The 100,056-nt window shown below is 72.0% G+C and carries 89 protein-coding genes, 1 tRNA gene and 2 pseudogenes (1 of these 92 only partly in view); 29 read left to right on the top strand and 63 right to left on the bottom strand.

What is annotated here, in order from left to right; genetic code table 11:
- On the top strand, nucleotides 1-421 hold the 3' portion of the coding sequence (locus SM418_RS02945; protein ID WP_371938441.1) for a MarR family winged helix-turn-helix transcriptional regulator. Its footprint begins 71 nt before the window's first position; only the last 421 of its 492 coding nucleotides appear in the window; its start codon lies beyond the left edge, outside the window; the stop codon is at nucleotides 419-421.
- A gap of 16 nt (nucleotides 422-437) precedes the next feature.
- On the opposite strand, the gene SM418_RS02950 is transcribed toward SM418_RS02945, so the two are convergent.
- From SM418_RS02950 to metG, 9 genes are all read right to left on the bottom strand, one after another.
- Nucleotides 438-1,553: an amidase gene (locus tag SM418_RS02950; RefSeq protein WP_371938440.1), complete on the bottom strand. Its 1,116-nt coding sequence runs from the start codon at nucleotides 1,551-1,553 to the stop codon at nucleotides 438-440.
- 49 nt (nucleotides 1,554-1,602) lie between these two features.
- Complete coding sequence (locus SM418_RS02955; RefSeq protein WP_371938439.1) at nucleotides 1,603-3,384, bottom strand: ABC-F family ATP-binding cassette domain-containing protein; 1,782 nt, start codon at nucleotides 3,382-3,384, stop codon at nucleotides 1,603-1,605.
- A gap of 151 nt (nucleotides 3,385-3,535) precedes the next feature.
- On the bottom strand, nucleotides 3,536-3,712 hold the full coding sequence (locus SM418_RS02960) for a hypothetical protein (RefSeq protein WP_371938438.1): 177 nt from the start codon (nucleotides 3,710-3,712) through the stop codon (nucleotides 3,536-3,538).
- A gap of 130 nt (nucleotides 3,713-3,842) precedes the next feature.
- On the bottom strand, nucleotides 3,843-4,763 hold the full coding sequence (locus SM418_RS02965; protein WP_371939000.1) for a 4-(cytidine 5'-diphospho)-2-C-methyl-D-erythritol kinase: 921 nt from the start codon (nucleotides 4,761-4,763) through the stop codon (nucleotides 3,843-3,845).
- 19 nt (nucleotides 4,764-4,782) lie between these two features.
- On the bottom strand, nucleotides 4,783-5,856 hold the full coding sequence (locus SM418_RS02970; RefSeq protein WP_371938437.1) for a glycoside hydrolase family 26 protein: 1,074 nt from the start codon (nucleotides 5,854-5,856) through the stop codon (nucleotides 4,783-4,785).
- Nucleotides 5,857-5,987: 131 nt separating this feature from the next.
- Nucleotides 5,988-6,869, bottom strand: a complete 882-nt coding sequence (rsmA, locus tag SM418_RS02975) for a 16S rRNA (adenine(1518)-N(6)/adenine(1519)-N(6))-dimethyltransferase RsmA (RefSeq protein ID WP_371938436.1) — start codon at nucleotides 6,867-6,869, stop codon at nucleotides 5,988-5,990.
- A gap of 29 nt (nucleotides 6,870-6,898) precedes the next feature.
- Nucleotides 6,899-7,696 (bottom strand): resuscitation-promoting factor, encoded by a 798-nt coding sequence (locus SM418_RS02980; protein ID WP_371938435.1) that lies wholly within the window; start codon nucleotides 7,694-7,696, stop codon nucleotides 6,899-6,901.
- A gap of 201 nt (nucleotides 7,697-7,897) precedes the next feature.
- Nucleotides 7,898-8,722, bottom strand: a complete 825-nt coding sequence (locus SM418_RS02985; protein WP_371938434.1) for a TatD family hydrolase — start codon at nucleotides 8,720-8,722, stop codon at nucleotides 7,898-7,900.
- A complete protein-coding gene (gene metG, locus SM418_RS02990; protein WP_371938433.1) occupies nucleotides 8,719-10,512 on the bottom strand; it encodes a methionine--tRNA ligase in 1,794 nt (597 codons plus the stop codon). Before metG ends, SM418_RS02985 begins: the two co-directional genes overlap by 4 nt.
- Nucleotides 10,513-10,608: 96 nt before the next feature.
- Here metG and SM418_RS02995 point away from each other — a divergent pair, with 96 nt between their 5' ends.
- Nucleotides 10,609-12,225 (top strand): ArnT family glycosyltransferase, encoded by a 1,617-nt coding sequence (locus SM418_RS02995; protein WP_371938432.1) that lies wholly within the window; start codon nucleotides 10,609-10,611, stop codon nucleotides 12,223-12,225.
- Here SM418_RS02995 and SM418_RS03000 read toward each other — a convergent pair.
- Both SM418_RS03000 and SM418_RS03005 read right to left on the bottom strand, forming a co-directional pair.
- Nucleotides 12,222-14,102 (bottom strand): hypothetical protein, encoded by a 1,881-nt coding sequence (locus SM418_RS03000; protein ID WP_371938431.1) that lies wholly within the window; start codon nucleotides 14,100-14,102, stop codon nucleotides 12,222-12,224. The two genes, SM418_RS02995 and SM418_RS03000, sit on opposite strands and share 4 nt — an antisense overlap.
- 70 nt (nucleotides 14,103-14,172) lie before the next feature.
- Nucleotides 14,173-15,519: a glycosyltransferase family 2 protein gene (locus tag SM418_RS03005; RefSeq protein ID WP_371938430.1), complete on the bottom strand. Its 1,347-nt coding sequence runs from the start codon at nucleotides 15,517-15,519 to the stop codon at nucleotides 14,173-14,175.
- 709 nt (nucleotides 15,520-16,228) lie between these two features.
- Here SM418_RS03005 and SM418_RS03010 point away from each other — a divergent pair.
- Nucleotides 16,229-17,728, top strand: a complete 1,500-nt coding sequence (locus tag SM418_RS03010) for a hypothetical protein (protein ID WP_371938429.1) — start codon at nucleotides 16,229-16,231, stop codon at nucleotides 17,726-17,728.
- A gap of 18 nt (nucleotides 17,729-17,746) precedes the next feature.
- On the opposite strand, the gene SM418_RS03015 is transcribed toward SM418_RS03010, so the two are convergent.
- A complete protein-coding gene (locus SM418_RS03015; RefSeq protein WP_371938428.1) occupies nucleotides 17,747-18,049 on the bottom strand; it encodes a hypothetical protein in 303 nt (100 codons plus the stop codon).
- A 140-nt stretch (nucleotides 18,050-18,189) separates the two neighbouring features.
- A complete protein-coding gene (rsmI, locus tag SM418_RS03020) occupies nucleotides 18,190-19,035 on the bottom strand; it encodes a 16S rRNA (cytidine(1402)-2'-O)-methyltransferase (protein WP_371938999.1) in 846 nt (281 codons plus the stop codon).
- 131 nt (nucleotides 19,036-19,166) lie between these two features.
- Between rsmI and SM418_RS03025 the strand changes: the two genes are divergently transcribed.
- Nucleotides 19,167-20,879: a dolichyl-phosphate-mannose--protein mannosyltransferase gene (locus SM418_RS03025; RefSeq protein ID WP_371938427.1), complete on the top strand. Its 1,713-nt coding sequence runs from the start codon at nucleotides 19,167-19,169 to the stop codon at nucleotides 20,877-20,879.
- Between the two features lie 60 nt (nucleotides 20,880-20,939).
- Here the strand turns inward: SM418_RS03025 and SM418_RS03030 are convergent, their stop codons facing one another.
- Nucleotides 20,940-22,139, bottom strand: a complete 1,200-nt coding sequence (locus SM418_RS03030) for an MFS transporter (protein ID WP_371938426.1) — start codon at nucleotides 22,137-22,139, stop codon at nucleotides 20,940-20,942.
- 125 nt (nucleotides 22,140-22,264) lie between these two features.
- On the opposite strand from SM418_RS03030, the gene SM418_RS03035 reads away from it, so the two are divergent.
- From SM418_RS03035 to bla, 3 genes are all read left to right on the top strand, one after another.
- The gene (locus tag SM418_RS03035; RefSeq protein WP_371938425.1) at nucleotides 22,265-23,287 is read left to right on the top strand and encodes a LacI family DNA-binding transcriptional regulator; all 1,023 of its coding nucleotides are present in this window, start codon (nucleotides 22,265-22,267) and stop codon (nucleotides 23,285-23,287) included.
- A 7-nt stretch (nucleotides 23,288-23,294) separates the two neighbouring features.
- Complete coding sequence (locus SM418_RS03040; protein WP_371938424.1) at nucleotides 23,295-24,329, top strand: magnesium transporter CorA family protein; 1,035 nt, start codon at nucleotides 23,295-23,297, stop codon at nucleotides 24,327-24,329.
- Nucleotides 24,330-24,436: 107 nt separating this feature from the next.
- Entirely contained in the window at nucleotides 24,437-25,375 is a 939-nt protein-coding gene (gene bla, locus SM418_RS03045) for a class A beta-lactamase (protein ID WP_371938423.1), read from the top strand.
- A 22-nt stretch (nucleotides 25,376-25,397) separates the two neighbouring features.
- Here the strand turns inward: bla and SM418_RS03050 are convergent, their stop codons facing one another.
- Nucleotides 25,398-27,050, bottom strand: coding sequence for an Rv0361 family membrane protein (locus SM418_RS03050; protein WP_371938422.1), 1,653 nt, complete (start codon nucleotides 27,048-27,050; stop codon nucleotides 25,398-25,400).
- A 113-nt stretch (nucleotides 27,051-27,163) separates the two neighbouring features.
- Between SM418_RS03050 and SM418_RS03055 the strand changes: the two genes are divergently transcribed.
- From SM418_RS03055 to SM418_RS03065, 3 genes are all read left to right on the top strand, one after another.
- Nucleotides 27,164-28,126 (top strand): LysR family transcriptional regulator, encoded by a 963-nt coding sequence (locus tag SM418_RS03055; protein ID WP_371938421.1) that lies wholly within the window; start codon nucleotides 27,164-27,166, stop codon nucleotides 28,124-28,126.
- Between the two features lie 50 nt (nucleotides 28,127-28,176).
- A complete protein-coding gene (locus SM418_RS03060) occupies nucleotides 28,177-29,115 on the top strand; it encodes a serine hydrolase (protein ID WP_371938420.1) in 939 nt (312 codons plus the stop codon).
- A gap of 111 nt (nucleotides 29,116-29,226) precedes the next feature.
- Nucleotides 29,227-31,944, top strand: a complete 2,718-nt coding sequence (locus SM418_RS03065) for an AAA family ATPase (RefSeq protein WP_371938419.1) — start codon at nucleotides 29,227-29,229, stop codon at nucleotides 31,942-31,944.
- Nucleotides 31,945-31,985: 41 nt separating this feature from the next.
- On the opposite strand, the gene SM418_RS03070 is transcribed toward SM418_RS03065, so the two are convergent.
- Nucleotides 31,986-33,278: an amidase gene (locus SM418_RS03070; protein ID WP_371938418.1), complete on the bottom strand. Its 1,293-nt coding sequence runs from the start codon at nucleotides 33,276-33,278 to the stop codon at nucleotides 31,986-31,988.
- Between the two features lie 475 nt (nucleotides 33,279-33,753).
- Between SM418_RS03070 and SM418_RS03075 the strand changes: the two genes are divergently transcribed.
- The 3 genes from SM418_RS03075 (at nucleotide 33,754) to SM418_RS03085 (ending at nucleotide 38,807) form a co-directional block, all read left to right on the top strand.
- The gene (locus SM418_RS03075) at nucleotides 33,754-36,111 is read left to right on the top strand and encodes a phosphoketolase family protein (protein WP_371938417.1); all 2,358 of its coding nucleotides are present in this window, start codon (nucleotides 33,754-33,756) and stop codon (nucleotides 36,109-36,111) included.
- 15 nt (nucleotides 36,112-36,126) lie between these two features.
- The gene (locus tag SM418_RS03080; RefSeq protein ID WP_371938416.1) at nucleotides 36,127-37,185 is read left to right on the top strand and encodes an acetate/propionate family kinase; all 1,059 of its coding nucleotides are present in this window, start codon (nucleotides 36,127-36,129) and stop codon (nucleotides 37,183-37,185) included.
- Between the two features lie 119 nt (nucleotides 37,186-37,304).
- The gene (locus tag SM418_RS03085) at nucleotides 37,305-38,807 is read left to right on the top strand and encodes a N,N-dimethylformamidase beta subunit family domain-containing protein (protein WP_371938415.1); all 1,503 of its coding nucleotides are present in this window, start codon (nucleotides 37,305-37,307) and stop codon (nucleotides 38,805-38,807) included.
- 50 nt (nucleotides 38,808-38,857) lie between these two features.
- On the opposite strand, the gene SM418_RS03090 is transcribed toward SM418_RS03085, so the two are convergent.
- On the bottom strand, nucleotides 38,858-39,688 hold the full coding sequence (locus tag SM418_RS03090) for a transporter substrate-binding domain-containing protein (protein ID WP_371938414.1): 831 nt from the start codon (nucleotides 39,686-39,688) through the stop codon (nucleotides 38,858-38,860).
- A 185-nt stretch (nucleotides 39,689-39,873) separates the two neighbouring features.
- On the opposite strand from SM418_RS03090, the gene SM418_RS03095 reads away from it, so the two are divergent.
- Complete coding sequence (locus SM418_RS03095; RefSeq protein ID WP_371938413.1) at nucleotides 39,874-40,317, top strand: MarR family winged helix-turn-helix transcriptional regulator; 444 nt, start codon at nucleotides 39,874-39,876, stop codon at nucleotides 40,315-40,317.
- A 177-nt stretch (nucleotides 40,318-40,494) separates the two neighbouring features.
- On the opposite strand, the gene SM418_RS03100 is transcribed toward SM418_RS03095, so the two are convergent.
- The gene (locus tag SM418_RS03100) at nucleotides 40,495-41,916 is read right to left on the bottom strand and encodes an MFS transporter (RefSeq protein ID WP_371938412.1); all 1,422 of its coding nucleotides are present in this window, start codon (nucleotides 41,914-41,916) and stop codon (nucleotides 40,495-40,497) included.
- A gap of 65 nt (nucleotides 41,917-41,981) precedes the next feature.
- Between SM418_RS03100 and SM418_RS03105 the strand changes: the two genes are divergently transcribed.
- Nucleotides 41,982-42,467: a winged helix-turn-helix transcriptional regulator gene (locus SM418_RS03105; protein ID WP_371938411.1), complete on the top strand. Its 486-nt coding sequence runs from the start codon at nucleotides 41,982-41,984 to the stop codon at nucleotides 42,465-42,467.
- A gap of 5 nt (nucleotides 42,468-42,472) precedes the next feature.
- Here the strand turns inward: SM418_RS03105 and SM418_RS03110 are convergent, their stop codons facing one another.
- The 14 genes from SM418_RS03110 to SM418_RS03175 form a co-directional block, all read right to left on the bottom strand.
- The gene (locus SM418_RS03110; protein WP_371938410.1) at nucleotides 42,473-43,102 is read right to left on the bottom strand and encodes a GTP-binding protein; all 630 of its coding nucleotides are present in this window, start codon (nucleotides 43,100-43,102) and stop codon (nucleotides 42,473-42,475) included.
- Nucleotides 43,083-43,517 (bottom strand): DUF742 domain-containing protein, encoded by a 435-nt coding sequence (locus SM418_RS03115; RefSeq protein ID WP_371938409.1) that lies wholly within the window; start codon nucleotides 43,515-43,517, stop codon nucleotides 43,083-43,085. Before SM418_RS03115 ends, SM418_RS03110 begins: the two co-directional genes overlap by 20 nt.
- A 6-nt stretch (nucleotides 43,518-43,523) precedes the next feature.
- Nucleotides 43,524-43,943 (bottom strand): roadblock/LC7 domain-containing protein, encoded by a 420-nt coding sequence (locus SM418_RS03120; RefSeq protein ID WP_371938408.1) that lies wholly within the window; start codon nucleotides 43,941-43,943, stop codon nucleotides 43,524-43,526.
- On the bottom strand, nucleotides 43,940-46,705 hold the full coding sequence (locus SM418_RS03125; RefSeq protein WP_371938407.1) for a sensor histidine kinase: 2,766 nt from the start codon (nucleotides 46,703-46,705) through the stop codon (nucleotides 43,940-43,942). The genes SM418_RS03120 and SM418_RS03125 overlap by 4 nt, the downstream gene beginning before the upstream one ends.
- A gap of 4 nt (nucleotides 46,706-46,709) precedes the next feature.
- Nucleotides 46,710-47,183 (bottom strand): hypothetical protein, encoded by a 474-nt coding sequence (locus SM418_RS03130; RefSeq protein WP_371938406.1) that lies wholly within the window; start codon nucleotides 47,181-47,183, stop codon nucleotides 46,710-46,712.
- Nucleotides 47,184-47,224: 41 nt separating this feature from the next.
- The gene (locus SM418_RS03135; protein WP_371938405.1) at nucleotides 47,225-47,791 is read right to left on the bottom strand and encodes an ATP-binding protein; all 567 of its coding nucleotides are present in this window, start codon (nucleotides 47,789-47,791) and stop codon (nucleotides 47,225-47,227) included.
- Between the two features lie 129 nt (nucleotides 47,792-47,920).
- Nucleotides 47,921-48,502: a PadR family transcriptional regulator gene (locus tag SM418_RS03140; RefSeq protein WP_371938404.1), complete on the bottom strand. Its 582-nt coding sequence runs from the start codon at nucleotides 48,500-48,502 to the stop codon at nucleotides 47,921-47,923.
- A 129-nt stretch (nucleotides 48,503-48,631) separates the two neighbouring features.
- On the bottom strand, nucleotides 48,632-50,515 hold the full coding sequence (locus tag SM418_RS03145; RefSeq protein WP_371938403.1) for a fatty acyl-AMP ligase: 1,884 nt from the start codon (nucleotides 50,513-50,515) through the stop codon (nucleotides 48,632-48,634).
- A gap of 21 nt (nucleotides 50,516-50,536) precedes the next feature.
- A complete protein-coding gene (locus SM418_RS03150) occupies nucleotides 50,537-52,264 on the bottom strand; it encodes an acyl-CoA dehydrogenase family protein (RefSeq protein ID WP_371938402.1) in 1,728 nt (575 codons plus the stop codon).
- Between the two features lie 201 nt (nucleotides 52,265-52,465).
- The gene (locus tag SM418_RS03155) at nucleotides 52,466-52,951 is read right to left on the bottom strand and encodes a nuclear transport factor 2-like protein (protein WP_371938401.1); all 486 of its coding nucleotides are present in this window, start codon (nucleotides 52,949-52,951) and stop codon (nucleotides 52,466-52,468) included.
- A gap of 68 nt (nucleotides 52,952-53,019) precedes the next feature.
- Nucleotides 53,020-53,727, bottom strand: coding sequence for an SGNH/GDSL hydrolase family protein (locus SM418_RS03160; RefSeq protein WP_371938400.1), 708 nt, complete (start codon nucleotides 53,725-53,727; stop codon nucleotides 53,020-53,022).
- Between the two features lie 97 nt (nucleotides 53,728-53,824).
- The gene (locus SM418_RS03165) at nucleotides 53,825-54,418 is read right to left on the bottom strand and encodes an SGNH/GDSL hydrolase family protein (protein ID WP_371938998.1); all 594 of its coding nucleotides are present in this window, start codon (nucleotides 54,416-54,418) and stop codon (nucleotides 53,825-53,827) included.
- A 29-nt stretch (nucleotides 54,419-54,447) separates the two neighbouring features.
- Nucleotides 54,448-54,705, bottom strand: a complete 258-nt coding sequence (locus SM418_RS03170; protein WP_371938399.1) for an acyl carrier protein — start codon at nucleotides 54,703-54,705, stop codon at nucleotides 54,448-54,450.
- Nucleotides 54,706-55,231: 526 nt separating this feature from the next.
- On the bottom strand, nucleotides 55,232-56,230 hold the full coding sequence (locus SM418_RS03175) for a sulfotransferase family protein (RefSeq protein ID WP_371938398.1): 999 nt from the start codon (nucleotides 56,228-56,230) through the stop codon (nucleotides 55,232-55,234).
- A 608-nt stretch (nucleotides 56,231-56,838) separates the two neighbouring features.
- Between SM418_RS03175 and SM418_RS03180 the strand changes: the two genes are divergently transcribed.
- Nucleotides 56,839-57,474 (top strand): SMI1/KNR4 family protein, encoded by a 636-nt coding sequence (locus SM418_RS03180; RefSeq protein WP_371938397.1) that lies wholly within the window; start codon nucleotides 56,839-56,841, stop codon nucleotides 57,472-57,474.
- Between the two features lie 112 nt (nucleotides 57,475-57,586).
- On the opposite strand, the gene SM418_RS03185 is transcribed toward SM418_RS03180, so the two are convergent.
- From SM418_RS03185 to SM418_RS03265, 17 genes are all read right to left on the bottom strand, one after another.
- Nucleotides 57,587-58,090, bottom strand: a complete 504-nt coding sequence (locus SM418_RS03185; protein ID WP_371938396.1) for a DUF1269 domain-containing protein — start codon at nucleotides 58,088-58,090, stop codon at nucleotides 57,587-57,589.
- 130 nt (nucleotides 58,091-58,220) lie between these two features.
- The gene (gene hypE / locus SM418_RS03190; protein ID WP_371938395.1) at nucleotides 58,221-59,288 is read right to left on the bottom strand and encodes a hydrogenase expression/formation protein HypE; all 1,068 of its coding nucleotides are present in this window, start codon (nucleotides 59,286-59,288) and stop codon (nucleotides 58,221-58,223) included.
- Entirely contained in the window at nucleotides 59,285-60,409 is a 1,125-nt protein-coding gene (gene hypD, locus SM418_RS03195) for a hydrogenase formation protein HypD (protein ID WP_371938394.1), read from the bottom strand. Before hypD ends, hypE begins: the two co-directional genes overlap by 4 nt.
- Nucleotides 60,409-60,678 (bottom strand): HypC/HybG/HupF family hydrogenase formation chaperone, encoded by a 270-nt coding sequence (locus tag SM418_RS03200; protein ID WP_371938393.1) that lies wholly within the window; start codon nucleotides 60,676-60,678, stop codon nucleotides 60,409-60,411. Before SM418_RS03200 ends, hypD begins: the two co-directional genes overlap by 1 nt.
- Complete coding sequence (locus tag SM418_RS03205) at nucleotides 60,678-61,346, bottom strand: D-sedoheptulose-7-phosphate isomerase (protein WP_371938997.1); 669 nt, start codon at nucleotides 61,344-61,346, stop codon at nucleotides 60,678-60,680. Before SM418_RS03205 ends, SM418_RS03200 begins: the two co-directional genes overlap by 1 nt.
- Nucleotides 61,347-61,351: 5 nt before the next feature.
- Entirely contained in the window at nucleotides 61,352-61,555 is a 204-nt protein-coding gene (locus SM418_RS03210) for a HypC/HybG/HupF family hydrogenase formation chaperone (RefSeq protein WP_371938392.1), read from the bottom strand.
- Nucleotides 61,552-62,148, bottom strand: a complete 597-nt coding sequence (locus SM418_RS03215; protein WP_371938391.1) for a D-sedoheptulose-7-phosphate isomerase — start codon at nucleotides 62,146-62,148, stop codon at nucleotides 61,552-61,554. The genes SM418_RS03210 and SM418_RS03215 overlap by 4 nt, the downstream gene beginning before the upstream one ends.
- Nucleotides 62,145-62,666, bottom strand: coding sequence for a DUF892 family protein (locus tag SM418_RS03220; protein WP_371938390.1), 522 nt, complete (start codon nucleotides 62,664-62,666; stop codon nucleotides 62,145-62,147). Before SM418_RS03220 ends, SM418_RS03215 begins: the two co-directional genes overlap by 4 nt.
- 32 nt (nucleotides 62,667-62,698) lie before the next feature.
- Nucleotides 62,699-62,836: a hypothetical protein gene (locus tag SM418_RS03225; protein WP_371938389.1), complete on the bottom strand. Its 138-nt coding sequence runs from the start codon at nucleotides 62,834-62,836 to the stop codon at nucleotides 62,699-62,701.
- A gap of 72 nt (nucleotides 62,837-62,908) precedes the next feature.
- A complete protein-coding gene (locus SM418_RS03230) occupies nucleotides 62,909-63,658 on the bottom strand; it encodes a hydrogenase maturation protease (protein ID WP_371938388.1) in 750 nt (249 codons plus the stop codon).
- On the bottom strand, nucleotides 63,655-64,626 hold the full coding sequence (locus tag SM418_RS03235; RefSeq protein WP_371938387.1) for a hypothetical protein: 972 nt from the start codon (nucleotides 64,624-64,626) through the stop codon (nucleotides 63,655-63,657). The genes SM418_RS03230 and SM418_RS03235 overlap by 4 nt, the downstream gene beginning before the upstream one ends.
- Nucleotides 64,614-65,342, bottom strand: a complete 729-nt coding sequence (locus SM418_RS03240; RefSeq protein ID WP_371938386.1) for a DUF6084 family protein — start codon at nucleotides 65,340-65,342, stop codon at nucleotides 64,614-64,616. The genes SM418_RS03235 and SM418_RS03240 overlap by 13 nt, the downstream gene beginning before the upstream one ends.
- Before the next feature lie 149 nt (nucleotides 65,343-65,491).
- A complete protein-coding gene (locus SM418_RS03245; RefSeq protein WP_371938385.1) occupies nucleotides 65,492-65,695 on the bottom strand; it encodes a hypothetical protein in 204 nt (67 codons plus the stop codon).
- Nucleotides 65,692-66,309, bottom strand: a complete 618-nt coding sequence (locus SM418_RS03250; protein WP_371938384.1) for a DUF5947 family protein — start codon at nucleotides 66,307-66,309, stop codon at nucleotides 65,692-65,694. Before SM418_RS03250 ends, SM418_RS03245 begins: the two co-directional genes overlap by 4 nt.
- On the bottom strand, nucleotides 66,306-66,791 hold the full coding sequence (locus tag SM418_RS03255; protein WP_371938383.1) for a NifU-related iron-sulfur-binding protein: 486 nt from the start codon (nucleotides 66,789-66,791) through the stop codon (nucleotides 66,306-66,308). The genes SM418_RS03250 and SM418_RS03255 overlap by 4 nt, the downstream gene beginning before the upstream one ends.
- Nucleotides 66,791-68,575, bottom strand: a complete 1,785-nt coding sequence (locus tag SM418_RS03260; RefSeq protein WP_371938382.1) for a nickel-dependent hydrogenase large subunit — start codon at nucleotides 68,573-68,575, stop codon at nucleotides 66,791-66,793. Before SM418_RS03260 ends, SM418_RS03255 begins: the two co-directional genes overlap by 1 nt.
- Before the next feature lie 61 nt (nucleotides 68,576-68,636).
- Nucleotides 68,637-69,686 (bottom strand): NADH-quinone oxidoreductase subunit B family protein, encoded by a 1,050-nt coding sequence (locus SM418_RS03265; protein WP_371938381.1) that lies wholly within the window; start codon nucleotides 69,684-69,686, stop codon nucleotides 68,637-68,639.
- Between the two features lie 194 nt (nucleotides 69,687-69,880).
- Between SM418_RS03265 and SM418_RS03270 the strand changes: the two genes are divergently transcribed.
- Together SM418_RS03270 and hypB are read left to right on the top strand one after the other, a co-directional pair.
- Nucleotides 69,881-70,219: a hydrogenase maturation nickel metallochaperone HypA/HybF gene (locus tag SM418_RS03270; protein ID WP_371938380.1), complete on the top strand. Its 339-nt coding sequence runs from the start codon at nucleotides 69,881-69,883 to the stop codon at nucleotides 70,217-70,219.
- Entirely contained in the window at nucleotides 70,212-70,955 is a 744-nt protein-coding gene (gene hypB, locus SM418_RS03275; RefSeq protein ID WP_371938379.1) for a hydrogenase nickel incorporation protein HypB, read from the top strand. Before SM418_RS03270 ends, hypB begins: the two co-directional genes overlap by 8 nt.
- Before the next feature lie 111 nt (nucleotides 70,956-71,066).
- Here hypB and SM418_RS03280 read toward each other — a convergent pair whose 3' ends face one another.
- The 3 genes from SM418_RS03280 to SM418_RS03290 all read right to left on the bottom strand — a co-directional run bounded on the left by SM418_RS03280 (nucleotide 71,067) and on the right by SM418_RS03290 (nucleotide 75,054).
- On the bottom strand, nucleotides 71,067-73,211 hold the full coding sequence (locus SM418_RS03280; RefSeq protein WP_371938378.1) for an acyl-CoA dehydrogenase family protein: 2,145 nt from the start codon (nucleotides 73,209-73,211) through the stop codon (nucleotides 71,067-71,069).
- A gap of 77 nt (nucleotides 73,212-73,288) precedes the next feature.
- On the bottom strand, nucleotides 73,289-73,894 hold the full coding sequence (locus SM418_RS03285) for a maleylpyruvate isomerase family mycothiol-dependent enzyme (RefSeq protein ID WP_371938377.1): 606 nt from the start codon (nucleotides 73,892-73,894) through the stop codon (nucleotides 73,289-73,291).
- A gap of 86 nt (nucleotides 73,895-73,980) precedes the next feature.
- Nucleotides 73,981-75,054, bottom strand: coding sequence for an oxygenase MpaB family protein (locus tag SM418_RS03290; RefSeq protein ID WP_371938376.1), 1,074 nt, complete (start codon nucleotides 75,052-75,054; stop codon nucleotides 73,981-73,983).
- 102 nt (nucleotides 75,055-75,156) lie between these two features.
- Here SM418_RS03290 and SM418_RS03295 point away from each other — a divergent pair, with 102 nt between their 5' ends.
- The gene (locus tag SM418_RS03295) at nucleotides 75,157-75,798 is read left to right on the top strand and encodes a TetR/AcrR family transcriptional regulator (RefSeq protein ID WP_371938375.1); all 642 of its coding nucleotides are present in this window, start codon (nucleotides 75,157-75,159) and stop codon (nucleotides 75,796-75,798) included.
- Between the two features lie 7 nt (nucleotides 75,799-75,805).
- Here SM418_RS03295 and SM418_RS03300 read toward each other — a convergent pair whose 3' ends face one another.
- Genes SM418_RS03300 through SM418_RS03320 form a run of 5 tightly spaced genes read right to left on the bottom strand, consistent with a single transcriptional unit; the run spans nucleotide 75,806 to nucleotide 82,329 of the window.
- Complete coding sequence (locus SM418_RS03300; protein ID WP_371938374.1) at nucleotides 75,806-76,432, bottom strand: isochorismatase family protein; 627 nt, start codon at nucleotides 76,430-76,432, stop codon at nucleotides 75,806-75,808.
- On the bottom strand, nucleotides 76,429-78,324 hold the full coding sequence (locus SM418_RS03305; RefSeq protein ID WP_371938373.1) for a hydantoinase B/oxoprolinase family protein: 1,896 nt from the start codon (nucleotides 78,322-78,324) through the stop codon (nucleotides 76,429-76,431). Before SM418_RS03305 ends, SM418_RS03300 begins: the two co-directional genes overlap by 4 nt.
- On the bottom strand, nucleotides 78,324-80,384 hold the full coding sequence (locus SM418_RS03310) for a hydantoinase/oxoprolinase family protein (protein ID WP_371938372.1): 2,061 nt from the start codon (nucleotides 80,382-80,384) through the stop codon (nucleotides 78,324-78,326). Before SM418_RS03310 ends, SM418_RS03305 begins: the two co-directional genes overlap by 1 nt.
- 43 nt (nucleotides 80,385-80,427) lie before the next feature.
- Complete coding sequence (locus SM418_RS03315; protein ID WP_371938371.1) at nucleotides 80,428-81,651, bottom strand: CaiB/BaiF CoA transferase family protein; 1,224 nt, start codon at nucleotides 81,649-81,651, stop codon at nucleotides 80,428-80,430.
- On the bottom strand, nucleotides 81,652-82,329 hold the full coding sequence (locus SM418_RS03320) for a GntR family transcriptional regulator (RefSeq protein WP_371938370.1): 678 nt from the start codon (nucleotides 82,327-82,329) through the stop codon (nucleotides 81,652-81,654). It abuts the gene before it with no gap.
- Between the two features lie 114 nt (nucleotides 82,330-82,443).
- Between SM418_RS03320 and SM418_RS03325 the strand changes: the two genes are divergently transcribed.
- Nucleotides 82,444-83,337 carry a hydroxymethylglutaryl-CoA lyase gene (locus SM418_RS03325; protein ID WP_371938369.1) on the top strand — a complete coding sequence of 298 codons (894 nt, stop codon included), beginning with the start codon at nucleotides 82,444-82,446 and terminating at the stop codon, nucleotides 83,335-83,337.
- Between the two features lie 13 nt (nucleotides 83,338-83,350).
- On the opposite strand, the gene SM418_RS03330 is transcribed toward SM418_RS03325, so the two are convergent.
- Together SM418_RS03330 and SM418_RS03335 are read right to left on the bottom strand one after the other, a co-directional pair.
- Nucleotides 83,351-83,776 carry a VOC family protein gene (locus tag SM418_RS03330; protein ID WP_371938368.1) on the bottom strand — a complete coding sequence of 142 codons (426 nt, stop codon included), beginning with the start codon at nucleotides 83,774-83,776 and terminating at the stop codon, nucleotides 83,351-83,353.
- 8 nt (nucleotides 83,777-83,784) lie between these two features.
- A complete protein-coding gene (locus SM418_RS03335; protein ID WP_371938367.1) occupies nucleotides 83,785-84,264 on the bottom strand; it encodes a CoA-binding protein in 480 nt (159 codons plus the stop codon).
- Nucleotides 84,265-84,461: 197 nt separating this feature from the next.
- Here SM418_RS03335 and SM418_RS03340 point away from each other — a divergent pair, with 197 nt between their 5' ends.
- On the top strand, nucleotides 84,462-85,580 hold the full coding sequence (locus SM418_RS03340; RefSeq protein ID WP_371938366.1) for a class I tRNA ligase family protein: 1,119 nt from the start codon (nucleotides 84,462-84,464) through the stop codon (nucleotides 85,578-85,580).
- A 19-nt stretch (nucleotides 85,581-85,599) separates the two neighbouring features.
- Here the strand turns inward: SM418_RS03340 and SM418_RS03345 are convergent, their stop codons facing one another.
- Nucleotides 85,600-86,433, bottom strand: coding sequence for a DeoR/GlpR family DNA-binding transcription regulator (locus tag SM418_RS03345; protein ID WP_371938365.1), 834 nt, complete (start codon nucleotides 86,431-86,433; stop codon nucleotides 85,600-85,602).
- A 94-nt stretch (nucleotides 86,434-86,527) separates the two neighbouring features.
- On the opposite strand from SM418_RS03345, the gene nagA reads away from it, so the two are divergent.
- The 4 genes from nagA to SM418_RS03365 all read left to right on the top strand — a co-directional run bounded on the left by nagA (nucleotide 86,528) and on the right by SM418_RS03365 (nucleotide 89,215).
- A complete protein-coding gene (gene nagA / locus SM418_RS03350) occupies nucleotides 86,528-87,685 on the top strand; it encodes an N-acetylglucosamine-6-phosphate deacetylase (RefSeq protein ID WP_371938364.1) in 1,158 nt (385 codons plus the stop codon).
- A 36-nt stretch (nucleotides 87,686-87,721) separates the two neighbouring features.
- Nucleotides 87,722-88,351, top strand: a complete 630-nt coding sequence (locus SM418_RS03355; protein WP_371938363.1) for a GNAT family N-acetyltransferase — start codon at nucleotides 87,722-87,724, stop codon at nucleotides 88,349-88,351.
- A gap of 215 nt (nucleotides 88,352-88,566) precedes the next feature.
- Nucleotides 88,567-89,091, top strand: a complete 525-nt coding sequence (locus SM418_RS03360; RefSeq protein WP_371938362.1) for a SepX/GlpR family protein — start codon at nucleotides 88,567-88,569, stop codon at nucleotides 89,089-89,091.
- 47 nt (nucleotides 89,092-89,138) lie between these two features.
- A tRNA-Ala gene (locus tag SM418_RS03365) sits at nucleotides 89,139-89,215 on the top strand.
- Between the two features lie 2,104 nt (nucleotides 89,216-91,319).
- Here SM418_RS03365 and SM418_RS03370 read toward each other — a convergent pair.
- On the bottom strand, nucleotides 91,320-92,093 hold the full coding sequence (locus SM418_RS03370; protein WP_371938361.1) for a transposase family protein: 774 nt from the start codon (nucleotides 92,091-92,093) through the stop codon (nucleotides 91,320-91,322).
- A gap of 205 nt (nucleotides 92,094-92,298) precedes the next feature.
- Between SM418_RS03370 and SM418_RS03375 the strand changes: the two genes are divergently transcribed.
- The 4 genes and pseudogenes from SM418_RS03375 to dxs all read left to right on the top strand — a co-directional run bounded on the left by SM418_RS03375 (nucleotide 92,299) and on the right by dxs (nucleotide 97,616).
- Nucleotides 92,299-92,631, top strand: a complete 333-nt coding sequence (locus SM418_RS03375) for a hypothetical protein (RefSeq protein ID WP_371938360.1) — start codon at nucleotides 92,299-92,301, stop codon at nucleotides 92,629-92,631.
- Between the two features lie 91 nt (nucleotides 92,632-92,722).
- Nucleotides 92,723-93,246, top strand: a pseudogene (locus tag SM418_RS03380) (transposase).
- A gap of 578 nt (nucleotides 93,247-93,824) precedes the next feature.
- Complete coding sequence (locus SM418_RS03385; protein WP_207946063.1) at nucleotides 93,825-95,081, top strand: chloride channel protein; 1,257 nt, start codon at nucleotides 93,825-93,827, stop codon at nucleotides 95,079-95,081.
- A 609-nt stretch (nucleotides 95,082-95,690) separates the two neighbouring features.
- Nucleotides 95,691-97,616, top strand: a pseudogene (gene dxs, locus SM418_RS03390) (1-deoxy-D-xylulose-5-phosphate synthase).
- 99 nt (nucleotides 97,617-97,715) lie between these two features.
- Here the strand turns inward: dxs and SM418_RS03395 are convergent.
- Together SM418_RS03395 and SM418_RS03400 are read right to left on the bottom strand one after the other, a co-directional pair.
- Complete coding sequence (locus tag SM418_RS03395) at nucleotides 97,716-99,239, bottom strand: ISKra4 family transposase (protein ID WP_371938359.1); 1,524 nt, start codon at nucleotides 99,237-99,239, stop codon at nucleotides 97,716-97,718.
- Between the two features lie 90 nt (nucleotides 99,240-99,329).
- The gene (locus SM418_RS03400; protein ID WP_371938358.1) at nucleotides 99,330-99,896 is read right to left on the bottom strand and encodes a hypothetical protein; all 567 of its coding nucleotides are present in this window, start codon (nucleotides 99,894-99,896) and stop codon (nucleotides 99,330-99,332) included.
- Between the last annotated feature and the right edge of the window lie 160 nt (nucleotides 99,897-100,056).

A 100,056-nucleotide genomic window follows, 5' to 3' on the forward strand; every position in this document is an offset into this window, starting at 1 on the left:
GCAGGTCCTCAGCCGCGTGTCCCGGCTGGCCCGGCACCTGGACCGCGCCCGCCGCGCCGTGTTCGTCGCGCACGACCTGGAGTCGTGGGAGTTCGACGTCCTCACCGCGCTGCGCCGCGCGGGGTCGCCCTACCAGCTGAGCCCCGGGCGGCTGCTTCGCGCGACGCTGGTGACGTCCGGCACCATGACGAACCGCATCGACCGCCTCGCGGCGGCGGGTCTGGTCGAGCGGCACCCCGACCCGCAGGACAAGCGCGGCGTGCAGGTCCGCCTCACCGAGGCGGGCCTGACGCGCGTGGACGCGGCGTTCGCCGATCTCCTCGAACGGGAGCAGGCGATCCTGGAGGGCCTCAGCCCCGATCAGCGTGACGTGCTGGCCGACCTCCTCCGCACCCTCCTGATCCCGTTCGACCGGGACTAGCGCGCGGTCGGACCGGTCAGGACAAGGCGGCCTCCAGCGCGGCGGCCAGCCCGCAGAGCCGTTCCTCGCTTCCGGCCTCGCCGATGAGCTGGACGGACGCGGGCAGGTGCGAGCCCGGCAGCGGGACGGGCAGCGCGAACGCGGGCAGCCCGGCGACGTTGGCCTGGCCGGTCAGCGTGGTGAGCACGAGATCGGATTCGTCCGCCGCGCCGGGTTCGGGGGCGACGCAGGTCAGGACGGGCAGCGCGATCGCCGCGTGCCGGGCGAGGATCGCGTCCAGTTCGGCGCGGAGTTCCTTCCGGGCGCCGAGGGCCCAGTCGATCATTCCGGCCTCCGACACGTCCTTCATCTGCTGGATGCGCCGGTGGATGCGCCCGCTCAGCTTGGACGGGGCGTCGAGCAGGTGCCCGTTCTGCCGCCACCCCTCGGCGCTGACGATGACGCCGTTGACGCCGGCCCCCTGCCCGTAAAGGGGGGACGTGACGTCGGTGATGGGGCCGAGGAGGCGCAGCGCGTCATCGATGGCGGCGTCGATCGCGGGGTCCACGCCGTCCACGCGGAGGCGCGCGACCGGCAGGGCGGGGTCGTACGGGGCGGGTGTGAACCCGGGTTCGATGAGGCCCATGCCGAGGACGACGGCGGCGACGTCGCGTCCCATGGGGCCGACGACGTCCAGGGTGGGCGACAGCGGGTGCACGCCCTCGAGGGGGACGCGCCCGTTGGTGGTCTTCAGCCCGGCGATGCCGCAGCAGGCGGCCGGGATGCGGATCGATCCGGACGTGTCGGTGCCGAACGCGACGTCGGCCTCGCCGGTGGCGACGGCGACGGCGGAGCCGCTGGACGAGCCGCCCGGCACCCGTGACGGGTCGAGCGGATTCACCGGCGTGCCGGACCACGGGTTGACGCCGTCGGCGGCCATGCACAGTTCGTTCAGGTTGGCCTTGCCGGCGACGCGGGCGCCCTGCGCGCGGGCGGCGGCGACGACGGGCGCGTCCGCGGCGGCGGGTTCGGCGCGCTCGGCGACGGCCTCGCAGCCCGCCGTCGTGGGCAGGCCGGCCACGTCGATGGCGTCCTTGACGGCCAGCCGCGGACCGTCACCGGGCATGTCCGTCTTGATGATCCATGTCGTCATCTGACGGATCATCCCGGCCCGGTACCGCTTTCTCCAGCCGGCCGTCCTGCTAGCCGAGATCCTCGGCCAGCATCAGCCATTCCTCCTCGACGCCCGCGGCCTCGGCCTGGATCTCCCGCAGCCGGGCGTCCAGCTCCTGGAGCTTGGCGTAGTCGGTGGCGTGCGCGGCGAGCTGCTCGTGGAGTTCGGCCTCCTGCCCGGCGAGCTTGTCCAGGCGGCGTTCGAGGCGGTCGAGTTCCTTGCGGGCCTTCCAGTCCTGCCCGCCCTTGGGCTTCGCCGCCGGCGCGGGCCTCTCGGCGGCGGGCGCCGCCCCGGGCTTCGGCGCCGCGACCGGCTTGGGGGCGGCCCCGGCGGCGCGGCGTTCGAGGTACTCGTCGACGCCGCCGGGCAGCATCGACACGCGGCCGTCGCCGAGGAGCGCCACGACGTGGTCGGTGACGCGCTCCAGGAAGTACCGGTCGTGGCTGACGACGACGAGCGTCCCCGGCCATCCGTCGAGCAGGTCCTCGACTTCGGTGAGCGTCTCGATGTCGAGGTCGTTGGTGGGCTCGTCCAAGAGGAGGACGTTGGGCTCGCCCATCAGCAACCGGAGCAGCTGCAGGCGGCGGCGCTCACCGCCGGACAGGTCGCCGACGGGCGTCCACTGCCGGTCACTGGGGAAGCCGAGCCGCTCCAGGAGCTGGCCCGCCGTCCACTCGCGCTTGCCGACGGTGATGCGGCGCCTGACCTCCTCGACCGACTCCAGCACGCGCCGGGACGGGTCGAGTTCCTCCAGGTTCTGCGACAGGTGCGCGAGCTGGACGGTCTTGCCCTGCACCACCTCGCCCGACTCCGGCCGGACGGCCCCGTCCAGCAGACGGAGCAGGGTGCTCTTGCCACTGCCGTTGACGCCGACGAGCCCGACCCGGTCGCCGGGCCCGAGCTGCCAGGTCATGCGCCGGAACAGCTCCCGGTCGCCGAGCCGGACGGTCACGTCCTCGATGTCGTAGACGGTCTTGCCGAGCCGCGCGGTCGCGAACCGGGTCAGCTCGACGGAGTCGCGCAGCGGCGGCTCGTCGGCGATGAGGGCCTGCGCGGCGTCGACCCGGAACTTGGGCTTGGACGTGCGGGCCTGCGGGCCGCGGCGCAGCCACGCCAGTTCCTTGCGGAGGAGGTTCTGCCGCTTGGCCTCGGTGGCGGCGGCGATCCGGGACCGCTCGGCCTTCGCCAGGACGTACGCGGAGTAGCCGCCCTCGTAGCGTTCGACGCGGCCGTCGACGACCTCCCACGTCCGGTCGGTGACCTCGTCGAGGAACCAGCGGTCGTGGGTGACGACGAGCAGCGCGACCTTGCGGCCGCGCAGGTGCCGGGCGAGCCAGTCGATCGCCTCGATGTCGAGGTGGTTGGTCGGCTCGTCCAGCATCAGCAGGTCGGACTCGGGGACGAGGAGCCGGGCCAGCGCGACGCGGCGGCGCTCGCCGCCGGACATGCCGGCGAGCGGCGCGTCCAGGTCGAGGTCGGCGAGCAGCCCGGCGAGGATGTCGCGGACGCGGACGTCGCCCGCCCACTCGTGCTCGGCGCGCTCGCCCAGCACCACCGACCGGACGGTGGCGCCGTCCGGGAACGCGTCCCGCTGGGTCAGGTAGCCGAGCCGCACGCCGCGCGCGTGCGTGACGCGCCCGCCGTCGGGCTCGGTCTCCCGGGCGAGGACGGACACGAGGGTGCTCTTGCCGCCGCCGTTGCGGCCGACGACGCCGATGCGGTCGCCCTCGTCCAGGCCGAGGGACACAGAGTCGAGCAGCGGCTCCGGCCCGTAGGCCTTGGCGACGTTCTCAAGGTTGATCAGATTCACGACACCGCCAAGCCTATTGCCCTGGGCGCGCCTCCCGTACGGCCCGCCCGCGCGTGGGGGAGCCCCGCACGTTCAGCCGACCGCGACGATCAGCACGCTCATACCTCGGAACTCGCCCGCGCCGTCACCGGCCTTGCGGGACTGCCGTGGGTCAGTGAACGGCCGGGGGCGTGGAGCGGTCCCCCGCGTGGCCCCGCACGGCGGCGCCCCGCGGGGACGCGCCAGGCGCGTTATGGCGTATGTCACGATCGCGGCGCACGGCGAGTACGGCGAGCGCCGCCATCATGGCGAGCGCGACCAGCCCGAGCAGCACCGGCAGGATCGTCATCGCCGCACCTCGCCGGAGGGATCGGTGCGGCGGGGAATCGCAGTCACGCAGAGTAGGACGTCCGTCGCGGGCAGGAGGTTCGCTTGTGTGCCGAGCGCACCTACCGCACGCCGCGCGACGCGCTCACACGTCAGACCACGGTCGCGCCGGGAACGGGCCCGGACGCCCGGACGACCTGCTCGGCGACGCCCGTCCCGTCCAGCGCGGCCGCGAGGTCGGCGGCGTCCTCGGCGGTCTCGGCGAGGAACGCGCAGGTGGGCCCGGAGCCGGAGACCAGCGCGCCGATCGCGCCGAGGTCCCGGCCGGCGTCGATCGTGCGGCGCAGCGCCGGGCGCAGCGACAGCGCGGCGGGCTGCAGGTCGTTCGACAGCGCGTCGCCGAGGCCCTTGGCGTCGCCGGTGGCGAGCGCGGTCATCAGCTGCTCGGAGACGCTCGGCCACGGCGCCGCCCGCCCCGCCTCCAGCCGGAGCCGGTCGCACTCGCCGTAGACGGCGGGCGTGGACAGGCCGCCGTCGGCGGTGGCGAACACCCAGTGGAACGTCCCGCGGGTGAGGGCGGGGGTGAGCCGCTCGCCGCGTCCGACGCCGACGGCGGTGCCGCCGAGGACGGCGAAGGGCACGTCGCTGCCGAGGTCCGCGCCGATCTCCATCAGGTCGTCCCTGGACAGGACGGGCCGGTCCCGGTCGTCCCACAGCCTGGCGCAGGCGACCAGCGCGGCGGCGGCGTCGGCGCTGCCGCCCGCCATGCCGCCCGCGACCGGGATCGCTTTGCGGATCCGCAGCGCGACCCGGGGTTCGACGCCGAGCCGCTCCGCGACGAGCCTCGCGGCCTTCGCCGCGAGGTTGTCGTCATCGGTGGGGACGCCTCCGATCGCCACCCGCGAATACGGCGCGGCCTGGACGTGCACCTCCAGCTCCCGCGCGGGCTCGGCCGTCACCATGTCGAACAGCGACACGGCGTGGAACACGTTGACGAGGTCGTGGTAGCCGTCATCGCGGATCGGCCCCACGCCGAGTTGGAGGTTCACCTTGGCGGGGACGCGTACCGTCACTGCGCTCACGTCCGAAACCCTACGGGACCTGTCCCCCACTGGTGACGGGGAGGTTGCGGGGGTTGAAGTACGGGGTGGTCGCCAGCTCGCGCAGCGCCGACATCGCGTGCTTGTCACCGGTCACCGAGTAGGCGCGGCGCCTGTCCCGGGCGTTTTCTGCCTGCTCGTCGGAGTTGAAGTACACAACGGCCCTGACCTGCGGGTCCTGCAGGGTCTTGGCGGCCTCGCGCAGCCATTCGTCGCGGCGCGCGCCGTAGGACTTCGGCACCCCGAACTCGGCGATCATGATGGGCTTGTTGTGCTTGCGGGCCCATTGCAGGAACAGCTTCACGGACTCGGACAGGTCGCGGTAGTCGTAGTCGGCGCCGGGCGGGGCGTCGGCGCAGATCCAGTCGACCTGGTCGTCGCCCGGGTAGAACGAGCCGGCGTCGGCGCCGCCGAAGCCGCGGGCGGTGGGGCACCACACCCACGCGACGTTGTGGACGTTCTCCCGCTTGAAGATCTCCCGCATGTGCTTCCACGCGGCGATGAAGTCCGCCTGGGAGTGGACGCGCTTCCCGGCGGACGTCCTGTCCATGTCGCGCGACCAGCGCAGGAACACCGGCTTGCCGAGGGCCTTCACGGCGCGGGCGCGGCGCGCGATGAGCTCGTCGTGCTCGCCCTGGACGATCTCCCGGGTGTCGCCGCCGGCCCAGGTCAGCAGGAGGTACCGGTTGCTGTCCGCGACGGACTTCTCCAGCGCGCCGGGGAAGTCGCCCTTCCAGCCCCGGTAGCTCTGCACGATGTCGAGCTGGCGGCCGAGCCGCCGCTCGAATTCGGCGATCGGCGCCATGCCGGGCTTGCCGGCGTCCTTCCCGGACGGTGAAACCGACGGCGACCCGGACGGGGAGGCGGATGCGGAGCCGGAGGGAGAGGGCCCCCCGGTCCCCTCCGGCGGCACCCAGGCGCCGAAGTAGGCGCCCTGCCGCGGCGGGACCGGCGCCACCCCGGCGCGCGCCGTCGTGGTGACCTTCGGCACGGCGCCCGCGCCGTCCCCGCAGCCGGCCGCCACGATCGCGACCAGCCCCGCGGTCGCGAGCAGCGCGGTCCCCACGAGGGGAAGCCTCGACCCCCCGAGGAGCACTCTGGTCCGCGCCGTCCGCGAACGCGCCTTCACATCGACCTCCGGCTCGTACTGGTGTTGTGCCGCCCCCGTGCGGGACCGCCCCCGGGGGAATCGCCCGCCTAGGGGGCCTGGGATCGATCTCCCCGGCGTGAAGGACCATACTCGGCAATGCGGGCGAAGGCGGCCACGTCCAGAGCTTCTCCTCTGGCGCGCGGGTCGACGCCCGCCGCGCGCAGCGCCTCCTCGGCCGCCGCGGCGGAGCCCGCCCAGCCCGCGAGGGCCGCGCGCAGCGTCTTGCGGCGCTGCGCGAACGCGGCGTCGACCACGGCGAACACCTCCGCGCGGGACGCCGTGCCCGGCGGCGGGTCGCGGCGGGTGAACGCGACGAGCCCGGAGTCGACGTTCGGCGCGGGCCAGAACACCGCGCGCCCGACCGCCCCGGCGCGGCGCGCGTCCCCGTACCAGGCGAGCTTCACCGACGGGACGCCGTAGATCTTCCCGCCGGGGGGCGCGACCATCCGGTCGGCGACCTCCGCCTGCACCATGACCAGCGCGGTCCGCAGCGAAGGCAGGGCCGCCAGCAGGTGCAGGACGACGGGGACGGCGACGTTGTAGGGGAGGTTCGCGACGAGCGCGGTCGGGTCCGGCCCCGGCACGCCTGTGATCTTCATCGCGTCGGCGTGCACGACCTCCAGTCGGCCCGCGAGATCCGGTTCGCGCGCCGCGACCGTGGCGGGCAGCTCCGCGGCGAGCGCCGCGTCGACCTCCACCGCGACGACGCGCCGCACCTCCGGCAGCAGCGCCAGCGTGAGCGACCCAAGCCCGGGCCCCACCTCGATGACGACGTCGTCGGCGGACAGCCCGGCGGCCCGGACGATCCGCCGGACGGTGTTGGCGTCGATGACGAAGTTCTGCCCGAGCGTCTTCGTCGGCCTGATGCCGAGCCGCGCCGCCAGCGCGCGCACGTCCGCCGGCCCGAGCAGCCCCCGTGTCTCCCCCATCCGGTGATTGTTTCAGCTCGGGAGGGGGCTCAGGAGAACAGGTACTTGCCGCAGTTCGGCCACTGGCCCTGCCAGCGCCCGTTGACCTTGTTGTAGAGGAGCTGGGCGCGGTAGGTCTGCTCCCCGGCGCTGGCGTCGGACGGCTTGCCCGTGCCGCCGACCGACGTCCAGGTGGCCATGGAGAACTGGTAGAGGCCGTAGTACCCGGCCGGGTTCACCGACTTCGGGTTGCCGCCGGACTCGCACTTGGCGAGCCCGGCCCAGTTCAGCCGCGCCGCCGACCCGGTGCCCGCCGACTTCGGGCCGACCGCGAGGATCCGCGCGACCGGCCTGCTCTTGACCTTCTGCGCGAGGACCTTCGGGACCTTCTTGCCCTTGCGCCGGACGTACGCCCATTTCACGATCGTGACGCCCGCCTTGCCCTCGCGCAGCACCTTCTCGCTCCACGGCGGCACCGACGAGCTGCTCTTGCGGATCGTCTTGGCCGGCGTCCTGACGACCTTGAGCTTCGGCGCGGACAGCAGCCGCATGATCTTGACGATCTCGCCGGGCGGCTGGTCGGCGGCCGGCTTGACCAGGTCGTGCGGGCCGAGCGCGATCTTCGCCTGCTCCAGGACCTGCTGGACGGTCGTGCCCGTCGTCATCGTCTCGGTCGGCTTGCCGTCGACCACGACGACCACCTTGCGCGGCGCGGGGGCGCTGGTCTTCGGCGCGTCCGCGGCGGGCGCGTCGCTCTTCGGGGACGGCGATTCGCCGCCGCACGCCGCGACCGACATCGCCGTTGCCAGCACGACGGGAACGGCGAAGGCCGCGGGGGGTCGGCGCACGTGGTCCTCCAGGGGGTCCGGGCTCGGGGGCGCCCGCTCAACGGCCAGAGAGTAGAGGCACCCGGACGTTCTCCGCCACCTCATCGCCCACAGAGGTCCCGTCCGAGCGGCACATCCCACATCCGGCGTGCCGTCACAGGCTCCCCGTGACGCGCGCCTCACCCGGGGCCGAACCAGCAGGGCCGAACCAGCAGGGCCGGATCACCATGGGCCGAAGACGCGCTCCCCGTTCGCGGCGATCGCCGTGCACAGCTCCGCCAGGTCCACGCCCTTGATCTCGGCCATCGCGCGGACGGTGTGCGGGATCAGGTAGGACGCGTTCGGCTTGCCCCGGTGCGGGATCGGCGTGAGGAACGGCGCGTCGGTCTCCACGAGCAGCAGGTCCAGCGGCGCGGCCCGCAGCGCCTCGCGCAGCGGCTCCGCGTTCTTGAACGTGACGTTCCCGGCGAAGCTCATCAGGTAGCCGTGCTCGGCGCAGATCTCGGCCATCCGGGCGTCGCCGGAGTAGCAGTGGAAGACCACCTTCTCCGGCGCGCCCTCCTCGTACAGGATGGCGAGCACGTCGTCGTGGGCGTCGCGGTCGTGGATGACCAGGGCCTTGCCGAGCCGCTTGGAGATCTCGACGTGGGCGCGGAAGGAGCGGTGCTGGTCCTCCTTGGGCGCCCAGTCGCGGTAGTAGTCCAGGCCGGTCTCGCCGATCGCGCGGACCTTCGGGTGCGCGGCCAGCCGCGCCACGTCCTCCAGGACGGCGTCGGAGATCCCCGTCGTCTCGTTCGGGTGGATCGCCACCGCCGCGTACACGTCGTCGAACTCCCCGGCGGTCTCCACCGCGAACCGGGAGGACGGCAGGTCGCAGCCGATCGTGACGATCCGCGCGATGCCCGCAGCCTTCGCCGACTTCAGCTGCTCGTCGACCGGCGTCTCGACGATGTCGAGGTGGCAGTGGCTGTCGAGGACGTCCACGGGCAGGCGCTCGGGCAACGGCGGGAAGGACCGCGAGGCCTGCCCGTCCCCGTCTCGGGTCACGTGTTCTCCAGCCTGGCGAGTTCCTCGTCCACCACGGACGGGTCGAGCTTCTTGAACAGCGGGACCGGCTTGCTCAGCGGGACGCCCGGCTTGATCGGCGTGGACTCCCAGCGCGCCTCGGTCGCGTAGTCGCCGGTGAGGACGCGGTAGTCGGGCCCGCCCTCCTCCGACACGGTCGTGAGCTCGGGCATGCCGCTCCACACGCCCTCCCCGCCGAGCATCTCGTAGACCTTCTGCGAGGAGTTAGGCAGGAACGGCGTCAGCAGCGTCTTCGCGTCGTCCACGACCTGGAGCGCGGTGTGCAGGATCGACTTGACGCGGTCGGGGTCGTCCTTCAGCTTCCAGGGCGCCTGGTCGGACAGGTACTTGTTGGCGTCGCGGACGACGTCCAGCGCCTCGGTGATCGAGTTCTTGAACCGGGAGCGGCCGAGTTCGGCGCCCACGGCGGAGAACGCGCCCCGGCTGCGCTCCATCAGCGCACGGTCGGCGTCGGTGAGGTCGCCGGCCTCCGGGATCGCCCCGTAGTTCTTCGCCGCCATGTTCACCGAGCGGTTGACGAGGTTGCCCCACGCGGCGACCAGCTCGTCGTTGTTGCGGCGGACGAACTCCGACCAGGTGAAGTCGGTGTCCTGGTTCTCGGGGCCCGCGACCGCGACGTAGTAGCGCAGCGCGTCGACGTCGTAGCGCTCCAGGAAGTCCTTCACGTAGATGACGACGTTGCGGGACGAGGAGAACTTCCTGCCCTCCATCGTCAGGAACTCCGACGACACCACCTCGGTCGGGGCGTTCAGCGCGCCCATCGACCCCGGCGTGCCGCCCTTGTCGCCCTGGCCGCTGTAGCCGAACAGCATCGCCGGCCAGATCTCGGCGTGGAAGACGATGTTGTCCTTGCCCATGAAGTAGTACGACAGGGCGTCCGGGTCCTGCCACCAGGCGCGCCACGCCTCCGGGTCGCCGGACCGCCGCGCCCACTCCACCGACGCGGAGAAGTAGCCGACGACCGCGTCGAACCACACGTACAGCTTCTTCGCCGGGTTGTCGCGCCAGCCGTCCAGCGGGATCGGCACGCCCCAGTCGAGGTCGCGGCTGATCGCCCGCGGCTGCATGTCGTCCAGCAGGTTCAGCGCGAACTTCAGCACGTTCGGCCGCCACTGGCCCTGCTTGCCGCGCAGGTAGCGGCCGAGGACCTCGGTGAACGCGGGCAGGTCGAGCATGAAGTGCTCGGTCTCCACGAACTTCGGCTTCTCGCCGTTGATCCGCGACACCGGGTTGATCAGGTCGATCGGGTCGAGCTGGTTGCCGCAGTTGTCGCACTGGTCGCCGCGCGCGCCGTCGTACCCGCAGATGGGGCAGGTGCCCTCGATGTAGCGGTCCGGGAGGGTGCGGCCGGTGGACGGCGAGATCGCGCCCATCGTCTTGGTCGGGAAGATGTAGCCGTTGTCGTACAGGCCCTTGAAGACCTCCTGGACGACCGCGTAGTGGTTCAGCGTCGTCGTCCGGGTGAACAGGTCGTAGGTCATGCCGAGGCCGTGCAGGTCCTCGGCGATCACGCCGCTGTAGCGGTCGGCCAGCTCGCGGGCGGTCACGCCCTCCTTGTCGGCCTGCACCTGGATGGGCGTGCCGTGCTCGTCGGTGCCGCTGACCATCAGGACCTTGTTGCCCGCCATCCGCTGGTAGCGGCTGAACATGTCGGCGGGCAGCGCGAAACCGGAGACGTGCCCGATGTGACGGGGCCCGTTGGCGTACGGCCAGGCGGGCGCGGTCAAGATATGACGGCTTGACGAGGACATGGATTCAAGGGTAGTCGCGTCACGGAGGCCACGGCACGCGAGTAACCTGGTCCGGGTTCCGGGGCAGGATGATCAGTGAGGCGGGGGAGCCCAGGCATGGCCCAGACCACGTCCGAAGAGGCCGTCGAGCGGACTCCGAGCGACGCCGGGCCGGCCCGCCCGCCCCGCCGCCGCGCCGCGCGGGCGCTCGGCCGGGTGCGGCGGACGCGGCGCGTGGTGTGGCTGTCCCTGCTGGTCGCGGCGTCCACCGTGCTCGCCCAGTGGGTGATCATGACGCCGCCGCTGTACTTCGACCCGTACTACGTGTGGCTCGCCGCCCGCGACTGGCCGGACGTCCCGCTCGCCCAGTGGCCGTTCGACGAGGTCCCCCACCAGGTCACCCGGATCGGGCTCGTGCTGCCGGCGCGGCTCGTCCAGGAGGTCCTCGGGCCCGGCCAGGCCGCCTACTTCGCCGTCGCGGCCCTCGGCGGGATCGCCTTCTTCGTCGGGACGTACCTGGTCGTCCGGTCGCTGTTCGGGGACGTGGCGGGCGTCGCGTCCGCGGCGGTCCTGCTGATCCACCCGTTCTTCACGATGACCAACCCGTTCGGTCACGAGATCACCTGGTCGACCGGGGTGATGCTGCCGGACATGCCGGGCGCCGGGCTGCTGGCGATCGGGATGGCGGGCCTCGTCGTCGCGAGCCGCAGGACCGGGCGGGCGCAGACCCGCATGCTGCTCGCCGCCGGGGTGTTCCTCGGCGCGTCGTTCCTCGTCCGGGAGTTCCTGGCGTTCCTGTTCCTCGCCATCCCCGCCTACCTGGCGCTGCTGCGGATCCCGTGGCGGCGCAACGTCACGGTCGGCGCGCCGATGCTCGCGATCCTGCTCCTCAACTTCGCGCACAACCAGCTCGTGTGGGGCAGCCCGCTCGCCGGGCTGCTGTCGGCGGCCGAGCACGGCGGCCAGTCCCGCGACTACGTGACCCGCTCGCTCGCCGCACGCTCGTTCCTGCGCGCGATGCACGACTGGAACCCGCTCGGCCTCGTCTTCACCGCCGCGCTCGCCCTCACGATCGTCGGCTGGGCCGTCACCCGCGACCGGCGGCTCGCGCTGGTGCTGGTGTGGTTCTTCACCCTCGCCGTCCCGCTGACGCTGTTCTCCGGCGTCCTCGACCCGGACAGCATCTCGCTGCGCGCCTGGCTCCAGCGGTACTGGTTCGCGGTGCTGCCCGCGCTGCTCGCCGGCGGGTTCGGCTCCCTGACCCTGATGTTCCGGATGCTGCCGTCCGGGTGGGTCTCCCGGTTGCGGCTGAAGGCCGTCGTCGTGCCCGTCCTCGCGGTCGCGCTCGGCGGGACGTACACGGCCGCCGCCGTCCGCGCCGTACCTGACCTGCCGCGCGACAAGGCGTGGAACGAGCTGCGCGGCTACCTCGGCGGCCACCGCGACATCACGCTGATCTGCGCCGACCGGCGGCTCGCGCAGACCCTCTCGTTCTACACGCGCGACGCGTGGGGCGACCCGGTCTGGCGCGGCGAGATCCGCGACTTCCCGCACTACATGCCGCAGATCCCGCGCGACGCGACGGAGGGCCCGATGCTCTACACGCGCTGGCGCGGGATGGAGTCGCAGATCGGCGGCGGCTGGCGCCCGGACCCGGCCCAGGGCTGGACGCTCAGGTGGCGCTCCTCGGACGGGATCCTGCAGCTGTGGAACCCGCCGCCCGCCGCGGACTAGCGCGTCCAGGCGACCCAGTCGCCCCTGACGGTGCGGCGGCTGTCGGCGACGTGCCAGCCCGGCGGGGCGCCCTTAGGCCAGGACGCCGTGGCGGGGACGTCCTTCGGCCACGCCAGGACGACCACGTCGACGTTCTGCGGCGGAGCGACGTCCCGGGCGTTGAAGACGATGCCGTCGCTCCACCACGCCCAGTAGAACTGCGAGAGCCGGATCGTCCACGGCACGTTCCAGTCGATGGCGATGGAGTGCTGCGCGCGCACGTCGACGCGGTCCCGCAGATCGGTGTGCGCGGTCTCGGCCCGCACCAGCGGCTGCGCGATCCGGTCGATCGCGGTGACGCACATGGCGATCGCGACGGCGGCGAGCAGGCCCGCGAGGAGCAGCGGGCCGTACCGGCGCAGCCGCACGACCGCCACGGACAGCCCCAGCAGGACGAGGCCGATCGCGGTGGCCCGCCAGAGACGGAACGACGTCCAGTCCCACGTCAGCAGCGACGTCTCCGGGAAGTCGTAGGACGTGTAGGTGTACTGGCCGAGCAGGTCGCCCGCGTACCACTGGACGACGCAGGCCGCGGCGACCGTCACCGCGGCCGCCGACGACACCGCCCACAGCAGCGCCCGGCGCGGGGCGCGCAGCACGACCGCGACCCCGGCGGCGAACAGCACCGGGGTGACGCAGGCGAGGTAGCGGCCGTAGACGTAGTTGCCGATGCGGTACTCGACCGGCAGCGCCGCCGAGGTCGCGAGCGCGATGCCCGCCACGATCGCGAGGACGGCGAGGGCCAGCGCCCGCGTCCTGCCGGGCGAGCCGGGCAGGACGGCCGGCGGCCGGATCGCGGCGAACGCCACCGCGAGCAGGCCCACCGCGGCGATCCCCCCGGTCGCGACGGCCGTGTACCAGACCTGGCCGGTGCCGAGCGACACCATCCAGCCCCACCCGTCGTGCGTGGTGAGCCGCTGGACGACGTTGGCGCCGAGGTGGTTGTCGCCGTAGGGGTACATGTGCGGCAGCAGAGAGCGGTTCAGCAGCGTCCCGGCCCCGGTCGCGGCGGCGAGGACGGCCCCGGCGGCGGACGCGTCGCGCCATGACCGCCACCGCAGGAGCGGCGCGGCCACGATCAGCGCCGCGTGCGCGCCCAGCAGGATCGCGCCGCGCGTGTGGCAGGTGGCGGCGTAGGCGACGAGCAGCGACGCGCCCGTCCCGCACAGCAGCGGGCGGACGCGGGCGCGGCGCCCGGGCCGCTTCGCGGGCTCGGTGAGCCAGGTGTGGGCGAGCAGCAGCCAGCCGGTGAAGATGACCGGCAGGATCGCGTCCGTCAGCACGAACGCGGAGTAGAACAGCACGCACGGCAGCAGCGCGGTCACGTGGGCGAACACATGCGACCAGAGCCGCCGCACCTGGAGGCGGCGCAGCAGCAGGTGGGCCAGCGGCAGCATCGCCGCGCTGATCAGCGCGTTGACGACCAGCGCGATCCGGTAGACGCCGACCGGGCCGCCGCCGAGCCAGATCGCGGGGGTCAGCAGCAGCGGGTAGCCGCCCCGGTAGACCGTCCCGTACGACATGTCCGCGTCGGGCCCGCCGGTGAGGACGCGGGCGGCGAACAGGTACCCGGACTCGTCCGGCGTCGCCACCGGGATCGTCTGCCCCGAGCCCAGCCACAGCCGGACGGCGACCTGCACCGCCCAGCCGAGCACGAACAGCCAGGCCCAGCGGCGGCGGCTCGTCGGGGACGGGACGGCGCGGGATTCCGCCGGGGCGACCGGAGACCGCGCGACGGACCGGGACGCGGTCTCGGCGCCCGCCGGGGGACGGGCGCTCATCGGCGCGCGGCGCGCCGGGCGCCCGCTGTCGGTGAACGAGGAAGCATCGCCGGTCAAGCCTGTCACAGTGCGGGCGGGACGCCGGGGCCCGGCCCGGAAACGCTCAGCAACTTCTCAGCGGGGGCCGTCAGCGCTCGGCCGCACCGCTCTCGTCGCCGTCCGCCTCCCGCGCCGCCGAACCCTCCGGCTTGCCCGCGGGGACCGGCTCGTCGGCCTGCCCGGCCGCCCCGGCCTGCTCCGGCTCCGCCTTCACGGCCGCGCGCCTGGCCTTGTACGCGGCGGCGTCGACGACGCCCGCGGCCTCCTCGGCCGGGTCGGTGAGCGGCGGGTGCTGGCGGCGGCGGATGCCGAGGATGCTGACGAACAGCGAGGCGAAGATGGCCTGGAAGCTCATCACGAGCGCGGTGGCGGCGGGCACGACGATGCGCAGCGAGTGCCGCGGGTCGAGCTCGCCGAAGCTGTTGACCCGCCAGTGCAGCAGCGAGGCGAACATGCCGCCGAGACCGGCGACTGCGAGCACCCCGCCGATGAGCAGGCCGCGCTCCAGGCTCCACCAGTCGATGAGCCTCTGTACCCGGCGGTCGTGCGGCAGGAATCCCTCCTGCATCGCGTAGACCTTCGTGAGCAGCGCGAACAGCACCGCCTGGAAGCCGATCACCAGCGCGGCGGACGCGCCGACCAGCGTGTCGACGTCGAAGGCGATCTCCCCGACCATCACCGGGCCGGTGGACAGCGCGATCCCGGCGAGCAGGCCGAGGGTCATGAAGACCAGGCCGGGGATGAGGAACAGCCAGCGGGGGCTGTAGAGCATGAGGAAGCGGAGATGGCGCCAGCCGTCCCGCCAGGTGTTGAGGTGCGGGGCGCGGGACCGGCCGTCCGGCGAGAGCGTCGTCGGCACCTCGCGGATGTCGTAGCCCTGCAGGGTCGCCTTGACGACCATCTCGCTGGCGAACTCCATCCCGCCGGTCTGCAGGCCGAGCCGCATGATGGCGTCCTTGTCGAAGGCGCGGAGCCCGCAGTGGAAGTCGCCGATCTTGCTGCGGAAGAACAGCCGGCCGACGAAGCTGAGGACCGGGTTGCCGAGGTAGCGGTGCAGCGGCGGCATGGCGCCGTCGGCGATGCCGCCCTTGAACCGGTTGCCCATGACGAGGTCGGCGCCGTCGCGCAGCTCGTCCAGGAACGGGCCGAGGGTGGTGAAGTCGTAGGAGTCGTCGGCGTCGCCCATCGCGACGTAGCGGCCGCGCGAGGCCCGGATGCCGCCCATGAGGGCGTTGCCGTACCCCTTGTCGATCACCGGCACGACGCGCGCGCCGGCGTCGCGGGCGAGCTGCTGGCTGCCGTCCGTGCTCCCGTTGTCGGCGATGACCACCTCGCCGTCGATACCGTTGTCCTCGAAAAAGCCGATCGTCTTGCGGACGCAGGTCTCGACCGTTTCGGCCTCGTTCAGGCATGGCATCACTACGGAGAGTTCCACGTGATCTCCTTCGTTACCCCTGGTGACCGTCTGCGGCGGTTTCCACTAATCTCAGTTGTTCCGCGGGGCGGTACATCGTCGTTCATGATGCCCGCCGAGGGCGGGCAATGATGGCCGCTCTCGTCAAGAGCACCCGTATCGTGTTGCGCACTTGCAACCGAAAGACCCTCTCCGCCACGGTCGCGGGCGGCAGGCTATGTCATCAAGCATACGGGCACGGCGGCCCGGAAAGGGTGGGTCGGCTGTGACGCGCGGCGGGAAGAGCAGTGCCACCGGACCGGGGGCCGGACACCGAAGGGGAGGTGCGGCAGTGGCGGGGGAAACGCCGCAGGGCACCGCGCTGGACGGGGGAGGCGGCACCGCGCCGGGCGACGCGCCGGGCGCCTGCGGGGCCGCCGGCGGCGGTGCGTCCGCCGAGGTCAGCGCGGTCGGCGGGAATGCCGGGCAGAACGCGGCGCGGAGCCCTTCCGGGGGCGACACGCCGGACCCGGTGAGCACCGCGGGAAATCCTGACGCAAAAGTTAAGGACGGCTCCCAATCCTCTGCCGGGTCCGTCCTGAAGAAGGTGCGCACGCTCGCCGGGAAAAAGAGCGGCGACACGCCAACGCACGAGAAAACCGCCGGAATTTCTGAAGATGCGGGCGGTTCGGGAGCTAAGGGACGCGCACGCGGACTGTGGACGCTGGCGCGCCGGCATCCGCTGTTCAGTGTGATCATTGCCACAGCGGCACTGCTCCGGCTGACGGCGATGCTCGGCTACCAGCCGGTGATGTTCTTCAACGACAGCTTCGACTACCTGCACGTCGCGACCCACCCCTATCCGCATCCGCTGCGCCCCGACGGCTACGCGTTCCTGCTGTACGTCCTCAAGCCGCTGCACAGCTTCGCGCTCGTCGCCACGGTCCAGCACCTGATGGGCCTGGCCATGGGCGTGATGATCTACGCGCTGCTGCGGCGCAGGTTCGGGCTGCCCGGCTGGGGCGCGGCGCTCGCCGCCGCGCCGGTCCTGCTGGACGCCTACCAGATCCAGCTCGAGCACCTCGTCCTGTCCGACACCCTGTTCACCTTCCTCGTGATGAGCGCGGTCACGCTGCTGCTGTGGCGCGACCGCCCGACCTGGCAGGTCGCCGCGGCGGTCGGGCTGATCGTCGGCCTGGCGTGGCTGACCCGCTCGGTCGGCATGCCGGTGCTGCTCGGCGTGCTGGCCTACCTGCTCGTCCGGCGCGCCGGCTGGCGGCCCATCGCGATCACGCTGGCCGCGTGCATGCTGCCGGTGCTGGCGTACATGGGCTGGTACAAGCTCGACAGCGGCAAGTTCACGATCACCGAGAGCAACGGGATCTTCCTGTACGCGCGGGTCTACAAGTTCGCCGACTGCCACCAGATGAAGGACCTGCCGGTCTACGAGTACCCGCTGTGCACCGAGCCGGCGAACCGGCTGCCCAACTCCCAGGACGGCATCTGGAACGCCCAGTCGCCTTTCAACCGCTACACCGGCACCCGGTTCAGCCCGGAGAACAACGCGCTCGGCAACGACTTCGCCAAGCGGGCTATCGTCGCGCAGCCCGGCGACTACCTCCGGGTCGTCGCGCACGACTTCTTCCGGGTCTTCCGGTGGGAGCGGACGGTCTTCCCCGACCCCGCCACCTACTCGCAGTACGAGTTCGAGACCAAGAGCAAGAAGCTGCCGGACTGGCACATGCCCGGCGGCGGGATCGCCTCCCAGGACGCCAAGGCGTACGAGCGCGGCAACGCCCAGACGCAGGTCGTCGAGCCGTTCGCCGGGGTCGTCCGCGGCTACCAGGACGTCTTCTACCTGCGCGGGACGCTGCTCGGCGGGATCCTCCTGCTCGGCCTGGCCGGGCTGGTCCCGCTGTGGCGCCGGTTCGGCGGCGAGGCGCTGCTGCCGTGGACGCTCGGCACCGGGCTGCTGCTCGCGCCGGCGGCGACCGCCGAGTTCGACTACCGGTACGTGCTGCCCGCCGTCCCGCTGGCGGCGCTCGCCGCCGGGATGGCGTTCACGCCCGAGGTGCGCGCGGCGGTCGCCGGGTGGGGCCGCAGGCTCCGGGGCGGGCGCGGCGCGCAGCAGGCGCCGGCGGCCGCACCCGAGATCGAGACCAAGGCGCCCGAGATCGAGGCCACGCCCCAGGAGGTCGCGGCCGAGCCCTCGGAGGTCGTGGCTAAGGCCCCGGAGGTCGCGGCGAAGTAGTCTCCTGGAACGCCGGGGCTACCAGGCGTGCATGCGGCGGAGGTGGAAGACCATCGCCACGTCGCTGCCGCTGCGGGCCTTCGGGATCTCGGTCTTCTTGCCCCGCATCGCCGAGAGCGCCTTGACGTTCTGGCTGCCGCAGGTCGGGCAGCTGCGGTCCATCCACGGCGTCGTGCAGGGCTGGCCGCGCCGCTCGTAGATGACCGCCTCGTTGCCGTGCCCGTCGCTGGAGTGGCGGACCTCGTACTCCTCGTTCCAGGTCGTCGCGCAGCTCAGGCACTCGAAAACCCATACTTCGTGGCTCGACCATGCTTCCTGCACGGCACTCACCCCCTCGCGCGCGTCCGGTGCACCGCATCCAGTTCCATGGTGGCTCCGCCGAGCCCATCGTGCGCCCGTCTGCCGCCACCGATCCCTGTTATGCCCAGAAAGAACCGGATGGACCGGTCCCATGCCGGTCACTATTTCCTGGCTTTGACGACCGCGTCGTAAACCATGCGCTTCGGGGCGCCGTTCTCCTTCGCGACCTCCGCGATGGCCTGCTTGCGGGGCGTCCCGGCCTCCTCCCGGACGGCGACGGCCGCGGCCAGATCGGCCGGATCGCTCAGCCCGGCCGGCTCGGGCGCGCCCCCGACCACCAGCGTGATCTCGCCGAGCACCCCGTCCGCCGCCCACGCGGCCAGCTCGCCGAGCGTCCCCCGCCTGACCTCCTCATAGGTCTTGGTCAGCTCGCGGCAGACGGCGGCCGGACGGTCGGCGCCGAACGCGTCCGCCAGCGCAGCGAGGGTGGCGGGCAGCCGGCGGGGCGACTCGAAGAACACCATCGTGCGGGGCTCGCCCGCCAGGGCGCCGAACCGCCGGGCCCGCTCCCCCGGCTTGCGCGGCGGGAAGCCCTCGAAGCAGAACCGGTCGGTGGGCAGCCCCGACACCACCAGCGCGGTCGTCACCGCGGACGGCCCCGGCAGCACCGTGACCGGCACCCCCTCGGCGACGGCCGCGCGGACGAGCCGGTAGCCGGGGTCGGACACCCCGGGCATGCCCGCGTCGGTGATCACCAGCACGTCCCGTCCGGCGAGCAGCTCCTCGACCAGCCCCGCGGCGCGCGCCCGCTCGTTCAGGTCGTTGTACGACACGACGCGCGCGGCCGGCTCCACCCCGAGGTCGGCGGCGAGCCGGCGCAGCCGCCGGGTGTCCTCGGCCGCGATCACCGGCGCGTCGGCGAGCGCCTTCCGCAGCCGCGCCGACGCGTCCTCCGGCCGCCCGATGGGCGCCGCCGCCAGCAGCAAGGTCCCCGTCACCCGCCCTATTGGACCAGACCCGAGCCCCCAAAGCACGGGCAGGCCCGCGGAGCGAGCGCCGGTGAGCGCGGCGGGCATACCCGGCGAACCGGCTTCCAGGGGGCGTCCCCCTCACCCGGCGCCGCCCTTACGATGACTGGATGGCGACGACGGATCTGGTCCCCGCCCCGGCCATCGCGTCGCGGCGCCTGCCTCCCCCGCTGCGGGAGTGGCTCGCGCCCGCGATCCCCGGCGGCGCGCTGCTGTCCTGGCTGGGCCCGCTGCTGGTCACCGCGCTCGCCGGGTACCTGCGGTTCGACCGGCTGGGGTCGCCGAAGTCGGTGGTCTTCGACGAGACGTACTACGCCAAGGACGCGCTCGCCCTGCTGAGGTTCGGCTGGGAGCACAACACCGTCGACAACGCCGACAAACTGCTGATCGCCGACCCGGACGCGCACATCTGGGGCAGCGGGCCCGCGTTCGTCGCGCATCCGCCGTTCGGCAAGTGGATGATCGCGATCGGCGAGTGGATGTTCGGCGCGACGCCGTTCGGCTGGCGGTTCGTACCCGCGCTGGTCGGGACGCTGTCGGTGCTGATCCTTTGCCGGGTCGCCCGCCGGATGACGGGGTCGACGCTGCTCGGCTGCGCCGCCGGGCTGCTGCTCGCGCTGGACGGGCTGGCGTTCGTGACCAGCCGCGCCGCGCTGCTGGACGTCTTCGTGATGTTCTGGGTCCTCGCCGGGTTCGCGTGCCTGGTGAACGACCGGTTCCGGTCCCGCCGCGTCCTCGCCGGGCGGATCGAGCGCGGCCAGACCTCGGTGTACGGGCCGTTCCTCGCGCACGGGTGGCGGTGGGGCGCCGGGATCTGCCTCGGCCTGGCCTGCGCCACCAAGTGGACGGGCGTCTTCTACGTCGCCGCGTTCGGGCTGATGGTCGTCCTGTGGGACTACGGCGCCCGCCGCGCGGCCGGGGTGCGCGCCCCGTTCGCCGGGACGATGCTGCTGGAGGCCGTCCCGGCGTTCGTGCAGCTCGTCGTGGTGGGTCTGGTGACCTACCTGGCGACCTGGTGGGGGTGGATCTTCAAGCCGGGCGGCTGGGGCCGCGGCACGGCCTCGGACCATCTGCTGTGGCGTCCGTTCGAGGCCATGCCGAAGCTGTGGGACTACCACTCGCAGATGCTCGGCTTCCATACCGGCCTGGACGCGAAGCACCCGTACCAGTCGTGGCCCTGGGACTGGCCGATCCTGCGCCGTCCGGTCGCGTTCTTCTACACCGAGCCGAAGGGCGGCTGCGGCGCGTCCCGCTGCTCCCGGGAGATCCTCGGGATCGGCACGCCCGCGCTGTGGTGGGGCGCGCTCATCGCGCTGGTCGTCGTCGTCTTCCTCTGGCTGATCCTGCGGGACTGGCGGGCCGGGGCGATCCTGGTGGGCTTCCTCGCGGGCTGGCTGACCTGGTTCCCGTCGGCGTTCGCGGACCGGACGATGTTCCTGTTCTACGCGACGCCGCTGATCCCGTTCATGGTGCTGGCGGTCGTGCTGGTGCTCGGGTACCTGATAGGTCCGGCGCCCGCCGGGTGGGCGGGCGCCCATGCGAAGGGTCCCGGAGAGGGCCATGCCACCGCGCCCGACCTGTATCCCGAGCCTTATGGCGGGCCGTACGGGGACGCTGGGCCTTATGAGGACGGCGGGGCGCACCCGGTACCGTCCGCGACCGTTCAGGGGGCGGGGATGCGGCGGCTGGTCGGGGCCGCCGCCGCGGGCGCGTTCCTCCTGGTGGTGCTGGCGAACTTCGCCTACTTCTACCCGATCCTGTCGGCGCAGACGCTTCCCTACGACGACTGGCACGACCGGATCTGGTTCCAGTCCTGGGTGTGACGCGGGGCCGCCGCGCCGCTCGTCACATCCCGTGCCATATCCCGCGCGCCCTATCCCTCGTCATAGGGTCGCCTCGGCGGTGGCGGCCCGCGCGGCAGGGCGGAGCGTCCGCCCGCCGAGCAGGCAGAGGGTGAGGGCGAGGACGCCGCCGACGCCCGCGCCCGCGAACGCGCCCGGGACGCCCGCCGCGTCCTGCCCGACACCGGAGACGAACGAGCCGAGCGACCCGCCCGCGCCGATCGCGGCGACCACCCAGGCGAACGCCTCGGTGACGGTCCCGGCCGGGGCGAGCCGGTCGACGAGCGCGAAACTGCACGCCAGCACCGGGGCGAGGGAGACGCCGGACACGAACGCCAGCACCGACATGGCGGGAAGGGACGGCGCGAGGACGAGCGGGAGGTATCCGGCGGCGAGCGCGGCCAGCAGCCAGCGCAGCCGGCGGTGCGGCTCGCCCGCCCACGGCCGGGCGCCGTACCCGATCCCGCCGGCGAGGGCGCCCGCCGCCATGCACGCCAGCAGCAGCCCGGACGCGAGGTCGCTGCCCCGATCCTCGGCGTAGGCGACGACGGCGACGGCGTAGACGCCGAGCGCGATCCCGGCGCAGGCGAGCGACAGCAGCAGCACCCGCAGGCCCGGGGAGCGCAGCGGCCCGGCCCAGTCGGCGGCGCGCGGCTCGCCGCGCCAGCGGCGCGACGGCCCGGACAGCGCGACGACCAGCGTCCCGGCGACGCCGAGCGCCCCGGTGAGCAGGAGCGCGGCCTCGGTGTTCAGCACCGCCGCGGCGACGACGAGCAGCGGCCCGACGGTGAAGAGGATCTCCTGGGCGGCGGCGTCGAGCGCGTAGGCGGCGTCGACCTGCTCCTGGCCGTCCAGGACGTCCGGCCAGAGCGCGCGCAGCCCGGCCTCCAGCGGCGGGGTCGCGAACCCCGCCACGATGACGGCGGCCACGGCGACGGGCAGCGGGTCGGCTCCCACGACGGCGAGGAGGACGAAGCCCGCGGCGGCGGCGCAGGAGGCGGGCAGCAGGACGGACGGCTGGCCGTAGCGGTCCATGGCGCGGCCGAGGACGGGCTGGCCGGCGGCGGTCGCGAGGCCGAGGATCGCGGCGAGCGTCCCGGCGAGGGGATAGCCGCCGTCGTCCGCGCGGACGTGCAGGACGACGGCGAGCATGCCCATCCCGTTGGGCAGCCGGCCGAGCAGGGTGCCGCCGAGCAGCCGTCCCGCGTACGGCCTCCGCAGGAAGACGACGTAGCCGCGCATCCGATGGCCCCCGAAGATCCCGTCATACGTATTACCCGTCGCGTCATACGTACCACTTCCGGCGGCTTCCGCTCTAGTCTGTTTTCGTCACAATGTCCGCCGAGGTGCGCCGAGGGAGGTGCCGGGTGCCCGCGATCAGCCGCCCCACCAGCAAGGACGTGGCCCAGGAGGCCGGGGTCTCGCAGTCCACGGTCTCCCTCGTCCTGGGCGGCAAGTGGAGCGGGCGCGTCTCCCCCGCCACCGCGCGCGGCGTGCGGGACGCCGCCGAGCGGCTCGGCTACCGGCCCAACCAGGCGGCCCGCAACCTGCGGCTCGGCACCACCCGGACCGTCCTGCTGATGGTCCCGACCCTGTCCGCGCCGTTCTTCGGCCCCGTCTACACGGGCGCGGCGCGGGTCGCGGCCCGGCACGGCTTCGGCGTCGTGGTCTCGACCTGGCCGGACGACGCGCAGGGGCCCGCCGACAGCCCGTTCGGGTCGGCCGAGGCGATCGACGGGGTCCTCGCGTCCTCGATGGCCGTGGACGCGCTCGGCCGTTTCCCCGGGACGCCCGCCGTGATGCTCGACAGCGGCCCGGACGTCCGGCCCGGTGCCCCCGTCCCCACGGTCGACTTCGGCGTGGCCGACGGGATGCGGGCGATCGCCGGGCACCTCGCCGGCCTCGGGCACCGCCGGTTCGGGCACGTGGCCGCCGCCGTCGACCAGTGGACGTTCCACGCCCGCGCCGAAGCCCTGGCCCGCACCGTCGCGGCCCTGCCCGGCGGCGTCCTCACCCGGGACACCTGCGCCATCGACGTCACGTCCGCGAAGGACGCCGCGTTACGGCTGCTGTCGGCCCCCGACCCGCCGACCGCCCTCGTCTGCGACGACGACCTGATCGCCGCGGGCGCCTACAAGGCGGCGCGGGCGCTCGGCCTCGACGTCCCCGCCGACCTGTCGGTCACCGGGTTCGACGACGTCCTGCTGGCGACCGCCCTGGAGCCGGAGCTGACCACCGTCCGGCTGCCCGCCGAGGAACTGGGCGCCCGCGGCATGACCGCCCTGCTGGACCTGCTCGCGGGGCGCCGTCCCGCCGCCCGGGTGCTGCCCGGCGAGCTGATCGCCCGCGCCTCGACGGCACCGCCGCGGGCCGCCACGAAGGGGGTATGAGAGGTCCATGGGAGCCCATCCGTCCGAGACAGACACCGATGGGGATCCGGCGAACCGGCTCGGCATCGCGCCGCCGCGCACGCGCGCGTGGCGCGACGGCGAGATCGAGGCGGAGGGGTTCCCCGTCGCGGAGGTGAGCGACTACCTGGCGCGCCCGGACGTCGTCGTGTGGCTCGACCTGTGCGGGCCGCGCCACGAGGATCTGCGTGTCGTCAGCGACGAGCTCGGCCTCGACCACGTCGCCGTGGAGGACGCGGTGTCCCGGCACGAGCGGGCGAAACTCGACCGCTACCACGGCTACGCGTTCCTCAACGTCTACGTTCCGCACGTGTCCGGCGGCGACCTGGCCCTGCACGAGGTGTCGGCGTTCATCGCCGAGCGCGCCCTGGTCACCGTCCGCCAGGACCACGGTTTCGACATCGACGCGCTCATCAGGCGGTGGGACGAGAGCCCGGACGGCGGCCTCCGCGAGCCGACCGCCGCCTTCCTCCTCTACGGGCTGCTGGACTACGTCGTCGACCTGCAACTGGAGGCCGTGCAGGCGCTCGACGACGAGGCGGACACGGTCGAGGACCTGGTCTTCGCCGACGAGTTCCCGGTCAAGGAGATCCAGCGGCGCAGCTACCGGCTGCGCAAGAACCTGACCAGGCTGCGGCGCGTCGCGCTGCCGATGCGGGAGGTGCTGAACACGCTGCTCCGGCGCGACCTGCCGATCGTCCCGCCGCCGCTGATGCCCTACTACCAGGACGTCTACGACCACACGCTCCGCGTCGGCGAGCAGACGGACGCGCTGCGCGACCTCGTCGCCGACCTGCTGGACACGCGGCTGGCGCTGCAGAGCAACCGGATGAACGAGGTGATGAAGAAGGTCACGAGCTGGGCGGCGATCATCGCGGTGCCGACCGCCGTCACCGGGTTCTACGGCCAGAACGTCCCGTATCCCGGGTTCTCCGAGCACGCCGGCTTCATCGCCAGCACGGTCATCATCGTCGTCTGCAGCACCCTCCTCTACGTGATCTTCAAGATCCGCGATTGGCTCTGAGCGGCGCGCCGGGCAGGTTACGGCGCATGACTACAAGGGGCGCATATCGGTCGGCGACCGATATCGATAGTGGACATCGCCTTCGCGGCTCTGGTCTGCTCACCGGCATGACGAAACACGCTCCCGCTCTCCGGACGCTCGCCGCCGCCGTCCTGGCCCTCTCCGCAGCCGGCTGCGGCGCGGACGCCGCCCCGGCCGCGAGGGACGCGGTGCCGCAGGGCGACGCGCCCCGGCTCACCCCGCCGCAGGCCGAGGTCACGAAGCAGCTGACCCGCCTCGAACGGACCCGGCAAGCGCGCATCGGCGCCTACGCGATCGACACCGGAACCGGCCGCACCGTCTCCCATCGGGCGGACGAGAGGTTCGCGTTCGCGTCCACCTTCAAGGCGATGGCGTGCGGCGCGGTGCTGCGGAAGGCGCGTCAGGACGCCCCCGGCCTGCTCGACCAGGTCGTCCGCTACACGAAGGACGACCTGGTCGACTACTCCCCCGTCACCGAGAAGCGCGTCGACACCGGGATGACGGTCGCGGACCTGTGCCACGCGGCCGTCACCCAGAGCGACAACACCGCCGGCAACCTCGTGCTGAAGCAGATCGGCGGGCCCGCCGGCCTCACCGCCTTCTTCCGCTCGCTCGGCGACGCGGTCAGCCGCAGCGACCGCTGGGAGACCGCCCTCAACGACTGGAAGCCGGGCGAGGAGCGCGACACGACCGCGCCCCGCCGCTGGGCGGAGGACCTACGCGAGCTGACCGTGGGCGACGCCCTCGCCCCCGCCGACCGCCGGCGCCTCATCGGCTGGATGAAGGCGACGGTGACCGGGGACGCGCGCATCCGCGCCGGGCTGCCGAAGAGCTGGACGGTCGGCGACAAGACCGGCACCGGCGGCACCTACGGCACCGCCAACGACATCGCGATCGCCTACCCCGCTTCCGGCGGCGCCCCGCTGATCATCGTGGTCACCGCGAACAAGCAGGCGCCGGACGCCGAGGCCGACGACAAGGCCGTCGCCCGAACCGCCGGCATCCTCGCCCACGCGCTGTCGTAGGGCGCTGCCCTCGGCAGGGCGATCAGTACAGCGCCTTGAGGAACTTCGCGGCGACGGGGGCGGCGGCCTCGGCGCCGGTGCCGCCGCCTTCGACGATCACGGCGAACGCGACGTCCTTGCGGTAGCCGATGAACCACGCGTGCGTCGGCGGGTCCTCCCCCGAGCCGTACTCGGCGGTTCCGGTCTTGCCCGCCGTGCCGGCCGGGAAGCCGACGCCGGACGCGGTGCCCTCGCTGACCACGGCCGGCATCAGGGCGTGCAGGGCCTTCTCGACGGCGGGCTCCAGCCTCTTCGGCGCCTCCGGCCGGCGGCCCCCGGCGTCGGCGGCCTGGCTCGCGAGGGCGGCGGGGACCAGCAGGGGCGACCGCCAGGTCCCGTCGGCCGCGGCGGCTGCGACGCTCGCCATGTTGAGCGGGCTGGTCAGCACCCTGCCCTGACCGAAGGACGCGGACGCGAACGCGGTGTCGTCCCTGTTGTCCGGGAACGCGGCCCGGACGGCGGGGAGCCCGGCGATGATCGGCACGTTGAAGCCGAACTGGCCCGCGACCTGCGCGAGGCGCTTCTCGCCCAGCCTGTCGACGGCGAGGCGCGCGAACGTGGTGTTGCAGGAGTGCGCGAACGCCTCGCGGAACGGGACCGTCCCGAAGTCCTCGTGCTGGTAGTTGTGGAACGACCGGCCGCCGACCGCGGTCGTGGCGGGGCAGCCGACCTTCGTGGACGGGGACACGCCGCCCGCGACGAGGGCGGCGGCGGTGACGACCTTGAACGTGGAGCCGGGCGGGTACTGGCCCATCAGCGCCCGGTTGTAGCCGCCGGGCTTGTTGGCCACGGCGAGGATCTCGCCGGTGGCCGGGCGCAGCGCCACCATCGACGCCGGCTTGCGCACACCCGCGAGCGCCTTGCCGGCGGCGGCCTGCGCCTTCGGGTCGATGGTCGTCTTGACCGGCCGGCCCTCGGTGCCGCCGAACCGCTGCAGCGTCTTCACCGGCTCGTCGCGTTCGTCCACGATCTGGACGGCGAGCGCGGGCGTGCCGGCGAGCCGGCGCTCGTACTGCCTCTGCAGGCCGTCCGCGCCGATCGGGTCGCCCTTGCGGTAGGGGGCGCCGAGCTTCTTCGCGGCCTCCTCGGACGCGGCGCCGACCGGCCCGGCGAGCTGCCGCGCGGACCCCGACGGCGAGGCGCCGAGGTCGCTGCCGTCGGCCGCGAGGACGGCGGCGCGGCCGGACCAGGCGCGGGACGCGCGCAGCCGCTGCCCCTCCTGCAGCGTCGGGTACACGACGCGCGGCGACCAGCGGACGAGCCATTCGCCGTCCCGCCTGACGAGGGGCAGCGACCCCTCGTACGTCCACTTCCGGTCGCCGGCGAGGGTCAGCTCGGCGCTGTAGGAGCCGCCCGCCTCGTCTCCGTCGGGCCTGCCGACCGAGGCGACGGTGTAGCGCTGCGCGGTGACGCCCAGTTCGTCCCGCGTCCGGGTGAGCCGCTGCTCGAAGTCGGCGGGCGCGCCGGCGGTCAGCGCCCTCATCGCGGCCAGGTCACCGCCGCTCCATGCCGCGAGGTAGCGCTCGGCGGCGTCCTCCGGGTCCGCCCCGTCGCGCAGGAACCACACCGCCCCCGCCCCCACGATCACGACCGCCACCGCGATCGCGGCGACGGCCAGCACTCGGGATCGGCGCATCGTCGATCTCCCTTCCCCCTGATATGGAGGCACAAGGACACCAGCCGCCGTCCGAAAAGTCCAAGATTGAGATCAATGTCGCAAAGATAGGCGGATGGATATCATTGCTGGTCGTGAACCTCGTCGGGCATCTGCGGTGCTTCGTCGTGGTGGCCGAAGAGCTGCATTTCGGCCATGCGGCGGCGCGGCTCGGCATGGCGCAGCCGCCGCTCAGCCAGCGGATCCAGCGGCTGGAGCGGGAACTCGGCGTGCGGCTGTTCGACCGGTCCAGCCGCAAGGTGGAACTGACCGCCTCCGGGCGGCTGCTGCTGGAGGACGCCCGTGACATCCTCGCCCGCGTGGACCGCATCTACTCCGTCGCCGAACGCGCCAGGCTCGGCGAGGTCGGCACCGTGCGCGCGGGCCTGCCGAGCGACCTCGGCGGCCGGGTCCTCGCCGCGCTGATCGCCGCGTTCCGGGACCGCCGCCCCGACCTGCGGCTCGACCTGCGCGAGACGGGGACGGCCGAGCAGGTCCGCGCGCTCGCCGACGGGGCGCTGGACGCCGGCGTCGTCCGGCACCCGTGCGACTCCCGCGACCTGGAGCTCGGCCCCATGCTCGGGCAGCCGCTCGGCGTACTGCTGCCGGCCGGCGCGGGCCTCGCCGCGTCGCCCGAGATCCATCTCGCCGACCTCGGCGGCCGCGACCTCGTCGTGTTCCCGCGCGAGGAGGCGCCCGGCGCCTACGACGACCTCCTCGCGGGCTGCCGCCGGCACGGGTACGCGCCCGCCGCCGTCCACGAGGCGCGGCACCCGCAGTTCGCGCTCGGCCTCGTCCTCGCGGGGACGGCCGTCTCGCTCGTCCCGCGCGCCGACGACCCTCCCGGGGCGACCTGGCGCCCGCTGGTGGGCGAGCCGCTGGCCTGGCGGACGTCGTGCGCGTGGCGGCGGACCCGCGACCCCGAGCACGCCCGCGCGATCGCCGACTTCGCCGCCGTCGCGACCGCCGTGCTGCGCCGCGAGGCCGGGATGGCGCCGCTCGACGCCGCCCCCGCCCGCCGCGTCGTCCCGCGCCCGTCGTCGGGATTCCTGGCATGAGCGGCGCGAACCGGGGGGTATGGGGGGTCGACCCCCCGGAGGGAACCCGCATGAGCGAGACGAAACGGGAGGTGTGGGGGGGCGCCCCCCCGAAGGAAACCCGCAAGAGCGACGTCGCGGAGCGGATCGAGGAGGAGTTCCGGTCGGCCGGTGTGACCGGCCACCTGCACGTCGTCGACGTCGACACCGGACGGGAGGTCGCCGTCCGCGCCGGCGAGCCGGTGGTCCTCGCGTCGGTGTTCAAGGTGCCGCTGCTCGTCGCGTTCCACCGGCGGGCGGCCGAGGGGCTGCTCGATCCCGCCGAGCAGGTGACGCTGTCCCCCCTCGATCGCACCGCCGGGCCGACGGGGGTGTCGGCGATGCTGGACGAGGTGCGGATGTCGCTGCGCGACCTCGCCTGCCTGATGATCACCGTGAGCGACAACGCCGCCGCCGACGCCGTGCTCGACCGGGTCGGCCGGGACGCGGTCAACGCGGCGGCCGCCGCGCTCGGGCTGCCCGACACGGTCGTCGAGGTCAGCGGCCGCGAGCTGCACGAGTCCCTGCTCGCCGACGCCGGGGCCGCCACCTTCGCGGACGTGTGGGCGAGGCTGGACGAGCCCGGCGTCCTCGGCCGGCTGCGGGCCCTCGACCCGGCCCGCACCAGCCGCAGCACCCCCCGCGACATGACCCGGCTGCTGTCGATGATCTGGCGGGACGAGGCCGCGCCCCCGGACCACTGCGCGGCCATGCGGCGGCTGCTCGGGCTCCAGGTGTGGCCGCACCGGCTGTCGTCCGGCTTCCCCTACGACGACGTCGTGGTCAGCGGCAAGACGGGCACGCTGCCGACCGTTCGCAACGAGGTCGGGGCGGTCGAGTACCCCGACGGCGCCCGCTACGCCGTGGCGGTCTTCACCCGCTCTCCCCTCCCCATGGCCGTGCTGCCGCAGGCCGACGCCGTCATCGGCACCGCGGCGCGGCTGGCCGTCGAGTCCCTCCGCCGCCGCTGAAGGTGCGGAACGTGGCGCATCCGATACCGCCGATCCGCGTGACCGCTGGGCCAGCACTCCCCCGCAATACATAGGCTGTACCCCGGTTTTGACTGTCTTGGGGAGTGTTCTTTGCGGCTGCCAGAGCATCTGGAGCTACTGCTCACCGACGAGCCGGTGCTCGACGTCTACTCGCACGGTCCCTGGCGCGTCCCGGACGGGCTGTTCGAGGAGATCTCGGCGCGGATCGACGGGCTGGCGGCCGACCCGCGGGCCGTGGACCTGACCACCGACGAGCACAAGCTGCTGACGCTGCCGGCGTCGCTCGTCACCGCGGAGATCTTCGGCATGCTGGCGTTCCTGCCGGGCGGCGGCGCGATCAAGGCGGGGTCGTGGTCGCAGCTCCCCGAGCGGCTGCTCCACCGGCACCTGGTCAACCCGGGGCCGCTCAGCACCCGGATGACCCGCTGGGACGCGCCGGGCGGCCGGTGGCGGCCGCCGGTGGACTGGCTGATCGAGGCGCCGGACCGGGGGCTCGCGATCGAGCTGGCGCGGGACTGCCTGTCGGTCCTGGAGGGCATCGAGCCGCTGGAGGAGCGGCGCAAGGCGCTGCTGCGCCTCTACGACGACCCGCCCGAGTGCGAGAGCGGCCTGCCGAAGGCGGAGCTGCGCGAGCACTGGCATGCGCGGGCCGGCGACGACATCGTCACGGCGGTCCCGGAGCTGCTCGGCCCGGTCGGCTATCTGGAGTGGGTGTGCGCGGGGCTGCTCGCGTCCTACGAGCACCTGACGGACGTGGCTCCGCGTGACGAGAGCGTCGAGGCCCACCTGAGCCAGCTGCTCCTCCAGGGCAGCATGGACCAGGTCCCGGCGGAGCTGGCGGCCGCGCTGGGCGAGGACCGCTACGCCGAGCTGCAGCAGCGGTTCGCCGCGGAGGGCCGCGGTTTCAAGGCCGGCGTGTGGCAGGAGCGGACGCGGGCCTGGCTGGCCCGCGCCCTGGTCGCGGGGGCGGCGGACGCGTGCCGGGGATGGCTCGACATGGCGATGCGGTTCGTCGCGACCGTGCAGGGGCTGCCGGGCGACCCGTGGTTCCCGAAGGCGGAGTGGATCCCCGTCGGCCAGTTCCAGACGGACCTGCGCCGCCTGTACGCGCCGCGCCGCCGCGTGGTGAACCCGCTGACCGAGACGCTGCGGAGCGTCCCCGCGGCGGAGGCGGCGGGGAAGGCGGGCCAGGCCGCCGCCCGGCCGGAGCTGGCGACCACGCTGGTCGAGCAACCGGAGGTGACCGCGGCGCTGGACGAGCTGACGCGCGGCGGCGAACCCGTCCGGCTGCTGCTGGCGGGGCCGGACGGCACCGGCAAGCGGGACGCCGCGCAGGAGCTCGGGCGGGCGCTCGCGCTCGGCCGCGACCCGCACTGGGTCACCGAGAACCTGTTCTCCGGGCAGCGGCTGCCGGACGCCGTCGCCCGGCTGCACGCCGACGCCCGCGACTGCGCCGGCGACCGGCTGCTCGTCATCGACGGCCTGGACGGGATCGTCGCCGACCCCGGCAACGGGGAGGCCCTCGCCGCGGAGCTGCACCGGCTCCTCGCCGTCCACCCCGACCTGAATCTCGTGGCGCTGTGCGACACGGGCGGGGAGGAGCGGATCCGGGAGATCAATCCCGTCCTGCCGCAGCTGTTCCGGATCGCGCGGACGCTGCCGTTCACCGAGGAGGGGCACGCGGAGCTGTTCCGCCGCGCGCTGACCGCCCGCGGCGCCCGCGGCACCCGCCAGGCGGTCGCGGCGGCGGGCGCGCTGCTGGCCGCGACGCCGCCCATGCAGACGCTCCGCAACGCGCGGCTCGCGCCGCATCTCGCCGACCAGGTCGTCGCGGCGGTGCGGGAGCGGCTCGCGCCGGGCGCCGAACTCCTCGTCCGCAAGCAGGACGTCCCCGACACGCTGGACACCTCGCGGGCCGCCGGCAACCCGCTGACGGAACTGCACGACCTCACCGGCCTCGACACGGTCAAGCACGAGATCGCGCTGCTGGTCGCCGGAACCCACGCGGCGCGGCTGCGCAGCGAGTCCGGGCTGACGATCACCCCGCCGACCCGGCACATGGTGTTCACCGGCAACCCCGGGACCGGCAAGACGATGGTGGCGCGGCTGCTCGGCCGCATCTACAAGCGGCTCGGCGTCCTGTCGTCGGGGCATCTCGTGGAGGCGTCCCGCGCCCATCTCGTCGGCGAGTACATCGGGCAGACCGCGCCCCGCACGCGGCGGCTGGTCGAGCGGGCGCTCGGCGGCGTCCTGTTCATCGACGAGGCGTACACGCTGACGCAGTCGCCGCTGAAGGGCGACTACGGGCACGAGGCGATCGCCGAGCTGGTCAAGCTGATGGAGGACCACCGCGACGACCTCGTGGTGGTCGTGGCCGGGTACCAGGAGGAGATGGCGGAGTTCCTCGTCGCCAACCCCGGCCTGGACTCGCGGTTCCCCAAGCAGATCCACTTCCCCGACTACACCGACGACGAGCTGATCACCGTGTTCGGGCAGCTCGCCGCCGCGGACGGGTTCGAGCTGGCGCCCGGCACCGACGACCTGCTGGCGACGATGCTGCGCCGCGCGCCCCGCGGCCCGTCCTTCGGCAACGGCCGGCTGATGCGCAACATGCTGGACGTCGCCGTCGCCAACCAGGCGGACCGGGTCGCGTCCGCCGCCGTCCAGGCCCGCAAGGAGCGCCTGCGGAAGGAGCACGGCGACGAGCGCGCCGCGACGCCCACGCGGCAGGAACTGATCACCCTCACCGCCGACGACCTCCCGCCGCTGCTGGAACACCCGGAGGAGTTCTTCGGCCTCTACCTGTAGAGGGCCCTCCCTCTGGGCAGCTCCGTCTGGACCGCCTGTCTTCAGGCCGGGCGGGCCAAGCGCTCGGCGGCGTCGAACAGGACGCTCTCCGCGCCGCGCCGGGTGACGAGCTGGGCGCCGACCGGGAGGCCGTGGACCGTTCCGGCGGGGACGCTCAGCGCGGGCAGGCCCAGCACGTTCCACGGCGAGGTAAGGCTGACCAGCAGCGCCGTCAGCGGCCCGAACTCGACCTCCGTCGCGCCGAGCTTCGGCGCGGTGATCGGCATGGTCGGCATCACCAGGTAGTCGTGGCGGTCCAGCAACTCGGCGACCTCCCGCGCGAAACGGTCCCGCTCGCGCAGCGCCCGGACGAGGCGCCAGCCCGGCATGAGGCCCGACTCCCGCAGCCGCCCGAGCGTCGCCGGCTGGTACAGGTCGGGCGCCTCGGCCATCCGCTCGGCGTGCACGTCGTAGGCCTCGCTGAACTCGATCGCGATGAACACCTCGCGGAGCCCGGCGAAGTCGAGCGGCTCGGCGGGCGCGTCCGGGAACAGGGCCCGGACGGCCGCCACCACCTCGGGGTCGCCGGCGGGCGGCTCGATCCATGCGGCGCGGCCGTCCGGCACGGCGCGCTCCGCGGGCGGCGGGACGGCCTCCGCCGGGCCGGTCAGCGCCCGGAAGGCGGTCCAGCAGTCGGCCGCGGTCGCGGCGAGGACGCCCACGTGGTCCAGCGAGCGCGACAGCGGGAACACGCCGCCGGCGGGGACGGCGCCGTACGCGGGCTTGAACCCGGCGACCCCGCAGAACGCGGACGGGATGCGCACCGACCCGCCGGTGTCCGTGCCGAGGGCGAGCGGGACCGTCCCGGCGGCGACCGCGGCGGCGCTGCCGCTGCTGGAGCCGCCCGACATCCGCTCCCGGTCGCGCGGGTTGCGGACCGGGCCGCTCGCCGACACGTCGCCGGTGGCGCCGAACGCGAACTCCTGCGTGCCCGTCTTGCCGACGATCACGGCGCCGGCGTTCCGCAGCATCGTCACGCACTCGGCGTCGCCCGCGGCGACGTTGCCGTCGAAGTGCGCCGATCCCATCCCGGTGGGCAGGCCGGCGACGTCGATGATGTCCTTCACCGCGACGGGGACACCGTGCAGCGGGCCCCGGTCGATGCCGGACGCCCGCTCCTCGTCCGCCCGCCTGGCGGCGGCCGTGGCGCCCTCCGGGTCGAGGGTCACGAAGGCGTTCAGGTCCGGGTCGACCGATTCCAGGGCGCGCGCGACCAGCCCCTGAGCCGTCTCCTCCCCCGAACGCAGAGCGCGCCCGAGGTCCGCCAGCGTCCGTCCGGCGAAGAACCCGCCCATACCGCCTCCTCATTGATCAGCCGTATCGCTCTACCTAGCACACCGGGGCCCGCGCGGAACGGATCGGCATCCCTTTCGCGGCGTTCCGTCCGCGACTCGTCGCTCTGCGCCGACCACTCGTCGCAGGCGCCCTACCGCCGACCGACCGGACGCCCGGACCGGCGAACCTACGCGCGAGTACGCGGCAGGCTTCAACGCGCCCAGTGGAGACGCTCCCACCGGTTCGCTGGGGGGCGAGGCGGAGCCCGTACCGGACACCGCCTCTGTAACCGGTCGACGTCCACTCTGTGATCGCGGTGCCTCCGGCGCCGGGCGCCCGCGGCGTCCGGCCCCGGAGGCGCCGGGGACCTTCGGCCCTGGCCGCGGCATCGCCCGCGTGATGGGCTCTCCTCGGCGGTTGATCGCTACGGTTGATCGCGACGATCCTGGGGACGTGATCTCCCCGATGCGGGACCGACACCGGAAGGAACGCGCCATGGCCGACTCCGTGCTGTCCGATGACGAGGTACGGGCGATCGACGCGTACTGGAGAGCCGCCAACTACCTGTCCGTGGGGCAGATCTACCTGCTCGCGAACCCGCTGCTGCGCGAACCGCTCGCGCCCCGGCACATCAAGCCGCGGCTGCTCGGGCACTGGGGCACCTCGCCCGGCCTGAACTTCTGCTACGCGCACCTCAACCGGACGATCAGGGCGCGCGACCTCGACATGATCTACGTCATGGGGCCGGGGCACGGCGGTCCGGCGGCCGTCGCGAACGCGTGGCTGGAGGGCACCTACAGCGAGGTGTACCCGGCCGTGTCGCAAGACGCGGAGGGCATGCGCCGGCTGTTCCGCCAGTTCTCCTTCCCCGGCGGCATCCCGTCCCATGTGGCGCCGGAGACGCCCGGGTCCATCCACGAGGGCGGCGAGCTCGGGTACTCGCTGGCGCACGCGTTCGGGGCGGCGTTCGACAACCCGGACCTGGTCGTCGCGTGCATCGTCGGGGACGGCGAGGCGGAGACCGGGCCGCTCGCGGCGAGCTGGCACTCCAACAAGTTCCTGGACCCGGTGCGGGACGGCGCCGTCCTGCCGATCCTGCACCTCAACGGCTACAAGATCGCGAACCCGACGGTGCTGGCGCGGATACCGGAGGAGGAACTCGTCCAGCTGTTCGACGGGTACGGGTACATGCCCCTCCTCGTGAGCGGGGACGAGCCGGAGTCCATGCACCGCAAGATGGCCGCCGCGCTCGACCAGGCGCTCGACGAGATCGCCGCCGTCCAGCGCGCCGCCCGGTCCGGGCGGACGTCCGCGCGGCGCCGCTGGCCCATGATCGTGCTGCGGTCCCCGAAGGGCTGGACGGGCCCGAAGGAGGTCGACGGGCTGCCCGTCGAGAACACGTGGCGCTCCCACCAGGTTCCGCTCTCGGGCGTGCGCGACAACCCCGAGCATCTGGAGCAGCTCGCGGAATGGCTGCGCTCGTACCGTCCGGACGAGCTGTTCGGCGAGGACGGGCGTCCCGCCGAGGCGCTGCGCCTCCTCGCCCCCGAGGGCGACCGGCGGATGAGCGCCAACCCGCACGCGAACGGCGGCCTGCTGCTGAAGCCGCTCGCCCTCCCCGACTTCCGGGACTACGCCGTGAGCGTCGACAAGCCCGGCACGACGCTCACCGAACCCACCCGGACGCTCGGCACGTTCCTGCGCGACGTCGTGAAGGCCAACCCGTCCAACTTCCGGATCATGGGCGCGGACGAGACGGCGTCGAACCGGCTCGGCGACGTCTTCCAGGTGACCGACCGCGTGTTCGCGGGCGAACGGCTGCCGACCGACGAGCACCAGGCCCCGTCCGGCCAGGTCATGGAGGTGCTGAGCGAGCACCTGTGCCAGGGCTGGCTGGAGGGCTACCTCCTCACCGGACGGCACGGGCTCTTCAACAGCTACGAGGCGTTCATCCACATCGTGGACGCCATGTTCAACCAGCACGCGAAGTGGCTGAACGTGACCCGGCGGCTGCCGTGGCGGCGGCCCATCGCGTCGCTGAACTACCTGCTGTCGTCGCACGTGTGGCGGCAGGACCACAACGGCTTCACCCACCAGGACCCCGGCTTCCTCGACGTCGTCCTGAACAAGAAGCCGGAGATCGTCCGGGTGTACCTGCCGCCGGACGCGAACACGCTGCTGTCGGTCGGCGACCACTGCCTGCGGTCCCGCGACTACGTCAACGTGATCGTCGCCGGGAAGCAGCCGGCGCTGAACTGGCTGCCCATGGACGCGGCCGTCGCGCACTGCACGCGCGGCATCGGCATCTGGGAATGGGCGTCCACCGACGGCGGCGAGGACCCCGACGTCGTGCTGGGCTGCGCGGGCGACATCCCGACCCTGGAGACGCTCGCCGCCGTCGACCTGCTCCGCCGCCTCTTCCCCGAGCTGCGCGTCCGGGTGGTGAACGTCGTCGACCTCATGCGGCTGCAACCGCCGAGCGAGCACCCGCACGGTCTCCCGGACCGCGAGTACGACGCCCTGTTCACCACCGACAAGCCCGTGATCTTCGCGTTCCACGGCTACCCGTACCTCATCCACCGGCTGACGTACCGGCGCGCCGGACACGCGAACCTGCACGTCCGCGGCTACAAGGAGGAGGGGACGACCACCACGCCGTTCGACATGGTCATGCTGAACGACCTGGACCGCTACCACCTGGTGATGGACGTCATCGACCGCGTCCCGTCCCTTGGCGGGCGCGTCGCCCACATCCGGCAGCGGATGTCCGACCAGCGGCTCGCCATGCGCGCCTACACGCGCGAGCACGGCGCGGACGCGCCGGAGATCAGCGACTGGACGTGGCCGTACTAGGGAGGGGCCCTGCCGATGCGCGTCCTCACGGTCAACCCGGGGTCGAGCAGCCTGAAGGTGAGCCTGCTCGACCCCGGCGACACGCTCCTCGCCGAAGAGTCCGGCACGCGCCACGAGATGGCGGGCGTGGTCGCGGGCATGCCGCGCCCGGACGCGATCGGCATCCGCTTCGTCCACGGCGGCACGGACTACACCTCTCCCGTCCGCATCGACGCCGCGGTCACCGAACGCCTGCACGAGCTCGCCGACCTGGCGCCGCTGCACCAGCCCGCGTCACTGCACGCCCTCTCCGAGATCACCCGGGCGCTGCCCGGCGTCCCGGCGGTGGCCTGCTTCGACACCGCCTTCCACGCGACGCTGCCCGCGGCAGCCTCGACCTACGCGCTCCCCGCGGAGTGGCGCGAACGGTACGGCCTGCGCCGCTACGGCTTCCACGGCCTGTCCTACTCCTACGCCACCCGCCGCGCGGGCGAGCTGCTCGGCGCGGTCCCGGCCCGCATGGTGATCTGCCATCTGGGCGCCGGCGCGTCCCTGTGCGCCGTCGCCGACGGCCGGTCGATCGACACCACGATGGGCTTCACACCCCTGGAGGGGCTGGTCATGGCGTCCCGGGCGGGCAGCATCGACCCGGGCATCCCGCTGTGGCTGATCCAGCACGGCCTCGCCGCCGAGGACGTCAGCCGCGCCCTGGAACGCGACTCCGGGCTGCGCGGCCTCGCCGGCACCGGCGACATGCGCCGCATCCGCGAGCTCGCCGGCCAGCGCGACGCGGCCGCCCTCGCCGCCCTGGACGTCTACCACCACCGGCTCCGCGCCTGCGCCGCCGCGATGACCGCGTCCCTCGGCGGACTCGACGCCCTCGTCTTCACGGGCGGCGTCGGCGAACACGACCCGTCCGTCCGCATGCGCCTGGCCGAGGACCTCGCCTACCTGGGCGCCTCCGTAGACCCGTCCCGCAACGACGCGGTGGACGGCGACGCCGACATCTCCTCCGCCGGCGCGTCCGTCCGCACCCTGGTCGTCGCCGCCCGCGAGGACCTGGAAATAGCCGCCGGCGTCCGAAGCCGCCTGTGACCCCGAGTTTTCTTCGATTTGATCTCCGTTGGCGGTTCCTGGAATGGCGCCCCGGGAATCACCAGCGGCGGCACTGGACCGTTCGGAGAATGCGGCAGTCCATTTCGGGGGATATTGTCGTGAGATTTCGCGTGCGCGGGGTGGCCGTCCTGCTCGTCGTTCCGCTGCTCGCGGTGGTCGCGGCATGCTCGTCGGGTTCCGCCGACCGGGACACGAAGCCCGCGGGGGCCGTGGCGCAGAAGAGCGAGCAGAAGCAGCCGGGCACGCCGGACTGGCGGGTCCGCCACAGGGGCGCCGAGCACGAGATCGAAGGGTACGCCGACCACGTGAGCGTGCGGCCGGGCGAGAGTTTCCGGTTGTTCGTGTCCACGACGACGTCCGGGTTCACCGCCGAGGCGTTCCGGACGGGCTGGTACGGCGGCGCACAGGCGCGCCGCGTGTGGCGGTCCGGGCACCAGCCCGGAGTCAAGCAGCCGCCCGCCGAGATCGCCAAGACGACGCGGACCGTGTCGGCGGTGTGGCGGCCGTCGATGACGGTGCCCACGTCGGGGTGGCCCGCGGGCAGTTATCTCATCAGGCTGTCCGCCGCTTCGGGCGCGCAGCGGTTCGTGCCGATCACCGTCCGGTCGCCGAGCGGCAAGGGACGCGTGGTCGTGCTGAACGCGACCACCACGTGGCAGGCGTACAACATGTGGGGCGGCTACGACCTCTACAAGGGGCCGTCCGGCGGGGAGGACGACCGGGCCAGCGCGGTCAGCTTCGACCGTCCCTACGACGGGAACGGCGCGGTCAAGTACCTGACCTACGAGCAGCCGGCGATCGCTCTGGCGGAGAAGCTGGGCGTACCGCTGGCGTACGCGACGGACAACGACCTGCACGCCGACCCCCATCTCCTGGACGGCGCTCGCGGGCTGCTCAGCCTGGGGCATGACGAGTACTGGTCGACCATCATGCGGGAGCGCGCCATGCAGGCGCGTGACCGGGGCGTCAACATCGCGTTCCTCGGCGCGAACGCGGTCAACCGGCACATCCGGTACGGCGGGACGCGGCTCGGGGCCGACCGGCTGGTGGTCTGCTACAAGGACGCCGGGTCCGATCCAATGTCCAGGACGAACCCGGCCGAGTCCACCCAGGACTGGCGGCTGCCGCCGATGCCGCGACCGGAGAGCGACATCATCGGCATCCAGTACCTGTGCTTTCCGGCGGAGGGCGCCTTCACCGTCCATCGGCCCGATTTCTGGCTGTTCCGCGGCACCGGGGTGCGCAAGGGGACGCGCTTCCCCGGCGTCATCGGCCCGGAGGCGGACGCGCTCAACCACGACGGGCCGACGCCGTCCACCCTGGAGATCGTCGCGCACTCCCCGATCACGTGCGGGGATCGCCCGGCGGTCGGGGACGCCTCGTACTACACCGTCCCGAGCGGCGCGGGAGTGTTCGCCACCGGCACCATGCGCTGGGTCTGCTCCATGCGCGGCCCCGCGTGCGGGCACGGCGTCACCGAGGCCGGACGCGAGTTCGTCACCCGGGTGAGTTCGACGCTCATCCAGGCCATGGCGGCCGGGCCGCTCGGGCACCTCCACCCGTCCCGCCCCAACCACAAGGAGTTCGCCGGCACGGAGTGAGCACCCGGCTCGCGGCACGCCGCCGCCCGCTGCCGCCGCGTGAACGCCGGTCAGACGCAGCCCTCGAACTGCGGCACCTCGATGATCGACAGGTCGAGGCCGGTGCCGGCGAACCACTTGCGCATCAGCTTCGCCGCGGTGCCGTCCTGGTACATGCGGGTGATGGCCCGGTTGAGCGCCTCGCAGCCCTCGGTGTCGCCCTGGCGGAGCCCGATGCCCGTGTTCTGCTCGCTGATCCGGGCGTTCACCAGCCGGAAGGCCCGGCCCTCGCGGCGGATGAGCCCGGCCAGGATCACGTCGTTGGTGGTGATGGCGTCCACCTCCCGGGCCTTGATCATGTTCATGCACTCGTCGTAGCTCCTGGCGGGGACCGTCCGGGCCGTCATCCCGCTGAGGGCGAGGAGCCGCTGGATCGGGTCCGCGCCCTCGACCGCGCAGAACCGGCGTCCCGTCAGGTCGCGGACGCCCTTGACCCCGCGCTCGTCCGACCGGATGAGGACGTCCTGGTAGGACATGTAGTACGGGCCCGCGAACGCGATCCGCGTCTTGCGCTCGGGCGTGACGGACAGCGTCGCGAGGACGAGGTCGGCGCGTCCGGACGTCAGCGCCGGCAGCCGCTCCGACGCCAGGACCTGGACGAACCGGATCTTCTTCCCGAGCCGCTCGCCGACGTACCGCGCCACGTCGATGTCGAACCCCTCGAACCGGCCGTCGGGACGCCGCAGTCCGAGCCCGGGCAGGTCCGGCCGAACGCCCACGACCAGCGTCGACTTGTCGAGCAGCGACTCGCCGCGCCCCTGCCCGCAGCCGGCGAGCAGCCCGGAGCCCGCGATCAGCAGGAGCGGCAGGATGATCGCCGCCTGCCTTCGCAGCACGCCCATCCCGGAACCTCCAGCGAGTCGTCCATTCGGGTTTTTGCCCTCAAAGCCGGAGCAGCCCGGTAATTCGGTAGACGAACTCTAATTCGTCCCATGGAGATCGTCACGGGTTCGGCGAAGCGCGTCCGCCGCCCTCCAGGTCCCCCGGCCAGTAGCATCGAGGCACCACAGGCCGGACTCTCACCTCCATGGACGGGGCACGCGTGCAGGAACTCAGCCAGGACGAGTTCACCGCGCTGCTCGCATTCCGCACCGGGCTGCGCCGCTACCTGCGCTGGAGCGAGGGAGCGGTGCGCGCGGCGGGGTTGACGCCGGCCCAGCACCAGCTGCTCCTCGCCGTCCGGGGCCACGGCACCGGGCGTCCGCCGACGATCGGCGAGCTCGCGGAGTACCTGCTGCTGCGCCACCACAGCACGGTCGAGCTGATCAACCGCGCCGAGCACGCGGGGCTCGTCGCCCGCGAGCGCGACCCCGAGGACAACCGGGTGATGCGGGTGCGGCTGACCTCCGCGGCCGACCGCGTCCTGTCCGGCCTGACCCGCGTGCACCTCGCGGAGCTGCGCAGCCTCGCGCCGATCCTGGACCGCCTGAGCGCCGAGCTGACGACCCTGGAGGACCAGCCGGAGGGCTGACCCGGTGATCCTCGGCCCTGACCCGGCGTCGAGCCGCGAGCGGGCGAAAAGTACAGCAGGCACCTCTGGCCATGAGGTGCCTGCTGTGGTGTCGGGCGTCTGGACGAACCGGGCCTCGCGGCCCGGGTCAAGGCTTCGTCCGATGCCCGGGTTCTCTTGTCCTTCGTCAAGGCGGGGTTAGGTGCCGGCGACCACTTCCTTCTCTGGCTCGGGGACGGTTGGCGAGGGCTGAAGGCGGCGCGGGGTCATGCCAAGGGCGGCGATCGCTGCGATCACCATGAACCCGGCGACCATCAGCCAGGCATCGACGTAGGCGGTCTGGACTTCGGGCCAGCCGTGCGGGGCGCCGAGGGCGGCGACGGCGAGGCTGACGCCGAGGACGGTGCCGATCTGCCGGCTCATGTTCACCACGGCGCTGCCGGTGGCGTAGCGGTGGGGCGGCAGTTCGACGGCGGCGGCGGACAGGATGGTGGGGAGGGCGAGGCCGACGCCCGTCCCGCCGATGAGCCAGCCCGGCAGCAGCTGCGAGGCGTAGGCCGGTGCCGGGCCGAGGCTCATCGCGATCATGACGACGCCGAACGCGCACAGCATGCACCCGGCGGCGGTGATCAGACCGACGGGGACGCGAGCGGCGACCATGCGGCCGGCGATGAGCGCCATGACGGGGACCATCAGGGGGCCGGGCGCGACGGCGAGCCCCGTCCTGATGGGCGAGTAGTGCCAGACCTGTTGCATCCACAGGACGCCGAGGAGCAGGTTGGCGGCGAACGCGACGGTGAACAGCAGGACCGCGGCGTTCGACCAGAAGAAGGTGCGGACGGCGAGGAGCGCGGGCTCGATGACCGGCGCGGGGTGCCGCAGCGAGCGCAGCCAGAACCAGCCGAGGCCGAGCAGCGCGGCGCCGACCACGACCGTGGTGCGCTCGCCCGGCCAGTCGTTGATCTTCACCAGGCCGAGCGCGAGCAGCGCGATGGCGCAGGTCAGCACGGCGGTGCCGGGCAGGTCGGGGACGCGGGCGGTGACGCCCTCGCGGGAACCCGGGACGAGCCGGAGCGCGAGCAGCACCGCGGCGATCCCGATGGGGACGTTGACCTCGAACACCCAGCGCCAGGAGACCTCGACGAGGACGCCGCCGATCGCCGGGCCGGCCGCGGCGGCGATCGCCGAGGCGGCGGACCAGATCCGCACCGCGCCGCCGCGCCGCGCCGCCGGCATCGCCGCCAGCAGCAGCCCGAGGCTGGTGGGGATGAGCGCGGCGGCGCCGGCGGCCTGCACGACCCGGAACCCGACGAGCCACCACAGCGACGGGGCCGCGGCGCACGCCTGGGAGGCGAGGGTGAAGACGGTGAGCCCGAGGACGAGGCCGGCCTTGCGGCCGTACCGGTCGGCCAGCCGGCCGAGCGGGACGAGCAGCGCGGCGAACACGATCGCGTAGGCGTTGAGGACCCAGGACAGGTCGGCCATCGGCGTCCCGGCGAAGTCGCGGCCGATGTCGTCGAAGGCGACGTTGACGATGAACAGGTCGAGGCCCGCCATGAAGGAGGCGACGGAGAGCACCGCGAGGACGGGACCGGTGCGTACCTGACTTTGTTTCACCATAGTCAGGGACGCTAGCGCCCGACCTGACTTTGGTCAAGCGAAGTCAGCAGGTTTATAGTGGGACGGTGACAATCGCACTTGAGGGGCACTTCGCCGACCGCGACGCCTGGTCGATGCAGAACTGCCCGGTCGCGAGAACCCTCGCCGCGCTCGGCCCGCCCTCGGCGGTGCTGGTGCTCAGCGAGGCGTTCTTCGGGACGAATCGTTTCGGCGACTTCGTGCGCAATCTCGGGATGACCGAATCCGCCGTCACCGCCCGCCTGCGCCACCTCGTCAAGGCCGGGCTGCTCACCCGGGAGCCCTACCAGGAGCCCGGCCAGCGCACGCGCTACGAGTACCACCTGACGAAGATGGGCCTGGACCTCGCGCCCACGCTCGTCAGCCTCATGGAATGGGGCGAGACCTACCTGCCCCACGAGGAGGGGCGCCAGGTCATGCTGACCCACGCCCGCTGCGGCGACCGCGTCACGGCGCAGGTCAGGTGCGCGGACGGCCACGACGTCGGGGTGGACGAGATCATCATGCGGCCCCCGGAGCCCGGGGACGAGTGAGCGCGCTAGCCGGCCCGGCGGGGGCTCGCCCCGCCGGCGAGCCGCAGCGCGTGCTCGACCAGCGACACGAGGACCTCCTTCGCCGACCCCGTCCGGCGCGCGTCGCACAGCAGCACGGGAACGTGCGGGTCGATGTCGAGGGCCGTCCGGATCTCCGGCGGGTCGTAGCGGTCCGCGTCGTCGAAGCAGTTGACCGCGACGACGAACGGCGTGCCCCTGCGCTCGAAGTAGTCGATCGAGGCGAAGCTCGCCATCAGCCGCCGCGTGTCGGCGAGGACCACCGCGCCGAGCGCGCCCCGCGACAGCTCGTTCCACATGAACCAGAAGCGCTCCTGGCCCGGCGTGCCGAACAGGTAGATCGCGACGCCCTCGCGCAGCGTGATGCGGCCGAAGTCCATCGCCACGGTCGTGGTGGTCTTGGCGGCGACGCCGTCGAGGTCGTCGACGCCGATGCTCACGTCGGTCAGCGCCTCCTCGGTGCGCAGCGGCCGGATCTCGCTGACCGCGCCGACCATGGTCGTCTTCCCGACGCCGAACCCGCCGGCGACGAGGATCTTCAGTGCGACGCGGGGACCGTCCTCCCGGTCGTCGGTGTCCTCGGCGGCAGGCGGGGGGTCAGAGTGCACGGAGTTCATCGAGCACCATCCTGAGCAGGTTCTGGTCGGTATGCGGCTGGATCATGGCGGGCTGCCCGGAGGGCGAGGCCGGCGTGGACCACCGCTGGACGTCCACGAGGCCCGAGTCGATCAGGTCGCCGACCAGCACCCGGATCACGCCGAGCGGCAGGTTGAGGTCCGAGGCCAGGTCGGCGAGGGCGTGCGGGCGGCGGCACAGCGCGAGCAGCCGGCGCTGCTGGCGCGACAGCCGGCCCGGCTCGGCCGGCCGCCGCCCGGTCGCGACGAGGATCGCCACGATGTCGAGCGGCTCGCCGGTCGCCCGGGTCCGGCCGCGCGTCACCGCGTAGGGGCGGACGATGGGCCCGGCGGCGGCGTCGAGCCACCGTTCCCTGCCGGGACCCCGGGGAGCTCCGGGCACGTCGCTGGGGTCCATGGCAGGTCACCGGTGTCCGGGTCCGGCGGCGCCCTGCCTGAGTCCGATGGAGAGCTGCCTGCCGACGCGCTTGACGAGCATCGTCATCTCGTAGGCGACGAGGCCCGCGTTCGCGCCGACCTCGCTGAGCAGCGCCAGGCAGCTGTTGGCCCCGGCGGGCACGACGAAGAACAGGCCCTTGTCCATCTCGATGAGGGTCTGCCGGATCTCGCCGGAATCCAGCTGCGGCCTGGCGCCGATCGCCAGGCTGTGGAAGCCGGCGGCGAGCGCCGCGAGGTACTCGGAGTCCTCGCGCCCGACGCCGCGCGACTTGCCCATCACGAGACCGTCCCTGGACAGCACGACGACCTTGCGGATCTGCGGAACCCGGTCGACGAGATCGTCGAGGAGAAAGTTCAGCTCGGCCCCGACTCCCTGCTGGGTCATGATCTTCCCTCCATGCCGTCGGCCGGTCCTTCGTCCTCGTCCCTGCCCCGCAGCCAGCCGGCCTGCAGGGAGGCGAACAGGTCCCGGGACGCCTCCGCCGAGCGCTCCTCCCAGGCGGCGATCGCGTCGTCCGACGGCGCCGCGGGCGGTTCGTCGAAGCCGTCCGGGTCGCGCAACTGGGGCGCGAGGTTGCCGCCCCGCACCCGGCGGGGCAGCGGGGCGCGCCCGCCGGGCCCGGCCTGCGCCTGCCCGAACGCCGGCCCGTCTCCGGCGGACTGCGCGTCCCCGAAGGGCTGTGCCTCTCCGAAAGATTGCGCCTGCCCGAAAGACAGGGCGTCCCCGAACGAGGCGGGCGCCCCGTACCGGCCCGCCCCGGCGTAGGGGTCATGGCCGTAGGCCGGGATGCGCGGGCCCGCCGCCTGGAACGGGCGCGTCGCGTCGAACGCCGGCGGGGGCCCGGGCTGGGCCCCGTACGACGGTGGGGTGCCGTACGACGTCGGGGTCTCGGTTCCGTCGTACGAGTTGAACCCCACCGTCGCGTCGAATTCCGGCTGGCCCTCCAGGGACGCCGGGGTGTCCGGCGCCGTCGCGTCGTAACCGGGCCCCGAGTCGTGGGAAGGCAAGGAGTCCCAGCCTGGCGGGGCCTCCTGAGCGGGCGGCGCGGCGTCGTAGACCGGCGCGTTCAGCATCGCCGTGGACGACGGCGCCGACGGCGTGGGCCACTGCCGCGCCGAGCCGTTCACCGGCGCCTGCCCGTTCTGCCGGACGGGCCCCGCGACCGGGACGTCCCCGTCGGACGAGACGGTCCCGTCCTCGTCCTCGGGCTGCTCGACGTCGACGATCAGTTCGCGCGGGATCAGCACGACGGCGCTGACGCCCCCGTACAGCGACGGCTGGAGGGCGACCCTGATGCCGTGCCGGCCCGCGAGCCGGGAGACGACGAACAGGCCGAGCCGGTCGGTGACGGCCAGGTCGAACTCGGGGGGCCGCGACAGCCGCAGGTTCAGCGCGTCCAGCTCGGACTGGTCGAGCCCGATGCCGCGGTCGATGACGTCGACGGCGAACCCGTTGGCGCCCATCTCGCCGCGGACCAGCACCTCGGTGGGCGCGGGCGAGAACACGGTGGCGTTCTCGATCAGCTCGGCGAGCAGGTGGATGATGTCGGCGACGGCCTCGCCGATCAGCGCCGCCTGCCCGGTCACGACGACGACCTCGACCCGCGTGTAGTCCTCGACCTCGGCGACCGCGGCTCGCAGCACGTCCTCGACGTGCACCGGCCGGCTCCAGCCCCGGCCCGGGGACGTCCCGGACAGGATGACCAGGCCCTCGGCGTGCCGGCGCATGCGGGTGGTGAGGTGGTCGAGCCGGAACAGGTCTTCGAGCGCCTTCGGGTCGGAGGCGCCGCGCTCCATCTCGTCCAGCATCCGGAGCTGGCGGTGCAGCAGCGACTGGCTGCGCCACGCGACGTTGAGGAACACGCGGCTGATGCCCTGCCGCAGGTACGACTCCCGGACGGCCGTGTCGATCGCGGTGCGCTGCACCTTGGTGAACGCGTCGCCGACCCGCGCGACCTCCCTGGTCTTGCCGATGACGAGCGGCGGCGCCTCGGCGTCCACATCGACCTCCTCACCGCGCCGCAGCCGGGTGACGACGCCGGGCAGCCGGTTCTCGGCGAGGTTCAGCGCGGCGCGCTGCAGCCCGCGCAGCTCGCGGGACAGGCTGCGTGCCGCCAGCAGCGACAGCACGATCGAGGCGACGACCGCGAGCAGGCCGAACCCGCCGGCGATGACGAGCCGCAGGACGATCCGCTCGCCGATCGGCTTGGCCATCTCGTTCAGCGCGAGGCTCGCCTCCTGGACCTTCTGCCCCCACGCCTGCGACAGCAGCTGGGTGGTGGCCTGCCAGTCGGCCGCCTCGGCCGGCAGCCGGTCGCCGCGCGCGTTCACGATCGCCGTCTCGGCGGCGCGGTACCGCCGGAACTGCTCGGACGCGGCGAGCTGCTGCAGCGGCCCGCGGATCTCGTCGTTCAGGTCGGCGAGCCCCGACTCGAACTCCTGCCGCCCCTCCGCCGCCCACTGGACGAACGCGGTGTGCTCGGCGGGGGTCAGCCGCCCCTTGCGCGCCATCGCGGCGGTGACGAGCGAGTCCTCCCGCAGCATGTAGGCGCGGGCGTTGCCGATGCCGATCAGCGCGCGGCCCTGGGTGAGGATCGCGACGTCGTTGACCGTCACCAGGCCGTCGAAGACCTTGATGACCTGGTCGAGCATCGTGCTGTAGGAGTTGATGACGTCCAGCGGCTCGACCTGGCCCGAGTCGACCCTGCCGCGCAGCTGCGGCAGCTTGTCCAGGGCCTTGATCGCCTCGCCGAGGCGCTTCTTCGTCTCCGGCTGCGCCGCCTCCCGCGCCTCGGGCGACAGCGCCGTCGCGCGGAACCCCTTCTCGACCGCGCTGACCCGCGCGCGCTGCACGCCGAGCTTCTGCCTGTCCTTGGCGCCGCCGGTGGCCAGCGCGACGACGCTGAGGGAACGTTCCGCCTGGAGCTGGTTCACCAGGTAGATGCCGGGAAGGCCCATCTTCTCGTACGTCGTCGAGAAGTCGTACTTGTCGAACGCGTCGCCGAGCGTGATGTTCGCGGCGAACGCCCACAGGGTGATGAGCGACACCAGCGGAACCAGCAGCAGCGCCGTGATCCGCAGGCGGATGGGGCGCCTTCGCCGGACCTTGCCGCCGGGGACGTCGTCGCGGGGTGTCTTCGAGGCCATCTGATCACAACCTCATGCCGGGCCGGGATGGCGGCCCGTTCGTCGGGGGGATGCGGGCGGAGTCGTCGTGCTCGGGTGCTCGTTGTGATGTCAGGGCGTTCGTCTCGGGGCGTGCCTCGTCCAGCGCGGCGCGGGCGACCAGTCCGCGCAGCCTGCCGGAGATCATGGCGACGGCCTGCGCGTGCCCGCGCACGGCCTTCTCCCGCGAGGTGTACTGCCCGATGTCGGCGTGCATCGCGAGGTCGGAGACGATCGTCTGCCACAGCAGCGGCCGTCCGTTCGCCGCGATTCCGAGGTCGACCACGGTGAACCAGGTCGAGACGACCACGACGACGGCGCCGACGCGGATGACGTCCTGCGCGAGCAGGCGTCCCCGCACGTCCAGCAGCAGCCGCTGGGCCTCCTCGGCCGTGGCGGGTCGCCCGTCCGACCGGTAGTAGCCGACGGACGGGTGGTCAGCGGGCGCGTATTCGGGCATGGCACTTCCATTCGCCTAACCGGGGTCTGCGAAGGGGGTGCTCAGTGCCCGGGATGCTCGTCCCGCGGCCAGGCCCTCACCTCGCACCAGACCGACTTCCCGGACGGGGTGTGCTCGGTGCCGTGCCGGTCGGCCATGACCGCCACCAGGAACCAGCCGCGTCCCGTCTGCTCCATGAGGTCGACCTGGCGCGGCCGGGGGACCCCGGTGCCCTGGTCGTGGACCTCGATGCGGAGCCGGGTGCCGGCGCGCAGCAACCGCACGCGCAGCGCGGAGCCGGTCGCGTGCCGGACGGCGTTGGTCACCAGTTCGGAGATCAGGACCTCGGCGTCGTCGCGGAGGTGCGCGATGCCCGACTTGGCGGTGACGGACCGGCTGAACCGGCGCGCCCGGGGGACCGACTCCCGTTCGGCGGGGAGCATCAGCTCGTCCAGCAGCATCGGGGGCGGTTCGTGGATCGTCGGCAGGCCGTGCGGTGGGGCCGAGGTGGCCAGGTCGTCGGGAAGCGCGCCGTTGGGAAGTGCGCCGTTGGGTCGTGGGTCGTCGGAGAGTGGGCTGCTGGGGATCGGGCTGCTAGGGAGTTCGATGGTGTGGTGTTCGCTTGACACGGAGAACGCCTCCTTGACTAAGGCGTGTCGCCCGGGTCCGGCCCCGCGGGGATGCGAGGCCGGGGCGGGCGTGGGGGGTCGGCGCGGGTGGCGCCGTGTTCGAGGGGGACGCGAGCCGCACGATGCCGGTCATGACGGCTCGCCCCCCTCGGCCTGGGTGCCCGCCCGGGTGCGCAGCAGCCGGGCGGTGCTGGTGAACCACTCGTAGTTCTCCTGCTCGAAGCGGCGGCCCCGCAGGCAGGTGAGGTACGGGCCGAGCGGCGACCCGGTGCGCAGGAACGCCTCCTCGTCCAGGTCGCCGCGCAGGTGCTTCAGGGTGCGTTCGAAGACCTCGATCTTGGCGGCGGCCGCGACCGCCCTGTCCTCGAGCTGCGCGATGACGGAGTCGGCGGAGATGTGGTCGACGGCCTGGACCATCACGAGCAGGTTCTCCCGGATGATCCCCGGTTTGGCCGGGGTGACGGCGAACCGCTCGAGCTCGTCGACGCCGGCCTCGGTGACCGTGTACACCCGCTTGTTGGGGCGGTCGTGCTGGATGATCTGCCGTCCGCGGATCAGGCCCTCCGTCTCCAACCTCGACAGCTCCGAGTAGAGCTGCTGCGGTACGGCATGCCAGAAGTTGGAGACCGACAAATCGAAGATCTTGGCAAGCTGGTAGCCGCTGTACTCGCCGTCGAGCAGCGCCGCCAGCACCGCGTGACGTAGCGCCATCGGCCTTCTCTCCCCGCCTTGACTCAGGGTTGCAGCCGACGTTAGCAGACAAAGACATGATTAGTCATGCTTTTGACTAGGATTGGTTATGGGCAATTTTTCGATCTTCGTAATTGCAGGTCGGAACGTTCATGCGGGCGCCCGCCGGAGATCGGCGACGCCCGGTTCGAGATCGTCGCCGAGTGCGGTGATCTCCCCGTTGAGGAACGCCTCCCGGGTCAGCCGGCGCTGCATCTTCCCGCTCGTCGTGCGGCGCACCGAGCCGCGCGCGGCGAGCACGACGCTCACCGCGGGCAGCTCGAACGCCCTCGCCACGCGGGCCTTGATGAGGGACGCCAGCTCGTCCAGGGGCGTGCCGGCGGCGGCCCTGGTGCTGATCTCCTGGACGATGACCACGTGCTCCCGGCCGTCGTCCCTCCCGCCGCCCACATCGACGTCGATGGCCGTGTCGATGCCGAAGGCGGCGCCGATCAACGCGGCCGGATGGGCCGCGCGGGCCGCCTCCTCGATGTCGTGGGCGTGGATATTCCGGCCGTTCACGATGATCAGGTCCTTGATCCTTCCGGTGACGAAGAGTTCGCCGTCCGCGCGGAATCCAAGATCACCGGTTCGCAGATATGGCCCTTCGTTCGCGATCGTGCGCGCGCCGAATATCGTGCGGCTCTCTTCAGGGCTGCCCCAGTAGCCCTTCGCGACGCTGCCGCCGCGCACCCAGATCTCGCCGACGCCGCCCTCCGGGCGCTCGGCGCGCGTCTCCGGGTCGACGATCCGCACGTCCAGCGTGACGGGGCGCCCGCTGCTCACCAGCCGGCGCGTGCCGTCCGGCCGTGTCCCGTCCGGCCGTGTCCCGTCCGGCCGTGTCCCGTCGGGCTGGTTCCCGTCGGGCTGTGTCCCGTCGGGGCTCGTGCCGTCCGGTCCCGTGCCGCCGGGTGCCGCACCGTCCGGCCGGGGGCGCGGGACGGCCGCGTCCTTGGTGAGGGCCTCGGTGTCGAAGTCGCGGATCACCGGGCCGCCGCCGCGCGGCGCGCCGGTGATGAGCAGCGTCGTCTCCGCCATCCCGTAGCAGGGCATCCACATCTCGGGCCGGAACCCGACCGGGCCGAACCGCTCGGCGAGCGCCTCCAGCGTCGACGCCCGGACGGGTTCGGCGCCGTTCTTCACGACCGTCAGCGACGACAGGTCCAGGCCGTCCAGCTGCCGGTCGGTGACGCGGCGCAACGCCAGCTCGTAGCCGAAGTTCGGGGCGACGGTGATCGTGCCCCGGTAGCGGGTGATCAACTCCAGCCACAGCACGGGACGCTTGATGAACGTGATCGGCGAGGTGAACACGTACCGGCAGCCGAGGTAGAGCGGCTGGAGGAACTGCCCGACCAGGCCCATGTCGTGGTAGTGCGGGACCCAGCCGACGCCGACGGTGTCGGGCGAGCCCTCGATCCGGCGTTTGATCTCCTCGCCGTTGTTCAGCAGGTTGCCGTGGGTGACCATCACGCCCTTCGGGTCGCTGGTCGAGCCCGAGGTGTACTGGAGGAAGGCGAGGGTGCCGGGGCCGAACGCGGGCGGCCTCCAGTCCCCCGGGTCGGCGTCCTTGCCGATCTGGGTGTCGAGGCAGTGGACGCGGCTGCGCAGGCCGGCGGCCTTCAGCCACGCGTCGAGGGTGCCCCGGTGCGCGGTGTCGGTGAGGATCAGCGCGATGTCGGCGTCCTCGATGATGCGGCGGGTGCGCCCGAACCGTCCCGCGTCCAGGTCGGGCAGCGGCGCCGGGACGGCGATGACCCGCGCGTACAGGCAGGCGAAGAACGCCGTGATGAACTCCAGGCCCTCCGGATACAGCAGCAGGACGGCCCTGTCGCGGAGCCCGCGCGCCTCCAGGCGGCGGGCCAGCACCCGGGCCCTGCGGTCGAGTTCGGCGAAACCGAGCACGTTCTCCTTGTACTTACGTCCCGGTTCCTCGCTGATGAAGGTGAACGAGCGATCGTCACCGTAGGTCTGGATGTTGTCCCTGATGAGCGACACGAAATCCGCGTACACGGGATATCACTCGTCCTCGGCCAGCGACAGCAGCGAGAACCAGCGCCGCTCGTCGAAGCTGCGGAACATCGCGTCCTCCAGCGCCGGGAGGAACTCCTCCGACAGGACGGCGTCGGGCTGTGCACGCTGGAGCAGCCGTTGCAGGCACAGGACGAGCCACTGGCCGTCCGCGAAAGGCCCGCCGAACGCGTGGCGGTTGTGCAGCCACGTCAGCATGCACGAGACCATCGCGTGCAGCTCGCAGTACCGCTTGGCTCGCGCCAGAGCGGCCACCGACGAGATGTCGCCCTCACTGGCCCTGATGCCGTCGTCCACCTTGGCGCGCAGCCCGCCGATGCTGGACACGAGGTCCTTCAGCTCGGCCGCGACGCCAGGGGCCGCGTGCGCGTTGGCCGCCGCCAGCACCTGTTCGGCGATCTCCTCGAACCGCTGCCCGACCTCGTCCCGTCCCTCGTTGGTGAGCTGGAGCAGCCGGCCGTCCGGCTCCCATGCGGGAGGGGTCCGCGTCCAGCAGAACAGGTCGGCGAGCAGTTCGTCCTCGTGGCCGGTCTCGTCCGGAGGGTCGATCAGGTACGGGAGCTGGCCGGCGACGTTCGCGAGGTTCACGTGCGTGGTCCCCTCGAAGATGCTCGCGATCGCGTGGTCGCGCTGGAGCTTCTGGAACACGCCGTGCGCGACGCCCTCGCGCAGGTAGCCGCGTGCGGCGAGGACGGTCCCGATGCTCGCCACGACCTCCTCGCCCAGCACGGGGACGAAGTACTTCACGATCGACGACCACAGGCTGAGCCGTCCCGGCGCGACCGTCAGGCAGCGCGTCACCGGGATCGCGACGCACTCGGCGACCAGCAGGTCCAGATGCGCCTTGAGCAGATGGTCGCGGATGACCGGGATCTTGTAGATGTCCGACCCGTACAGGGTGCGCTGCCGCGAGTACTCCATCCCGATGCGCACGACCGCGTCCATCGTCCCGACCGACAGCGCCGCGATCGCCGTCCGGGTGATCTGCAGCGTCTTCAGCGTCTGGACGAGCCCGGACCCGCGCCGCCCGATCACCCGGTCGGCCGGCACCCGCGCCCCGGAGAACGCGACGCCGGACAGGTCGTGGCCGCGCAGCCCCACCGTCCGGACGGGCGGCAGCGTCGACCAGGTCTCCGGGTCTAGTTCATCCTTGTCGACCAGGATGAGCGAGAAATCACGCGGGCCGGTCTTGGCATAGGTGGTCACGAACCGTCCGCGGGTGGCGTTGCCGACCGGCCACTTCACGCCCGTCAGCACCAGCTCGTCGCCCTGCAGGTCGGCCTCCGACTCCGACGCCATCACGTCGCTGCCGTGGTCGGCCTCCGAGACGCCGAAGCAGGCAAGGCTGCCGTGCAGCACCCCGTCCGCGACCGTCCGGCGCTGCCACTCGTTCCCCCACAGCCACACCGGGTTCACCGCCAGTAGCCCCGACCCGTACATCACCGCGACGGTGACGCTGCGGCGCGAGATGCCGCGGGTCACGAAGAACAGCTCCTCCAGCGTCGTCAGCCGGCCGCCGAGCGGGCACGGGACCAGGTACTTCGGGAAGCCCCACGCCCGGACGGCGTCCACCGCGCCCGGCGGGAGCTCGTCGCGCTCCTCGGCCTCCACGATCGCCTTGTAGGAGAACGGCCCGGCCTCGTCGTCCATCGGGTCGCCGAGATAGCCGTCCAGGTCGGCGGCGATCGCGTGCGCCGGGGACAGCCCCGGGACCACTCTTCTCGCAGGTGTCGGACTCGCAGGTGCCGGACTCGCGGGCGCCGGACCCGCGGGTGCGGGTTCCGCGAGCGCCGGGGCCGCGAGTGCGGGTTTCACGGGGTGTGCGGGGACCTTACTGTCCATCTTTCGTTCCACTCCCTTTTCCTCGGTCGGCTCCCAAATGGCTGCCCGGCCCGGCCGCGCCCGGTGAGCGCCGCCCTATGACCGGGCCGTGCCGGACGGGCCCCCCGATCCCTCCGCTCCCCCCGAGTCCTCCGCTCCCCCCGATCCCTCCGCCTGCCCCGCGCCCGCGGCCTCCTCCATCCGCCTCCCGACCACCCGGGCGAGCGTCATCGCCGCCGGCAGCGGGCGGACCATGACCGTCAGGCCGGTGACGAGGCCCGTGCCGCCGAAGCTGAGCAGGTCCAGCCCCTGGACGGCCTTGCCCATCACCCGGGCGTCGAAGATCAGCGCCTGGGTGGGCGGACCGGCCCCGTTCGGGACGCGGCTCACCAGGTCGTCGGTGTAGCGGAAGTCCTCGAAGACCTCGAACAGCACCGCGAGCAGCGCGGTGACGGTGTCGAGGCCGATATAGGGCTTCACCATCACCGGGCTGCGGAACTCGATGCCCGGGTCGAGGGCGCGGGTGACGGCGGCGAGGTCCTTGGCCTCCACCGCCGATCGGAACGTTCCGGGAACCGTCATCCGAGCCTGCTCCCTTCGCTCGCCGTATGACGTGTCTCATTCAGTTGGGTGCTGCCGGTCCGGGCCCGTCAGCCCGGCGCCGCGAGTCTCGGCACGGCCGCCGCACGGGCGAGGTCCTGGGCCCAGGCCCGGTAGCCGGCGGGCGACGGGTGGAATCCGTCGGAGGCGAACAGCCCGCGATCGCGGGCCATGGCCTCGTCCATGGGAGCGTGGACCGCCCCGCCCGCCCTGGCCGCCTCCCGCATGATCCGGTCCATGGTCCGCGCCCGGACGCCGAGCACGTACCGGAGCGGCTGCGGGATCGCCGGGAACCGGTGCACCGGCGGCATGCCGGCCACCAGCACGGTCGCCTGCCCGTACCGGCTGCGCAGGACGCCGACCAGCTCGGCCATGTCGGCCGCCCAGCGGCGCAGCGGCCGCCGCCGGATCAGGTCGTTGATCCCCACCGTGACGACCACGAGGTCCGGCGCGGAGCCGTCCGCCGGCGGGACGACCCCGCCGGTGATCCGGCGGGCCGTCGCGCCGTTCTCACCGGAGACCGACCACGCGACGCTGCGCCGCAGGCGCTCGCGCAGCGCCTCGGCGAGGAAGCCCGGCAGCGCCTCCGCGTGCCGGGACGCGCCGACCCCGACCGCGGTGGACTCCCCGATCACGACGACGCGGAACGTGGGGCCCGCACCGGGGTCCGCGCCCTCCAGGAAGCCGTGCTCGTCACCGCCAGCGGGGTCGAGCCGCGGTGTCCGGCGCACCGTCCGCCAGGCCTGGACAGCCAGCACGGGAGCCAGCGGAATCAGCATCACCGACTGGGGAACCCGCGCGAACGCCAATGGTCTCTTCATCTGTTTCCCACACTGCTGGATCGGCCCCCGAGGCTCAGCTCACCCGCTCCCCGAGCAGGTTTCCCGCTATCTGGGCGATCACCTCCGCGACATATGCGTGCCCTCTCGGGTTCAGGTGGATTCCGTCGGGACTCCACATCTCGGGGTCAGCGACTTTCGCGACCGTCTCCCGTTCGGGGAACGCCATTCCGAAGTCGCGGGTGGCGCGGGCGAGCTCCTCGTTGAAGTCATGAATGCGCTGGACGGTCCGTTTCTTGCGGAACTGCGACATCGGGGAGAGGTCCAGCAGCGGGGGACGCGGCACCGGGATCGCCACGGCCACCGCGCCGCGCTCGCGGGCCCAGCCGAACAGCTCGTCCAGCCGCCGGGCCGCGGCGTCCCGCTCGAAGCCGCGCAGCGCGTCGTTCATGCCGCAGCCGAGCACCACGAGGGCGGGCCGCAGCTGCCGGACGGCCGGCAGCTGGTCGCGGACCACGTCCTCGATCGTCGCGCCCGGATCGGAGACGTTGAGCCGCAGTTCACGAGGAATGCCCAGGTGAGCGGCCAGCCGTCCGGCCCAGCCGAGCCACCCGCCGGCGGGGTCCGGGTCGTCCTGCCCCTCGGCCACGCTGTCTCCGAGGACCACCATCACGGGCCCGTCCTCGGGCCGGCCGCCCATCACGCGACGAGTTCGAGCAGGTAGTCGGTGAGCGCGGTGACCGTCTCCCGGCGCCGGGCCTCGGCCACGTCGACCTCGACCTGGAGGTGGTCCTCGATGTCGCTGATGATGCTGATGGCGTAGACCGAGTCCACTCCGTAGCGGGCGAGTTCGACCGACGGGTCGATGTTTTCAACGGGCCTGTCGAGGTAGAAGGCGATCCTGTCAAGAAGCCACGATTGCAGCTCGGCGTGGGAAATTGTTTCCGGTCTGGTCACCACACTCCTCCTTATGGCAGAGGATCGTCAATTCAATCGTGATAGCCATCGGGTCACGAGCAACACGCAAGATACAACCAAAAAGCTTGATGTGTCCCCGATCCGGATGTGAACGATCGGACACGGCCATGTCTCTGTTTCGTAAATTATGTCAGCCAGCTGGTAAAAACGGCGCTTTGTTACTGACCGGTAACCCCCTCCGTTAAGGGGCCCAGCCGATAATGATCGAAGAACGCCGTCCCCGCGCGTCCCAGCGGTCCGCTTCTCCCCCGCGCGGCGCACCACGACACGCCACCTGCGTCGTTCCCCAGCGACCGCGAGGCGGCGGACCGGCGGCCGGCCGCCGGCGGACCGGCACGTTCCACGGGGATTTCGGACAACCGCCCGGAGCCCCCGGGCAGGGGCGGGTTGCAGACGCCTTGCCCCAGGGACAGGGTGACCTTTCCCCGTCGTGTCAGTCCTCAGACCGTCTGGTCAGAGGCACAGTCCGGTCAAAAGGCACAGTCCGGTCAGAGGTAGGGGCCGGTCAGAGACACGGGCCGGTCAGCCGGGATGCGACCGGGCCCGGCTCGCTCGCCCGCGCGATCCGGTCCCGGGCCGCGAGCACGTGCCGCGACCGCCAGCGGTGCGCCGCGAGCCGCTGGAACTTCGCGAGGTGCGCGGCGGCCGGGCGCCGCCCACCGGTCAGCTCGTAGCCGTGGTGGCGCAGCCGGTCGGCGAGGACGTGCTCGACCAGATCCGCCTCCGCGTCCCCCATGCGCTCCCGCCATGCCCCGACCTGCCGGGTGTTGGGCGCCTCGTGCGTGCGGAGATGCCACCTGCGCTCGGTCGGCACCGTCCGGCGGGCGTGCCGGTAGGCCTTGGTCATCTCGGCGTCGTACTCCTCGCCGAGGAACGCGCACAGCTTCGCGAGCGCGTCCTCCGGCTCGGCGACGAGGTCCTCGTAGCGGCACTCGTAGAAGGTGTCCGGGCCGAGGCGGGCGCTGAGGCGGCGGCCGGTGTCCACCGCCTCCCGCCAGGTCAGCGCCGCGGCGTGGAGATCGCCCTTGAACCAGGGCATCCGCATCAGCGAGCTGACCGCGTCCCGGCCGTCGCGGACGAGATGGACGAACTGCGCGTCCGGGAACATCCGCTGGAGCGCCGGGACCCGCCGGAAGTAGCTCGGCCGCTTGTCACCCCACCGCGGCTTGCCGTGCTGCCGCGCGTAGGAGCGGAACACGGCCGCGAGCGCCGACCCGAGCGTCGGCGGCCCGTCCACGATCTCCTCGATGACGCCGGCCGCGTCCAGTTCGAGGACGTGGAACTTGGTGTCCCCGCCGCCGGTGATCCATTCGGCGAGCGCCCGACGGTTATCCACTTGCTCCAGATCGCCGAAGTCGTGCCGCTTCTCGTAGGCCACATGCACGAACCGCGTCTCGGACGGAAACGCGATCCGCCGATGCGAATGCAGCATCTGCTGAAGCAGCGTCGTCCCGGATCGCGGGCATCCGAGAACGAATATCGGCCGGTGGCACTCCGTTGTCATGCCCGGCGAAGATACCCATGCCTCCTGGGCCCAAGCTCCAGCGAACCTCAACACATCCTGAACGTCCGGCCGCCCCCGGGGAGATCATTACGCTAGTGATGAATGAGCAGGTCAGCGTCTTGTTCCGGACGGTCCTCCGGTTACGGACTTCCCTTCGAGCGAGAAATAAGCCAAAGAAACCACCGGTGTGCCGGGAACCTGGGCGCACGCCTTCCCCGATAGCTGAGCACGACCCCGCTAAGCGAATCTCCGCCATTACCAGGACGCCGTCTTCGGCCGTCCGGCCCTCAATGACGTCTTGATGCGGAAGCATGCATTTCCATGGGTGAATTCATCGACGCCGCCTTCGATTTCCCACAAACTCTCCACGACAGAAAGAGCCCTCCGCCGCGGCTGACCGGACGCCCTCCCAGCGGCGGCTCTTCTTCGGGTAGGTCCGCCTGCGCTCCGCCCGACGCGCCCCCCACCCACCCAGCACCGTCACCGCGTCCCCCAGGCCCCCGCGCCTCGGGCGAGCCGATACCCCGTGGCCGGGAATCGATTTCCGTGGTTCGCTTGGGCTTGACGGTCAGTCGCGTGAGATCCGGCACGAATGAGATGGACGCGGCATGGGGCAGTTGTGGAATCGCGATGAGATCATCGGCGGGCTTGCTTCGCTGGCGGAGAGCGGCCCGCTACCGCGCGACGGTTATGAGTTGCGGCCGCCGTTGCGGCCGGAGGCCGTTCTCGCCGTCGAACGAGGGCACGGGATCCGCTTGCCCGAGTCGTATCGAAGCTTCGTCCTGGAGGTCGGTGACGGCGGGGCCGGTCCGCACCACGGTCTATGGTCGCTTCATCGTGCCGCCGGCTCGGCAGGCGTCGGTCCGCCCTACGGGCCCGGGTATCTGGCCACACCGTTCCCCTACACCCGTCGCGTCACCACGAAGGCGCTGGACGACGAGATCGGCGCCCGTCACATGGACTACGACGATCTGCTGACCGGCTCCATGATCATCGCCGAAATCGGCGGCGGGGCCTTCATGCGGCTGGTCGTGACGGGGCCGGCCGCCGGGCAGGTGTGGCGTGAGGAGTTGCCGTTCGACGGCGGCGCTCTCACCCCCGGCCCCGATTTCGGTGACTGGTACCTGCGCTGGCTGCGGCGGGTCGGCGCCGTCGACGCGGCCCCCGGCGGACGCAGGAGGCTCATCGGTTGGCACTCGCCCTCGTTGGAGTGGCGCGGTCCAGGTTCCGAGCAGGGCCGGTAGCCGCCCTCGCGACTCGCGCGTGTCTCCCCGCGGGCGCGTAGTCCGCCTCCGGCGAAAGGCGCGCCCGGCGGGTCCGGGCGCGCCTTCCGGTAACGGGGTTCGACCCCTGCGATCAGGCGGAGTGGACGCGGGCGTCGGCTTCGATCGCCTCGCGAAGGTGGTTCTCGGCGTCCTTGCTGAGCGAGGTCTGGAGGATCTCGCCCCCGTACTGAGTGATCTGCGGGATGACCTTGTCGGGGGTCACCCGGGTGACCAGGAGGAACAGGGCGGCGCCGCCGGGCTGGAGTTTCGTGCCGAGGTCGCGCATGAACGAGTCGTCCACGCCGACGTCGCTCATCGAGCCGCCCGCGGCGCCGGCCGCGGCGCCGACGGCCATGCCGACGAGCGGGGCGAAGAAGAGCATGCCGAGGAGGCCGCCCCAGACGCTGCCCCAGGCGGCGCCCCGGCCGGTGGTGCTGTGGATCTGGTGGAGCTTGATCTTGCCGTCCTGGCGCTTCTCGACGACGGCGGCGTCCGCGAGCTGGATGATGTTCTGGCGTTGCATGTCGATGAGCCGGTCGCGGACCTCGACGGCCCGGTCGACGTCGGGATAGGCGATGGCGATGAGATCGCTCATTCTTGTGTCCCCCCATGAATGTGGCGCGTGGCGCCTGAGCGTTATCCGAATTGCCCTGCCCGCCCGGCGGCAATCGCCGAAACGAAGAGTTGCCCGCTGCGAGGGCGGAGCTTTACCGCCCGCCCGGGGGTCAGCAGATCCTGGGGAGCGGGTCGCCTACCAGCAGGTCGACTATCCGGGTGCCGCCAAAAGCGGTCTTCAGCAGGACGGTGCCGGGCGGGTCGTCCTTCACGCGGCCGATGACCGCGGATTCCGCGCCCAGCGGATGGGATCGCAGTGATGCCAGGGCCGCTTCCGACGCTTCGGGCGCGACCACCACTACCGCTCGGCCTTCGCATGCGACGTACATCGGGTCTATGCCGAGGAGTTCGCACGCGCCCCGGACGGCCGGACGGACGGGAATGGCGTCCTCTTCCACCACCACGGCCGCGCCCGCGTCGGCCGCGAGTTCGTTGAGGACGGTCGCCACACCGCCGCGGGTCGCGTCGCGCATGCGGCGGACGGCACCCGGGCAGGAGCACATCAGGTCGGCGAGCAGGCAGTTGAGCGGCGCGGTGTCGGAGACGAGGTCCGCCTCGATGTCGAGTTCGCCGCGCGCCAGCATGATGGTGACGCCGTGCTCGCCGATCGGTCCGGTCACCAGAACGGCGTCGCCGGGACGGACCTCCCCGGTGGGCGGGGACTGGACGACGCCCACACCGGCGGTGTTGATGTAGCAGCCGTCGGCCTTCCCGCGTTCGACGACCTTGGTGTCCCCCGTGACGATGTCCACGCCGGCGGCGTCGGCCGCGCGCTGCATGGATTCGGTGATGCGGCGCAGGTCGGCGACCGGGAAGCCCTCTTCGAGGATGAAGCCGGCGGAGAGGTGCAACGGGATCGCGCCCGAGACGGCCAGGTCGTTGACCGTGCCGTTGACCGCCAGGTCGCCGATGTCCCCGCCGGGGAAGAAGAGGGGGGACACGACATAGGAATCGGTCGTGAAAGCCAGATCGGCGCCGTTGACCGTGAAGCGGGCAGAGTCGTCCAGGCGGTCCAGGAGCGGGTTGCCGAAGGCTTCCCGGAAGACCGCCTCGATCAGTGTGTGGGTGGCCTTGCCGCCGGAGCCGTGCGCCAGTGTGATGGCGTCCTCGCGCAGGCGGGCCTTGCGGTTCCGCGCCCGCGAGATGCGTTCGAGGACCTGCTCCTCGCGAATGGTCATCGGGTCGCCTCCTTGACGCGCTCCCTGGTGAAGCGGCCGAAGTTGTAGTACGCGGCGCAGGCCCCTTCGGACGACACCATGCACGTTCCGATCGGCGTCTCCGGGGTGCAGGCCGTCCCGAAGACCTTGCATTCCCACGGTTTCAGGACGCCCTTGAGGACCTCCCCGCACTGGCACGCCTTCGGATCGGCGACCCGTCCGCCCGGGATCTCGAAGATGCGCTCCGCGTCGAAGGCGGCGTATTCGTCCCTCATGCGGAGCGCGGAGTGCGAGATGAACCCGAGCCCGCGCCATTCGAAATAGGGGCGCAGTTCCATCGTGCGCGCGATGACCTCCAGCGCCTTCGGGTTCCCCTCCCACGGGACGACCCGGCCGTACTGGTTCTCGACCTCCGAGCGCCCCGAGGCGAGCTGGGCCAGCAGCATGTGCACGGACTGCAGCAGGTCGAGCGGCTCGAACCCGGCGACGACCAGCGGCTTGCCGTAGTCGTCGGTGATGAACGAGTACGGGCCGCAGCCGATGACGGTCGAGACGTGGCCGGGGCCGAGGAAGCCGTCCAGCCGCAGGTCCGGCGAGTCCAGGATGGCCTTGATCGCCGGGAGGATCGTCACGTGGTTGCAGAAGACGGAGAAGTTCTCGACGCCGGCCGCCGCGGCGCGCAGCACCGTCATGGCCGTGGACGGCGCGGTCGTCTCGAACCCGATCCCCATGAACACGACCCGGCGGGACGGGTTCCGCTCGGCGATCTTCAGGGCGTCGAGCGGCGAGTACACCATCCGGATGTCGGCGCCGGCCGCCTTCGCGTCGAAGAACGAGCCGCTGCCCCCGGGCACGCGCATCATGTCGCCGAACGTCGCGAGGATGACGTCCGGCTTGGACGCGATGTGGATCGCGTCGTCCACCCGTCCCATCGGTATCACGCACACAGGGCAGCCCGGCCCGTGGACGAGCGAGACGCCCTCCGGCAGGTAGTCCTCAAGGCCGTGCTTGTAGATGGTGTGCGTGTGGCCCCCGCACACCTCCATGAACTTGTAGTGGCGGCCGGGCTCGCACATGGACGCGATCGACGCCGCGAGCGCCCGCGCCCGCTCCGCGTCCCGGTACTCGTCGACGAAGCGCATCAGTCGATCCTCGATTCCCGCAGCGCGTCGATCTCGTCGTCGTAGGCGTCGCCGATGCCCTGGAGCAGGTTCAGCGTGGCCTTCGCCTCCGCCTCGTCGATCTTGGACATGGCGAAGCCGACATGGATGAGGACCCAGTCGCCGGCGGCGAGCGGCTCCCCGTCGAGCAGGCCGATGTTGACGGCCCGGCGGACGCCGGTGACGTCGACCTTCGCGATCGGCCGGTCCGCCATGATCTCCACGATCTCGCCCGGTATCGCCAGGCACATCAGAAGGCCCCCCGTCCCAGTTCGACGCGCCCCGGTTCGGGCTGCGTCAGCTCCCGCTGCGTCAGCTCCCAGAGGGCGTGGTAGATCGTCGTCTGCGCCTCCTGGATCCGGTGCACGGACGACGACGGCACCACGAACAGGTGGTGCAGGCCGGGCGTCTCCGCCATCTGCCCCCCGGTGTACCCGGCGATCCCGACCGCCGTCATCCCGCGCCGCGACGCCTCGCGCAGCGCAGCGATCAGGTTGTCGGAGTTCCCGCTCGTCGAGAGGGCGAGCGCGATGTCCCCCGGACGCCCGAACGCGGCGAGCTGCCGGGCGAACACCACCTCGAAGCCGATGTCGTTCGACAGCGCCGTGACGACGGCGGCATCGTTGGTCAGGGCCACCGCGGGCAGCGGCTTCGCCGCACCGCCCGGATTGACGAACAGCGCGGCGACGTCCTGCGCGTCCGTCGAGCTGCCGCCGTTGCCGAACGCGAACAGCCGTCCCCCGCCGCGGAACGCGTCCGCCATCCGCACGGCGCACGCGGCGAGCTCCTCCCCGTACTCCTCCAGGACGGTCTCGCGCAGCCGGACGATGTCGTTCGCCTTGTCTACCGTCGAGCGCCGGACGTCCTCCATGAGGGTGTCCAGCCCCGAACCGCCCGCGTACAGGAACGGATAGAGCATCTCGGTCACGTCACCACCCCGATCGCCTCCCCGGCGTGGACGAGCACGGTGTCGCCGGCGCCCGCGTCCACCAGGGCCACGCTGACCCGCTCGACGCGCCCGTCCCCGGTGTCGACGTCGGCGAGACCGCCGTCGAGCAGCCGCAGCACGACGACCGGGACCGCCTCGTCCGAGCAGGTCACGCAGTGGTCGCCCGTGCACTCCGTCACGCGACCACCTCCTGGCCGAGCACGCCCGGCTGCTCCAGGAACACGTGGACCAGCTCCCAGAGCACGTGGTACGCCGTGACGTGCACTTCTTTGATGACGCGCGGGTCGCCGGACGGCACGGTGACCAGGTGGTCGACCGCCCCGGTGAGCGCCCCGCCGTCGCCGCCCGCGAGCGCGACCGTGAGCATGCCGAGGCCGCGGGCGGTCTCCAGGCCGCGCAGGACGCTGCCGCACCGCCCGTCCGGCGAGATCCCGAACGCGATGTCGTCCGGGCCGCCGAAGCAGCGGACCTGGTGCGCGAAGACGTCGTCGAACCCCGCGCCCGCGCAGATCCCGGTGAGGGTCGCGACGTCGCCGGTGAGCGACAGCGCGGGCAGCGCCCGCTTCCCCACGATCACCGGGTGGACGAACTCGACCGCGACATGCTGGGCGTCCGTGGCGGCGGCGCCGTTGCCGAACGTGAACAGCCGCCCGCCGCGGTGGAAGCGCCCCGCCATCGCGTGGCACGCGGCGGCGATCACATCGGCGTCGCCCGCGAGCGCAGCCGCCGGCTCGGCGCGCCGCCGGAAGACCTCGGTGACCGTGCCGCTCACCGGTCGCCCCCCGGCGGCGGCGGGACGTCCCGGACGCCGTGCTGCCGGAGCGACATGTCGACGGCGAGGTCCCACCGGTCCGACAGCTCCCGCGACATCAGCTGCGCGTCGTCGCACATCGCCGCCGCGATCCGCGCCGTCTCGGCGTCCCCGGCGCGCTCGGCGACGCGGCGCAGCATCTCGCCCGCCGCGATCTGCAGGTGGACGGCGACGTAGGCGTCCCGCATGTGCCGCCCGGCCGGGTCGCGGCGGCTGCGCCCCAGCCCGGCCTCCAGCACGGCCGCGAACAGCTGCCCCGCGTCCCGGATGATGGACGGGGACGAGCGGTGCGCGTGCAGCCGCGCCTCGATCTCCCTCGTGTGCGCCCGGGTCCGCTCCGCGTAGTGGCCGAGCGGCCGGCAGATGTCCGGTTCGTCCGCGGCGGTGGTCAGCAGTTCGCTCAGCGCCGCCTCCACGTGCTCCTGGAGCGCGTGAGCGTCCTTCAGGTAGCCGACGAGCTGCCGGTCGATCGTCGTCATGGCCGGTGTCCGATCACAGGTCAGCGGCGCCATCACATGGTTTCGGACTTGATGTACCTGCGGATCGCCGGCGCCTCCCGGACGACCATGGCGAGCACGGCGAGCGCGAACAGCGCGATCATCAGCCGGATCACGCCCGGGCCGATGTGGATTCCCTTCCTCAATGCCACGACTCCTCCCCTCTGTGTGGTCTGACCCTCTGTGCGTTCTGACCTTCGGTGCGTTCTGACCTTCGGTGCGTTCTAGGCGAGTTCCTTCGCGAGCAGCCGCTCGATCAGCGAGACGGCCTCCCCGACCGCCGCGCCGACCACCGGGCTGAGCTCCATCTCCCAGGTGGCGTCGCCGGTCCGGGCCGACGGCTCGCACGCGACCAGCAGGATCCGCGGCGGGACCGGGCCGTTGTCGCGGGCGAGCCGCAGCACCTGCGCCGGGTCGAGCCCGTGCGCGTCGATCACGGCGCCGCCGAAGTCGCCGGAGTCCGGGTCCGGCTCGATGAGCGACACGGTGCCGGGCGCCTCCCCGCGGGCCGACGCGTCGACCAGGATCACCGTCCGGTAGCCGTCTCCGAGCGCGTACATGAGGTCGATGCCCCGGATGCCGAAATCGGTGACGTCCACGCCGTCCGGTATCCGCCGCTCCTCCAGCCGCCGGACGACCTCCACCCCGAACCCGTCGTCGCCGTGGAACACGTTCCCGATCCCGGCGACGAGGACCTTGCGGGACGGCCCGTCCTGCGGCAGCGGCTCCACCTCGTCCAGCCCGACGAAGAACCGGTGGCCGAGCTGGTTGCGGGCGCCGAGGTCCCGGCCGGGGTCGTCGTCGACCGCGACGACCAGGTGGAGGCCGCCCTCCATGTCCTCTTCGATCCGCTCGACGGTGGCCGTGCGGCCGATGAGGGCGAGGTCGAAGATGTCCGCGCCGCCCCGGAGCCGCAGCCGGACCCGGCTGCCCGCGGTCAGCTCCCGCCCGCCGACGAGCGCCCGCGCGTTCACCACACGTCCCGCCTCGGGTCGCGCATGGCGCCGTGCAGCGCGAGCAGTTCGTCGGACGAGAGCGCGCCGCACCGCTCCAGGATCTGCCGCGCCTTCGGGTCGGTCGCCGCCATCTCCCGCTGCTCGTCCTCGGTGAGGCTGAGTACGCTGAGGATCAGCAGCCGGTCGATCTCCGTCCCGTCGAACAGGTCGCCGGGGCTCTCCGGCGCGACCTGCGGCCAGTCGTAGAGGACGATCGGCGCGGCGAGGACGGTGTCGTGGTCGCCCGGCCTCCCCGCGAGCACCGGCCACAGCCCGTCGCTCGCGCACTGCGCGACCGCGTCCGCCAGCCGTTCCGGCGGGTCGGTGGAGGAGACGAACGCACCGCCGCCGGTGCGCGCGACGACGTGCGCGCAGAGCATCCCGGCCCGGACGGCGTCCTCATGCTCCTCCGCCTCCCCGGCGTTGACGACCTCGACCCGGAGCCGCACGGCCCCGTCCCCGGCCGGGACGGCCGAGACCTCGACCCACCCGGCCACCCGCTCCCACGTCCGGACGAACCGGGCCCCATCCCCGATCCCCTCGGCCTCGCTGCCAGGCGGCACTGACACCGGGATCCGGACGGCGTTGCCCAGGAGGCGTTTCACCGAGAGGCGGCCGCTGGTCATCTCGCGTTCGCGGGCCTCCTGCCAGGTCGTGAACGTCTCATCGCCCCGACGGAGTTCGTCCACGGGGGTGTCGCCGTCCATGACCTGGCGCTGCACCGCATGCAGGAAACGCAGCGTGACCTCGACGGTCGCCTTGGGCGCGGTCTCCAGGAGGAAGTCGGCGTGCATCGTCCAGTGGTCGTCGTTCCGTTCGGCGTAGCGGCGCGGGTAGACGCCGCCGATCGTCCACCGCCGCCGGTTCTTCAGCGCCGACCGCCGGTACGGCCACAGCAGGTACCCCTCGTAGAGGACCGCGTCGGCGATCGCCCTCACCCGGTCCACTCTTCCTCCTCCTCGCGTGCCGCCTCGGCCCGGCGCAGCAGCTCGTCGACCGTCTCGTCGAACGAGGAGTGCGCGCGGCGCGCCCGGTAGGCGGCCAGCCGGCCGAAGCACGCGTCGTCCAGGCGGAGCCAGCGGGCGGCGCCGTAGTAGCGGTCCATCAGGTCCCGCCACGCCTGGACGGGCAGCACGCCGGTCGCCTCGTGGTGCCACGGGATCTGCCCGGTGCGCAACCGCCCGTCCTCCCCGGGATAGAAGACCGTCCCGTTGAAGGTGAGGTCGAGCGGGACGTCGCCGCCGCCGAGCGCGTGCAGGTAGCGGTCGGCCGCCACCTGCATGTCGTGCCCGCACGGCAGGGACAGCGTCACCTCCGTCCCGCCGCGGAACGTCGGCACGGTCGCCCCGACGCGCGCCCAGGTCAGGCCGCGCAGCGACCTGTCCCACATGTCCGGCGTGCCGAACACCCCGGCGAGCCGGTCGCGTTCGGCCTCGTCGTAGTCGCGGCGCGCCGCCGCGATCGTCACCGTCGTGGTGAGCAGGACGCACTGGACGGGCCCGCCGTCCAGGCGCTTCAGCCCGATCCGCAGGTTCAGCGTCGGCGTCGCCGCGAAGGTCTCGGCCTCGATCCCGAGCAGGTCGAGGCCGAGCTCCGGCGCGCCCTTCGCGCCCGCCTCCCGCGGCGGACCGGCCCCGCGCACCTCCCGGTCCGCTTCGCTCATGCCCGTCTCCCGCACGCGAACGGCCCCCCGCTCCGCTTCGCTCATGCCTGTCTCTTGCGAGGGGACGACCCCCCGCACCCCCCGCTTCGCTTCGCTCATGCCTGTCTCCTGCGGGGGGACGACCCCCCGCACCCCCCGCTCCACTTCGCTCATGGCGGTGACAGATTCGGCATCGAGTCGAGGATCGGATCCCGGTGCGACGCGTTGATCCCGGTGGAGCGGCGCTGGGTCGACCCGCCGTCCGGCCGGTGCCCCGGCTGCCTCTCGTAGTTCCCCGTGCTGTTGCCCTCGTGGACGCCCCGGGTGTGCGACGGCTTGTCGGGCTTCACGTCGGGTTTGCCTAGCTTGATCATTTCTCCCCCTGCAGCTCCTCGAAGAACCTGCCGATATGGGCCCAGACGGCGTCGCCGCCGGTGAAGCCCGTCCAGTGCTCCCGCAGCAGGGCGGTGAGCCGGTAGCAGTCGTCGACCGGGAGGATCCAGTGCTCGGCCGCGCCCCGCGCCCGGTGGACGACCAGCGCCTCCACGTCCGGACGCAGCTCCGCCAGCACGGGGTTGGCCTCGGTCAGGCGCCGCCAGCTGGCGGCGTGCACGGACGCGTGCAGCGCGCCCGCCGGGCTCGGGTAGCGGGCGGTCACCTCGCCCGATCCGGTCACCGAGAAGAACGCCAGGTCGACCGGGACGCCGAGGGCGGCCCACAGCGGGCCGTCCAGGCGGAAGCCGGTCAGCTCGCGGCGCTCGTCCGGGACGAGCCGGTAGTGCCGCCCGCCCGCCGCGTTGTCGCTGAACAGGACGGCGCACGCCGCGCACGCGCACAGCGGGTCGCCGCTGCCGGTGTCGAGCAGGTGCCGGTGGACGTCCGCGAGCGGCTCGGCGCACAGCTCGCACCGCTCGACGGGCGGGGCCGGCGGCGGCGACTCCCGGCGGGCCAGCGCCGCCAGCCGGGGCGTGAACGGCCCGGCCGTCACACCCGGCTCCGCAGCTGGTCGAGCGTGATCAGCACCGGCTCGGGGGCGGGCGCCGCGACCTCGACGCGGTCCAGTTCCGGCGCCGCGGCGCGGGCGGCCTGCTCGACCGCGTCCAGCACCGGGCGGGGCGGCGCGGCGCGGCCGTCGGCGGCGGCCGTCAGCCGCAGCGTCCCGTCCTCGATGCCGGCGAACTCCACGGACGTGCGGTGCTTGCCGAGGAACCCCTCCAGCGCGCCGAGCGCCCGCCGCACCCGCGTTTCCGGTGTTTCCGGGTGCAGGCCGTGCATGAGCAGCAGGTGCCGGATCAGCTCGTCCCCGGTCAGCGCCGAGGTGTCGGCCGAGAGCCGCACGACCCGGTCGAGGGCCTCTCCGTACAGCTCCACAAGCGCCTGGACGACGTCGCCGGCCGCCGGGTCGAGCCGTTCCAGCAGCCCCTCAAGGTGCTGGACGTGCTCGCGTACGCGCTCGTCGTCCCAGCTCATCAGTGTTCACCGGGATTTCCCTGCGCGCCGAACATCGGCGAGTGCCGCTTCTCGATCGTGCGGCCGTTGCCGACGTACATGTGGACGCCGCACGGCAGGCACGGGTCGAAGCTGCGGACGGTCCGCATGATGTCGATGCCCTTGAAGTCGTCCGGTCCGTTCTCCTCGAAGATCGGCTGTCCCTGCACCGCGTCCTCGTAGGGGCCGGGCGTGCCGTAGGAGTCGCGCGGGCTCGCGTTCCACGGCGTCGGCGGGTACGGCTGGTAGTTCGCGATCTTGTGGTCGCGGATGACGAGGTGGTGCGAGAGCACGCCCCGGACGGCCTCGTGGAACCCGACGCCGATCGCCTCTTCGGGGACCTCGAAGTCGGTGAACACCTTCGTCCGCCCGGCCCGGACCTCGTCGAGGGCCTTCTCGGCGAAGAACAGCGCCATCCCGGCCGCGTAGGCGATGAAGTACACGCGGGCCCGGTCGCGTTCGATGGTGTTGGCGTACTGCGGCGGCGTCCACTCCAGGTTGACCTCCGGCATGCCGGGCGTCTTCGGCAGGTCGATCTGCACGCTGCGCCCGGTGGACCGGACGTACGGCGTGTCCACCTCGCCGGCCAGCGCGGTCGCCCACAGCCGGGCGAGCGGCCCGCCGCCGGTGTCGAGCGCGAGATGCTCGCCGGTCTCGGGGTGCTTCCAGCGCGGGCTCATCACCCAGCTGTACTTGCCGCCGTCGAGGTCGCGCTTCTGCGGGTTCGGCAGCGTCGTCTGGTTCCACGGGTGCCGCTGGTCGACGGGGTTGCCGAGCGGGTCCTGCTTGACGAACGTCTCCTCGTTGGCCCAGTCGTCGTAGTAGGAGCTGCCGAGCAGGATCCGCATGCCGAGGTTGATGTCGACGAGGTCGGTGGTGACGAGCCGGCCGTCCACCACGACGCCGGGCGTGACGTACGCGGCCCGGCCCCATTCGGACATGTGCCGGTAGTCGTAGTCGACGACCTCCGGGTTCTGGAACGCGCCCCAGCAGCCGAGCAGCGTCCGGCGCCGGCCGACCTGGTCGTAACCGGGCAGCGCCTCGAGGAAGAAGTCGAAGATGTCGTCGTTCATCGCGACGGCCCGCTTGACGAAGTCGAGGCAGCGCGTCAGCCGGACGAGGTAGTCGGTGAACACCTGCGGCGTCGCGACCGTCCCCACACCGCCCGGGTACAGCGTGGACGGGTGGACGTGCCGCCCCTCCATCAGGCAGATCATCTCGCGGGTGATGCGGCTCATCTGCAGAGCCTCTTTGTAGACCGAGCCCTCGAACGGGTTGAACGCCGTCATGATGTCGGCGATCGTCTTGAAGCCGTGGACGGATCCGCGCGGCGCCTCGGTGGTCTTCGCCGTCGCCAGCAGGCTCGGGTTCGTCTCGGCGACCATCCGCTCGCAGAAGTCGACGAACACGAGGTTGTCCTGGAACAGCGTGTGGTCGAACATGAACTCGGCGGCCTCGCCGAGGTTGATGATGTAGTCGGCGAGCGGCGGCGGTTTGATCCCGTACGCCATGTTCTGCGCGTAGACCGAGCAGGTCGCGTGGTTGTCTCCGCAGATGCCGCAGATGCGGCTGGTGATGAAGTGCGCGTCGCGCGGGTCCTTGCCCTTCATGAACACGCTGTAACCGCGGAAGATGGACGAGGTGCTCTTGCACTCGGCCACCTGCCGGTTCGCAAAGTCGATCTTGGTGTAGATGCCGAGGTTGCCGACGATCCGGGTGATCGGGTCGAACGCGACCTCGACGAGACCGCCCTTGGTGGCGGTCATGTCGTTTCTCGTCTTCGTGCCCTGCTTCATTGACGCGGCCTTTCGGTGACGGGACTCCCGGTCAGTTGTGCGGCCAGCGGGGCTGGTAGCCGCTGGTGAGCCTCTCCCGGTTGTGGCGCCACTTCGGTTCCCTGTTGGCGCCCCTGTTGGTGATCGACCGCATCGTGCGGATGAACGGCCCGTAGGACTTCAGCAGCGTCGTGGACAGGCTCGCTCCGGGCGGCTCGTCCATGAACGGCATGAACTTGTCCGGGAACCCGGGCATCGTGCAGCCGATGCAGATTCCGCCGACGTTGGGGCAGCCGCCGACGCCGTCCATCCAGCCGCGCTTGGTGACGTTGCAGTTCACCACCGGGCCCCAGCAGCCGATCTTCACCTGGCATTTCGGCGAGTTGTAGTCGAACGCGAAGTCGGCCTGCTCGTAGTACGCGGCCCGGTCGCAGCCCTCGTGGACGGTCTTGCCGAACAGCCACGTCGGGCGGAGCTTGTCGTCCAGCGGGATCACCGGCGCCTGCCCGACCGCCTGGTGCAGCACCCACAGCAGGGTCTCCATGAAGTTGTCCGGCTGGACGGGGCAGCCCGGCACGTTGACGATCGGCAGGCCCCCGGCGGAGCGGAAGTCCCAGCCGAGGTAGTCGGCGAGGCCCATGCAGCCGGTCGGGTTGCCCGCCATCGCGTGGATGCCGCCGTAGGTCGCGCAGGTGCCCGCGGCGACGACCGCCCAGGCCTTCGGCGCGAGCCGGTCGATCCACTCGTTCAGCGTGATCGGCTCGCCGGTCTCGGGGTCGTTGCCCATCGACGTCCAGTAGCCGTCCCCGTTGATGTTCTCGTTCGGGATCGACCCCTCGACGACGAAGATGAACGGGTCGAGTTCGCCGCGCGCCGCCTGCCGGAACGCCTCCATGAACTCGTCGCCGTTCTCGTAGGCGAGCACCTTGTTGTGCAGGTGGACCTTCGGCAGGCCCGGTATCGCGCCGAGGACGACGTCCTCGATGCTCGGCAGCGAGGCCGCGGTCACCGAGATCGTGTCCCCGTCGCAGCTCATTCCCTCAGAGGTCCACAGAATGTGGATCTCCTCCGTCAGCGGCTCCGTCGCGGCGACGCTCACCATCCGATTCCCTCCCCGGGCCGGCAGAGATCATTACCAATTCGGCCTGCCCTTGCGGATGGGCCTGAAACACCGCCCGAAAACCCCTTAAAGCAGGTTCCCCGATTCGGTAAACGCAGCGTTTGAGCAGGGAAGATCAGGGGCACCGCAACAGCGCCCGGGCAACGGAAACGGGCCGCGGAGCGGACGGGGGAAGCGTGCACGAATTGACCGTCACGGAGAGCGTCATAGCGGCGATTTCCGCACAATTGCCCGATTCGCGGGTGGCCGTCGTCCACCTCGAAATTGGCAGACTTTCCGGAGTCATGCCGGACGCGGTGCGATTCTGCTTCGAGCTCGCCGGGGAGGGGACCTGCGTGGCGGGCGCCCGGCTCGACATCACCGAGCCCGAGGGGGTGGGCGACTGCGCGAGCTGCGGGACGAGCTTCCCGGCGCGCGAGCCGCTCGCCCTGTGCCCCTGCGGCAGCGCCGACGTGACGATCAGCGGCGGCACGGACCTGACGATCAGAGCGGTGGAGGTCGCCGACGATGTGTGAGACCTGCGGCTGCGACACCGGCGGTGCGCGCCTGACCACGCTGCCGGCACCCGATCACGGGCACGGGCATGGGCTCGGGCATGGGCACGGGCACGGCCGTACCGTGCCCCTCGGCCAGAAGGTGCTGGCGCTCAACGACGACCTGGCCGCGCGGAACCGGGCCTGGCTGGCCGAGCGCGGCGTCCTCGCGCTCAACGTGATGAGCTCGCCCGGCTCGGGCAAGACGACGCTGCTGGAGCGCACCGTCGCCGACCTCGGCGCCGGGCATCCGATCTCGGTGATCGAGGGCGATCAGGAGACGCTGCTCGACGCGCGCCGCCTCGCCGCCGCCGGGGCCCGGACCGTCCAGGTCAACACGGGCGCCGGCTGCCACCTCGACGCGACGATGGTGGCGGAGGCGCTGACCGCGCTGGCGCCCCCGGACGGCTCGACGGTGTTCATCGAGAACGTCGGCAACCTCGTCTGCCCCGCGCTGTTCGACCTCGGCGAGCGGGCCCGCGTCGTGCTGATGTCGGTCACCGAGGGCGCCGACAAGCCGCTGAAGTACCCGCACATGTTCCGCGGCGCGGACGTCCTGCTGCTCAACAAGGTCGACCTGCTGCCGCACGTCGACTTCGACATGGACGCCTGCCGGGACGCGGCGCGCCGCCTCTGCCCGGGGTTGGAGGTCCTCCCCGTCTCCGCCACCCGGGGCGACGGCCTGCCCGCCTGGTACGACTGGCTGGCCGCCGCCTAGCGCGGTCGCTACCCCGTTGACTTGCGGCGTGTTGTTGCTTCCGACGCGCTCATACCAACAACATGCCGCAAGTCGACGCACCGGGTGGGGACGGCGGGCCCGGCCCGCGCGCTACTTGATCAAGGGGTCGCGGGGCAGCTTCAGGATGCGTTCGGCGATCTGGTTGCGGGTGATCTCGGACGTGCCGCCGGCGATGGACATGCCGCGGGAACCGAGCCGCATCAGGCCCGCGAACTGGCCGAGGCCCTCGTTGAAGGCGGTGCTGGGGCCGGCGAACTCGGCGAGGAGGTCGGCGGTGGCGTGGCCGTGCTCGGCGAGGACGAGCTTGGTGATGTTGCCCTCGGGGCCGGGCTCGCCGCCGGCGACGGCGCGTTCGGCGGAGCGGAGGTTGAGCAGGCGGAGCGCCTGCTCCTCGGCCAGGTAGGCGCCGACGCGTTCGGCGGCGGCGGGGACGCGGTCGCCGTGCTCGCGGTAGAGCGCGAGGGCGTCGGGTCCGGGCGGGCCGCCGACGCCGCCGCCGATGCTGACGCGTTCGTTGCCGAGGGTCGCGCGGGCGACCGTCCAGCCCTGGTTGGGCTCGCCGACCACGTCGGAGTCGGGGACGAAGACGTCGGAGAAGAACACCTCGTTGAAGTCGGAGCCGCCGGTGATCTGGCGGAGCGGCCGGACCTCCACGCCGGGGTGCTCCATGTCGACGACGACCATGGTGACGCCGGCGTGCTTGGCCGCGTCCGGGTCGGTGCGGACGGTCGCGAAGCCCCAGCGGCAGTACTGGGCGCCGCTCGTCCAGACCTTCTGGCCGTTGACGACCCAGCCGCCTTCGACCCTGACGGCGCGGGTCTTCACGGCGGCGGCGTCCGAGCCGGCCTCGGGCTCGCTGAACAGCTGGCACCAGACCTCGTCGCCGGTGAGCGCGGGCCGCACCCAGCGATCGATCTGGTCCTGGGTGCCGTGCTGGACGAGCGTGAGGATGACCCAGCCGGTGATGCCGAGCTGGGCGCGCTTCACGCCCGCGGCGCGGAACTCGTCCTCGATGACGAGCTGGAGCCCGGCGCTCGCCTCCACGCCCCAAGGGCGCGGCCAGTGCGGCTGGACGTAGCCGGTGTCGATGAGCTTCTGGCGCTGCTCGGCCGCGGGCAGCGCGGCGATCTCCCGGGCCAGCTCGCGGATCTCCGGGCGCCGCGCCTCGGCCTCGGGCGGCAGGTCCAGGGTCGTCTCGCGGACGACGCCGGCAGCCTTCAGCCGGGTCACGTCCCGTTCGGCGGAGTGCGGGTCGAACACCGCCTCCAGCGTCGCGGCCCGGCGCATCAGCAGGTGGGCGTCGTGCTCCCAGGTGAAGCCGATGCCGCCGTGCACCTGGATGTTGAGGCCCGTGTTGGAGGTGAACCCGGGGAGGGCGAGCGCCGCGGCGACGGCCGCCGCCAGCTCGAACTGGTCCGCCGGCCCGGACGCCGCCCGCGCGGCGTCCCACACGGCGGCCGTGCCGAGTTCGGCGGCGACGAGCATGTTCGCGCAGTGGTGCTTGACCGCCTGGAACGTCGCGATGGGACGGCCGAACTGCTGCCGCACCTTGGCGTACTCGACGGCGTTCTCGACGCATTCGAGCGAGCCGCCGACGGCTTCGGCGGAGACGATCGTGCGGGCGATCGCGGTGGCCAGGGCCCGGGCGCCGGGCAGGACGTCGGCGGCGGCGCCGTCCAGGCGGACGCGTGCGGAGCGGCGGCCGGGGTCCAGGTTCTCGGGGACCTCGACGGCCGCGGCGTCCGCCCGCACGACGATCATGTCGTCGCCGGCCGGGAGGACGAGCAGCTCCGCGAGGCCGCCGCCCAGCACGACGCCCGCGTCACCGGTGGCGGCGCCGCCTCGCAGGGTCAGCGAGCCGTCCACGCCGAGGGCCGCCGGGGTCGCGCCGGAGGCGAGGCCGGGCAGCAGGCGCGCCCGCTGCTCGTCGTTCCCGGCCGCCGCGATCACCGCGGAGGCGATCATCGTCGGCAGCATGGGGCCGGGCGCGGCGGCGCGGCCGAGCTCCTCGGCGACGACGACCAACTCCTGGAGGCCCGCTCCGCCGCCGCCGTGCTCCTCGGGAAGGTGCAGGCCGAGCAGGCCGAGCCCGGCGAACTCGGTCCAGAAGGCGGGAAGCTCCTCCTTGTCGGCGTCCAGCAGCGCGCGGCCCGCGGCCCGCGCCTCGTGGTCGCGCAGGAACGAGCGCGCCGTCCGAGCCAGCTCCCGGTGCTCCTCGCTGATGGCGATCGCCATGGGCCCTCCAAGAATGTGTTCCGTCCAAAGACCAGAATGTCATTCGGTTGCCGTCCGGGGCGAGGGGGCGTCCGGATCTATCTCGGCGGTTCGCCGGAACGCACTCCTGGCGGGCGGCGGCCGAGATGGGCCACGAGGCGGTCGCCGGGGCCTGCGCCCGGCGCCGGTTCCACAGGGTCGGCGAACAGCGGGCGGCGCGGCGGGTCCGGCAGCACCAGCGGGCAGACCGCCAGCAGGTCGCCGGCCAGCACCGGTGGGATGGGCCGGGCGTCCCCGGTGGCCTGCGCGATGTCCCAGCCGTGGACGGCGACCTCGATCGCGCCGGCCCCGGTCAGCATCTCCCCCGCCAGCCGCCGGTCCTCGACCGCCACCGCCCCCAGCGCGGCGGACGCCCGCAGCAGCCGGACGGCGCGCACCCGCAGCGCCGACACCGGATCGCCGGACGGCTCCACCGGGCCCGGCGCCGTCCCGACGCGCCCGGCCGCCATGCCCTCGTGCAGCGCGGCGAGCGAGTCGGCGAGGTGCAGCACGAGCATTTCGAGGTCCCAGGCCGCGCAGGGTGTGCGGCGGGCGAACATGCGCGGTGTGATCCCCTGGACGGCCGTCAGCGCGTAGCCGACCGCCCGGTCCAGCAGCCGGACACCGCACACGGCGCCCTGGGCAGCCTGAGTCCGCTCGCACATCCGGCCTCCAAGTGGGTCTCGGCCCTACGCTCTGTGGACCGTCCCCGCATCGGAAAGTCATCGGACGCGGCGGCGGGCGACGCCGGTCAGGCGGTCGCCTCGACCTCCTCGCGGGTCAGCACGGGGTCGGGCGCGGTCGGCGCGGTCGAGGCGACGGGCTCCGAGACGCCGCCGGCGACGCGGGCCTTGGCCTCGCGGAACTCCCGGATCGGGCCGGTGGCATCGTGCAGGCCGTTGAGGACGGTCCACAGCATCGTCCGGCGCGCGCGCAGGGCGATCGGGTTCGGCGGCTGGTAGAGGCAGAGCTTCTGCGCCCACTTCGGGAGCAGGTCGCGGGCGGCCCAGTCCATGAAGGCGCTGCCGGGCTCCCAGGGCTTGGCCTTGCTGTCGCGCAGGTTGGGCCCGGTCGCGAACGCCTTGATCGGGGTGACGGCCAGGCGCGGCAGGTAGGACTCCAGGCATTCGGCGACCTCGGCCTTGGTGGCGGGAAGGTCGGTCCCGCCGAGGGCCTCGCCGACGCGGACGAACTCGCGGTAGTAGCGGTCGATGTCGCGGAGGGGACGCCGGTGGTAGCGCTCGTGCGCGGTCGCCAGGCCCCACACGACGGTCGCGTAGTTCCAGCGCAGCCACTCGGGGTCGTCGGCGTCGTAGGCCAGCCCGTCCGGGCGGGTGCCCTTGATGGTGTGGTGCATGGCGCGGACGGTCCGGGCCAGCCGCTCGGCGGTCGCGGTCGAGCCGTAGGCCGTCCCGATGAAGAACGACAGGGAGTGGCCGAGCCGGACCGCGGCGCCCTCCGGGTCGATGTTGCCGGTCGGGATGCCGTCGACGCGCTGGGCGAGCCGCGAGTGGTCGTAGCCCATCCAGCTGATGCTCGGGTCGAGCCCCTCGATGTAGGCGGCGCCGACCAGGCCGAGCATCAGCGTGGGCAGGTGCGAGTGGACGTACCAGACCGCGCTTTCGGGGCCGAACCAGCCGGGGTCGCCTTCGGGGCCGGCGAAGTCCAGGCCCTTGAAGAACCGGGCGCGGATATCGGCGTCGAAGGCCCGCTCGAACCGCGTCGCGACGACGTTCGTCTTGCCCGGATGACTCCCGCCCGGATGAGTCCTGCCGGTATGAGTCTGGCCTGGATGAGTCCTGCGCGGATCGGTCTTGGCCGGCATGTGCGCTCCCACTTCTGGTTACAACTGTATCCAGAGTAAGTGTTTGGGTACAGCCGTGTCCAGACTTGGGTCGCGGGACCGCCGCGGGGGTATCGTCGGGGCATGGCGAACGCGCGCACGGCCACGTCCACCCGGTGGGCCGGGGTGCCCGCGAGCCGGCGGCGGGACGAGCGGCGCGGCATGCTCGTCGAGGCCGCTCACCGGCTGTTCGGCGAGGAGGGAGAGGCGGGCCTGACGGTCCGCGCCGTGTGCCGCGAGGCGGAATTGCACACGCGCTACTTCTACGAGAACTTCGCCGGCACCGGCGAACTGCTCGCGGCCGTCTACGACCGGCAGGCGACGTCCCTGGCCGAAGCGCTGGAAGCCGCCCTCGACGAGGCCGGCCCGAGTCCGGACGTCCGAACCCGGGCCGGCATCCGCAGCGTGCTGCGGTTCATCAGCGACGACCCCCGCAGGGGCCGCGTCCTGTTCGCCGAGGCACGCGGCAACGAGGTGCTGGCCGAGCGGCGCAGGGCCGCCCAGACCGCCCTGCTGGACGGCGTGCTCGCGATGAGCAACATCGAGAACCCGGGGCTCCCGGTCGTCATCGCCGCGACCATGTTCACCGGCGCGATGACCGAGCTGGCCCAGCAGTGGGCGGACGGGCGGCTCGGCGACGACCTCGACGCGGTGGTCGACAGCGCCGTCGAGCTCTCCCTGGCCCTCCACACCACCGCCGCACGGCACGCCGTCCCGCAGGGGTAGCGACTCCTCAGCCGATCAACTCCAGGGCACGGTCGAGGGAGACGACATCGGCGTACTTGGCCTGAAGATCGAGCAGGTTGGCCTCGTGCAGGCGGGGGTCACGGTCACCGCAGGCTTCGTCCACCACGAGCGGGCGGAAGCCGTGCTGCAGAGCGTCGGTCGCGGAGGCACGGATGCAGCCGCTCGTGGTCAGCCCGCAGATGAACAGGGTGTCGATGCCGGACGCGGTCAAGGTCGCTGCCAGCGACGTCCCGTGGAACGAGCTCGCGTACTGCTTGGTGACCACGGTCTCCCCCGGCAGGGGGGCGACCCCCTCGGCGAAATCGCCGAGGGGGCTCCCCTCCTCGAACACGCGCAGCGCGGGGACCTTGCGGCGGAACAGGCCGCCGTCCGCGCCGCCCGGCTGGAGGCTCACCCGCGTGAACAGCACCGGCAGCCCCGCCGCCCGTGCCGCGCCGATCAGCGTCACCGTCGCGGCCAGGGCGTCCTCGACCGGGGCGCGCAGCGGCGACCCGTCCTCCAGGTACGCGCGGGCGAAGTCGACCACCAGCACCGCCGGGTTCTCGCCGCAGCCGAGGGTCTCGCCGAAGCCCGACTCCCGGTAGCCGGCGACGAGGTCGTCCGTGCCGGTCATCGGCGCAGCGCGTCGGCGGAGCGGACGTCGACCGGCGGGCTCGGCGCGGGAAGCCCGGTCTCCTCCTCGCAGCGGGCGATGATCTCTTCCAGCGGCGGCCCCATGTCGAACACGGGGATCTCCGTCCGCGCGGCGCTCATCTCCGCCCGCAGCAGCTCGGTGGCCTGCACGTCGAGGACGCCGTCGTCGGTGCAGACGACGCCGTAGCCCTCACGGGCGCCGCCCGCGGTCACCAGACCCCGCTGCACCTCCAGCGCGACCAGCTCGGCCGGACGGGCGAGCGGGTCGCCCCATCCGCCGCCGCCCCAGGTCACGAAGTGCAGCACGTCACCCGCCCCGACCGGGACGTCGTGGATCTTGCTGGGCAGCACCTCGCGGGTGCCGTCGGCCCGGTCGATCCACTTGCGGCCCCGCTCCCCCGGACGCCCGCCGTTCACGCCCCACGGGTAGGTGAGCCAGCGGTCGTCGTGGATGGCGATCGTGCCGGGCTCCTCGAAGTGGTAGGCGACGTCCACGCCGTTGCCGCCCCGGTGCAGGCCGGCGCCGCCGGAGTCGGCGATCGTCTCCCACCGCTCGATCCGCAGCGGGTAGTACGACTCCAGGTACTCGCAGGGGATGTTGACGAACGACGGCCACAGCGAGTGCCCGTCCGGGCCGTCCCCGACCGGGCGTCCCGGCACGCCGCCGAACCCGATCGAGTACAGCTGGAACCACTCGCCCTCGCGCGGCCCGGAGGTGTAGTGCCCCGAGTACATGAAGTGCGGCGAGGACGAGAACCCGGCCGCGTTCAGGATCTCCGGGTTCGTCTGCCCGAGCAGCCCGCCGAACAGGTCGAACACCCGGCCGATGCCGTGGTTGCGGGCGTTCAGCGCGGCCGGGTGGCGCGGCTTCCAGAACGAGTCCTCTGGGATCGTCACGTCGATCAGCGGGTAGAAGCCGTCGTTCCACAGGATCTGCGGGTCCGCGACCGTGATCACGTAGATCCCGAAGAACATCCGGACGAGGTTCTCGTTGATGAAGTAGTTGATCGGCCCGACCGCCTGCGGGGCGGCGTGGCTGAAGTCGAGATGGATCTTCTCCCCGGTCCGGGTCAGCGAGATCTTCAGCTCGTAGGGGCCGTAGCCGCAGCCGTCGTCGCAGATGTAGTCGGCGAACTCCAGCGTCTGGCCGTCCTCGAAGAGGGTCGCCAGCAGCACCTTCATGGCCTGGTAGTTGCGTTCGAGCAGCGCGTCCAGCGCGGACAGGTAGGTCTCCACGCCGAACCGGTCGCACAGCTCGGTCACCCGGCGGGCGGCCGTCGTGCACGCCGCGGTCAGCCCGTTCAGGTCGGCCCGGTTCCAGTCCGGCATCCGCACCTGGTTGAGGATGATCCGCAGCGCGGCCTCGTTGAGCTTGCCGCCCTCGTACAGCTTGAAGGGCGGGACGATCACACCCTCCTCGTAGATGGTGCGGGCGTCGGCCGGCATCGAACTGGGCGTCTTGCCGCCCACGTCCGACATGTGGCCGAACATCGACGACCAGCCCACCAGCCGGCCCTCGTGGAAGATCGGCACCACCAGCAGCCAGTCGTTGGCGTGGCTGATCGCCGCGCCGCACGCGTACGGGTCGGACGTCATCAGGATGTCGCCCTCGCCGATCGTCCCGTCGAAGTTCGCCAGGAAGTCGGGCACCGAGAGGCCGAACTGGCCGACGACCATCTTCCCGGACGGGTCGGCGATCAGCGGGAACTCGTCGTGCTGCTCGCGGATGCCCGGCGACAGCGCGGTGCGGAACAGCACCTCGTCCATCTCGTGCCGCGCGTTGCGCAGCGCGTTCTCGATGATGTCGAGGGTGACCGGGTCGACGTCGACCCGGCCGGCCGGCTCGGTGTTGGTCTGCAGGATCTCGGCCATCAGCCCTCCTCAGTGGGACGGATCAGCAGGCTGCCGCTCGGGTGCACGGTCGCGGCGTGCCCGGACAGGACGAGGGTGGTGGAGTCCATCTCGACCACGACGGCCGGTCCGGTCACCACGTCCCCCGCGCGCAGCTTGGAACGGTCGAAGATGCGGGCGGGCACGGACGCGCCGTCCATCCACACCTCGGTCTCGCGGATCAGCGCCTCGGACGGGTCGCCGGTCCCCTCGGGCAGGGTGCGCCAGGCGACCTCCGGGCGCGGCCCGCTCACCGTCACCCGCACGTTGATCACCTCGCGCTCGTTGTCGAGCAGGAAGGAGAACAGCCGCTTGTGCTCGGCGTCGAACTTGGCGCCGAGCTCGGTGAGCAGGTCGCCGTCCACGGTCGCCCGGTCGATCTCGACGGGGATCTCGAAGCCCTGCCCGTGGTAGCGCAGGTCGAACTGGTACGTCGCGGTCTGGCTGTCGCGCGGCACGCCCTCCGCCTCCAGCCGCCCGGCGGCGGCGTCGGCCAGCTCGGTGAGCGCGGTGCGCAGCTCGGCGTCGTCGAGGGTGGAGAAGCGGCGCACCATCGTGCGGGCGCTCTCGTCGCGGGCGCAGGTCGTCGCGTCCCCGTAGGCGCACAGGACGCCCGGCGACGGCGGCACGATCACCGGCCACGAGCCGGTCAGCCGGCCGAGCGCGTTGGCGTGCAGGGGGCCCGCGCCGCCGAACGACATCAGCGCGAAGTCGCGCGGGTCGAAGCCCTGCTGGACGCTGATCAGCCGCAGCGCGCCGAGCATGTTCTCGTTGACGATGTCGATGATCCCCGCCGCCGCGGCCTCGACGCTGGGCAGTCCCATCGCCTCGGCGATGCCGCTCACCGCCTTGCGGGCGGCCTCGACGTCCAGCGAGATCTCCCCGCCGGCGAGCTGCGTCGGCAGGTAGCCGAGGACGACGTTGGCGTCGGTGACCGTGGGTTCGGTGCCGCCGGAGCCGTAGGCGGCCGGGCCGGGGGCCGCGCCCGCCGACTGCGGCCCGACCCGCAGCGCCTTCGTCAGCTCGGGGACGTGCGCGATCGAGCCGCCGCCCGCGCCGACCGTGCGGACGTCCACACTGGTCGCCCGGACGGTCAGGTCGCCGACGCTGGTCTCCCGGCCGATCCGCGGGCGCCCGTCGAGCACCAGCGCCACGTCCGTGGACGTGCCGCCCATGTCGAAGGTGAGGAAGTCGGGGAACCCGGCCTGCTCGGCGAACCACACCGCGCCGGTCACCCCGCCTGCCGGGCCGGACAGCAGCAGCGACACCGGGTCCTGCGCCGCCTTCCCGGCCTGGGTGAGCCCGCCGTCGCTGCGCAGCACCGCGAGCGGCGCCGCGATCCCGCTACCGGTCAGGGAACGGTCCAGGTTGCTGACGTACCGGGCGACCTCCGGCTGCACGTAGCTGTTCGCCACGGTCGTGACGGTGCGCTCGTACTCCCGCATCTCCGGCAGGACGTGGCTGGACAGCGACACCGGCACGCCGGGCAGCTCCTCGGCCGCGAGCTGCGCCACCCGCCGCTCGTGCTCGTCGTTCGCGTACGAGTTGATCAGCGAGACGGTGAGCGCCTCGATGCCCGCGCCGGCCAGCCGGCGCAGCTCGGCCCGCGCGCGGTCCTCGTCCAGCGGGGTGATGACCGAGCCGTCGGCGCCGATCCGCCCCGGGATCTCGACCGTGTGCTCCAGCCGGGCCAGCGGCTCCGGCTTCGGCCAGATGATCCAGCCGGCCAGCCCGCCCGGCACGTACGACCGGGCGATCTGCAGCACCTGCCGGAACCCCTCGGTGGTCACGAGGCCGACCCGCGCTCCCCTGCCCTGCAGGATCGCGTTGGTCGCCACCGTCGTGCCGTGCAGGACGTGCGCCACCTCGGTCAGTTCGATCCCGGCGTCCCGGCACACCTTCCGGATGCCGTTGAGGACGCCCACGGACTGGTCCGCCGGAGTGGACGCGGTCTTGGCGCGATGGCTGACGCCGGTCTCCTCGTCCACGAGCAGCACGTCGGTGAACGTGCCTCCTACGTCGACGCCTAGGCGATATCCCATGTCGTTCTCCCGATGCCGTGCTTGCTCTAGATGCGTGCTTGCTCTAGATGACGCCGCGCTCGGCCAGCGCGGCGATCTGGTCTTCTCGAAGGTCCAGGAGGGCGCCGTAGACCTCCCGGTTGTGCTCGCCGAGGCCGGGGCCGGCGTGCCGCACCGACCCGGGGCTCTCGCTGAGCCTGGGGAAAGCGTTGTGCATCGGGAGCTCACCGAAGTCGGGGTGGACGAGCCGCACGATCGCCTCACGGGCGGCGAAGTGCGGGTCCTCGAACATGTCCTTGGCGGTGTAGATGCGGCCGGCGGGCACGCCGCCCTCGTGCAACGTCCCCAGGAGGGCCTCGGTCTCCAGCCCGGCCGACCAGGCGGAGATCAGTTCGTCCAGTTCGGCCATGTTCCGGCCCCGGTCGGCGTGCCCGGCGAACCGGGGGTCGTCCGCGAGCTCGGGCCGGCCCATCGTCTTCGCGAGGCGCCCGAACACGGTGTCCTGGTTGGCGGCGATGAGGATCATCTCGCCGGACGCGGTCGGGTACACGTTGCTCGGCGACACGTTCGGCAGCACCGACCCGGTGCGTTCGCGCTGGTAGCCGGCCACGGCCCATTCGGGCAGCAGCGACTCCATCATCGCCAGCACCGCCTCGTAGATGGCCGAGTCGACGATCTGCCCCCGGCCGGTGTTGCTGCGGTGGTGGACGGCGACGAGCGCGCCGATGGTCGCGAACACCGCGGCGAGGGAGTCGCCGAGCGAGATCCCGGCGCGGGACGGCGCGTTCCCCGGATCGCCGGTCACGTAGCGGATGCCGCCCATCGCCTCACCGATCGAGCCGTACCCGGCGCGCGGGGCGTAGGGGCCGCTCTGCCCGAAACCGGACACGCGGACGAGGATCAGCCCCGGGTTCGCCTCGCGGAGGCTGTCGAAGTCCAGCCCCCAGCGCTCCAGCGTGCCGGGACGGAAGTTCTCCACGACGATGTCCGCCTGGCCGATGATCCGCCGCGCCAGGTCCTGGCCCTCGGGCGTGCGCAGGTTGCACGTCACCGACTTCTTGTTGCGGGCGACCACCGGCCACCACAGGGACTTGCCGTGCGGCTTCTCGCGTCCCCACTGGCGCATCGGGTCGCCGGCGCCCGGCGACTCCAGCTTGATCACCTCGGCGCCGAAGTCGCCGAGCAGCTGGCCGCAGAAGGGGCCGGCGAGCAGCTGTCCCATCTCGACCACGCGCAGGTCGGCGAGCGGTCCGCGGGCGTCCTGCGGGGCGCCGTCGTGCGTTGACATCTAGGAAGTCCTCGTTTCGGTGTCGTCGTTGCCGGGACGGTCGACGGCGCGGAGCAGCACCGCCTTCGCGGCGAGCACGTGCGCCCGCATCACCGACTCGGCCCAGGTGCCGTCGGCCGCCCGCAGCGCGGCGGCCAGCTCCCGGTGGTGGGCGGCGCTGCGGGCGAGGTCGTCCGGCGAGTACCGGTGGAAGGTCCGCGTCACCAGCGGGAGCTGCACCACCGCGTTGAGCATGGACACCAGCCGGACGCTGGCCGCCGCGGCCCGGACGATGCCGTGGAACTCGGCGTTCAGCTCGGCGATCCGATCCAGGTCCTGGCCGTCGCCCGGCGCGGCGGAGCGCTCCATGAGGCCGCACAGCTCGTCCATGCGGTCCACGTCCTTCGGCGTGATCCGGGTGGCGGCGCGGCGGGCGGCGGCGCCCTCCAGCAGCATGCGCAGGTCGTAGATCTCCTCCAGGTCCTCGGGCGTCAGGTCCGGGACGCGGGCGCCGCGGTGCGGCAGGACCTCGACCAGCCCCTCGACCTCGAGGCGGCGCAGCGCCTCGCGGACCGGCGTCCGGCTGGAGCCGGTCTGCCCGGCCAGCTCGGCCTCGCCGAGCCGTCCCCCGGGCGGGTGGACGCCGTCCAGGATGTCGGCGCGCAGCCGTGCGTACACACGGTCGACGGCACGGACCATCCGAACCTCCTGGTCGGTCGATTGTATGCAAGATATGCATTTCGGGCGCTTGACACAAGGGTTATACCTGGCCGATTCTCTAGATGTCCACAGATTGCATACAAGGGAAGGCCCATGGCGCACGTCGAAGTGATCGAAGTGGGACCCCGGGACGGGCTGCAGAACGAGGCCGCGATCCTGCCCACCGCCGACAAGGTGCGGCTCATCGAGCGGAGCATCGCCGCCGGGCTGCGGCGGATCGAGGCGGTCAGCTTCGTCAACCCGAAGCGCGTCCCGCAGATGGCCGACGCGGAGGCCGTGATGGAGCGCCTTCCTCGGCCCGAAGGCGTGAGCTACGCCGGGCTCGTGCTCAACCAGCGCGGCCTCGACCGGGCGCTGGCCACCGGCGTGCACGAGGTCAACGTCGTGGTCGTCGCCACGGACGAGTTCAGCCGCCGCAACCAGGGCTGCTCCGTCGACGAGGGCATCGCCAACTGGGCGCGGATCGCCGCCGACGCCCGCGCCGCCGGGCTCTTCCGCAGCGTCACCATCGCCGCGTCGTTCGGCTGCCCGTTCGAGGGCGAGGTCCCGGCCGAACGCGTCCTCGACCTGGTGCGGCGGATCGCCGAGAGCGAGCCGGACGAGATCGCGCTGGCCGACACGATCGGCGTCGGCGTCCCCGCGCAGGTGCGCACGCTGCTGACCGGCGCCGCCGAGATCGCCCCGGGGGTCCCGCTGCGCTGCCACTTCCACAACACGCGCAACACCGGCTACGCCAACGCGCTCACCGCGCTCGACCACGGGGTCAGCGCGCTCGACGCGAGCACCGGCGGTTTCGGCGGCTGCCCCTTCGCGCCCGCCGCCACCGGCAACATCGCGACCGAGGACCTCGTGTACGCGCTGGACCGCAGCGGCGTCGCCACCGGCGTCCAGATGGCGCCGGTGACGGAGACTGCGGCCTGGCTGAGCGAGCGCCTCGACAGCCCGGTTCAGGCCCTGCTCGGCCGCGCCGGTCCCTTCCCCGGGTGACCGGCCGGCCCGCTCACCACTCGGGGAGCGAGCCGTCCCGCTGCAGGAACTCCAGGCGGTTGCCCAGGTTGTCGAACGCGTAGAAGCGCCGATGACCTGGGAAGGCGTCGTCCCAGTCGACCTGGACGCCGTGCTCGGCCAGCCGCTCGGCCAGCCCGTCCAGGTCCTCGACGCGGATGCCCGGGTGCGCCTTGCGCGCCGGACGGAAATCCTGCTCGACGCCCAGGTGGATCTCCAGCGCGTCCGCGCGCACCCACAGCCCGCCCCGCGCGGCCAGCAGCGGCGGCTTCTTGATCTCGCTCATCCCTAAGGCGTCCACGTAGAACGCGCGGCACTCGTCCTCGCTGCCGGGCGGGATGGCGATCTGCACGTGGTGCACCCCGTAGGCGAACGGCGATTCGTGATCCGGCCCGTATCCCTGTGCTGATATGTCGCTCATGGATCACATCATCGCGCCGGTGAGGTACGCGCGGATAGTGGCTCCCCCGGTGCCGCCGGACGGCCGGGGCCGAACGCCGCGTCGAGGTAGTCCCGCCCGGCGAGCCGAATGCCGTGCTCGCGGCAGACGGCGAGCAGGCCGCCGCGCTGGCCGGCGGTCAGTTCCGAGCCGATCACCATGAGCGCGGGTATCCCGAACCGGCCGCAGGCCGCGGCCACGCCGGACACGGCGTACGCGGGGACGGCGATCACCGCGAGGTCGGGCGGCTCGGGTAGATCGCCGAGCCCCGCCACGCAGGGCACGCCGTGCAGGTCGGACCCCGCGCAGTGCGGGTTCACCGCGAAGACGGCGCCTTCGAACCCGCCGGAGACGAGGTCGCGCAGCAGTTCGGCGCCGGCCGTCCCACGGGTGCGCGACGCCCCGATGACGGCGACGACCCGGGGCGACGGCGGCGGGGTGAACATCCGCCCGCCGGAAAGCTCTGTCATGCCCCCACCCTCTGACGGGCCAGGTCACGGGTCAGGATCCCAAGGTCCCCTGCCGCCGGGACCTTCGTCCCGATCCGGGACGAAAAGGGAAGGACCGTGGAAGGTGCCATCTTTACCGCATCCTTCGCACACTGGGAGGGAACCGGACCAAACACGGTCCCTTCGGCTCACCGACCACCGGGAGGAACGGCGATCCCGTGAACCTCAACGCACCCGACCGCACCCTCCGGATCGGCGGGCGTCCCCTGCCGGTCGCCGGTCCCGCCCGGATGTACGTCTGCGGGATCACCCCGTACGACGCCACCCACCTCGGCCACGCCCGCACCTTCGTCTGGGCCGACGTCGCCGCCCGCGTCCTGCGGCACGCGGGCGGGGACGTGCGCGTCTGCCGCAACGTCACCGACGTCGACGACGTGCTGAACCAGGCCGCGCACCGCGCCGGCAGCCCCTACGACAGCTTCGCCGCCGTCCAGCAGTACTACTTCGAACGCGACCTCGACACCCTCCGCGTCCACGCCGTCGACCACCAGCCGCGCGCGCACAACCACGTGCGCGAGGTCATCGCCCTCGCGCAGGGGCTCCTCACCTCCGGCGACGCCTACCTCCAGGACGGCGCGGTCCGCTTCCGCGGCGCCGCCGTCCCCGGGCGGGCCGGGCTCGACGACGGGCAGGCCCGCGCCCTGCTGGCCGAGTACGGCGACGAACCCGACGATCCCGGCAAGGAGCATCCTTTCGACGTCGCCCTCTGGCGGCCGTCCCGCGCGGGCGAGCCCGCCTGGCCGAGCCCGTGGGGCCCCGGCCGTCCCGGCTGGCACGCCGAATGCGCCGCGATGGCCATGACGACCTTCGGTCCGGCACTCGACCTGCACGCCGGCGGCACCGACCTGCGCTTCCCGCACCACGCCTACGAGTCCGCCATGGCCGAGGCGCTGACCGGCGTACGCCCCTTCTCCCGGGCCTGGCTGCACGTGGGCATGGTCCGCCGGGACGGCGAGAAGATGGCCAAGTCGACCGGCAACCTGGTCCTGGTCTCCGACCTGGTCCCGGGCCACCCGGCCACCGCCGTCCGGCTCATGCTCGTCGCCGAACCCTGGCAGGACCCCTGGGACTACGCCCCAGACGTCCTCGACCGCGCCGCCGACCGCCTCGACCGGCTCCACGCCGCCGCCGGACGCCGCGACTCGTCCCCCACCGCGGAAGCGGCCGTGACCGAAGCGCTCCTGGACGACCTCGACGTGCGCACCGCACTCGCCATCGCGGACCAGGAGGGCGGAGGCGCCGCCCGCCTGGCCCTGCACGTGCTCGCGCTCGACTGACCCTGCGCGCGAAGCCGCGCTACGCGGTGATCACGCGGACGCCGGCCTCGGTGAACGCGGCGACCTCCGCCTCGGGCACCGTTCCGTCCGTCACCAGGACGTCGATGTCCGCGACATCGCATATCCGGGCGAACGCCCGGTGCCCGACCTTCGAGCCGTCCGCCACCACGACCACCTGCTCGGCGCGCTCGGCCATCAGCCGGTTCACGTCGGCCTCGCCCTCGTTGTGGCAGGTCGCGCCGTGCCGGGCGTCCACCCCGTTCACCCCGATGATCGCCACGTCCAGCGTCACCTGGTCGAAGATCCCGGTGGCGAGCGGCCCGGTCAGCTCGTAGGACTGCGGCCGCGGCACCCCGCCGGTCAAAACGATCTTCACGTGCGGCCGGACGGCCAGCTCGTTGCCGATGTTCAGCGCGTTCGTCACGATCGTCAGCGCCGGCGTCGCGCCCTCGGCGTGCAGGTCGGCGCGCGTGGCGAGGACCCTCGCGACCTCGGACGTCGTCGTCCCGCCGTTCAGCCCGATGATCGACCCGGGCCTGGCCAGCTCGGCGGTCGCCGCCGCTATCCGCTGCTTCTCCGACGCGTGCCGCGCCGCCTTGTAGCGCAGCGGCAGGTCGTAGCTGACGCTCTGCGCGACCGCGCCGCCGCGGGTGCGGGCCAGCATCTGCTGCTGGGCGAGCTGGTCGAAGTCGCGGCGGATCGTCGCGGCCGACACCCCCATGCGCCGGGACGCCTCCTCGACCGTCAGCCTGCCCGCGTCCGCGAGCAGTTCGAGCAGCGCGTTCCAGCGCTCGTGCCGGGTCACGCCGGCCCCCTTCCGTGCGGGCGAGGGAGCGTCCGGGGCGAAGGTCACCCGGAGATTCTAACCTGCGCGCCCCTGGCCTTACCTGCGCATTCCGGCCGTGGAACAATCAACAACGATCACATGCGCGCACCGGGAGGGTTCCATGCCGAAACCGGATGATGGGCCCGCCTCCGGAACGATTCTCACCAACGCCCGGATCGTGCTGCCGGACGGCGTCCGCCACGGAGACCTCCACATCGCGGACGGCAGAATCACGACCTTCGCGGTGGGCGAGCAGATCGACCTCGGCGGACGGTACGTCGTCCCCGGATTCGTGGACATGCACGTCCACGGCGGAGCGGGCGCGTCCTACCAGCGGCCCCAGCAGGCGCGCCGCGCCGCGTCCTTCCACCTGGCCCACGGCACCACGACCACGATGGCCAGCCTCGTCACCGGCACCCCGCGCGAACTCGCCGAAACCGTCGCGGGCCTCGCCGACCTCGCCGCGGACGGCGTGATCGCCGGCATCCACCTCGAAGGCCCCTACCTGGCCCGGGACCGCTGCGGCGCCCACGACCCGGCGCTGCTGCGCGCCCCCGACCCCGCCGAGTTCCGCCGGCTCGTCCGGCTCGGCCGCGGGCACGTCCGCATGATCACGCTCGCGCCCGAGCTGCCGGGCGCCCTCGACCTCGTCCGGGAGGCCGCGGACGCGGGCGTCATCCCGGCCGTCGGCCACACCGAGGCCGCCGGCGGCACCGCGCGCGCCGCGTTCGACGCGGGCGCCCGCGTCGCGACGCACCTGTTCAACGCCATGCGCCCGCTGCACCACCGCGAGGGCGGGCCGGTCGCCGCCGCACTGAACGACCCCCGGGTCACCGTCGAGCTGATCAACGACGGCGTCCACGTGGAGCCCGCCGTGACGCGCCTCGCGTTCGCCGCCGCCGGTCCCCGCGTCGCGCTGATCACCGACGCCATGGCCGCCGCCGGGATGGGCGACGGCGACTACCGCCTCGGCGCGATGGACGTCGAGGTCCGCGGCGGCCGCGCCACCCTCGCCGGCGGGACGTCCATCGCCGGCAGCACGATCACGATGGCGGACGCCTTCCGCCGCGCCGTCACCGACGCCGGCCTGCCCGTCCAGGACGCCGCCCGGGCCGCGTCCCTCACCCCGGCACGCGCGCTCGGCATCGGCTCGCGCGCCGGCTCGCTCGAACCCGGCAAGGACGCCGACCTGGCCGTCCTGGACGACGACCTCCAGGTCACCTGGGTGATGAAACGCGGCACGATCGTCCCGCGTGCCCGAATTCTCAGCGAGAATTGATGGCGTCCAGACGTCCGACCAGGGAATCATGGAACCGTGGAACGTTTACGGGGATGGCCGGTCACCCTGACCGAAGGTCCCGTCGGCCTGCGCCCGCTGCGGCACCGCGACGCCGCCGTCTGGCGTGAGCTGCGGGTCCGCAACGCCGACTGGCTCCGCCCGTGGGAGCCCACCAACCCCGAGACGCCGCTGTTCCGGAGCGGACTCGGTCCGTACGTCAGCATGGTCCACACCATGCGCCGCGAGGCCCGCCAGGGTCTCGCGCTGCCCTGGGTCGTGACCTACGAGGACCGCTTCGCCGGGCAGCTCACCATCGGCGCGATCGTCTGGGGTTCGGCCCGGTCCGCGCAGATCGGCTACTGGGTCGACAAGCAGGTCGCCGGACGCGGCGTCATTCCCACCGCGGTCGCCCTCGCCGTCGACCACTGTTTCTTCACCGTCGGCCTCCACCGACTGGAGGCGAATATCCGTCCGGAGAACACCGCGAGCCGCCGCGTCGTCGAAAAGCTCGGATTCCGGGAAGAGGGAATTCGCCGCCGCCACCTGCACATCGACGGGGCCTGGCGCGACCACATCTGCTACGCCCTCACCGTCGAGGACGTGCCCGGTGGCCTGCGCGCACGCTGGCTCGCCGAGCGCCGGCAGGCATTTCCCCGGCGCACATGAGCCGCCCATGACTTTTCCGCCGTAAGAATCCTGCGTTCGAGAAGCCTTGGCAAACAGAGGGTAACGGCGAGATCGATCTCGCGACACACCGCCCCTTATGCTCGTCAACCTCTGACACCCCCTCGTACCGTGCGTGGCGTGACCCTGCTCCCATTGCACGTTCGCGCGCCGAAAGTCGGCCCGCCTTCTCAGCGTGCCCTGGGACGGTGGGAGCGGTGAGCAGCGCAGTCCTGTACCTCGCCATCGTCGCCGTCTGGGCGGTCGTCCTCGTGCCCATGTGGCTGCGCCGCGACACCGAGGCGACCGGAATCACCCGCCTCCTCCACAAGCGCCCGGAAGAGGACGAGGTGACCGAGGAGGTCCCGGAAGAGTCCCCGGAACCCCGCCGCCGGGTCACCCGCGCCGCCATCATCGCCCGGCGCCGCCGCCGCACCACGGGCCTGGCCGCCCTCGTCCTCACCGCCGTCGCCCTCGTCGCGTCCGGCGTCGCGCCCTGGTGGGCGACCCTGCCCCCGGCGGCGCTGCTCGCCGGCCACGTCGCGCTGCTCCGCGTCGCCGTGGGCATGGACGCCGCCCGCCACCGCGCCGCCGCCCAGGCCCGCGCCGCCGCGGCCCGCACCCGCGCCCTGGAGGCCCGCCGCGCCGCCGAGGCCGCCGAACCCGCCGAGGTCATCGAACTCGTCCCCCTGGACGAGGTCTTCGACCAGTACGCCGACGACCGCCGCGCAGTCGGCGAGTAACCCGTGCGCGAGCACCCTTCGATGTTTGCTAACCTTACGGAGTCCTTGGGGCTGTAGCGCAGTCCGGTAGCGCACCTCGTTCGCATCGAGGGGGTCAGGGGTTCAAATCCCCTCAGCTCCACCAGGAACACCCAGGTCAGAGGCCGGTTCAGGAGAAATCCTAGACCGGCCTCTGATCATCTGCCACCACGTTGCCACCAAGACCGAGCAACACCAGCTGGCACGCCCGGCCGCCGAAACATCACCCACACCACACTGGCGCCGTCACAGCCCCGTGATGCAGCCCGCACCATCGATTTGCGCAAGATCGTTACCTGAGGCCGCATCCGCGCAGCGCCCACCGAGCAGCTCAGCCGCCTATACGGAACGGCGCTGCCATGCACGCGACACCCGTGAGCCCATCGCATAGGTGATGTCCGCATCCAAACCGGCGCGGTCGGCGCGTCGTGGGATCACACTTCCCTCTCGACGATCTCCCGACTCCGGTGGAGATCAGCGGCGCGCTTGACGAGAAGGTGATTATCAGCGGCGGCCTACCGCAGTCACGTGCGACCCAAAGTGCCAGGTTGGTAACCGTTCGGGCGTGAAAGCCGTATGCGGCTGTACCCAGGGGCCGAGCGCATGGAGGACGGGGGGCGCGTGGCCGTGATGGGAGTAACCGGTGGTGCCCCTCAGAGGCCGCTGGAGGCACCAAGGGACGCTCGTCCTCGCCCGGTAAAGCGACGGAGGGCGAGGCGGTGTCAAGGCCGTCAGCGGCACCAGCGCCCTCGTGGTCGACTTTCGGCCGACCACGAGCGGCGGCCGCGGATTCGTAGCCGAGTGTGTTGCTTGCCTGACAGGCGCTGGGAGCGCCGCGCAGACACGTGGGCGGAGGTCCGCAGCAGTAGGTGAGCGCCCACGATAAGCCGCGAGTGGTCATCGATGCTGCACAGCTTGACCTCTCGACCATCGTCAGTCGATGTCCGCTGTGCCCGACGATCTCCCGAACGATGCAAGGCGAGACACCGAAGTCTGAGAGCAGTGCGACGCGGGTGTGCCGTATGTCGTGGAAGCGGACGCCGTCCAGGCCAGCCGCCACGCGGATGCGGCCCGAGCTACGGCGGAACGTGGCCGGCTCCATCGCCGCGCCGAGGCGGCACGGGAAGACGTGCACGTGTGACCCTGCCAGTTCCGCCCAGGCGTCAGCTCGCCTGGCGTCCTGCTTCACCCGGTGCTCGCACAGAGCCCTGATGCACAGAACGGGACCTTGCGCTTGGAATCCGGCATCGTGGGCGAGACGAATCTCAGAACTCCCCAGACCGTTACAGCGGCTGGAAGGCTTCGAGGGTCGCCGGCTCGAACCGGACTCGGCGCACCGGTCGCATGGATCGCTGTCGAGGGGGCCGCCCTCGCCACCCAGGTCGGCCGCCGACGAGCGGGTTGTCCTTTAACCCAGCCCGAGCAACTCGCCGCGCCGCAGGCCAGCCGCCAGGATGTAAAGCCGTTTTTCCCGTGGCCACCTGGAGGCTGTCCCGCACCGGGTCGGCTCTGTGCACCTGGCTGCTCTACAACAGCCGACTCCCACACATACGCAAAGTCGGCAGTTGTAGCTTCAGGAAGATTCACGTCGCCTTAGTGGCCGCATGCATCGAGGTCCAACACGTCAATCTGACCTGAGACTCAAGGACGCGCCCCCTGGCACCGTCAGCCACCACACGACTTGGCTAGCCAAGGCCGCGCACATCATGAACCTCAGACTCACCCGAAGCGCCGGTCGCTCCGTACCCTCGCGGCCCCTTGGGCACTTGTCAGCTCACCAATGGTATATGCCTAAAAACGAACGATCTTCATCACAAGAAGAACACTCGATGCCAGTTACCCGTCAAGATACGCCGAGCAACAATTTGATTCTCGGAAAAATCAGTCGAGAGACGAGCGGATCACCTCCGCGGGCAGGCGGACCGTGGTCACATATCAGCCCATACGCCTGCCGAAATAGTCGACACTCGGCCTGCGCTGCACTTGCGCGCGCCGTATCCGCAAGACTTCATCCGAGCCGACCTCATAAATGCGAAAAACACTACTCAAGCCAGGCCCCTCCGGCCGCCGCGATAACTACCTCTGGTTCCACCAGAGCCAGGTCAAGCAGGATGGCGTCGTAATTCCGAAGCGTCATCCCGAAAGCGATTAGTTCACGCAACGCGACACGGTTCCCCGTTCCATGCAAGAGCCGACACAATGACCCTTTTTCATCCTCGGGTGAGCTCGTGGTTCTGTAGAACGGCGATGGCCTTGACCAGGTGGCCGGCCTTGCAGGGGCTGCAGCGCAGCTTCCGCAGGATTCGCCATGATTTGAGCTGGGTGTTCGCTCGTTCGCCGGGGCCGCGGAGCTTGGCGTGTGCCCGGTTGGCCTGCTTCTGCGACTCGGGCTTGTCCTTGCCCTTGTAGGGCGTGATGACGACCGAGGCCTCGGCTCCCTGGTAGGCCTTGTCGGCCAGGGTGAGGATTCCCGCCTTCTCCAGCTCGCGCAGGATGCCCCGGACACGGGCGGCGGTCAGGTCGTGGATCTTGCCGGGCATCGCCCCCGAGGTCCACAGGATCGTCCCGTCCGGGCCGGCGATCACCTGCACGTTCATCCCGTGCACCCGATGCTTGCCGGAGAAGTAGGGGCGGTCGGCCTTGACCCGGTCGGTGTGAATCAGCGTGCCGTCCAGGACCAGGTGCGTCAGCCCGTCGGTCCCGGCCTTGCGCAACGCAGCCCACAGCTTGGGGGAACGCGCCGACAGCAGCGAGACGATCCTCTCGACGTAGCGCCAGGCGGTGGCCACCGACACCCCGAAACCCGCGGCGGCCTCGGCAAACGTCTCACCCTTGCGCAGGTGCACCAGCACCAGTAGAGCCTGCTGGCCGGGGTCCAGCAGCCGCCACCGCGACCCGATCGCCCGCCGATGGCGGCGGACGATCCCCGCCACGTAGTTCAGCGTCGGACGCGACAAATCCACAGCGGCACGGTAAAACAGCATGCAGAAGCTCCTGGTGAGACGGTGTGGGTTGTGGTGATCAACCCGTCTACCAGGGGATTCTCTGCATCTGCAGGGAATCCATCAACTCGCGATCACGCTGTGATCAACCAGCCCGCCTGACGATGAAAAGGGGTCACTGATAGATATCGGTCTGCTAATGATTAAGAGTGGAAATAGTGAAGAGGCTCGGCGGATAGCAATAGATGTGGCCGCCATTATCGAGGCCGTTGACGTTCCCTTCTTTCACGCTCGAATTTTGGCGAACTTGTCAAGAGTGGTCTACGGGTTGGCTGACTTTCAGTGGCTTCAGCGTATCGCGCAGCAAATCGAGTCTGCTTCTCTCGGTGTGGAGGATTCGCCTTATAGGTCAATGATCTTGGTCGAGTTGGTCGAGTTGGTCGAGGTGCTTGCCAGGGCAGGTGAAGTAGAAAGAGCTAAAGAGATCACATTTACTATCAAGCATCAGGGTGAGCAGTCTGAGGCCTGCGCTAGATTGACCCTTTTTCATCCGGCTGGGCGGACGCTGATCACAGCATGATCGCGATGGGGGCGTTCGGCGGGTGGCGTGAAGAAACCCCTAGTAGACGGGTTGATCACCACAACCCCCGCGTCCGAACCAGGGGCTCTGCATGCTGTTCTACCGCGCCGCCGTCGATTTGTCGCGTCCAACGCTGAACTACCTGGCCGGCGTGATCCGTCGGCCCGCAAGGCGATCGGGTCGGCCTGGCGGCTGCTCAACCCCGGGCAGCAGGCCCTGCTGGTGCTGGTCCACCTGCGCAAAGGCGACACCTTCACCGAACTCGGGGCCGGATTCGAGATATCGACCAGCACGGCCTGGAGGTATGTCGAAGAGGTGGTGGGGCTGCTGTCGGCGCGGTCACCGAAGCTGACGGCGGCGCTGCGGAAGGCCGACAAGGGGTATCAAGGCGCCGAGGCCCGCATCGTCTTCACCCCGTACAAGGGACGCGACAAGCCCGAGTCCCAGAAGCAGGCCAACCGCGCGCACGCCAAGCTCCGCGGGCCCGGCGAACGCGCAAACGCCCAGCTCAAAAGCTGGCGAATCCTCCGCAAGCTCCGCTGCAGCCCCAGCAAGGCCGGCCACCTCGTCAAGGCCATCGCCGTCCTACAGAACTACGAAACCACCCGAGGATGAAAAAGGCTCACTGCAACGTAATGCCCGGGTGTCAAACGCCAAAATCTGTCTCCATCGACCGATAGAATTTATTATCGCGTCGGCGTGGCGCCGTACGTTGCGGGTACTCCTTCTCAATGCCGGTTGACGTGCAAGGGCTGTGGATTGTACACGGGGGACGAGTGAACGCAGAGTAAGGCTCTTTTCAAGAATGGGTAACAAGAATTCATCGCCGTTGTCCCGTGTCGCTGGTCTTCCTCGAAAGCCGTCGAAGACCGGCTCGTGCAGATGATATAGGCGCGTAATCGGTCCGAGCGTGTATGACATCGGCGGCTCGGAACTCTGAGCCGCCCCGGTCCACTACTAGGAGTCGCATTTCATCTGCACGGCCTTCTGCCACGGAGACGGCGCGGCACTCGCGTGGCGGCACCAGATCGGAAAGCGGGGCGAGTTCTCAGATGCCTCAGCCCGACGGCGGAGCGAGCCACGGTGTGGGCGTCGGCGTGGGCGGTCCTTCCGGTCCGTCCCTTCCACCTGGCGGGTGGGACGGCGCGGATCGGCCAAGTGCGGGACGTGTGTGGCGCGTCACGGCTCTCGCCGTGTCCGGTGGCGTCCTCGCCGGGCTGGTCGGGGGCGCCTTCCGCCGATCCCTGGTCCTGGCCGATGACTACCGTGACCAGCTGTTCGCGTGGGCCCGGCTCGGGTCCTTGTGGCGCTGGGTGGTTCCGGTCCTGGTCGCGGTCGCCGCTGTGGCGCTGGCCCGGCTGATCGTCCGCCGGGTTCCGGAGTCCTCCGGCAGTGGCGTCCAGCGGGTCGAGGCGGAACTACGGACAACGGTCAGGCCGGTTCGCATCGCCCTCCTTCCGGCCAAGTTCGTCGGCGGGCTGTTGTCCATCGGCGCGGGCATGGCGCTGGGCCGGGAGGGCCCTACCGTGCAGATGGGCGCATCGCTCGGCGCTGAACTGGCACGCCGTGCCCGGCTCAGCCCGCCCGAGGTGCGCGTGCTCACGGCCGCGACCGCCGGAGCGGGACTGGCGGTGGCGTTCAGCGCACCCGTGGGCGGGGCGCTGTTTGTGTTCGAAGAGGTCGCTCATGCCTTCCGTGTTCGGCTGGTCCTCACGACCGTCGCCGCCGTGGCGGCGGCGATCGCCGCCTCATCGCTCGTCATCGGCACCCGGCCGGTGTTCTCCGTCGGGCGGGTCCCGATGGAACCACTGCGGACGCTCCCCGCGTATGTGGTGCTCGGCCTGCTGCTGGGCGCGGCAGGAGTGGCCTACAACCGGCTGACCATCCTTCTGCTGAACGGTGTGGAAGGCTTGCGCGGCCTTGCCCCGGAGGCGAAGGCCGCCCTCATCGGCGGGGTCGTCGGATTGATCGGTATCGGCGCTCCAGAACTGATCGGCGGTGGCGAATCGCTGGGTCAGGACGTCCTCGCCGGTGGGAACGCTCTGGGATATCTGGGGATCGTGCTGGTCATACGCTGGTTCCTGGGGCCGCTGTGCTACTCGGCGGGTACGCCGGGCGGGCTGTTCGCGCCCCTGCTGCTCGTCGGCGCCGCGGCGGGTTCGCTGTTCGCCGGATCCTTGCACGCCGTCCTGCCGTCACTCGGCATGGCGTCCACCGCAGGCGCCATCGTCGGCATGTCCACGTTCTTCACGGCTGTCGTGAGGGCGCCCCTGACCGGCGTCGTGCTGATCGTCGAAATGACAGCGACGACGTCGCTGATCGTCCCGATGCTGCTGGCCGCCATGGCCGCGCTGATCAGCACGACACTGCTCAACGGGCCGCCGATCTACGACACTCTGCGCCAACGAATGCGAGACCCGGCGGCGGGGCCACACGGCACAGGACGTTGAACCACAATGTGCGCTTCCCCCGAACACTGTGATGCGGTCCGCGCTCAAAACCGGCCTATGCCGTGAGACGGGCGCTCGGGCGGTCGCCGGTTCCATGCCGCTCTCTGACGATCCGGCCTCGTGGGTCCTTCCGCGGCAGCGGCGTCTCGGTCGCGTGATGGCCGTACTGGCGGACGTCGGCCGACAGCTCGCCGAGCGAGGGCGGCAGCTACATGACCGCGCCGAGCACGATCACGCAGGCCAGCCGGCGATGACCGAGGCGGTCCAGGACCCGAACCGGTCCTTGAGGCGCTGCCCGAGCCGCACTCCGGCGACCAGCACCGCGATCGACACCCCGACCACCAGCACTCATTGTCGGCTTCTCCCGAAACCACAGCATCCCTGCGCGTGGTCCAGGACGGTCCCGCCAAGGACACATGCGGGGGCGCTCGGGCACCGGAATGCCGCCGCTCGCTGAGGCGTGGCGGTCGGGCGCCGCAGCCCGCTGCATCGCGCAGGAGCCGGAAAGCAGGTCACGGTTCAACTCGTGTGCCCGCGCTGGGACGATTTTGATCAACAAAGGGGCGAGGGATTCTGGTCTGGCAGGGTGGTGGCACCTAGGCTCGGCCCATGGGTTCGATCTTGACTCGCGTTGGCGGGCCGAAGGATCTGGAGTGCCTCAGCGTCACAGAGCTTGAGAGTTTGGCAGCGGAGATCCGTGATCTTCTCGTGCGGACCGCGTCCACGTTGGGGACGGGCCATCTGGGGCCGAATCTGGGCGTCGTCGAACTCACGATCGCGTTGCACCGTGTGTTCGACAGCCCGACCGAGCCGATTCTGTGGGATGTCGGCCACCAGGCCTATGTGCACAAGATTCTGACCGGTCGGGCCGGGCGGATGCCGACGCCTCCGGCAGACCGGCGGCCTGTCCGGCTATCCGAGCCGTGCTGAGAGCGAGCATGACTGGATCGAGAACTCTCACGCCACCACCGCCCTGTCCCATGCCGACGGCATGGCCAAGGCGTTCGAGGTGCGCGGCGACCGCCGGCCCGTGACGGCGGTCGTCGGCGACGGCGCGCTCACCGGTGGCATGGCGTGGGAGGCGTTGAACAACATCGCCGGTGCCGACCGTCCAGTGGTCATCGTCGTGAACGACAACGGGCGCTCGTACGACCCGACCGTCGGCGGGCTGGCCGACCGGTTGTCTAGGCTGCGGCTCCATCCCGGGTACGAGCAGGCGCTGCGGGTGGTGAAGAACACCCTCGGCCGTACGCCGGTCGTCGGATCGCCGCTGTACAACGCGCTGCACGGCACCAAGCGGGGCCTGAAGGACCTGCTCACACCGCAGGGCCTGTTCGAGGACCTCGGTCTGAAGTACCTCGGCCCCGTCGACGGCCACGACATCGCCGCCCTGGAGCACGCCCTCACCCTGGCCGCGACTTCGGTGGACCGCTGATCGTCCATGCCGTCACCCGCAAGGGCTTCGGCTACCCGCCGGCCGAGAACGATGAGACCGATCAGTTGCATCAGTGGAAGCCCATCGACCCCGACACCGGCGCGGCCCTGCCCAAGACCGGCCGCACGTGGACGAGTGTGTTCAGCGAGGAACTGGTGCGGCTCGGCGATGAGCGCGCCGACGTCGTGGCGATCACCGCGGCGATGCCTGAACCGACCGGCCTGGGCGCGTTCGCCCGCCGCTTCCCCGACCGCTTCTACGACGTGGGCATCGCCGAACAGCACGCCGTCGCGTCCGCCGCGGGAATGGCCACCGGCGGCCTGCAGCCGGTGGTGGCGATCTACGCGACGTTCCTGAACCGGGCCTTCGACCAGGTGCTGATGGACGTCGCGTTGCACAGGCTGCCTGTCACGTTCGTGTTGGACCGCGCTGGCATCACCGGCGAGGACGGCCCCAGCCACAATGGCATGTGGGATTTGGCCGTACTCGGTGTCGTCCCCGGCTCGAAGGTCGCGGCGCCGCGCGACGAGGCGACGCTGCGGGCCATGTTGAACGAGGCCGTCGGCTGTGCTGACGGGCCCACGGTGGTGCGGTTCCCCAAGACACCTATGAGTCCCGCGCTCCCGGCGATCCGCAGTGTCGATGGGGTGGACGTGTTGGCTGAGCCGGACACTGATGGTGGCGTGGACGCGCTGGTCGTCGCGATCGGGGCCACCGCCGCCGACGTCATCGAGGCGACCACCGCCGCTCATCAGGCGGGATACACGGTCCGGGTGGTCGACCCGCGCTGGGTCAAGCCAGTGCCGGAAGCACTGGTGGGCCTCGCGGGAGCCGCGCGGCTGGTGGTCACCGTCGAGGACGGTGTGCTCGACGGAGGCGCGGGCGCGCGGGTCGCTCAGCGGCTCGCAACCGCAGGCGTCGACGTGCCCGTCCGGCAGATCGGCATCCCGGCGTCCTTCCCCGACCACGGAAGCGCCGCCGACGTCCGGACGTGGGCGGGCCTGAACGCCCAGACGATCGGGCGACGCATCGTGGAATGGTGGGTCGCCACCGCGCCGTCGACCGATAGCGTCCGCAAGGACGACCACAATCGGGCCTAGCCCGATATCCCGTGGACGGCGTGGTGGACGTTTTGTTTTAGCTTGCCTTGCTTGTGGCCATCGCAGAAGGGTGTAGCTCTTTTTGAGTGAGCGTGCCGGTCAGGCGGTGAGTGCGTATTCGTGCTGGTCGTGGGTGCGTTCGTGTTCACGGCGTAGGTGGTAGGCCCAGTAGCGGTCGAGGTCGTGGTTGGTGTTGAGGGCTCGGAGCTTGAGCATCGCCTCGGCTCCGGCCAGGCCCCATCTTGCTCCTGCGAGGTTGAATCTGTCGGCGATCAGGTGGCGGCAGGCGCCTTCGATCACCCCGGTGGCGATGGGCCACCCGTGGGCGAGGGCGTGGTCGTAGCGGAGGTGGCCGGCGTTGTTGGTGAGGTAGCCGATGGCGGTGTCGATGCCGTGTCGCCGGTGGGCGGACAGCGTGTCGGCGTGGTGTTCCAGGTCGGTGATGACCTGGTGGACCTGCCCGGCCAGCAGGGCCAGCGCCCAGGTGGCGACGCGGTCCTCGGCGGCCGGGTCGGTGGGGGCGTGCAGGTTCCAGGCCGCCGCCCAGAGCTTCTCCAGGACGTGGATGAAGTCGATCACGATGTGGAGGGTGATGCCGCGGCGGGCGGCTTGGGCTTTGATGAGGTCGAGTTGGTGGCGGGCGCCGTCGACCAGCACGACCCAGGGCCGGGCGCGGGCGGGGTCGCGGGCCTGGGCGTGGTCGAAGACCTTGCCGATCACGGTGTCGGGGTCGTCGATCACCGACCCGCACAGCCATTTGCGCATCGCGGATGGTCCGGGCCGCGGTGGCCGGGTCCCGTGCCGTCCGCCGGGGACGGCGATCACATCATGCGGGCGGCGCGGTGCGGGCTCGGCGTCATAGACCACCCCCAACGTGGCCATCCGTTTGCGGGCCGGTTTCTCCCCGCCGGCCAGCCGGGTCCGGAACGTTCGCTTGGCCAGGGCTGCGGCCTTGCGTGTGGCCGGGCGCAGCGCGTCGGGGCGCATCGCGATGCCCTTGCCGTCGAAGCTGAGCACCAGCAGTTCCTCACCGGTGCGCGGCACCGGTGTCTGCTCGGCGTAGAACGCGTCGATATCTTGGGCGCAGGCGACGATCACCTCTTCGATCTGCCGTTTGCCGATCACCGTCCCGCAGCGTGCGGTGATCGCCGCGTGGGCGGTGTCGAACGAGCCGCGCACCGCCTCGGCCACCGCCAGGCGGGCCAGCCCTGCCGAGTGCCGACGGCCGGGCAGCGACAGCGCCGCATCGGCCGGATACAGGTTGCCGACGCTGGGGGCGCGCCAGGCGCACCGGGTGACCCTCACCGTCCCGAACACGGTGGCCAGCAACCGGTGATGCCCGCTCTCCACCCGGCGCCGCACCACCCCGTCGGCCCCGACCACACCGGCGCCCTGTGCGCGAGCGTGTGACACGGCCTGCCGCTCCCGCTGTGCTCGCAGATCAAGGTGCGCCTGCAGGAGCTGTCGTTGCAGCTCACGGCCCTGTTCGACAAGCAGTTCCTCCAGGTGGTCATGCGTCAGCGACCCGGCTGATGGGCCGGTGAGCTGTCCGATCAGACAGTTGAAGGTCTTCCGCGCCTGCGCAAAGCAGTCAGCGGTGACGGCCGTGTCGTACGGTGCCATCACAGGGCTCTTCTTCCCGGCGCGGGTCGCGATCTGGTTGGCACCTTCGAACCTGACCGGGAGAAGAGCCCACCGCAATCACCCGCCCGGTCAGGACGCGATGCCCCCACCGGCCCCCAGGCCGGTCCCACCGGCCAGATCATCGGCCACCGGTGCGATCACCGTGAACAACCCCGGCCCGTCCTCGGCCGCCCACCCCCGCTCCACCAGCCGCTTCAGCTTGGCGCGCAGCCCCTCCCGCTTGGCCGCCTCGTCCGCCACGCCCATCGCCGCCAGGATCTGCCCGGCCCGCATCGCCCCACCGGCATCGGCCATGATCTCCACCGCGTCCCGGTACGCCTGCGGCAACACCTGCGCCGACATGCCCGGCCGCCACGGCGGCACCGTCACCACACCACGCACCAACGACGGCGCGTCCACAGGTTCGACCGGTTCGACCGGTTCGACGGGCCGGCCCTCACCCGCGGGCGCCGGCACCGGCGGGACGGCCCCGCCCAGGATCTCCTCCACCGTCTCCCGCGTGATCAACAGCCGCGACAGCCGGTCTTCCTCGGCTTCCAGCCGTGACTCCAACCCGGCGATCTGCTCACGGATCTCCTCGATCCGCTGCCGGACCCCGGCCTCACGCCGCGCCAGCTCATCCAGCAACGAACCCATCGCCGCACCGCCTCACCACGCCTACACCCACGGTAAAGGGACTGTACGGTTTTCGGTGTAACTCCTGATCAAGGAGTGACACCTGATGATGACTGAAGTGAAGACGGAGGCCGTGGTGGCCGAGCCCGACGAGAAGCGCGGTCCGGTGGCCGTGGTCGAG

The organism is Actinomadura chokoriensis (genome assembly GCF_041463665.1).
Classification (GTDB): Bacteria; Actinomycetota; Actinomycetes; order Streptosporangiales; family Streptosporangiaceae; genus Spirillospora; species Spirillospora chokoriensis_A.

Excerpts from the sequence above, each read along its gene's own strand:
- SM418_RS02950 (WP_371938440.1), bottom strand. The coding sequence starts at position 1,553 with ATGACGACATGGATCATCAAGACGGACATGCCCGGTGACGGTCCGCGG.
- SM418_RS02960 (WP_371938438.1), bottom strand. The coding sequence starts at position 3,712 with ATGACGATCCTGCCGGTGCTGCTCGGGCTGGTCGCGCTCGCCATGATG.
- rsmA (WP_371938436.1), bottom strand. The coding sequence starts at position 6,869 with ATGGGGGAGACACGGGGGCTGCTCGGGCCGGCGGACGTGCGCGCGCTG.
- metG (WP_371938433.1), bottom strand. The coding sequence starts at position 10,512 with ATGTCCTCGTCAAGCCGTCATATCTTGACCGCGCCCGCCTGGCCGTAC.
- SM418_RS02995 (WP_371938432.1), top strand. The coding sequence starts at position 10,609 with ATGGCCCAGACCACGTCCGAAGAGGCCGTCGAGCGGACTCCGAGCGAC.
- SM418_RS03025 (WP_371938427.1), top strand. The coding sequence starts at position 19,167 with ATGGCGACGACGGATCTGGTCCCCGCCCCGGCCATCGCGTCGCGGCGC.
- SM418_RS03030 (WP_371938426.1), bottom strand. The coding sequence starts at position 22,139 with ATGCGCGGCTACGTCGTCTTCCTGCGGAGGCCGTACGCGGGACGGCTG.
- SM418_RS03040 (WP_371938424.1), top strand. The coding sequence starts at position 23,295 with ATGGGAGCCCATCCGTCCGAGACAGACACCGATGGGGATCCGGCGAAC.
- bla (WP_371938423.1), top strand. The coding sequence starts at position 24,437 with ATGACGAAACACGCTCCCGCTCTCCGGACGCTCGCCGCCGCCGTCCTG.
- SM418_RS03050 (WP_371938422.1), bottom strand. The coding sequence starts at position 27,050 with ATGCGCCGATCCCGAGTGCTGGCCGTCGCCGCGATCGCGGTGGCGGTC.
- SM418_RS03060 (WP_371938420.1), top strand. The coding sequence starts at position 28,177 with ATGAGCGAGACGAAACGGGAGGTGTGGGGGGGCGCCCCCCCGAAGGAA.
- SM418_RS03070 (WP_371938418.1), bottom strand. The coding sequence starts at position 33,278 with ATGGGCGGGTTCTTCGCCGGACGGACGCTGGCGGACCTCGGGCGCGCT.
- SM418_RS03075 (WP_371938417.1), top strand. The coding sequence starts at position 33,754 with ATGGCCGACTCCGTGCTGTCCGATGACGAGGTACGGGCGATCGACGCG.
- SM418_RS03080 (WP_371938416.1), top strand. The coding sequence starts at position 36,127 with ATGCGCGTCCTCACGGTCAACCCGGGGTCGAGCAGCCTGAAGGTGAGC.
- SM418_RS03090 (WP_371938414.1), bottom strand. The coding sequence starts at position 39,688 with ATGGGCGTGCTGCGAAGGCAGGCGGCGATCATCCTGCCGCTCCTGCTG.
- SM418_RS03095 (WP_371938413.1), top strand. The coding sequence starts at position 39,874 with ATGGACGGGGCACGCGTGCAGGAACTCAGCCAGGACGAGTTCACCGCG.
- SM418_RS03100 (WP_371938412.1), bottom strand. The coding sequence starts at position 41,916 with ATGGTGAAACAAAGTCAGGTACGCACCGGTCCCGTCCTCGCGGTGCTC.
- SM418_RS03110 (WP_371938410.1), bottom strand. The coding sequence starts at position 43,102 with ATGAACTCCGTGCACTCTGACCCCCCGCCTGCCGCCGAGGACACCGAC.
- SM418_RS03115 (WP_371938409.1), bottom strand. The coding sequence starts at position 43,517 with ATGGACCCCAGCGACGTGCCCGGAGCTCCCCGGGGTCCCGGCAGGGAA.
- SM418_RS03120 (WP_371938408.1), bottom strand. The coding sequence starts at position 43,943 with ATGACCCAGCAGGGAGTCGGGGCCGAGCTGAACTTTCTCCTCGACGAT.
- SM418_RS03125 (WP_371938407.1), bottom strand. The coding sequence starts at position 46,705 with ATGGCCTCGAAGACACCCCGCGACGACGTCCCCGGCGGCAAGGTCCGG.
- SM418_RS03130 (WP_371938406.1), bottom strand. The coding sequence starts at position 47,183 with ATGCCCGAATACGCGCCCGCTGACCACCCGTCCGTCGGCTACTACCGG.
- SM418_RS03140 (WP_371938404.1), bottom strand. The coding sequence starts at position 48,502 with ATGGCGCTACGTCACGCGGTGCTGGCGGCGCTGCTCGACGGCGAGTAC.
- SM418_RS03155 (WP_371938401.1), bottom strand. The coding sequence starts at position 52,951 with ATGACGGTTCCCGGAACGTTCCGATCGGCGGTGGAGGCCAAGGACCTC.
- SM418_RS03165 (WP_371938998.1), bottom strand. The coding sequence starts at position 54,418 with ATGGTGGTCCTCGGAGACAGCGTGGCCGAGGGGCAGGACGACCCGGAC.
- SM418_RS03175 (WP_371938398.1), bottom strand. The coding sequence starts at position 56,230 with ATGACAACGGAGTGCCACCGGCCGATATTCGTTCTCGGATGCCCGCGA.
- SM418_RS03180 (WP_371938397.1), top strand. The coding sequence starts at position 56,839 with ATGGGGCAGTTGTGGAATCGCGATGAGATCATCGGCGGGCTTGCTTCG.
- SM418_RS03185 (WP_371938396.1), bottom strand. The coding sequence starts at position 58,090 with ATGAGCGATCTCATCGCCATCGCCTATCCCGACGTCGACCGGGCCGTC.
- hypE (WP_371938395.1), bottom strand. The coding sequence starts at position 59,288 with ATGACCATTCGCGAGGAGCAGGTCCTCGAACGCATCTCGCGGGCGCGG.
- hypD (WP_371938394.1), bottom strand. The coding sequence starts at position 60,409 with ATGCGCTTCGTCGACGAGTACCGGGACGCGGAGCGGGCGCGGGCGCTC.
- SM418_RS03200 (WP_371938393.1), bottom strand. The coding sequence starts at position 60,678 with ATGTGCCTGGCGATACCGGGCGAGATCGTGGAGATCATGGCGGACCGG.
- SM418_RS03205 (WP_371938997.1), bottom strand. The coding sequence starts at position 61,346 with ATGCTCTATCCGTTCCTGTACGCGGGCGGTTCGGGGCTGGACACCCTC.
- SM418_RS03220 (WP_371938390.1), bottom strand. The coding sequence starts at position 62,666 with ATGACGACGATCGACCGGCAGCTCGTCGGCTACCTGAAGGACGCTCAC.
- SM418_RS03240 (WP_371938386.1), bottom strand. The coding sequence starts at position 65,342 with ATGAGCGAAGCGGACCGGGAGGTGCGCGGGGCCGGTCCGCCGCGGGAG.
- SM418_RS03245 (WP_371938385.1), bottom strand. The coding sequence starts at position 65,695 with ATGATCAAGCTAGGCAAACCCGACGTGAAGCCCGACAAGCCGTCGCAC.
- SM418_RS03255 (WP_371938383.1), bottom strand. The coding sequence starts at position 66,791 with ATGAGCTGGGACGACGAGCGCGTACGCGAGCACGTCCAGCACCTTGAG.
- SM418_RS03260 (WP_371938382.1), bottom strand. The coding sequence starts at position 68,575 with ATGACCGCCACCAAGGGCGGTCTCGTCGAGGTCGCGTTCGACCCGATC.
- SM418_RS03265 (WP_371938381.1), bottom strand. The coding sequence starts at position 69,686 with ATGGTGAGCGTCGCCGCGACGGAGCCGCTGACGGAGGAGATCCACATT.
- hypB (WP_371938379.1), top strand. The coding sequence starts at position 70,212 with ATGTGTGAGACCTGCGGCTGCGACACCGGCGGTGCGCGCCTGACCACG.
- SM418_RS03280 (WP_371938378.1), bottom strand. The coding sequence starts at position 73,211 with ATGGCGATCGCCATCAGCGAGGAGCACCGGGAGCTGGCTCGGACGGCG.
- SM418_RS03285 (WP_371938377.1), bottom strand. The coding sequence starts at position 73,894 with ATGTGCGAGCGGACTCAGGCTGCCCAGGGCGCCGTGTGCGGTGTCCGG.
- SM418_RS03290 (WP_371938376.1), bottom strand. The coding sequence starts at position 75,054 with ATGCCGGCCAAGACCGATCCGCGCAGGACTCATCCAGGCCAGACTCAT.
- SM418_RS03295 (WP_371938375.1), top strand. The coding sequence starts at position 75,157 with ATGGCGAACGCGCGCACGGCCACGTCCACCCGGTGGGCCGGGGTGCCC.
- SM418_RS03300 (WP_371938374.1), bottom strand. The coding sequence starts at position 76,432 with ATGACCGGCACGGACGACCTCGTCGCCGGCTACCGGGAGTCGGGCTTC.
- SM418_RS03305 (WP_371938373.1), bottom strand. The coding sequence starts at position 78,324 with ATGGCCGAGATCCTGCAGACCAACACCGAGCCGGCCGGCCGGGTCGAC.
- SM418_RS03310 (WP_371938372.1), bottom strand. The coding sequence starts at position 80,384 with ATGGGATATCGCCTAGGCGTCGACGTAGGAGGCACGTTCACCGACGTG.
- SM418_RS03315 (WP_371938371.1), bottom strand. The coding sequence starts at position 81,651 with ATGTCAACGCACGACGGCGCCCCGCAGGACGCCCGCGGACCGCTCGCC.
- SM418_RS03320 (WP_371938370.1), bottom strand. The coding sequence starts at position 82,329 with ATGGTCCGTGCCGTCGACCGTGTGTACGCACGGCTGCGCGCCGACATC.
- SM418_RS03325 (WP_371938369.1), top strand. The coding sequence starts at position 82,444 with ATGGCGCACGTCGAAGTGATCGAAGTGGGACCCCGGGACGGGCTGCAG.
- SM418_RS03330 (WP_371938368.1), bottom strand. The coding sequence starts at position 83,776 with ATGAGCGACATATCAGCACAGGGATACGGGCCGGATCACGAATCGCCG.
- SM418_RS03335 (WP_371938367.1), bottom strand. The coding sequence starts at position 84,264 with ATGACAGAGCTTTCCGGCGGGCGGATGTTCACCCCGCCGCCGTCGCCC.
- nagA (WP_371938364.1), top strand. The coding sequence starts at position 86,528 with ATGCCGAAACCGGATGATGGGCCCGCCTCCGGAACGATTCTCACCAAC.
- SM418_RS03370 (WP_371938361.1), bottom strand. The coding sequence starts at position 92,093 with ATGCTGTTTTACCGTGCCGCTGTGGATTTGTCGCGTCCGACGCTGAAC.
- SM418_RS03395 (WP_371938359.1), bottom strand. The coding sequence starts at position 99,239 with ATGGCACCGTACGACACGGCCGTCACCGCTGACTGCTTTGCGCAGGCG.
- SM418_RS03400 (WP_371938358.1), bottom strand. The coding sequence starts at position 99,896 with ATGGGTTCGTTGCTGGATGAGCTGGCGCGGCGTGAGGCCGGGGTCCGG.